This window comes from Dietzia sp. oral taxon 368, assembly GCF_002999155.1.
Lineage (GTDB): Bacteria > Actinomycetota > Actinomycetes > Mycobacteriales > Mycobacteriaceae > Dietzia > Dietzia cinnamea.
The window spans coordinates 3,100,418-3,214,401 of the sequence record NZ_CP027238.1; the positions used below are offsets into that span (position 1 = coordinate 3,100,418).

Genomic DNA, 113,984 nt, shown 5'->3' on the forward strand with positions numbered 1-113,984 from the left:
GCCGTGCTGGAACGTGGACCAGATGATGTACGTGATCCGCTGGCGGATGGTGTGTCCAGCCTGGGATCCCAGGACCGGGGGCCTGGCCGGCCGCGCGAAGGGGTCCACCTTGCCGCCGGTGACCTTCCGGTCGGTGTCGGCCACCATCACCACGGAGTCCTTACAGATGTAAGGCGTGAACCCCAGGTCGGCGTGTTCGGCCGCGTTCTTCTGCTTCGGATTCTGGAGTTTGACCACGCCGCGTCCGCCGCCGGCGGAGACCAGGATCATCTCCGTGTCGATGGCCCCGTTCAGCGCGGACGCCCCACGGGGACGGTCGGTCCCGATGGTGACGTGGTGGATGAGGAGGATGCACGCCCCCACGGCCTGCTTCAGCCGGTCCAGGTTGCGCACCAGGACTCCCACCTCGGAGTTCGAGTTCTCTTCCATCCCGGCCGTGTAGCGGGCCTGGGTGTCCACGATGACGACCGTGAACCCCTCCTCCTTCACGTACGCGGCCAGCCCGTCGGGGTCGATGCCCTCTGGGTCGTGGAGTTCTAGGGGTAGGTCCAGCCACTCCACCGCCCCTTCCGGGACCGTGGTCCGCTGGTAGGACTCCCACGCCTCCACACGCTGGTTCAGCCCTGACAGGCCCTCACCAACCAGGTAGAGCACCCGGCCCTGCCGGACCTTATGGCCGTGCCACGGGGTCCCCGTGGCCACGCACAGGGCCATGTCCAGGGCCAGGAAGGTCTTCCCCCGCCCCGGCTCCGATGACAGGCGGGCCAGGTTGTCCAGAAACATCAGGCCGTCGATGACCGGCACCGGCGGCGGGATCTTCTTCAGGGCCGACCGGCCGATGGCGGACGCCTTGATCTTCTCCCTGGCGGCGTCCACCGCCTTCTGGCGTTCCCTGGCCCTGGCGGCCAGGGTGGCCTGGGAGATCAGGGGGTTAGGCTTCCCACTCTTGCGGGCGTTGCGTGCCAGGCTCATCGGAGACCACCGCCCACATTATGAGAGGGGCTTCCCAGAGTCTGGTCCGACACGGTATCTTCAGAGGTGGACCTGGGCGAGGTCTTCGGGGCCGCCTCCACGTGGTGGGGGCGGCTTTCGTTTGCGCTCATGCGTGGCCACCCCCCTGCCGGGCGGCGGGGACGGGGGTCAGGAGGGCGTCGAGGTCTTCGCGGTAGAAGCGGAGACGGCCGCGCGGACCGCCGAGTCGGTAGGCCGGGAGTCGGCCCTCCGAGACCTGCCGGCGAACGAACTTGTCGGACACACCGAGATATTCAGCGGCGGCGGGCAGGCCCATGGTGGGCATGGTGGACATGGCAACTCCAAGGGTGAGGTGGTCGGAGTTGCCGGGACGTCGAAGCCGCTGTTAACCGTTACCGTTGTCGTGAGGCTTGGCGGGCCGCTTGCTTTACCTGGGGGCTTCGTCGTCCACTCCGTGGTGGAACCGGGAGGTTGTTCCCGATACGTCCAACTACTACGCCGCAGGTCAGGCAGGGTGCAACGGCTACAGTGTCGTGGACGCGGCACCTACGCTGTAGCGGGTGTGTAACGGAACGCGCCCGTTGTCCCACGTCAGCGCGACGGCACTACCCCCGCCGGAATAGTGCCGCGCCGCCCACCCCAGTTGTCCACGCGCCCGGGCGTGTCACTCGTCCGCCAGCGCCGCCATCCGCTTGGCCAGGGCGGCATCCCGGCCGGCCGCCGCGTGCTGGTACCTCATGGCCATGGTCGGCGTGGAGTGCCCCAGGCGGGCCATGAGTTCTTTCGTGGTAGCCCCCGCTTGCGCCGCCATCGTGGCCCCCATGTGGCGGAGATCGTGGAGCCGGACCGGATCGGTGACCCCGGCCTTGGCCACGGCCCGCTGGAACGGCTCCCGGAGCCGCGTCGGGGTCACCCGGCCACCGGCGGCGGTGTCGAAGACCAGAGCGTCGGCCCCGGGGCCGGTGAAGGTCTCCAGGTGCGCCGCCAGAGCCTTGGCCGCCGGGGCCGGGAGGTGGACGTCCCGGACACCTTCGGCGGACTTCGGCGTCCCCACGATCTCCTCCCCGTCCACGCGGACGACGGCCCGGCGAACGCGGACCAGGGTCCCGCCGGCGGCCACGTCCTTCCGGCGCAACTCGGTGAGTTCTCCGAACCGCAGACCGCCCCACGCCGCCACCAGGACCGCCGCCCGGTACCGCTCCGGCATGGCGGCGGCGATAGCGGACAACTGGGCGGGCGTGAGTAGCGCCATCTCCCGGCCCTTCGGCGCGATCCCGGCCCCCTTCACCTGGCAGGGGTTCGCCGCCAGGTGTCCGTCGGTCACGGCATCGGACAGGACGGTCTTCAGGAGCGAGTAGGCGCGGGCGTTGGCCGTGGGCGTGTCGTGGGCCTTGCGGATCTCCGCCCACCACGTCCGGATCCGGGCCGGCGTCAGTTCAGCCACGGCCTCCTGGCCGATGTACGGAACGACGCGGGAGGCCCAGAAGCGCCGGTACTCGGCCAGGGTCTTGGGCCTCACGTCCCGCTGGTCCATCCACGCGGTCCCGTACGCCTCCACGGTGACCCTGGCGGCCTTCGCCTCCTCCGCCCGCTCCCGGTCCACCGGGGAGGTCCAGACCTCCAGTTCGATGAGGCGTTCCTCGGCGCGGAGCCAGCCGAAGGCGTCGCCCTTGGTCTGGAAGGTCCGGGGGCCGGTGTACCGCGCGAGATCCGGCCCCGTGTAGCGGGCTTGGTATCGGCCCGATGGTAGGCGGCGGACGCTACCGAACCGCGCCCGCTCCGTGTCCGTCTTGCGTGCCATGTCGTCCTCCTCGTCGTGCCCACCGCGTGCCCAAAGCGTGCCCAAAGGACGGGTAATCGGGGGGTATCTTCGTCCATCTTCGTCTACCTTCATGGACTGTATCGGTGCAGGTAGACGGGCTGTTACGCCTGGTCAGACATGGTGAGGACTCTACCCCGGGTCACTGGTTCAATCCCAGTATCGCGCACCACAGAACGCCCCGGCCCCGGCCGGGGCTTTCCGCGTTGATGCGCCGGCGGCGAGACGGCCTTCGGGGCCCGGCCGCGGACCACACCTGCCACCGGGCGAATCGCCGCCGTACCGGTACCGGACCGTTCCGCCTATGTGATGTGCGTCACTGACGATGGATCTATGACTGCCACGCCCCGACTCCACCATTCGACGACGGTCGGACGGGCTGACGTGGCGAGCATGCGCGGCCGCGTCGTCCACTTCCGTCACACCACCGGTGTCCTCGCCGACCTCCGAAGGACCGCTGCCGACTCATATGAGGTCATCCTCGTGCTCGGCGGTGGCGATGACATCGAGCGGTATGTCATCCGCGGGGTACGGGAGGACGAGAGCCTCCATCTGCACGCGTGAACGGTGCCCCTAGTCTGGGAGGGTGACCGCGCGACTCGACGAGGTTGTAGAGGCTGACCTCCGCCCCCTTCGGGAACTGGCCTCCCGTACGTTCCCGCTGGCGTGCCCGCCCGACCTCGATGCGGGGGTGATCGTGGCCTTCATCTCCGAGCATCTCAGTGAGGAGGCGTTCAGGGCATACATGGAGTCCTCGGACCATGAGGTGCTGGTATGCCGCGCAGACGGGGGCGCGATCGTGGGGTACGTACTGCTCGTAGAGGGCACCGCGATGGATCCCGACTGCGCATCGCAGGTCGTCCACCGCCCCACGACTGGCATCAGCAAGTTCTACGTCGATTCGGAACACCACGGGTCAGGGGTTGCGTCCCGGATGCTCGACGATCTGATGGCGAGGAGCCGGCAGTCGGGCGTGCGGAGCGTCTGGTTGGCCACGAATGTCGCGAACGCGCGAGCCCGGAGGTTCTACGTCAAGCACGGGTTCGAGCCCCGCGGGAACCGGATCTTCGACGTGGGCGGCGTCGCCAACACCGACGTCGTCTACGAGCTGCCCCTCTGAGTCCCGCGGCCGCGTCAGGGCGAACGCGGTCGTCGAGTCCGCCCCGGGTGTAGGCCGTCGTGGCGACGATCGGCTGCGCGGAGCGCCGGGGGCGCGGATGGGTGCGTCCGAGCGCGGGTCATCACAGCGTGGCAGGCCAACGCCACCTAACGGATTACGCGCCACCTAAGGGACCCCGCAGGCGTCGCGTTATCCGATAGGCGTCGCGTTATCCGATAGGCGGCGTGTAGGTCGATGGGCGTCGCGTCATCCGATAGGTGACGTCGCGGGTCGAGAACCCGGGCGGGTAGGGGTGAGTCGTCGGCACCGGCTGGACCGCGGCGCCGCGCTGGCGCGGCCGGAGGTCAGACCGGCCGCGGCGCTGCGGTCGGGAACTAGCCAGCTGCGGCCGGAGGTCAGCCGCCGACGGTCTCGAATCGGGACAGCGCCAGCAGGCGCGAGGTCGCCCGCAGGTACTTCTTCCTGTAGCCGCCGGCGACCATCTCCTCGGTGAAGATCGCGTCGAGCTTGTCGCCCGAATTCCGCACCGGGATGCCGGCGTCGTAGAGGCGGTCCGCGAGCACCACGAGCCGCAGCGCGATCGACTGGTCCGGCAGCGGCTTGACCCCGCTCAGGCAGACACGGTTCACACCGTCGACCAGGCGGTTGTACTTGGAGGGGTGCAGGGTCGACAGGTGCTGGCACAGCTCGCCGAAGTCGTCGAACGTCGCACCGTCGACCGCCTCGGCGTCAGCCCGCAGGTCCTCGTCGGTCATCGGGTTCGGGGCCGGCGGCAGGTTGCGGTGCCGGTAGTCCGGACCGTCCACCCGGATGGATTCGAAGATGCCCGACATCTTGCGGATCTCCCGCATGAAGTCCTTGGCCGCGAAGCGCCCCTCCCCCAGCTGCTCGGGCAGGGTGTTGGACGTGGCCGCCACACTGACACCGGCCGTCGTCAGCTCGGCGAGCAGGCGGGACACGAGCATGGTGTCGCCCGGGTCGTCGAGCTCGAACTCGTCGATGCACAGCACGGAGCGACCTGAGAGCTCCTCGACCGCCCTGTTGAAGCCGAGCGCACCCACCACATGCGTCAGCTCGACGAACGTGCCGAACGCCTTGGGCTCCGGGCAGTTGTGATAGATCGAGGTCAGCAGGTGGGTCTTGCCCACGCCGAACCCGCCGTCGAGGTAGATGCCGGTGCCCTGGACGGCCTTGGGGCGCCGGCCGAACAGGCCTTTCTTCGGCGCGCGCCGGGAATTGACCTCCTCCGCGAACTGCCGACACGCCTTGACCGCGGCGGCCTGCGAGGGCTGCGCCGGATCCGGGATGTAGGAGTCGAAGCTGACGTCGTCGAACATCGACGGCGGCACCATCTGGGCCACGAGCTGGTCGGCGGGGACCACCGGGGTGACGTCAACGAGGCGAGAGACCATGCGCAGAGCCTATCGTGGGGGCATTCGACGTCAGAACGGAAGGAGTCCGGGGTGCACACGACACGGCCGCCCGTGATCGACGAGGACCCCGCGGCCCTGGACACCCTCTGGGAGGCGCTGGAGCCGGAGCCCGATCTCGCCCTGCCCCGCATCCGGGCGGTGATGATCTCCACGGTCGACGGCAGCACGACCGTCGACGGCCGTAGCGGCGGGCTCGGCACCCCGACCGACAGACTCGTCTACGACGCCATGCGCGCCCGCGCCGACCTGGTGATGGTGGGCTCCGCCACGGCCCTGACCGAGGGATACGGCCCCGCCAGGATCGCCGAGGCATGGGCGGGCCGTCGCCCCGGCCCGCCGCCGGTGGTCCTGGTGTTCACCCGGAGCCTCCCCGACCGGCTGATCGACCACTGCGCGCCCCTCGGGGACGCCGTCCAGGTCGTCGCCGCACACGGCGTCCCCGGCGACCGCCTCGAGGCCGCTCGCCGACAGGGCGTGACCGTCCACGTGCTGGACCCCGGGCCGCTGCGCGCGGCGGTCCGATCGCTGGCCACCCACTTCGGGGCGTCCGAGGTGGCATTCGAGGGCGGCCCCGGACTCCTCGGCACCTTCCTCCGCGAGGGCGCGGTCGACGAGCTCGTGCTGTCCGTCGCGCCGCAGCTCGTCGTCGGCGGCGACCGCACACCGCTGGCCGGCGGCCCGGGCACCAGCAGGGTGCCGATGCGGATCGCCGCCGCGTTCACCTGCCCACGCGGCGGGCTCTACACGCGCTGGGTCGTCGACGGGGCGGCCGGGTGAGGCGCGGCGGAGACGATCCGGCTCCCCGGCGCCTCGAACAGATGACCCGCGGCGCAGACGATCCGGCCCCCCGGCGCCGCGGCCGGATGACGCGCGCGCTCGGTGCCGTCGTGGCCGCCGTCGCGGTGACTGCGGCCGCCTGCGCTCCCCTACCCGCCACGGGCCCGCGGCTGGCGACGGGCGACGGCCCGGGCCCCGACGCCGACGGTGACGGCGGCGGCCGGGAGTCAGCGGACCGCCCGGAGTGGCTCGCACCGCGCTCCGACCTCACCTGGACACCCTGCGCGGCGGACCGGGCCCGCGGGATGCCGGAGGAGGCCACCGTCGAGTGCTCGACGCTCGGGGACACGCCCGTCCTGCGCCTCACCGCTACGGGCACCCCGGACGACGCGGCGCCCCTCGTCGTCGTCGCCGGTCCCGAGACCTCACCCGACACCCTCACGGCGCGGCTCGCCTCCGCCGGCCCCGAACTCACCGACGCCCGGCCGCTCGTCGTCGTCGACCACCGGGGCCGGTCCGGCGCGGCCGGCGCGTGCCTGTCCTTCCCCGCCCGCCGCACCCTCGACGGACTGGCGGACCGCGGCACCGACCCCACCTCCCCCGAGGTGCGCGGCGCCCTCGCCGACACCGCACAGTCCTGCACCGACCAGCTCCAGGGGCGGGAACTGGACTTCGGCGCCGCGGGCGCCGCCGAGGACCTCGAACGGCTCCGGCAGCAATGGGGGGTGCCCGGGCTCGGCGTTCTGGGGATCGGCAACGGTGCCCGCACCGCCCTGGCCTACGCGAGCGCCCACCCCGGCCGCCTGTCGATACTGGTCGTCGACTCCCCCGCCCCCGCCGACGGCGACCAGGAGGCCGCCGCCCGCGCCGCCCTCGACGGCTCCGACTCCGCGCTCCGGCTCTGGGCCGCCTCGTGCACGCGGCCGGAGTGCGGACCCGGCGACGCCGATCAGAAGGTCGACGCGATCGCCCGGGCCCTCGACCGCGCCCGCGACCCCGGCGCGACCGTGCCCGCGGCGCTGCTGTCCGACGTCGTCCGCTCTGCGCTGGCCGACCTGTCCGGCGCCTCCGCCGGCGCCCCGTCCTCGGGCGACGTGATCCTCGGCGATCTCGTGAGCGCGGCGCCCGACGAGACCCCCGACAGCGTTCGCGATCGCGCCACCGAACTGTCCGGGACGTCCCTGCCGTACGTGGCCGGGTGCTCGGACCTGTCCCGCCGCGTGCCGGTGAACCGCGTCGACGAGCTGAGCTCCGAGTGGGCCGGGACCCCGCCGTTCGGGGAGATCCTCGCCGCGCAGCTGTCCGCGTGCTCCACCTGGCCCGTCCCCGGCCAGGTTCCGGTCAGCGTGCCCGCCGACGTGCCGGTCCTGCTGCTGGGCGGGATCGCCGACCCCGTCGCCGGTGCCGCGGCCGTCGAACCGGCCGCCGCCGCGCTCACCGCCGCCGGCGCCACCGAGGTCCGCACGCTCACCTGGGGCGCGCCCGGATCGCGCGTGGTCCTGCACTCCGGGTGCGCCCGAACCGCGGTGACCGGATTCCTCGCCGACCCCGGTACCGCTGAGGACTCCGCCGCCTGCCCGTCCTGACCGACCGGAGCGCCTCGCCCGACCCCGGAGGGCCAGGCGGTACCCTGCCTGACGTGCCGTTGCCCACCCGAAACACGATGACCGTGCCCCGCGTCCTTGCCCACGTGTTGTGGCCGTTGGCGATCATGACCGTCATCCACCGTGTCCTGATCCGGGCCGTCAACGGCTCGATCACCAACGATTTCGGCACGGTCTACGCCGCCACCAGGCGGTTCCTCGCCGGCGAGCCGGTGTACGCCGAGAACCTGCTGACCGTCCAGCCGCACTACCTCTACGCCCCCAGCGGGACGTTGATGCTGGCCCCGTTCGGGATGATCGACAACTACACGCTCGCCCGCTGGCTGTTCATCGGCCTCAACACCGCCGCGATCATCGCCGCGCTGTGGCTGCTGATGCGGCTGTTCGACCTGGACGTCCGGTCGTTCGCCGCCCCCGCGATCCTGCTGGCCGCGTTCTGCACGGAGGCCGTGACCAACACGCTGGTGTTCACCAACGTCAACGGCGTGATCTTCCTCTGCCAGGTCGCGTTCCTGTACCTCCTGCACCGCCGGCGCCTGTGGTGGGCCGGCGTGGCCATCGGCCTGTCGCTCGCGATCAAACCGATGCTGGCGCCTCTACTCGTGCTGCCGCTCATCCGCAGGCAGTGGCAACCGTTCGTCACGGCCGCCGCGATCCCCGCCGTGGCCATGGCCGCCGGCTGGGCGCTGACCGTCGACGCCCGCAGCTACCTCGACACCACACTGGCCTACATGGGCGAGGTGCGTGACTACTACAACAGCTCGCTCGCGGGGCTCGGTCTGTACTACGGGGTCCCGGAGCCGCTCATCCTGGTCGCGCGGATCCTCGTGGTGGCCGCGACGCTGCTGGCGGTGTGGCTGCTGCTCGAGTACCGCCACAACCACGAGGTGCTGTGGCTCGCCACCACCTCCGGCGTCGTCCTCACCGGTGTGTTCCTCGTCTCCACCCTCGGCCAGATGTACTACTCCATGATGCTCATCCCCATCATGCTCACGGTGGTGCTCGACAGGTCCCTGGTGCGCACCTGGCCGGCGTGGCTCGCCGCCTACGGGTTCTTCACACTCGACTTCTGGGAGTCGACACGCTGGCCGTACTACGGGCGGCTGCTCGAGTTCGCGCACCCGACCCTCGGCTGGCTGCTGCTGTTGGCCACCGTCCTGGTGGTGCTCCTGTGGCGCCGCTCGGACCCCAGCCGCCACGAGCGGATCGCACCGGCTGCCGCGGCGGCGTAACCTGCGGGCATGAGCAAGCCCACCGACAGCCACACCCCCCAGCCCGACTTCACCCTCGACGACGCCGAGTGGCGCCGCCGCCTCACCCCGGCGGAGTACCAGGTCCTGCGGCAGGCCGGGACCGAGCGGCCCTTCACGGGCGAGTACAACGACACCAAGACCGAGGGCGTCTACCGTTGCCGCGGCTGCGGTGCGGAGCTGTTCCGCAGCGACGCCAAGTTCGAGTCGAACTGCGGCTGGCCCTCGTTCTTCACTCCGCTGGCCGGCGACGCGGTCATCGAGCGCGAGGACACCTCGCTCGGCATGACCCGCACCGAGGTCATCTGCGCCAACTGCCACGGTCACCTGGGACACGTGTTCGCCGGCGAGGGCTACGGCACGCCCACCGACCTGCGATACTGCATCAATTCGGTGAGCCTGACGCTCGAGCCCGCCGAGGGCTGAGCGCGACACGCGCGAAAGGGGCCGACCGGATCAGTTCCGGCAGGCCCCTTTTCCGCGCTCTGTCGGGTGAGCGTGGACCCTACGGCAGGGACGCGGTGAGCTGCGCGGCCGTGACGCGCGGCCCGGTGAAGAACGGGATCTCCTCGCGCACGTGGCGACGGGCCTCGGTCGAGCGCATGATCCGCATGAGATCGACGATGCGGTCGAGCTGCGGCGCCTCGAAGGCGAGGATCCACTCGTAGTCACCCAGCGAGAACGCGGGCACGGTGTTCGCGCGGACGTCCGGATACTCGCGGGCGGCGCGACCGTGCTCGGCGAGGATCTGGCGACGCTCTTCGTCGGGCAGCAGGTACCACTCGTAGGACCGCACGAACGGGTACACGGAGATGTACGCTCCCGGTTCCTCCTCGGCGAGGAACGCGGGGATGTGGCTCTTGTTGAATTCGGCGGGCCGGTGCAGGGCGGTGTTGGACCAGAACGCCGTGCTGGCCCGGCCGAGCAGGGTGGTGCGTCGGAAGTCGTTGTAGAACCGCTGCAGGTCCTCGATGTGCTCGGCGTGGGTCCAGAACATGAAGTCGGCCTCGGCGCGCAGGCCGGAGACGTCGTACAGTCCGCGCACCACGACGTCCGTGCCCTCGTAGCGGGCGAGGAAGGTCTCGAGATCCGCGGCGACCGCGTCCCGGTCGTCTCCGAGCTGCCCGGGCGTCACGGTGAAGACCGAGAACATGAGGTAGCGCAGGGTGGAGTTGAGCTTCTTGTAGTCGAGGCGTGCCATGGCTCAATCCTGCCACTTCGCGGCCAGCCGACGGGCCGCGGCCCGTGCCGACCCGATACAGGCGGGTACCCCTACGCCCTCGGTCGCCCCGCCGACGAGCTCCACGCCGGGTAGCCGCTCGGCCAGCTCGGCCCGTACCCCGGCGATCCGGGCGTCGTGACCGGGGCCGATCTCGGCGAGTGCGTCCGTCCAGCGGCGCACCCGCGAGTGCAGGATCGTCGGCACCGAGCCGCACAGTCCCCCCAGCGCGGACCCGGCCATCCGGGTGAGGGCGGCGTCGTCGGAGGCGAGCACCTCGTCGTCGTCGAGTCGCCCGAACGACACCCGCACCAGGTGACCGGGGCGGGTGTCGAGGTGGGGCCACTTGTGGCTCGTGAAGGTCATGGCCTTGAACGGCACCGGTTCGTCGGTTGCGACGAGGATTCCGGACCGCTCGGGGAGGTTCGTCGAGCGGTCGACCTCGAGCGCGACGACGGCCGAGGAGGCCGTGCGGATCCCGGACAGCGCCTGTTCCCCGGCGTCGAGGCCGCCGGCGGCGGTGAGAAGCGGCGCGGCGTGGCGAACAGGGACGGCGACGACGACGAGGTCCGCGTTCTCGGTCCACGACCTGCGGTCGCCGGCGACCGCCAGCGTGTATCCGTTGCCCTCGCGACGCAGGGAGGTGCACCTCGCGCCCGTGCGGATCAGGGCGCCGGAGGCGGCGGCGAGTGCGTCGACGAGGACGCGATAGCCGCCGTCGAGAGTGGCGAACACCGGGCCGGGCGTGCGGGTGCCGGTGAGCTGGCGGGCGGCGGCGGTGAGGCTGGGTGCGCCGCGATCGAGCGCCTCGGCGAGCCCGGGCACGACCTGGCGCAGGCCGAGCCCGCTGCTGGGGGCGGCGTACACCCCGCCGAGCATGGGATCGACGAGCCGGGCGACGACCGCGGGGCCGAACCGCTCGGCGACCAGGGCGCCCAGGGACACGTCCGAGCCAGGCTCCCACGCGAGCGGCAGATCCGCCTCGCGCGCGGCGACTTCCCGCTCGGCGGGGCCGAGCACCTCCGACAGGGCGTCGACGTCCGACGGCAGACCCATGAGGGTCCCGCGCGGCATGGGGACCGCGCGCCCGCCGGTGAGGATGGCCGGCCCGAGCGGGCCCGGGTGGCGCAGCGAGTCGGTGAGGCCGAGTTCGACGACGAGCTGTGAGGCCTCGGGGCGGCGGGCGATGAACGCCTCCGCACCGAGCTCCATGGGCCCCGACGGGAAGTCGACCGTGTGCAGCGCTCCCCCGGGTGACGCCGACGCCTCGAGGACGGTCACGTGGGCGTCGGGGAGCTCCAGGGAAAGCTGGTAGGCGGCCGTCAGTCCGCTGAGGCCGCCCCCCACCACGACGACCCGCGGCGACGTCTCCGTCACTTGCCGGAGAGTTCGTGGACGAGCTCCACCACGTGGGTCACGGCACCCGCGTCGGTCGCGGGCAGGACCCCGTGGCCGAGGTTGAACACGTGCCCGGCGGCGCCGGCCTCGCGGGCGCGGCGCCCCTCCTCGAGGACGCGTCGGACTTCGCAGTCCAGGGCCGAGCGGTCGGCGAAGAGCATCGCCGGGTCGAGGTTGCCCTGCAGGACCTTGCCGGGCACCCGGGTGGCGGCGTCGTCGAGCGGGATGCGCCAGTCCACGCCCACCACCTCTGGGCCGGCTTCACTCATGGCGCCGAGCAGCTCGCCGGTGCCCACGCCGAAGTGCGTGCGCGGTACCGAGGAGATGACCTCGTCGGAGAAGATGCGCGTGGAATGCGGCAGGACCAGGGAGCGGTAGTCCCGCTCGGTCAGCGCCCCGGCCCACGAGTCGAAGAGCTGGATCGCGTCGACGCCCGCCCCGATCTGCGCGCGGAGGAACACGGTCGTGAGGTCGGCGAGCTTGCCCATCAGCGCGTTCCACACCTCGGGGCGGGAGTACATGAGCGACTTGGTGTGCTCGTGGTTGCGGCTGGGGCCGCCCTCGATGAGATAGGAGGCCAGGGTGAAGGGCGCGCCCGCGAAGCCAATGAGGGCCACGGCCGGGTCGAGCTCCGCGGTGATGAGCCGGACCGCCTCCTCGATGGCCTCCAGTCGGTCCGGGGTGAGCTCGGGCAGCGCGGCCACGTCGGACTCGTCGCGGATCGGCTCGGCAACCACGGGACCGGTCCCCGGGACGATGTCGATGTCCACGCCGGCCGCGGCCAGGGGGATGACGATGTCGGAGAAGAAGATCGCCGCGTCCACGCCGTGACGGCGCACCGGCTGCAGCGTGATCTCGCAGGTCATCTCCGGGTCGAAGCACGCCTCGAGCATGGTCGAGCCGCCCCGGACCTCCTTGTACTCGGGCAGGGACCGTCCCGCCTGGCGCATGAACCACACCGGCGTGTGCGACCCGCCCCTGCCCGTCACCTCGTCGAGGTAGGGGCCAGTCCCGGCGCGACGGCCCGGGGCCACGGCCACCCGCTCGGTGGTTCCGGCGCCAGGGGCGCCGCCGGGAAGGGGGGACGAGGACGCATCAGAGTTCAACACGCCTCCATCGTCCCATGAAGTGACCGCCGGGGCCGGTCTGCCCACCCGGCCAGGTGACGGCGCGCCTCTTCCACGCCCGTGGCGGTGGTCGCTAGCGTGTCGACCTGTGAGTACATCGGTCAATGACGGCGAGCCCGAGGTCTTCCGGGCGGCGGTCGAGTCGCTGTCGCGGCTCGAGGTCCGCCCCGAGATCTCGGTCGGCCCGATCCGCCCGCCGCAGCGACTGGCGCCCTATAGTCACGCCCTCGGTGTGGAGATCCTCCCGCCCCGGGGCGACGACGTGCCGGAATTCTCCGACGGCGACGCGTTCGGCCGGCTCATCCTGCTGCACGACCCGTCAGGCGACGACGCGTGGAACGGCACCCTGCGGTTGGTCGCGTACATCCAGGCGGACATGGAGGCCTCGTTGGCGGGTGATCCGCTCCTGCCGCAGGTGGCGTGGAGCTGGCTGACCGAGGCGCTCGACGAGGAGGCCGGACCGTACACGGCCCTCGGCGGGACCGTCACCAGCACGGCCTCCGTCCGCTACGGCGACATCGCCGGCCCCCCGCAGGCCCATCAGCTGGAGCTGCGCGCGTCGTGGACGGCCCTCGAGCCGGACCTCACCGGCCACGCGTCGGCGTTCTGCAAGACCCTGGCGCAGGCCGCCGGCCTGCCGCCCGTCGGGGTCACGTCCCTGCACGGACGGGCGTGAGCGGGCGCCGCCGCGGCGAGACCCCGCCCGGGGCGGCGCCTCCCCCTGCCGAGTACGAGTTCATCGACGACCTCTCCGGGATCGGTGCGGTCGTCGACGCCCTGGACGCGTCGTCCGAGCCGATCGCGGTGGACGTCGAACGCGCCTCCGGGATCCGCTACTCCGAGCGCGCGTTCCTCCTCCAGCTCCGCGTCCCCGGCGAGCCCGCCCTGCTCGTGGACCCGGAGACCCCGGGCCGGACCGTCGGACCGCTCGCCACCGTCCTCTCGGAGCGGCCGCTGCTGTTCCACGCCGCGAGCCAGGACCTGCCGTCCCTCCGCGAGCTCGGCATCCATCCCACGTCGCTGGTGGACACCGAGCTCGCCGGCCGGTTCCTCGGGATCGAGAGGGTCAACCTCGCCGCCATGATCTCCGAGCACCTCGGGATCGGGCTGGCCAAGGCGCACTCGGCCGCGGACTGGTCCCGCCGGCCGCTGCCCGCCGCGTGGCTCGACTACGCGGCCTACGACGTGCTGTTCCTCCACGAACTGGCGGACGAGGTGCTGCCCCGACTCGACGCCCTGGGCCGCCGTGAGTGGTTCGAGGCGGAGTGTCGGCACCTCGTCGACTCGGTCCCGGCCCCGGCCGCCGCCGACCCCTGGCGACGTCTGACGCGCCTGTCGAGTCTGCGCGACGCCCGCCAGCTGGCCCGCGCGCGGGAGCTGTGGATGGCCCGCGACCGCGTGGCCGCCGAGCGGGACATCGCCCCCAAGCGACTGCTGGCCGACGCCGCCGTCATCGAGGCCGCACGGGTAGGCCCGACCAGCCGGTCCGCGCTACTGGCGATCGACGGTTTCGACGGCCCGCAACGCAGACGCCTGGTCGGCGAATGGCTGGCCGCACTGGAATGGGCCGACGGGCTCGGCCGCGAGGACCTGCCGACACGTCAGGGGCCGCCCGCCGAGCATCCCCCGCACGCGTCCTGGAAGCGCAACGAGCCAGAGGCCGCCGCGCTCCTGGACGTCGCGCGGGAGGCGATCGCCGCTCTCGCCGACGACCTGGGCATCGACCAGGGGCTGCTCCTCAAGCCTTCGACACTGCGGCTGTGGGTCTGGCGTGCGGCAACCACCACTCCCGCCGACGACGCCGAACTGCTCCATGAGGTTCTGCGTGAGGAAGAAGCACGCGAGTGGCAGATCGAGTTGACGACCGGCCCCCTGCTCGAGGCGGTGCGCCGGTTCCGGGCGGTGAGCTGACCCGCTGGGTCGGGCCGGATTTGCGGACTACAGCGCGAGGCGGGCCCTGATGCTCTCGGCGATCCCCTCCGCGGTCAGGCCGGCCTCGGCGAGGATCTCGCTGCGGGAGCCGTGGTCGAGGAACTCCTGTGGGATGCCCAGTGCGAGGCGGTCGCCCCGAACGGCAGCGAGGTCAAGGCGTGCCGAGACCGCGGACCCGACCCCGCCGTGGAGTCCGTTGTCCTCGACCGTCACCACCAGGCGGCGGCCACGGGCGGACTCGACGATCGACGCCGGCACGGGGTAGACCCACCTCGGGTCGAGCACGTCCACGGAGATCCCCTCCGCCTCGAGGTCGCGGGCCGCGGCCGCGGCGGTCGCGACCATGGGGCCCACGGCCACCACCAGAACCTCGGCGTCACCCGGGCCGTGGACGCGGTCCACGCCGTCCTCGGAGGTGGCCAGGGCCGGGACGGGCTCGCCCACGGAGCCCTTGGGGAAGCGCACGACGGTGGGGCCGTCGTCGACGGCCACGGCCTCACGGAGCTCCTTGCGCAGGGTGAGCGCGTCGCGCGGCGCGGCCACCCGCACGCCGGGGACGATGCCGGTGAGCGACAGGTCCCACATCCCGTTGTGGCTGGCGCCGTCGGGGCCGGTCACGCCCGAACGGTCCAGCACCAGGGTCACGGGTTGACGGAGGAGGGCGACGTCCATGAGGAGCTGATCGAAGGCCCGGTTGAGGAAGGTCGAGTAGACGGCCACCACGGGATGCATCCCGCCCAGGGCAAGCCCGGACGCGGAGGCCACGGCGTGCTGCTCGGCGATGCCGACGTCGAACATCCGATCGGGGAACCGCTCGCCGAACGCCGCGAGCCCGGTGGGCCCGGCCATCGCGGCGGTGATCGCCACGACGTCGTCGCGCTCGCTGCCGATTGCGCAGAGCTCCTCCGAGAACACCGAGGTCCAGTCGACGGACGACGAGGTCGACAGCGGCTTGCCCGTCTCGGGGTCGATCACCCCGGTGGCGTGCATCTGATCGTCCTCGTTGTTCTCCGCGTGGACGTAGCCCATGCCCTTTCGGGTGACCACGTGAACCACCACGGGGCCCCCGAAATCCTTGGCGAGCCGGAGTGCCGCCTCGGTGGCGGCGAGGTTGTGCCCGTCGACCGGGCCCATGTACTTGAGCCCGAGGTCGGCGAACAGCTCCTGCGGGGACACGACGTCCTTGACGCCGGCCTTGATGCCGTGCAGCACCGAGTAGACCGCCTTGCCGACGACGTCCTTGCGGGCGGTCAGGGCGCTCTTCGTCCGATCCATCGCCTTCTCGTACGCGGGCTGCAGACGCAGCGCGCCCAGCCGCTCGGCGAGACCGCCGATCGTCGGCGAATACGATCGCCCGTTGTCGTTGACGACGATCACCATGGGCCGGTCCTTCGCGGCCGCGATGTTGTTGAGTGCCTCCCACGCCATACCGCCGGTCATCGCCCCGTCACCGATCACGGTGACGACGGTCCGGTCGCGCTCGTCGCGCAGCGCGAAGGCCTTGGCGAGCCCGTCCGCGTACGACAGTGACGCGGTGGCGTGCGACGATTCGACGATGTCGTGCTCGCTCTCCGCCCGGCACGGGTATCCGGAGAGGCCCCCGCGGGTGCGCAGGCCGTCGAAGCAATCCCGGCGCCCGGTGAGCATCTTGTGCACGTATGACTGGTGTCCGGTATCGAAGACGATGGGGTCGCGCGGAGAGTCGAACACGCGGTGCAGGGCGACCGTCAGCTCGACGACGCCCAGGTTGGGTCCGAGGTGCCCGCCCGTGGCAGCGACCTTGCGGATGAGGAACTCGCGGATCTCGCCGCACAACCGGCCCAACTCGTCGGGTCCGAGCCCCCTGAGGTCCGAGGGGCCGTTCACCTGATCGAGCACGCTCATTGCTGTCGACTGCCCCTTCCGTGTCCGACACCCCGATGGGTCGAATCGCCAGTCTACGGGCTGAGGGCCCGCCGGCTCGCCCGCGGTCGGTCGGTCGGCCGCCGACCGCCGTGGCGGTTCAGCGCCCGACCGGGGCATCCAGCACCGCGATACCCTCGACATGGTGGGTACCGGGGAACGCGGCGACGCCACGCAGGTCCGTCAGCGTCCACCCGGCCGCGACGAGCGCGCCGACGTCCCGGGCCAGACTCGCGGCGTCGCAACCGACGTGGACGATCCGTGACCGGGTCACCTCCGCCAGGCGCTGCATGACGGGGATGCCGGCGCCCCCGCGCGGCGGGTCGAGCACCACGACGTCGGGGGCCGGGTGGGCGCCGGCGTCCGCCGCGTGGTCCTCGAGGAAGGTCTCGACCCTCGAGCGCACCGTGTGCACTCCCGGGCCGGCCGCGGACGCCGTGTCCGGGTCGCCGGATCCGGAGGTGGTCGACACCGCCCCCAGCGAGGCCGAGGACGACTCCACCACCGTCACGTCCGCGCCCGGAACGGCCTCCCGCACGGCCGCGGCGAACAGTCCGGCGCCCCCGTAGAGGTCCCAGACGACGGGCTCGTCCGGAAGTCCCGGGGCCTGCGCCACGGCCGTGCGGACCGCCGACGCGTAGTGGGTCGCCGCGCTGCGGTGGGCCTGCCAGAAGGCCTCGGGGGGCAACCGCCACTCCCGCTCCCCCACGCGCCGCACGACGTCGGGTCCGCCGGTGACGAACTCCCAGTCCGCCGCCCGGGAGCGCCGCGCCCGGGCCCGGGTCGCGGCGGATCGACGCGCGCGCGAGCCCTGCCCGCGGGGCTCGTCACGCACCGCGGGCCGGTGGGCGACGTGGACCGTCCCGTCGTCACCGAGCAGCCCGAGGAGCTCGCGTCCGGGGCCCACGTCCGCGACGGTCACCGCGTCGAGAATGCGCGGATCGGGTTGGACGCAGGGCTCCATCACGAGGTCCCGCGACCGCGCCCGACGGACGCCGGGACGGCCATCCGGGCCGGTGACCCACCGGGCGACCGTGCGCCACCCTGTCGCGGTGGCGTCGCCCGCGGGGGCCTCGACCGGGATCTCGTCGGCGCGCGGGTCGATCCGGCCGATCCTGACTGCCTGCTCGGCGAGGATCCGGCCGGCGAAGCCGCGGGCCGCGGCGGGTTCGATGTGGCTCCAATCACAGCACCCGGCTCCGGCGGCGGCCGCCGGGCAGGCGGTCTCCACCCGGTGCGGGGACACGTCGATCACCGACTGCACGGTGCCGCGGCAGAAGGCGCGGCCCGGGTCGTCCTCGACCAGGACGTCGACCGTCTCCCCGGTGATGCCGCCACGGCAGAACACCACCCGTCCCTCGTGCCGGGCGACGAACTCACCGCCGTGCGCCGGGCCGGCCACCTCCAGCCGCAGGACGCGGCCCGTCCAGTCGGTCGTGTGCTCGTGTGTCATCTCGCCTCCGGTCCGCCCAAACGCCCGACGATCGGTTCATTGCGGGCCTGCTCCGCCCGGCCACGCGAGGACGACAGCTGCCACGGCACGCTGGTGACCATGACGCCACGCTCGTAGAGCAGGCGGGTCTTGAGGCGCAGCGCGCTCTGGTTGTGCAACAGCTGCTCCCACCAGTGGCCCACCACGTACTCCGGGATGTACACGATCACCACGTCCCGCGGCGACTGGTCCCGGAGCCGCTTGACGTAGTCCACGACCGGGCGGTTGATCTCACGGTACGGGGACTCGACGACCTTGAGCGGAACGGAGATGCCCCGGCTCTCCCACTCCCTGACGAGAGTGCGCGTCTCGGCGGTGTCGATGTTCACCGTCAGGGCCTCGATGGTGTCCGGGCGGGTCGCCCTGGCGTACGCGAGGGCCCGCAGGGTCGGCAGGTGCAGTTTGGAGACCAGGACGAGGCAGTGGGTGCGGCTGGGCAGCACGACCTCGCGGGAGGAGTCGTCCAGTTCACGCGCCACCGCGTCGTAGTGCCGGTGGATGAGCCTCATCACGCCGAAGACCGCCACCATGGCGAGGACGGCGATATAGGCGCCGGAGAAGAACTTGGTGGACATAACGATGACGAGGACACCCGAGGTGAGGCCGAACCCGACCGCGTTGACCGCCCGCGACCGGCGAGCCCGCCGACGCACCGCCGGGATCTCCTCGTGCTGCAGCCGCCGTGTCCAGTGGCGGACCATCCCGAGCTGGCCCAGCGTGAACGCCACGAAGACACCCACGATGTACAGCTGGATGAGGACCGTGACCCGGGCGTCGAACGCGATCACCAGCGCGATCGCCGCGATCGCCAGGAGCACGATGCCGTTGGAGAATGCGAGCCGGTCGCCGCGGGTGGCGAGCTGCCGGGGAAGGTACTTGTCGCGGGCCAGGACCGACGCCAGCACGGGGAAGCCGTTGAACGCGGTGTTGGCCGCCAGCACGAGGATGGTCGCGGTCACGACCATGACGACGTAGAACGCGATCGGCAGCCCGGCGAAGACCGGCTCCGCGAGCTGCGCGATCATCGTCTTCTGCTGATACCCCTCCGGGGCGCCGACGAGCTGGGTGGCCGGGTTCTCGGCGATACGGACCCCGAGCCTGCGCGCCAGCGCGATGAGGCCCAGCAGGAAAGAGACCGACAGCACGCCCAGGATCGTGAGGGTGATCGCCGCGTTGCGGGCGCGGGGCTTGCGGAAGGCCGGCACCCCGTTGTGGATGGCCTCGACACCGGTGAGCGCGGCGCAGCCCGAGGCGAAGGACTTGGCCACGACGAACGCCAGCGCCAGGCCGGTCACCTCGGCGCCCTCCGCGGGGACGAGGTCGAACCCCGCCGACTCCGCGCGCAGGTCGCGGCCGAGGACCTCGACCTGCACCAGGCCCCACACGATGAGCGCGATCATGGACGCGAGGAACGCGTAGACGGGCACCGCGAACATCGCCCCGGACTCCCGGATCCCCCGGAGGTTGAGCGCGGCGAGTCCTGCGATCGCGAGTACGGCGAAGAAGACGGCGTGGGACTGCACGAACGGGATGGCCGAGCCGATGTTCGCCGCCGCGGCGGAGATCGAGACGGCGACCGTGAGGACGTAGTCGATGAGCAGCGCCGCACCGACCCCGAGGCCGGCGCGGGGACCGAGGTTGACCGTGGCCACCTCGTAGTCACCGCCCCCCGACGGGTAGGCGTGGACGTTCTGCCGGTAACAGGCGATGACGACGACCATGACGAACGCGACCGCCACCCCGACCCACGGGGTGAACGCGATCGCCGACATCCCGGCGATCGACAGCACGAGGAAGATCTCCTGCGGGGCGTAGGCCACCGACGACAACGCGTCGGAGGCGAACACCGGCAGGGCTATCCGTTTGCGCAGGCGCATCGTGCCGATGGTGTCGCTGCGGAAGGGGCGCCCCACCAACAGGCGCTTGGCTCCCACGGAGACCCTGGAGATCCTGGACACCGACACATCGTAGGACCCGCGCGCCGCGGCGGACAGCATCCGCGGATGTGAGTAGCGTGACGTCCCTGGGGCACGAGGGTGCGCCGTGAGGAGTGGGACTCGCGATGAGGGTCGTCGTCATGGGCTGTGGCCGCGTCGGGGCGGCGTTGTCCGCCGAGCTCGACGCCGCCGGCCACGCGGTGGTGGTGATCGACCGCGACCCCGCGGCCTTCGCCCGACTGCCCGAACGGTTCGGCGGTCAGACCGTCACCGGCCAGGGCTTCGACAGAGCGGTGCTCACCGACGCCGGACTCGTCGGCGCCGACGCGTTCGCCGCCGTGTCCTCCGGGGACAACTCCAACATCATCGCGGCCCGTGTGGCCCGCGAGACCTTCGGTGTCGAGCGCGTGATCGCCCGCATCTACGACGCCGGTCGCGCCGAGGTCTACGAACGTCTGGGCATCCCGACCGTCACCACCGTCCCCTGGGCGACCGGCCGGCTCGTCCGGTACGTCACCGCCGGGACGAGTCCGGTGGAGTGGCGAGACCAGACCGACAGGGTCTCCCTCGTGGCCCTCGACGCACCGCCGGGATGGGTGGGCCTGCCCGTCGACCGGCTCGCCGCGGAGGTCGGTGGGCGCGTCGCCGCGGTCACCCGCTTCGGCGAATGCCGCATCCCGGACGAGGACACGCTCGTCCAGTCCGACGACGTCGTCCACCTCACCCTGCCCTCGGAGGCGGTGCGCGGCCTGGAGGACCTGCTGCAGCGAGGCCCCTCCGATGCCTGACCCGACTCCCGACCCCACCGTCGACGACTACGCCGACGGCTCCGGCCTGCTCGCCGACGCCCCGTCCCGGGCGTTCCGCACCAGCTCGATGCGGATCGTCGTGGCCGGCGCCGGGGTCGTCGGACGGTCCATCGCCCGGGAACTGCTCGCGGGCGGCCACACGGTGACCCTGATCGACAAGCGTCCCAGCGTGTTCTCCGCCGACCCGGTCGAGGACGCCGACCAGCAGGTCGGTGACGCGTGCGAGCTCAGCGTCCTCGAGCGGCTCCGTATCGAGGAGGCCGACGTCGTCGTCGCCGCGACCGGGGACGACAAGGCCAATCTGGTGGTGAGCCTGCTCGCCAAGACGGAGTTCGCGGTCGCCCGCGTCGTGGCCCGGGTCAACGACCCCCGCAACGAGTGGCTCTTCGACGACCGCTGGGGGGTCGACGTGGCGGTCTCCACCCCCCGACTCATCGTCTCGGTCGTCGAGGAGGCGGTGTCCGTCGGCGACGTCGTCCGGCTCATGACGCTGCGTCGCGGCGGCGCGAACCTCGTCAGCGTGACCCTGCCCCCGCAGACCCCACTGGCCGGGCGCCCCGTGTCCCGCGTTCGGATCCCCCGCGACGCCGCGCTCGTGGCGATCCTGCGAGGAGGGCGGGTGATCGTCCCCGAGCCCGACGTGCCCTTCGAGCCCGGTGACGAACTGCTCGTGGTGGCCCCCGAGGCGGTCGAGGCCGACGTCAGCGAGGCGATCCTGGGGGGTTGACCGTCACGGCGATCTCCCGCCCGTAGTCCCAGCCCGGCGCCAGGGGCAGGTCGTCCCCGCTCCAGAACCTCCCCGGGTCGTACCAACTGGCGTCCCCGGCGGGCCGGAGCACGCTCATCGCCTCCAGGGTCAGGCCCACGACCTCCGCGCAGTAGGCCGCCTCCATGCGCATCGCGGGACCGGGCGAGACCCGCCCGCGCCGCGGGATCAGGTCCAGGAGCCGGCCGCCGCCCACCTCGTCGTCGTCCCCCGACGCCACCCCCGGCCTCCCGGCCACGACTCCGCCCGACGACCGCCGGCCCCGCAACGCCCAGCGTCCCCGCGCCCACCGCGCGGTGAGGCGACCCGCCGACGGGAACGACACGCCGTCCAGGCGCGCGATCGTCTCCAACAGCGCCTCCTCCTGCTCCGTCCCGACCTCCCGTGAGATCTGCCGGAACCACGCCCGCTGCCCGTACGGGCCCGTCCACTGACGCACCGCGGCCTCGAGGTCGTGCAACTGCACCCCCCGCTGGCGGCGGCCCGTCCACACGTCCGGCAGCGCCCTGCCCATCTCCGCGTGCCACAGCAGGGGCGGCATGTCCTCGAGCACCACCGCGACCCCCACGTGGTTGACCGGCGCGTTGGTCAGCGTCTGGATGAGCCGGTCCGCCGTCGTCCGGCCGCGGAACAGCCACAGGTCCCCGGTGCGTGTACGGTCGGCGGCCGCGGCCAGGGGCACGGTGTCGATGTCCATGGGGCGATCCTGCCAGGGCGGCCGGGCCGGTCGGCCTAGGCTCGACCACATGGCTCCCCGGGGACGACAGTGGCTCAAGATGATCGGTGCGGCCGGACTGGCGGGTGTCGCCGCCTCCGGGATCCTCGCCGCCCGGTCCGAACGACGCCGCCGCTCCTATGAGCCGGACGAGATCCGCGAACGACTCCACGAGCGCTACACGCGTATCCAGGCCCGGCGCGACGCCGCCGGCGGCTGACGACGCCGCCGACGACTGCCGACGCCGTCCGGCCGACGCGGCCCGTGTGCCGATATCCTGGCGGGCACCATGCCCTCGTCCACCTCAGCCCCACCCGAGCTCCGCCGGGCCCGCCACGATCTGCTCGTCCGGCTCGACGAGGTCGGCACCCTCGACGCGCACCGGCTCCGCCCCCGGATCCGCCGGGCCCGCGCCGACCAACTCGACGACCTGGCCCGCCGCGTCGACGAGGCCGCCGAGCGCGTCCGGCGGCGCGCCGAGGCGATCCCGGCCCCCGAGTACCCCGAGCAGCTCCCCGTCAGCGCGCGCAAGGACGAGATCGCGGAGGCCATCCGCGAGAACCAGGTGGTCGTGATCGCCGGTGAGACCGGCTCGGGCAAGACCACCCAGATCCCCAAGATCTGCCTCGAACTCGGGCGCGGCGTGCGCGGGATGATCGGCCACACCCAACCGCGGCGCCTCGCCGCCCGGTCCGTGGCCGAGAGGATCGCGGACGAACTCGGCGTGGAGATCGGCGGCCCCGTCGGCTCCGCCGTGCGCTTCGACGACCGCACCGGACCCGACACCTCGGTCAAGCTCATGACCGACGGCGTCCTGCTCGCGGAGATCCGCCGCGACCGGCTGCTCCGCGCCTACGACACGATCATCATCGACGAGGCACACGAACGCAGTCTCAACATCGACTTCCTCCTGGGCTACCTCAAGCAGATTCTCCCGAGGCGCCCGGACCTCAAGCTCATCATCACCTCCGCGACCATCGACCCCGAACGGTTCGCCCGCCACTTCGCGGGCCCCGACGGTCGCCCCGCCCCGGTCATCGAGGTCTCCGGACGCACCTTCCCCGTGGAGATCCGCTACCGGCCGCTCCAGGTCGAGCACGGGGACCGGGTGATCGACCTCGACCCCCTCGACGCGCTCGCCGACGCCGTGGCGGAACTGCTGCGCGAGGACGACGGCGATGTTCTGGTCTTCCTCTCGGGCGAGCGTGAGATCCGCGACGCCGAGGAGGTGCTGCGTGGCCGGAAATTCCGCAACACGGAGATCTTCCCGCTGTTCGCGCGCCTCACCGCCGCGGAGCAGCAGCGCGCCTTCCGCGCCCACTCCACCCGCCGGGTGGTGCTGTCGACCAACATCGCCGAGACCTCGGTGACCGTCCCCGGCATCCGCTACGTCGTCGACACCGGACTGGCGCGCATCTCGCGGTACTCCACCCGTACCAAGGTCCAGCGACTTCCGATCGAACCGATCTCCCAGGCCTCCGCCGCGCAGCGCGCGGGCCGCTGCGGTCGCGTGGCCGACGGCATCTGCATCCGCCTGTACTCGGAGGCGGACTTCGAGGCGCGGCCGGAGTTCACCGACCCCGAGATCCTGCGCACCAACCTCGCCTCCGTGATCCTGTCTATGGCGGATCTCGATCTCGGTCCCGTCGACGACTTCCCCTTCGTCGAGCCGCCGGACCGCAAGGCGGTCCGTGACGGCATGACCCTGCTCACCGAGCTGGGAGCGCTGAGGGTCGACGACGACGAGCGCCCTCACCTGACCGAGGTGGGCCGCGACATGGCCGCACTCCCCCTCGACCCGCGACTGGCCCGGATGGTGGTGGAGGGCCACCGCAACGGGGCGCTGGGTGACGTGCTCGTGGTGGTCGCCGCCCTCACCGTGCAGGACGTCCGGGAGCGGCCCGCCGAGGAGCGGGACAAGGCCGACCAGTTCCATCGTCGCTTCACCGACAAGACGTCCGATTTCCTGGGCCACCTCAACCTCTGGCGCTACCTCACCGAGCAGCGCCGCGAGCTCTCCGGCAGCGCGTTCCGCAAGATGTGCAAGGCGGAGTACCTGCACTGGCTCCGGATCCGCGAATGGCAGGACCTCAACACCCAACTGCGGAGCATGTGCCGCGAACGCGGCTGGCACCCGCCGTCCGGCCAGGCGTCCGAGGACGATCTGCACAAGGCGATCCTCACGGGCCTGCTCACCAATGTCGGCATGCGCGACGAGGACGCCCGCGAGTTCCGCGGAACCCGCGGCATCCGATTCCAGGTCTTCCCCGGCTCGGACCTGGCCCGGAAGCCACCCCGGTGGGTCATGGCTTCCGAGCTCGTAGAGACCTCACGGCTGTGGGCCCGCGACGTGGCGCGCATCGACCCCGCGTGGATCGAGCAGCTCGGCGGCCACCTCACCCGCACCCAGTACTCCGAACCACACTGGTCGGACGCCCGCGGCGCCGCCATGGCCTACGAGAAGGTCCTCCTGCTGGGCCTGACCGTCGTGGAGGCGCGCCGAGTGCTGCTGTCCCGGGTGGACACTCCCCTGGCGCGGGAAATGCTCGTCCGACACGGGATCGTCGAGGGCCGACTCGACACGCGCGTCCCGGTCATCCGCGAGAACGCCGAGGCCGTGGCGCAGGCGAGGGAGTTGGAGACCCGCAGCCGTCGCCGTGACCTGGTGATCGACGACGAGGCCCTGGTCGCGTTCTACCTCGAGCGGCTCCCCGGCGACATCACCTCCGGCCGTCACCTCGAGTCATGGTGGAAGAAGCGCGGCCACCGCGACCCGGACTCGATCCGGCTGACCCCCGCCGACATCCGGACCTCGGAGGCCGCCCCCGACGCGGGGGACTTCCCGCCGTTCTGGCAGCAGGGCGACCGACGATTCGAGCTGCGCTACGAGTTCGATCCGGGTGTCGCCGCCGACGGCATCACCGTCCGAATCCCGCTGCCTCAGCTGTCCTCGGTGACCACGGCCGGTTTCGAGTGGCTGGTCCCCGGTCTCCGCGAAGAGCTCTACACGGAGATGCTGCGCACCCTCCCCAAGTACCTCCGGCGGCTCTGCTCGCCGCCCGCGGAATACGCCGCCCTGCTCGCCCGGGACGTCACCCCGCGTTCGGCTCCTCTGCCGGTGGCCCTGGCACAGGCGCTGTCCGCCCGGATCGGCACGACGGTCGACCCCCGTGAGTTCGACCCCACGAAGCTCCCCGATCACCTGCGGACGCGGTTCGAGGTGGTCGACGGCGAGACGGTCGTCGCATCCGGGACCGACCTCGGGGCGCTGCGGACGCGTCTGCGGGACAAGGTGCGCGACACCCTCAACACCCGGCTCGTGCCGGACGACGGGCCGTTCCGACAGTGGAGTGCCGACACCATCGGGGATCTCGCCCCGTCGGTCACCGGCACGGTGGACGGCGTCGAGGTGACGGTCTACCCCGCCCTGCGCGTCGATGCGGACGGCATCCACCGGGTCGCGTGCGCGACGGAGGAGGAACGCCGGACCAGGCAGGCGTCGGCGGTACTCACACTGATCTCCACCGACCTCGTCTCCGCCTCGTCGATCCTGCGCGGCCGACCGGTCAAGCAGCGCCTGGCGCTGACCCAGTACCCGCACGGGGGCGTCGAGGCGTTGGTCTCGGACGCCGCGTTGGCTGCCTGCGGACGGATCATCGCCCGCCGCAAGGGCGCTCCGGTACTGACGGTCGCGGACTTCACCGAGCTGCGGAACGCCGCCAGGGCCGAGGTACCGGGGGCCGTGGCGTCGACGATCTCGGCGGCGGTACCGGCCCTGGTCTCGGCCCAGCGGGTGTTCGCGCGCGTGGCGGAGGTCCCGGCGGAGATCGCCGAAGCGGTGTCCCCGTCACTCGAATTCCTCGTGGGCAAGGGGTTCCTGGCGCGTCATCCGGTCGATGTCCTGCCACACCTGGAGCGCCATGTGAAGGCGGTCGGCGTCCGGCTCGACATGGCGGAGACGACTCCCGATCGGCACCGGCAGCTGACGGCGAGGTTGGCCCGGTCGGAGGAGACGGTGGAGGAGGCGTGCGCGGCCCTGCGCCGGCGACCGGGTGGCGCGCGCGCGTCACGCGAGCTGCGGTGGCTGCTGGCCGAGTACAGGGTGGGGCTGTTCGCGCAGTCCCTGGGTACGGCCCGCCCGGTTTCGGCCGAGCGGATCGAGAAGGCGGTGGCGTCGGCGCTCGCGCCCCGGGCCCGGCGCTGACCGCTCGCGTCGGCGGCTCGGGGCGGGCGCCGGCCGCCGCGGTGACTGAGCGGACTCAGCGGCTCGTGCGGCGGTCTTTCAGTGCGATGATCTCTCGTTCGAAGTCGTCGGCCGAACTGAACTGCTTGTAAACGGAGGCGAAGCGGAGGTAGGCGACTTCGTCGAGGTCCTGGAGGGGTCCGAGGATCGCGAGCCCGATCTCGTGTGCGGGCACCTCGGAGGCGCCACGTGCGCGGACGGCGTCCTCGACCTGCTGGGCGAGACGCCGTAGGGCGTCCTCGTCGACGGAGCGGCCCTGGCAGGCCCGGCGGACTCCGCGGACCACCTTATCGCGGCTGAAAGCCTCGGTGACGCCGTTGCGTTTGAGGACTGTCAGCAGAGGCGTCTCGAGCGTGGTGAAGCGGTGCCCGCATTCGGGGCACTCTCGGCGGCGCCGGATCGCCTGCCCCTCGTCGACCGACCGTGAATCGATCACCCGGGAGTCCTCGTTGTGGCATGTAGGGCAGTACATTCCCGTGTGGCCCTTCGTCGACCGGACTGCGCGCCTCCCGGGTCGTGGCCCACGGGACGCGGGGACGATTGACCACCGTCCCCGGCTCATTCTAGGAGGCCCGGGTGCCTGTCACGCGTAGGCGGGCCCGCCGAGGAACGCCACGGCCAGGAGCATGATCACCCCGAAGACGATGCCGCAGGCCAGAAGTGCCCACGCGGGCACGTCGTCGACGACACAGGCCGGGGCCGGTGCCTCGATGCGGCAGGCGCGCACTTGATCGGCCGACACCGGACGGGTCCTGTCGGCCAGCCTCGGGGTGGGCATCCGCGAGGCCGTCGGCGCCAGGGCGGGGCGGCGGTCTGCGGGCGCGCCACGGCGGGGCGCGGCGGCGTCGTGCCGACCCACCGGCCGTGCGCCGGGCCGGGTCACGCCGCGTCCGCGAGTCCGCGGATCCGCGGCCGGGTTGGCGTTGACGCCGTGATCCACGCGGTGCATCGAAGCGCGGTGCTCCGCCGGGCAGATCTCCGTCCACCGCACCGTGGAGTCGGTGTGCGAGTGCAGCTCCAGAACGGTCATGTCCACTCCCTGCTCGATACGATGTGCGAAAGGCGTTCGCACATCCGTATGGATTGCTCAGTACATCTGTTCGAATTTGAACACGTCTAGAGTTGTATCACGCGACTCCGACACGATCACCATTCCGCGGTGAAATTCTTCGAACGTGTGTGTGGCGATCCCCGTTCCGGGGTTATAGGGTGTACACAGATGACGACGTCGAACATCCATTCGCCGAAGGGACCCGCCATGCCGAAGCCCGACTTCGACTCACTGACAGACCGCCAGAAGAGTGTGTTGCTGCACATCCACGACACGGTCAAGGAGCGCGGCTACCCCCCGAGCATCCGCGAGATCGGTGACGCCGTGGGACTGCAGTCGACATCGTCGGTCGCCCATCAGTTACGAACTCTGGAGAAGAAGGGCTTCCTGACCCGGGACCCGCACAAGCCGCGCGCGGTCGACGTGCACGGTGTCCCGGGGCAGAAGACCCGCGGTCGCCGGTCCCCGACCAGCGAGGTCCGTCGCCCTAGCGGGGCGGTCGAGCCCGTCTATGTCCCGGTCCTCGGTCGGATCGCGGCGGGTGGACCCATCCTCGCCGAGCAGGCCGTGGAGGAGGTCTTCCCCCTCCCGTCCGACCTCGTCGGGTCCGGAGATCTGTTCATGCTCCGGGTCGTCGGTGAGTCGATGATCGACGCGGCGATCTGCGACGGCGACTACGTCGTGGTGCGGCGGCAGAACGTCGCGGACAACGGCGAGATCGTCGCCGCGATGATCGACGGCGAGGCGACCGTGAAAACGTTCCGCAAGGACTCCTCCGGGGTCTGGTTGCTGCCCCACAACCCGTCCTTCAGTCCCATCCCGGGCGAGCACGCCACGATCCTCGGCAAGGTCGTGACGGTGTTCCGAAAGCTCTGAGCCGCGCTCGATGACGAGAACGCCGCCTGTCCCACGATCGGATCAGGCGGCGTTCTCGTCGTTCCAGCGGGTCAGGCGGCTCCGTTGCGCGTGCCACCATCCGTGACGAACTCGCCGAGCTCACCGGCCACCGAAGCGGGCAGCCGCACCACCATCCGCGTCCCGCGGTCGGTGTGCTCCTCCTCGACCACCGCGCCCTCGGTGTGGACCCGTGCGACCACGTCACCTCGGGTATACGGGACCTCGAGAGTCACCTCCCTGTCCCCGGACGCCACGATCTGCACGATTCGTTCGAGCAGCTCGTCGAGGCCCTGCCCGGTGGCCGCGGAGACGAAGACCGCGTCCGGCAACGCGTGGTGCAGCTCCGTGAGCACAACCGGGTCGGCCGCGTCGATCTTGTTGATAACCAGCAGCTCCCGCGGGCGTTCGGCGTTCTGCTCCTCGACCACCTCGTTGATCACCTTGCGAACCGCATCGATCTGGCGGAGCGGGAACGCGTCGGACCCGTCGACCACGTGCAGCAACAGTTCGGAATCGACGACCTCCTCAAGCGTCGACCGGAACGCCTCGACCAACTGCGTGGGCAGGTGTCGGACGAAGCCGACCGTGTCGGTGAACACGACCGACCGTCCGTCGGGGAGGTCGGCGCGGCGGGTGGTGGGATCGAGAGTGGCGAACAGTGCGTTCTGTACGAGGACGCCGGCGCCGGTGATCCTGTTCAGTAGACTCGACTTTCCGGCGTTGGTGTAGCCTGCGATCGCGATGGACGGAACCGGCGTGGCTCTCCTGCGGTAGCGCTTGGTGTCGCGGGACTGCTTCATCCCCTTGATCTCGCGACGTAGCCGCGCCATCCGCTCGCGGATCCGGCGCCTGTCCGTCTCGATCTTGGTCTCACCGGGGCCTCGCAGGCCGACACCGCCGTTACTGCCGGCCCGTCCACCCGCCTGCCGGGAGAGCGACTCGCCCCACCCGCGGAGGCGGGGGAGCATGTACTCCATCTGGGCGAGGGTCACCTGGGCCTTACCCTCGCGGCTTGTCGCATGCTGGGCGAAGATGTCGAGGATCAACGCCGTCCGGTCGATGACCTTGACGTTGACCGCCTTCTCCAGAGCCAGGAGCTGGCCCGGGGTGAGCTCGCCATCGCAGATCACGGTGTCGGCGCCCGTCGCGGCGATGACGTCCTTGAGGACGCTCACCTTCCCGGAACCGATGAACGTCGCCGCATCCGGCTTGTCGCGTCGTTGGATCAGGGCGTCGCAGACCTCCGCGCCCGCCGTCTCGGCTAGCTGGGCGAGTTCCGCCATCGCGGCATCGGCCTGGGCTGCGGACCCCTCGGTCCACACGCCCACGAGTACGACCCGCTCCAGGCGGAGCTGACGGTACTCGGCGTCGTTGACGTCCTGGAGTTCGGTGGACAGACCCGCCACCCGGCGCAGAAAGGATCTCTCCTCGAGCTGCAGTTCGCCGATAGATGGATCGAGGTCTCGTGTCGGCCGGTCAGCGGCCGTGTGATCGATAGTCATTCTCCGGCATCATCTCACATCGGAGCCGTCCGTGTCCCCTGTGCGGGCGTGTGATATGCACCGCCGTGGAACCGGCCGGCGGCGACGAGAGCGGACGGGCCGGTGAGGGCGGAACCGCTCTCGGTCAGGGTCACCCCGACCTCGCCGCCGGGCACCGACACGACGACGTCTCCCGTACCGCGACCGGCATCGGCGAGGGCCGCCACCGCCGTCGCGACGATCCCGGTCCCGCACGACATCGTCTCGCCGGCCCCCCGCTCGTGGACGCGCATGGCCACTCGGCCGTCGGACAGGGGCGTCGCGATCTCCACGTTGACGCCGTGCGGGAAGAAGTCGCGGTCGAACACCGGGGGATCCCCGACCGGCAGGGTGGCCAGGGTCGCGGCGTCCAATCCGGGGACGACACAGGCCAGGTGGGGATTGCCCATGTCGACGGCCACTCCCGCGAAGGTGCGGCCACCGAGCTCTGTCGAGGACAGCCCGAGCAACCGCGGCTCCCCCATGTCGACCCGGACGGTGGCGTCGTCACCCGAACGGGAGACGATCGTCGCGGGCCGGGGCCCGGAACGTGTGCCGATCGCGATGGTCCCGGCCTCGGATCGCCCCGTGGCGACGAGGGCGTGCGCGAACACCCGGACACCGTTGCCGCACATCTCCGCGATCGAACCGTCGGCGTTGCGGTAGTCCATGAACCAGTCCGAGGCACCCACCCCGTCCGGGAGCGCGGGGAGCACTCCACGATCGACGAGAGCACCTGCGGTGGCGATCCTGAGGATCCCGTCGGCGCCGATTCCACCGCGACGATGACAGAGCGCTCGGACCAGAGCCTCGTCGAGATTCAGCACCGCGTCATCGTCGGGCAGGATCACGAAGTCGTTGAGCGTGCCGTGGCCCTTGAGGAAGGAGATGCCGTCGGTGCTCGACGGCGTGTGGTCCGGAGTCATGACGCGATCGTACTCGCGGCGGGATCGGCGTTCCGCACTGCGGAAATGACGGATGAAGCGCCGTGACGAGGACATTAGAGTCGGTCGGGAGAACGATCCCCTACCTGAGGAGAGCATCGATGTCCGAACGCATCACCGTCGGCGGTATCCAGGTCGACGAGGTCCTCTACGACTTCGTCAACACGCAGGCGATTCCGGGCACCGGGGTCGACCCCGACGCGTTCTGGGCCGGTGCGTCCGAGATCTTCGCCGACCTCGCTCCCCGGAACCGCGAGCTGCTCGCCGCGCGCGACGACCTGCAGTCGAAGATTGACGCGTGGCACCACGAGAACCCGGCGCCGATCGATCAGGCCGCCTACAAGGCGTTCCTTCAGGAGATCGGCTACCTGGTGCCGGAGCCCGGATCGGTCTCGGTGACCACGGAGAACGTCGACGCGGAGATCGCTACGGTCGCCGGGCCGCAGCTGGTCGTCCCGGTCACGAACGCGCGGTTCGCCATCAACGCCGGGAACGCCCGGTGGGGTTCGCTCTATGACGCCCTCTACGGAACCGATGCCATCCCGGAGACCGACGGCGCCGAGCAGGGCGATTCCTACAACAAGGTCCGTGGAGACAAGGTGATCGCCTGGGCGCGCGAGTTTCTCGACGACGCGGCACCGCTGGCCTCCGGCAGCCATGTCGGGACCACCGGGTACGCGGTCGTGGACGGCGCGCTCCGGGTCACCCTCGCGGACGGGGGGACCACCGGGCTGGCCGATCCTGAGAAGTTCGTCGGGTACCTCGGCGATGCCGCCAGGCCCTCTTCGGTGCTGCTGCGCAATAACGGCCTGCACATCGACATCCAGATCGACCCGGACTCCCCCATCGGCTCGACTGACGCGGCCGGTGTCAAGGACGTGGTCCTCGAGTCCGCCGTCACCACCATCATGGATTTCGAGGACTCAGTCGCCGCCGTCGACGCCGAGGACAAGACGCTCGGCTACCGCAACTGGCTGGGCCTCATGAAGGGCGACCTGTCGGAGGAGATCAGCAAGGGCGGCAAGTCGTTCACCCGCGTCCTCAACGACGACCGTGTGTACACCTCTCCCGACGGCTCCGGCGAGGTCCGCCTCCACGGCCGGTCGATGCTGTTCGTCCGCAACGTCGGCCATCTCATGACGAACCCGGCGGTCCTGGACGCCGAGGGCGAGGAGATGCCCGAGGGCATTCTCGACGCGCTGATCACCGCGCTGGCGGGCATGCACGGCATCGCGGAGGGCAACGAGCGCGGTAACAGCCGCACCGGGTCGATCTACATCGTCAAGCCGAAGCAGCACGGGCCGGAGGAGGTCGCGTTCACCACCGAGTTGTTCGGTCGCGTCGAGAAGCTCCTCGGCCTGCCGACCAACACCCTGAAGGTCGGCATCATGGACGAGGAGCGCCGCACGTCGGTGAACCTCGCCGCCTGCATCGCCGAGGCCACCGAGCGCGTCGTCTTCATCAACACGGGCTTCCTCGACCGGACGGGCGACGAGATCCACACCTCCATGGAGGCCGGGCCGATGATCCGCAAGGGTGAGATGAAGTCGGCGCGCTGGATGAAGGCCTACGAGGACTTCAACGTCGACACCGGTCTGGCGTGCGGTCTGCGGGGCCGCGCGCAGATCGGCAAGGGCATGTGGGCCAAGACCGACCTCATGGCGGAGATGCTCGCCGAGAAGATCGGCCAGCCGAAGGCCGGCGCCAACACCGCCTGGGTCCCGTCGCCGACCGGCGCGACCCTGCACGCGACCCATTACCACCGCGTCAACGTCCTGACCCGCCAGGAGGAACTCCTCGCCGGTGGGCGTCGGGCGAGCGTCGACGACATCCTCACCGTGCCGCTCGCGCCGAGCACCGACTGGTCGGACGAGGAGAAGAAGGAGGAGGTCGACAACTCCTGCCAGACGATCCTGGGCTATGTCGTCCGCTGGGTCGAGCAGGGCATCGGCGTCTCTAAGGTGCCGGACATCCACGACGTCAACCTCATGGAGGACCGCGCCACCCTGCGGATCTCCTCGCAGTTGCTGGCCAACTGGATCCGCCACGGCATCGTCACGGCGGAGTTCGTGGAGGATTCGCTTCGCCGTATGGCCGAGGTCGTCGACAAGCAGAACGCTGGCGACGACGCCTACCGGGACATGGCGCCGGACGTCGAGTCCTCGATCGCCTGGCAGGCGGCCCGCGAGCTGATCCTCGAGGGCACCACGCAGCCGTCCGGTTACACGGAGCCGATCCTGCATCGCCGTCGCCGCGAGTTCAAGGCAGCGAACGGGCTGTAACCCCCCGCGGGAATCCGCTGCTCCCCCGCGGGAATCCGCTACTCCCCCTCGGCATCCGCTACCCCTGCAGAGGTAGCGAATCCGGACCGGGAGTAGCGGATTTCCGGTATCGGGACGGAGGCACGTCGTACGGTCAGCCGAGGAGACCCTCCACCGCGGCCCTGAGTACGCCCACGGCGTCGTCCCTGCGGTCTCGGGTGAACCTGGCCTCGGGCCCGGAGGCGGAGATCGCGAACGCGGCGTCGCCCGAGCCGACGGCGATGGCCACGCATCGGACGCCTTCCTCCTGCTCGGACTCGTCGGTGGCGAATCCGCGGCGTCGCACCTCGCGGACCTGTTCGATCAGCGCCTCCACCTCGACGAGGGTCGAGTCGGTGTAGCGGCGCATGCCGGCCCGTTCCAGCAGCGCCCGGATATCGGCGTCGTCATCGCCCGCCACGAGGGCTTTGCCCACGGCGGTGCAGTGGACCTCGACGCTCCGCCCGACCTCCGTGAACATCCGCATCGAGTGGGGCGAGGGCACCTGGGCGAGGTAGACGACGCCGTCGCCCTCGCGGACGGCGAGGTTCGCCGTCTCCCCGGTGCCGTCGACGACAGCCCGCAGAACGGGCTCCGCCCACGAGGTGGTCGCGCGCTGAGCGGCGTCCCCGATCCGCTGGAGGCGGGGCCCGAGGAGGTAACCGCGTCCGGCGTCACGGCGGAGGTGTCCGCTCTCGGCGAGCGTGCCGCACAGCCGGTGGACCGTCGCGGCGGCCAGACCGGTGTCGGCGACGAGCTCGCCGAGATTCGCGCGTCCCCCGCGGCGGGACAGCGCGTCGAGCAGGGCGAACGCGCGGTCGACGGACTGGACGCGGGAACGCCCCGCGCCGGATGCGCTCATCGCGTCCCCTCCCCCAGGATCCGAAGGGCAACCTCGAGTGGCCGCGGGGCGTCGTCGGCGCGATCACGGGTGTCGGTGTCGATCCAGTGGATACGGTGGTCGCGGCCGAACCACGACCGTTGTCGGCGGACGTAGCGGCGGGTGCCGATGAACGTCCTCTCCTCGGCGCGGGCGCGACCCTCGTCGTCGATCCGCAGGGCGTCGTCCATCTCGTCGAGCACCTGGGCGTAGCCGATCGCGCGGCGGGCGGTGACGCCGTCGAGGAGCCCGACGTCGACCAGACCCCGCACTTCCTCCACGAGCCCGTCGGCGAACATCGTCGCGGTCCGGGCGGCCAGCCGGTCGTCGAGCTCGGGTAGCGCGCACCGCAGGCCGATCAGGCGGGTGCCGAAGCGTGGCTCCCCGATCGTCGGGCGGGACGCGGAGAACGGCCGGCCGGTGAGTTCGACGACCTCCAGAGCCCGGACGGTGCGTCGCGGATCGGTGGGCAGGATCGCCCGGGCGGCCTCGGGGTCGACCCGCGCGAGTTCGGCGTGCAGGGCGGCGACACCGATCTCCTCGAGCCGCCCCTCGTAACGGGCCCGCACTTCCGGGTCGGTGTCGGGGATGCTCCACCCGTCGACCAGGGCCTGGACGTACATCATGGACCCGCCGCAGAGGATCGGCACGTGGCCCCGGTCGCGGATCCCGGCGATCTCCCGCTCGGCCTCGTCCCGGAAGTCCGCGACACTCGCGGTGTCGGTGACATCGAGGACGTCGAGTCGGTGGTGCGGGATGCCGCGCCGCTGATCCAGCGGCAGCTTGGCGGTCCCGATCTCCATGCCGCGGTACTGCTGCATCGCGTCACAGTTCACGACCTCGCCGCCGAGGCGCTCGGCCAGATCCAACGCGAGTTCTGATTTGCCGGTGCCCGTCGGCCCGACCACGGCGACGGGGGCCGGCCCGTTCATGACCACCACCCGACGTGGTACCCGACGCCGAACGGTGCCCAGGAGAGACTCCCGCGGGGGACCCGCCCGCCCAAGAGGTCCGCGAGGACCCGCCACGCGGGCCGGCTCCACCACCCGATCTCCGCGGCGACTCCCTCCCCGGGGTCGGGGAGCTCACCGTGGTCGCGGATCCACCGGGCGAGCCGGGAGTCGAGGTCGATGCCGCGCGGGTCCTCGGGGACGGGGGCGCGCGGCGTGAGGGAGGCGGGTCCGTCGGCGACGACGACGACGAGGTCGTCGGCCCCCACCGGCGGCGGGGTGAGCGACGGCCCGGTCACGCCGATGAAGGCCCTCGGGAGGTCGATGTCCGCGCGGTCCAGCAACCACCACGCGATCAGCGCCGGGTCGGGCACGGCCTCGTGCGGTGCCGGCGGGGCACAGGGCCGGCCGACCGGGACGTCGGCCCCCCACCGATCGAGCGTCGATCGGACGTCTCCCAGTGAGCGTCCGCCGCTGTCCGCGCCCACGACCCTGACCGCGGTCGCGTCCCCGACGGCCCGCCGGAGCACCCGGACCACCTCGGCGACCTCGCGTGTGGAGTCCGCGGCCGCGGTCCCGGAGAGCTCGGGCACGAGCGCGGGTGCGCCAGGGACCAGGACGACTGACGTGTTCACACCTCGAAACCCTACTGACCGCCCACGACTCCGTCGCAGGACGCCGCCGGGTGGGGCCGGCGGGGCGTACCCGGGGATACGGCGGACACCCGCGCGACGGTTGGTACACACTAGGAGGATGCCGCGCCGGTCCGAGCCGGGGCGGCGAGGCGACGTCCGGTGCGATCCCGGCGACGGTGCCGTGGCACGCGGCAGAAGGAAATGAGGACGAGATGACCGAGCAGTCACCCACCGCCACGGGCGGAGCGAACGACGGCGGGGCGACCCCGGCACCGGGTCCGCGACCCGGGCCACGGCCGGGCGCACCGTCGCCCGCGGCGCTCGCCCGGAAGGTGGCTCCGCGGCCCGCTCCCGCGACCGATGTCCGGACGACGCGCGGTTCCGACCCGTCACAGTGGGGTCGGGTCGACGAGACGGGCGCGGTGTTCGTGCGCACCGGTGACGGTGAGCGCCAGGTGGGCTCCTGGCAGGCGGGGGCTCCCGAGGAGGGGCTGGCCCACTTCGGGCTCCGCTTCGACGACCTGGCGGCCGAGGTGTCCCTGCTGGAGACGCGTTTGGAATCGCACCCGCAGGACGCGCGCAAGACCCGGGCCTCCGCCGAGGCACTCGCCGAGCAGATCCCGACCGCCGCGGCCGTGGGCGACCTCGATTCGCTGGCGTCGCGTCTCACCGCGGTCATCGAGCGTTCCTCCGAGGTCGAGGCGACCGCGCGTCGGCGTAAGGACGAGCAGCGCGCGGCCGCGATCGCCCGGAAGGAGGCTCTCGCGTCCGAGGCCGAGGAGATCGGCGCGTCCTCGACCCAGTGGAAAGCGGCGGGCGATCGGCTCCGGGACATCCTCGAGGAGTGGAAGACGATCCGCGGGATCGACCGCAAGACGGACGACGCGCTGTGGAGGCGCTTCTCCAAGGCCCGGGAGGCGTTCAACCGCCGGCGCGGGTCCCACTTCGCCGAACTGGACCGCAACCGCGCATCGGTGAAGCGGGTCAAGGAGGATCTCGTCGAGCGCGCCGAGGCCTTGTCGGGGTCGACCGACTGGAACGACACCGCCACGGCGTTCCGCAAGCTCATGGACGAGTGGAAGGCCGCCGGCCGCGCGCCGCGCGAGGCGGATGACGCGCTGTGGAAGCGGTTCAAGGCCGCCCAGGACACCTTCTTCGACGCCCGGCACGCGGCGGCCGCCGAGCGCGATGCCGAGTTCGAGGCGAACGCCGAGGCCAAGGAGGCGCTGCTCGCCGAGTACGAGGGCCGGATCGACCCGGTCGCCGACCTGGCCGCCGCCCGGTCGACGCTGCGGGAGCTGCAGTCCCGGTGGGAGGAGATCGGCAAGGTCCCCCGCGACAGGATGGGGCGGCTCGAGGGTCGCATCCGGGCCCTGGAGAAGGCGGTCGCCGACGCGGCGGACACGGAGTGGCGTCGCACGGATCCGGAGGCCAAGGCGCGCGCCGGCCAGTTCTGGGACCGGGTCCGCGACTTCGAGGACCAGGCCGCCAAGGCGGACGCCGCGGGCAAGGTCAGGGACGCCGAGAGTGCGCGTGCGCAGGCCGCGCAGTGGCGTGAGTGGGCCGAGGCCGCGGAGAAGGCGGTCGACACCCGCTGACGGTGGCACGAACAGACGCCGGGAGCCCGGCCGGTGACCCCGGCCGGGCTCCCGGCGTCTACGCGGGTGTGGTCAGGCCCCGTCGCCGTGCCGGGCGTCATCTTCCAGCCGACGCTGCTCGGGGGTGCGCGACCACAGCACGGCCGCGAGAGTCGCGATCAGGGCGAACACGAGCAGTTCGCTGAGGTACATGCCGACGCCGGGCCCCCCGAAGTCCTGGAAGTCCGGGTTCGGGCCGCGGCCCGACTGACGGAGCCAGATCGCCAGGACCCCGTACACCGCGGCAACGCAGGCCGTGCTCCACGCGATGCCGGCGGCCCACCACTTCTGCGTGAGGATCATCGCGGCGCCGAAGACGATGGTGCCGGCGGAGTACAGCAGGACGAACAGATGGGACGGTAGCGACGTGTACTGGTCGCGGGCCACGTCGGTGAAGAACAGGACGTCGAGTCCGCGGACGCCGTCGCTGTGCGGGAGCGCGAGCGCGGCCGCCAGCAGCACGATGAGGACGGCGGAGGCGAGGTAAGCCCTGCCGATCACGAGGGTGCGGCCGAGGATGCGGTCCTTGGAGCGCAAGTCCGATTCCGCGTTGCGGGTGACCTCCATGATCCCTGCGATCGGGTCGGGTCGGTCGTCGTCGGTGCTCACGTGGGGCATCCCTTCTCGATAGTGGCGGCGGGGGCCGTCTCGCGGCGGAGGGTGGGGAGCCCGAGGCCGACGCCGATGGGCGGGGTCTCGGGCTTGAGGCCCTCCTCGTGGCGGTCTCCGGCGCGGGTGGCGCGGTAGCTGAGGACGCCGTCGTCGGCGAGCAGGTGGTGCGGCGCTGCGGCGGTGACGCGGGTGGTGATGACGTCTCCGGGGCGTACCCGGTCGGCGGCGTCGCCGACGGGCGCGAAGTGCACGAGGCGACCGTCGCGGGCGCGGCCAGTCATGCGGGCGGCGGCGGCGTCCTTGCGGCCCTCGTCTGCGGTGACGAGGAGTTCGACGACGCGCCCGACCTGTGCCCGGTTCTCCTCCAGGGTGATCCTCTCCTGGAGCGCGATGAGCCGCTCGTACCGCTCCTGGACGACGGCCTTGGGGATCTGGTCCTCCATCGTGGCCGCCGGGGTGCCGGGCCGGGGTGAGTACTGGAACGTGAAGGCGCTGGAGAAGCGGGCCTTTTCGACCACGTCGAGGGTCGCCTGGAAATCCTCCTCGGTCTCACCGGGAAAGCCGACGATGATGTCGGTGGTGATGGCGGCGTGCGGCATGGCCGCGCGGACGCGGTCGATGATGCCGAGGAACCGCTCGGACCGGTAGGAGCGACGCATCGCGCGCAGGATGCGGTCGGATCCGGACTGCAGCGGCATGTGGAGTTGTGGGCAGACGGTCGGGGTGGACGCCATGGCCTCGATGACGTCGTCGGTGAACTCGGCGGGGTGGGGCGAGGTGAACCGGATCCGCTCGATGCCCTCGATCCGACCGGCCGCGCGCAGGAGTTTGGCGAAGGCTCCCTTGTCGGAGGGCTCGTCGGGATCGTGGAAGGACCGCCCATAGGCGTTGACGTTCTGGCCGAGTAGCGTCACCTCGAGCACTCCCTCGTCGGCGAGGGCCTGCATCTCCGCGAGGACCTCGCCGGGGCGGCGGTCCACCTCCTTGCCGCGGAGGGACGGCACGATGCAGAAGGTGCAGGTGTTGTTACAGCCGACGGAGACGGAGACCCAGCCGGCGTAGGCGGAGTCACGGGTCGCGGGCAGGGTCGACGGGAAGTGCTGCAGGGAGTCGGCGATCTCCACCTCGGCCCGTTCGTTGTGCCGCGAGCGGTCCAGGAGGGTGGGGAGGTGGCCGAGATTGTGGGTGCCGAACACGACGTCTACCCACGGCGCGCGGGATACGACGGCGTCCTTGTCCTTCTGCGCCAGGCATCCGCCGACGGCGATCTGCAGCCGGGGGTTGGCGTCCTTCCACGGCCGCAGGTGGCCGAGGGTGCCGTAGAGCCGGTTGTCGGCGTTCTCACGGACCGCGCAGGTGTTGAACACGACGAGATCCGGCAGGGCGCCGGACGCCGGATCGGCGTCGCCCTCGAAGGGCACATAGCCGGCGGCGTCGAGCACCCCGGAGAGGCGCTCGGAGTCATGGACGTTCATCTGGCATCCGAAGGTGCGCACCTGGTAGGTGCGGCGGTCCACGCCCTCGGCGGGGGCGTCCTGCGCCGCCGGATGCAGGTCGGTCACGAGAGAATCCACGCAGGCCAGGGTACTCAGGGCGAGGCGTGGGCCGCCAATTCGGCGTCCACGACCGACATCGCCAACCCCGTGGGATAACCCCGCCGGGCGAGGAACGCGACGAGCCGGCGTCGCTCCCCCTGTGCCTCGGGCCCGGAGCGTGCGGCGTCCGGGCGTCTGGCGAGCCGCGCGCGCACCAGTTCCGCGGCCTGCCGTCGCTCGTCGGAGTCGTCGATGTCGGCCACCGCGTGGGCGATGTGGCCCTCGGCCACGCCCTTGTCGCGCAGCTCCCGCTCGAGCGCCCCGCGCGAGCGGCCGCGCCGACGCCGGCGCCCGCGGACCCATCCGGCGGCGAACTCGGCGTCGTCGAGCAGGCCCCAGGCCCGGACGCGCTCGAGCGCCTCCCCCACGGCCGCCGGCGTGAACTCCTTGGCGATCAGCCGCTGGCGCAGCTCGTGTTCACTGCGCGGCCGGTGCCGCAGCAGCCGGAGGGCGGACGTGGCGGCCTCGTGCGCCTCCGGGGCCAGCGGCGGCAGGTCAGCGGAGCTCGACGGCCGGGCCTCGACGGCGGCGATCGCCGCGCGCAGCTCGTCCGCGTCGGGTCCCCCGGCGGCCGGGTCCGGCCGGGTCGACCGGCCGGACATCAGAAGTCGACGGGAACCACGTCGATCGGAGCGTCCTCGTCGGACTCCGCCTCGATCTCCGCGATCTCCGCGCCCGCCCCGATGTTGAGCTTGTCGAGGATCTTCCGCTCGATCTCGTCCCGCACCGACGGGTTGTCCTTGAGGTACCGGCGGGCGTTCTCCTTGCCCTGGCCGAGCTGGTCCTGACCGTAAGTGAACCAGGAGCCGGACTTCTTGATGAAGCCGTTGTCCACGCCCATGTCGATGAGCGAGCCCTCGCGGCTGATGCCCTCGCCGTACAGGATGTCGAACTCGGCGATCTTGAACGGCGGTGCGACCTTGTTCTTGACGACCTTGACCTTGGTGCGGTTACCGACCGCGTCGGCGCCGTCTTTGAGGGTCTCGATGCGGCGAACGTCAAGACGGACGGACGCGTAGAACTTGAGGGCCTTACCGCCGGTGGTGGTCTCCGGTGAACCGAACATCACACCGATCTTCTCTCGCAGCTGGTTGATGAAGATCGCGGTGGTGCCGGTGTTGTGCAGCGCGCCGGTCATCTTGCGCAGCGCCTGGCTCATGAGCCGGGCTTGCAGACCGACGTGGCTGTCGCCCATCTCCCCCTCGATTTCCGCACGAGGCACCAGCGCCGCGACGGAGTCGATCACGAGGATGTCGATCGCGCCGGACTTGACCAGCATGTCCGCGATCTCCAGCGCCTGCTCACCGGTGTCGGGCTGCGAGACGATGAGGTTGTCCGTGTCCACACCCAGCTTGCGGGCGTACTCCGGGTCGAGCGCGTGCTCCGCGTCGATGAACGCCGCGATGCCTCCGGCCGCTTGGGCGTTGGCCACGGCGTGCAACGCCACCGTGGTCTTACCCGAGGACTCCGGGCCGTAGATCTCCACGACGCGACCCCGGGGGAAGCCGCCCACGCCCAGCGCCACGTCGAGCGACAGTGCACCCGACGGGATGACCTGGACCGGCGGCCGGGTGTCATCGCCCAGCCGCATGACGGAGCCCTTGCCGTAGGCCTTGTCGATCTGCGCCAGAGCCAGCTCCAGCGCCTGCTCGCGGTTCTGGGCGGCTCCGGGCTTGCTCGAGCCCGCCTTGGCCTTGCCTGCCATCTCATGCTCCGTTCTCGGTCCGACCCCCCGGCGCCCGGCCGGTCGGTCTGTGTGGTCTTCACTCGCGGACGTTAGCGTCCGGGTACGACACCAACCTCTCGCGCCGGACCCGGCGACCTGCCCCTGTGGAGGAAGCACGCCCTGTGGATCCCTGTGGACGGTGGACCCGCCTACACGTGCATTCGAGTGTAGACGAACGGGTGTTCGAGGTCGAGGGACACGCCCCGCGGATCCGCCTAGCGCAGGTGCTCGGGCACCTCGAACTCGTCGCACAGTGCGAGCCACACGCGCTTGACGGACTCCCCCGCGTCGATGGCCTCGCGTGCGGTCCTACCGCCGCACGCCGCCAGGTGGTGCGAGCGCACCAGATGGTCGGCGCGCAGCGTACCGAACGCCTCGACCGTGCGTGCCTGGAACTCGGTCAGCGTCACGTCTCACCCTCCCCTGCGGACGACGACGGGCCGCCGGCACGCTCGCCGACGGCCCGTTGCCCAGAAATCACTGCTGTTCGGTTTGCGCCTGCTGCTGCTGCGGCGGGGTGGCCGGCTGGGACTGGCCCTGGCCGATCTGACCGGCGGCACCGGAGCCCTGGCCGAGCTGGCCGCCCTCGGCCTTCATCGACGCCCGGATCTGCTCGAGGCGGCTGTGACCGGCCATCTGGGTCGACGCCTGCTCGACCTCGAGCATCCGGCCCTGCACGGAGTTCTGCGCGAGCTCGGCGGAGCCGAGGGCGTTGGCGTAGCGACGCTCGATCTTATCGCGGACCTGGTCGAGGTTCGGGGTGTTGCCGCCCGACGACAGCTCCGACATCGACTGCAGGGAGGCGCTGACCTGTTCCTGCATCTTGGCCTGCTCGAGCTGGCTGAGCAGTTTGGTGCGCTCGGCGACCTTCTGTTGCAGAACCATGGCGTTCTGCTCGACGGCCTTCTTGGCCTGCGCGGCGGCCTGGAGCGACTGGTCGTGAAGACCCTTGAGATCCTCGACGTTCTGCTCGGCGGTCACGAGCTGCGCGGCGAACGCCTCCGCGGCGTTCTCGTACTCGGTGGCCTTCTGCATGTCGCCGTTGTTGCGCGCCTGCTCGGACATCTGCAGCGCCTGGCGGGTCGACCCCTGGAGCTTCTCGATGTCCGCGAGCTGCCGGTTGAGCTTCATCTCCAGCTGACGCTGGTTGCCGATCACCGCCGCGGCCTGCTGCGAGAGCTGCTGGTGCTGGCGCTGCGCGTCGGCGATCGCCTGCTGGATCTGGACCTTGGGGTCAGCATTCTCGTCGATCTTCGAATCGAACAACGCCATGAGGTAGCGCCATGCCTTGGTGAACGGATTGGCCATCGCTGCGTAGTGTCCTTCTGCCGATTCGGACGACGGGTCTGTTCCACGGTACCGAACGACGCCCGTGTGCGACCACCGGGCGACGCGGCGGCACTGTCAGGCCGCGAGTACGGGTTCCGCGAGGGTCCCGGGAGGCGAGACCTCGAGCGCGGCGCGGATGAGGATCTCGCCCAGGGATACGTCGAGCGCCCCCGAGATGGAGGCGAGGAGCTCGCTCGAGGCCTCCTTGCGGCCGCGTTCGATCTCGGAGAGATAGCCCGGGCTGACCCGGGCGGCGTCGGCCACGTCACGCAGGGTCCGGCCCGTCTCCCCGCGAAGCCCGCGCAGGACGGTACCGAGGGTCTCGCGCAGCAGCGGAGTCGCTCCGGGCTGGTCCGGTCGGGGCAGTGTGGTCATCTGGATGTTCGGCATCACCCGGTACAACGCGTCAGTTCCCGGATTCGTTCCCGTCGCCGTCGTCGCCCCCCGTATCCCCACCGGCCGCGGCGACGACCAGCGCCAACGCCGACTCGCAGGCCGCGCGGCGGATCGCGGACCGGCCGCCCGACAGGGACAGCGGCACCGACCACGCCGCGCGGTCCGGGGTCGTCAGGCCCACGTACACGGTGCCCACCGGTCTGCCCTCCTGGGTGTCGGGCCCGGCGACGCCGGTCAGTCCCACGCCCACCTCCGCCCCGCAGCGTCGTGCCGCGCCCGTGGCGAGGGCGCGTGCGGTCTCCGGGGACACCGCGCCGTGGCGCTCGAGGACGTCGGTGGGCACATCGGCGAGCTCGTGCTTGAGGGCGGTCGCGTAGACGACCAGTCCCCCGCGCAGCACGGCACTCGCGCCAGGAACCTCGGCGACGGTCGCGGCGAGCAACCCGGCGGTGAGGGACTCGGCAGTGCCCAGCGTCCACCCGCGGTCGCGGAGCGCGGCGACGGCCGCCGCGGCAGCCGGTGGCGGCGCCACGGGGTCCGAGGGCGGCGGTACGGCGTCCATCCCCGTCTCAGCTCTGCACTAGCGCGGCCCGCCTGGCCTTGACCAGGTAGTCCACGCCGGTGTACACGGTCAGCGCCACGGCGATGCCCATGACGATCCACTCGGCGGGCCACACCCAGTGCGGCAGCGGCAGGATGAGCATGCCCACGCCGACGGTCTGGGTCACGGTCTTGAGCTTGCCGCCCTTACTGGCGGCCACCACGTAGTCGACGCCGAACAGCCGCCAGAGGGTGATACCCACCTCGCGGACGAGAATCACGACGGTCACCGCCCAGAACAGCTCGCCCACGACGGACAGCGAGATGAGTGCGGCGGAGATGAGAGCCTTGTCCGCGATGGGGTCGGCGATCTTGCCGAAGTCGGTGACCAGGCCGAGCCGCCTCGCGAGGTAGCCGTCCACGTAGTCGGTGAGCATGGCGACGGCGAAGACGACGAACGCGCACACTCGCCACCACGGCTCCTGGGCGCCGGCGACGAAGAACATCACGACGAAGACGGGCACGAGGAGGATCCGCAGCACGGTGAGGACGTTCGCGATGTTGAGGACGGGGACGTCGGCGGCGGGTCGCCCGTCCTCGCGCGTGGAAGCAGTCACCCCCACACCTTAGCGAGACGCCGGCGAATACCCTTGGTCGCGGGCGCACCCCCGCCCGTCACCGCCGACCCCCGAGGGAGAGCCACCCATGCCGCTGTTCGCCGTCACCTATCGCTACGAGGCCGCCCAGAGCGAGGAGCGCGAGGACAACAAACCCGCCCACCGTGCGTGGCTGGACGCCCAGGTCACCGCCGGCGCCATCCGGTCCGTGGGACCGTTCGTCGACGGTTCCGGGGCGTTGCTGCTCGTGGAGGCCGACGACGACGAGGCCGCGCGCACGCTCGTGAACGACGACCCCCACTGCCTGCGCGGGATGGTCTCGGAGATCACGGTGCGGGAGTGGAGGCCGGTCTTCGGCGCCTTCGCCTAGGAGACTGCTGAACAAGCTGCGATCCTGGCACGGCCGGTGTGCGTGAGGGTCCGGTTGGCCGTCGCGCGAAGTGCGGGGTTGGAGATTTCTGGGTTCGGCGAGAGGGGCGAGAGGTTCGTGGCGCCCACCGCGGGTTGTTCGAGCCTGTGCTGGGGCAGGAATGCCTGGCCCCGGCCCGCTGATCAGGCCAGGGCCCATGTTCCGTTCTGGCTCGTTAGTCCCATCGCGAGTAGCCGGCGCAGGTTCAGGGCGGCAACGCGGTGGTGGAGCCAGTTGTTGTTCTTCTCGACCCCGCGGTACGGCACGCGGCGGGCACCTCGGGTCAGCCAGGCGATCGAGCGTTCCACCATCGGTCGGTGCTGGCGGTAGACGGTCTTGAAGTCCTCATCGCCGGCCCGCTGGCGGTGCTGGCGTTGCAGCAGGTGGTGCTCGCCGAGCACGACTTTGCGCCCCGTGGCTGAGGTGGTGCACCGCTGACGCAGCGGGCAGCCACGACACGCCGCCCCGAAGGTGGCATTGCCCTTGGCAGACAGGCCACGGGTGATGTTGGCGGGGCACGTCAGGGTGCCCGCCACGGCGTCGAAGGTGAAGTCATCCAGGGTGAACCCGCCCTCGACCGCGGGCCGTAGCGGCCACGGCTTAACCAGGGGCAGCCACTGCTTGCCCGCCAGGGTGTGCAGCATGTCGCCGCTGGCATAGGCGGAATCGCCGAGCACTTCGACCGGCTCGCCGTCGCTAATGGTGGGATCGGCAGTGACCAGTGCCGCACCGACAGCGGCATCGGAGTTGGTCGGACCGTTCGTCTTGGTCAGGGAGCACATGGTGGTCAGGCCGGTGTCGGGCTCGACCACGATGTGGGCCTTGAACCCGTCCTGGCGGCGCTGCCGGGTCTTGTGGGCGTGCCGGGCATCGGGGTCCACGGTGGAGATCACCCGATCCGGCGCGGTGCGGCGGGCGATGCGCCACCGACCGTCAGTGCCATCTGAATCCTCAGCCGGCTCGACATCCTGCCCTGCCACCAGCGCCAACAGGGCGACCGCCTCGGCCGGCTTGCCGCCGGCGGCGGTGATCGCCTCCACATCGAGTGCCGCCAACAGCGCCAAGGCGTCTGCGACCAGCGCGGAGACCAGCTCATCCCGAGCGGCCTGGTCATCCCAGGCAATGCGCGGCTTACCGGCCTCGGAGTAGTCCTGCCCGCACACCGCCGCCAGCCGGGTGCACTCGGAGGCGATCAACTCCTTCGCCCCGGGCACCTCGCGGCCGACCCGGCGGATCTGGGCGATGAGCTGGGTGATCGTGTCCTGGCGGGCGACCGCATCGTCCAGGACCGTTGAATCCAACGCCCGGCGGGTCTTGGTCTTGACCGCACCGGTCTCGGCGATGACCTGGCGCACCACCTCGAAGACCCGCTGCGGTCGGTCACTGGCCGCCAGGCGGCGTCGCCAATAGGTCAACGTCGACGAGTTGAAACCCTTCGCATCGACCGGATACCCGCAGGCGGCCTTCCACCGCAGGTCGAACGTCAGCGCGTCGACTGCCTCCCGGTCTGAGTGACCGAACAGTGCCTGGAGCACGATGACCGAGGCGATCACCTCACCCGGGATCGAGGGCCGGCCCCGGCCCGAGGGAAACAGGTCGGCGAACAACTCGTCCGGGAACAGCCGATCACGGTGCTCGGCGAGCAACGCGAACACGCTGCCGGGCTCAAGAAGATGCCCCGCCACCGACTCCACATCCAACAACTCACGCTGCCGATCCGACTCACCCTGCATGAGACACATCATTTCAGGGCCACCCCAACTCCGCGGGCCGGACACGCACTTTGTTCAGCAGTCTCCTAGGCCCCCTACCCGACCGGCGTCTCGGCGGGTGCGTCGAGCTCGGCGGGCTTGTCGCCGGGATCCTCCTCGGGCGGGGTGCCGCCCTTGATCATCCACAACACGGACGGCAACTCTTCGGGCTTGACCAGGACGTCGCGTGCCTTGGACCCCTCCGAGGGGCCCACGATGTCGCGGGACTCCATGAGGTCCATCAAGCGTCCGGCCTTGGCGAATCCCACCCGCAGTTTCCGCTGGAGCATCGACGTGGAGCCGAACTGGCTCGAGACCACGAGCTCCACCGCGGCGAGCAGGTCGTCGAGATCGTCCCCGATGTCGGAGTCGATGTCCTTCTTGCCGTCGTCCTTGGCGGCTGTGATGGACTCGTCGTACTCGGGCTCGGCCTGGTTCTTGGCGTAGTCGACGACCTCGTGGATCTCCTCGTCGGTGATGAACGCGCCCTGCATACGGATGGGTCGTGAGGCGCCCATCGGGATGAACAGGCCGTCGCCCATACCGATGAGCTTCTCCGCACCCGCCTGGTCGAGGATGACGCGCGAGTCCGTCAACGACGAGGTGGCGAACGCCAGGCGCGACGGCACGTTGGTTTTGATCAGTCCGGTCACCACGTCGACGGACGGACGCTGGGTGGCCAGCACGAGGTGGATTCCTGCGGCTCGCGCCTTCTGGGTGATGCGGACGATCGCGTCCTCGATGTCGCGCGGGGCGGTCATCATGAGGTCGGCGAGCTCGTCGACCACGGCGACGATGTACGGGTACGGCCGGTAGACCCGTTCGCTGCCGGGCGGCGCGGTGATCGCCCCGGACTTCACCCGCTCGTTGAAGTCGGTGATGTGACGCACCCGCGTGGACTTCATGTCCTGGTAGCGCTGTTCCATCTCCTCGACGAGCCACGCCAGCGCGGCCGCCGCCTTCTTGGGCTGGGTGATGATCGGCGTGATGAGGTGCGGGATGCCCTCGTACGGCGTGAGCTCGACCATCTTGGGGTCGATGAGGATGAGGCGCACCTCGTCCGGGGTCGCGCGGGTGAGCAGGGACACGAGCATCGAGTTGACGAAGCTCGACTTACCCGAGCCGGTGGACCCGGCAACCAGCAGGTGCGGCATCTTGGCGAGGTCGGCGGTGACGAAGTCGCCCTCGATGTCCTTACCGAGACCGATGAGCATCGGGTTGTGCTTGGTGGCGGTCTTGGGATCGGTGAGCACGTCGGCGAGCCGGACCAGCTCGCGGTCGAGGTTGGGCACCTCGATACCGACCGCGGATTTGCCGGGGATCGGCGCGAGCAGCCGCACATTGTCGGTCGCCACCGCGTAGGCGATGTTGCGGTGCAGGGCGGTGATCTTCTCGACCTTGACGCCCGGCCCCAGCTCGACCTCGTAGCGCGTCACGGTGGGGCCGCGGGTGAAGCCGGTGACGGCTGCGTCGATCTTGAACTGCTCGAGGACGCCCTGGATGGCCTCGATCATCTGGTCGTTGGACTCGCTGCGCGCCTTTGGCGGGTCACCGGCGGTAAGGAGGCTGACCGGCGGCAGGGCGTAGTCGATGCCGCTGAGGAGCTGGGTCTGCGAATCGAGGCGCTCCGCGTCGCTCTCGGCGGCGGTGTGCGTCGACGGCGTGTTGGTCTGCGGGACGGCCGAGGTGTCCACGGCGGGCGTGGACGGGGCGGGCCTCGCCGCCGCGGGTGTGGCCGCGCGCGCCGAGGGCGCCGGCGTGGAGGCGCGAGGCGATGTCACCCGGGACGGGGTCTGCTCGGCCTCCGCGCCGCCCGTGGGACCTGCCGCGGTGTCCGCCGAGGGATCCTCGCCTGCCGGAAGGACCTCGGTCCGGCGCGGGACGCGCCGGGTCCTGGTCGGGGCGGGAGTCTCGTCGTCGGGCGCGCCGGCGCTGGTGTGGAGGTCCGCATCGGGGGTGTCGCGGTCCGCCCCGGCGCGTGAGGCGCGGGCCATCTCCACCGTCTCGCCCGTGGTGGGGGTGTCGGACCAGGCCGAGACGCGACGCCGTGAACTGCGCCGGGTCGCCGCCCGTCCGGTGTCCTCCGGGGCCGTCGTCTCGGCGATCGGGTACGCCGTGGTCGGCTCGTCGTCCCAGTCGTGCGCGGCGTCGTCGAAGTCGTGATCAACGATGTCGCCGCTGCCGTCCCAGCCGAAGAAGCCGCGGACGACGCCGGGGATCTCGCGAGCGGGCCTGCCCACGATGACGAGGAGGCCGAACGCCACCAGCAGGACGAGCAGCGGGACGGCGACGAACACCGACAGCCCGGCCTCGAGCGAGCCGCCGACGATCCGTCCGAGGACACCGGCGCCGGAGCGCACGCCCTCGGGATCCGTCGGCGAGCCGGAACCGAGGTGCCACAGCCCCAGGACGCCGAGAGCGGTGACGGTCGCACCGACCAGCCACCGCGAGTGGACGTCCGGACGCGGCTCGCGTGCCATGACGAGCACTCCCCAACCGCCCAGCAGCAGAGGGAGCAACGCGCCGGGGGTGCCGACGACCGTGCGGATGCCGGTGTCGATCCATTCCCCCACCGGCCCGGCGGCACCGAACCACACGGCGCCGGCGACGACGATGGCGACGCCGATGAGGATGAGCCCGAGACCGTCGCGGCGGTGCGGCGGGATCACCTTGTCGTCGTCCCCTCCCCCGAGGCCACGGACGCCGTGCCCGACCCCCTTGGCCACCGCGGACCATCCCCCGCGCAACCCGCGACCGACGGCGCCGAACGCACCGGAGGTCCGCTCCGGGGTCGGGGACGACGTCCGGGCGCCGCCGCGCGTGCCCTTCTTGGGCGTGGAGACCACTGCGCCCCGACGGGAACCGCCACTCCGCGACGACGACGGGGTGGACGTGGTCGATCGCTTCGCTCCCGAAGTGGGAGCCGGACGTCGGCCGCCGGGGGCACGGGAGGATCGCGTGCTCGAGGTGGATGCCATGGCCGTCACTCTATCGTCTCGAGCACCACCGGTAACAGCAGCCACACGCGCGGGGGATGTTCTACAGACCTCGCGGAACAGCCTGTAGGGCGTCGATCCCCCGCTGTGCTCCGGAGATGTCGATCTCGACCTCGTCGCGACCGAACGCCCACAGCAGGAGTTCCACCGGATCGGCGGAAACGCTCACCAGTGGCGCGAGGGCCGCGCCCGTCGAGACCGGCGAGATCTTCCCGGACCCGGGATCCGAGGGGGCACGCAGCTCCACCCGGGCGTCGACCTTGCGCAGGAAGGTCCGTGCCACGGTGGTGGCGAGTATCCAGACCCGCTCGAGATCCTCCATCCCGAAGCCGCGCCTGCCCCACCCCGGGGCCCCACGACGCACGTCCTCGTGGTGGACGAGGAACTCGGCCGTGTTGGCCACACGGTCCGCGTAGCGCAGCGGTGAGTACCACGGCGCGCCCGCGGCGATCGCGGCCAGGAGGTCCTCCCACGGTCGCTCGGCCTCGCGGAGCCGGATCTGCTCGAGCCGGTCGGCGAAGGCGGGGACCACGACCCCGGCCGCCGCGTCGGGCCGCCCCTCCCGCACGACGAGATGGGCGGCCAGGTCCCGGGTCGTCCACCCCTCACACATCGTGGGGGCGTCCGGCCCCGCGGCGCGCATCGTCTCCACGAGGGCGCTCCGCTCGCGCTGTGCCAGGCTCGGACGGTCGGGACCCACGGTCTCAGACCTCGGCGACGGCGGAGGTGATCACGGTGGGCACGATCATGGGCTTGCGGCGCCACTTCTCCGACACCCAGCGACCCACGGTGCGACGGACGGCCTGGGCGATTCGGTACGGATCCGTCTCCCCCTCCCCGGCGAGATCCCACAACGCGTTCTCCACCAGTTCGACCACCGGGGCCAGCGCGCCCGGCTCGTCGGTGAAACCCTTGCCGATGATCTGCGGTTTGCTCACTGGCCGACCCGTGCGCGGGTCCACCACGACGGTGGCGACGATGAAGCCCTCCTCGCTCAGGGCCGTGCGATCCGCCAGCACGGTGTCACCGATGTCGCCCGTGGACAGGCCGTCGACATACAGGTTGCCGACCGGCACCTGGCCCACCACGGAGGCCTTGCCGTCGACGAGGTCCACCACAACGCCGTTCTGAGCGAGGACGACATTCTCCTCGGCCACCCCGGTGGCGATCGCCAGCGCCTTGTTGGCCCGCAGGTGACGCCACTCGCCGTGCACGGGCATGGCGTTCTTCGGGCGCACGGCGTTGTAGATGAACAGTAGTTCGCCGGAGTACCCGTGGCCGGACACGTGGATGTCCGCCTCACGACTGGTGACCACGTTCACGCCCATCTGCGACAGGCCGTTCTGGACGCCGAAGACGGACTCCTCGTTGCCCGGGACGATCGACGAGGAGAACAGCACCGTGTCGCCCTCGGAGAGGTTGATCTGCCGGTGCTCGCGGCGGGCCATCCGGGAGAGACCGGCCATGGCCTCGCCCTGTGTACCGGTGGTCATCACGAGGACCTTCTCGGAGGGCAGTTTGGCGGCGGTGTCCATATCCACCAGAACCCTGTCCGGATCCGTGAGGAGCCCCATCTCGAGCGCGATCTCCATGTTGCGGAGCATCGACCGTCCGGTCAGGGCGACCTTGCGCCCGGTGGCGGCGGCCGCGTCGACGACGGACTGGACGCGGTAGACGTTGGAGGCGAAGCAGGCCACCACCACGAGCTGACGCGCGTCGGCGATGAGCCGCTGCAGGGCGGGCCGGACGCCGGACTCCGACGGGCTGATGCCCGGCGTGGTGGCGTTCGTGGAGTCCAGGAGCAACAGGTCGACACCCTCGTCGCCGAACCTCGACATCTTGGGCAGGTCGGTTGGGCGTTTGTCGGTGGGGAGCTGGTCGAGCTTGATGTCGCCGGACATCATCACCGTGTTGTCGCCGGCCTTGATGACCACGCCCAGGCACTCGGGGATCGAGTGATTGACGTCGAAGTAGCGGACCTGGAACTTGCCGAAGTCACTGACGCTGGACTCGTCGACCGTGCGGAACACCGGCTTGATGCGGTGCTCCTGGCACTTGGCCGCCACCAGCGCGAGGGTGAACCTGGACCCCACCACGGGGATGTCGGGGCGCAGCTTGAGCAGGAACGGAATCGCCCCGATGTGGTCCTCGTGGGCGTGGGTGAGCACGAGCGCCTCGACCTGGTCCAGGCGGTCCTCGATGTGTCCGAAGTCGGGCAGGATGAGATCCACGCCCGGCTCCGTGGAGCTGGGGAACAGCACGCCGCAGTCCACGATCAGCAGCTTCGAGTCGTACTCGAAGACCGTCATGTTGCGGCCGATCTCGGAGATGCCGCCGAGCGCGACGATCCGCAGGGCGCCCTTCCGGGGCTTGGGCGGGCGGGGCATGCGCACGGTCATGTCGCCGCCCTGCATGGTCTTGACCCCGCCGAACTCGGCCGTCGACGTGTCGCCGCGTCCGCGGCCCCGGTTGCGGCCGCCGCGGCCACGTCCGCCGTTCTGGCCGCCGGATTCCTGCCCGCCGCCGTTCTTCTGCCCGCCGCCGTTCTGGCCGCCGGCCTTCTGATCGTTGCCGTCCTGGCCGGTCGAGCCGGTACCGCGCCCGCGACCTCGCGAGCCGCCCTTGGACGAGTCCTGCTGGGTCCTGCCCTGCTCTCCCTTGTCCTGGTCCGTCTTGTTCTGCCGACCGCCTCGCTGGCCCCGGCTCTGCTGACCCTTGTCGTCCTGATTCTGGTCCTGCGCGCCCTTGTTCTGCGGGGCTTTGTCCTGCGTCGTCGTGCCGCGACCGGCGCGGGGCGGCGCTGACTCGGCGGCCGGCGCGTCGGCGACCGGGGTCGGTTCGGTGAACTGAATGGCCGTGGCGGGTGCCGGCTCGCCCGAGGGACGGCCGGCGGCGCGGCGGGTACGGCCGCGTCCGCGGCCGGTGGAGGGACTCTCCGTCATCTGGTGACTCCTGCTCTGAGCAGCAACGCCTCGAGGGCCGCTCGCTGCTCGTCGGTGGGTGGTAACTGTGGGAGTCGCGGCACGCCGGCCGGGATCCCGAGAAGTTCGAGTGCTGCTTTGGACATCGACACGCCCCCGAGCGCCCGCTGGGCGTCGAAGAGCGGGAGGAGTCCGAGGTTGATCCGGCGGGCCGTCTCGATGTCGCCGGACAGGAACGCGCTGCGGAGTTCGACCAGTCGCGGCGCGGCCACGTGGCCGATCACGCTGACGAAGCCGCTCGCCCCGACGGCCAGCCACGGGAGGTTGAGCTGATCGTCCCCCGAGTAGTAGACGAGGTCGGAGTGCGACATGACGGTGACCGCGTCGTGGAAGTCACCTTTCGCGTCCTTGACTGCCACGATGTTCGGGTGCGCGGCCAGACCGATCAGGGTCTCGGCGTGGATCGGGACGACCGACCGCGGGGGGATGTCGTAAAGCATCACCGGGCGGTCGGTCGCGTCGGCGACGGTGCGGAAATGGGCGTCCAGGCCCGCCTGGGTGGGCTTGGAGTAGTACGGGGTCACGACGAGCAGCCCGTGCGCCCCGGAGGCCGCTGCCTGCCGGGCGGCGTGCACGGAGTGCGCGGTGTCGTAGGTCCCGACGCCCGCGACAACGGTCGCCCTGTCGCCGACCGCGTCGAGGACGGTCTCGAGGACCGCGATCTTCTCCGCGTCGGTGGTGGTGGGTGACTCCCCCGTGGTCCCCGACACGACGAGGCCGTCGCACCCGGAGTCCACGAGATGTCGCGCGACACGTGCGACGGCTTCGAGATCGACGTAGCCGTCGGCCCCGAACGGGGTCACCATCGCCGTGACGACCGTGCCGAACGGCGCCGGGCGCCCTGTCTCGGCGGGGGCCCGGCCACTACCGGCCGGTGTCGGCCCCGCGGTGGTCACGTGTGTCATGGTCTCCCAGGGTACCCGCAGCCTGGTCCGGATCCCGATTCCGACCCGGCGGGTGTGGTCATCCCTCGAGCACGTACGGGCTTACCGCTATCTCCGATCCGTCCTCGAGAGTGGCGATCTCGAAGTCCGAGAACACGGCCGGCGCGGCCTCGCGCAGCTGCCGCAGGACGTCGATAGCCAGGCCCCGGATCTCGGTGTCGGCGTGCTCGGTGGCGCGCATCCCGATGAAGTGCCGCCACGAGCGGTAGTTACCCGTCACGACGATGCGGGTCTCGGTCGCGTTCGGCAGCACCGACCGGGCCGCCTGCCGGGCCTGCTTGTGCCTCAACATCGGGTTGGGCACGTCCGCGAACCTCTCCTCGAGCCTCGCCAGCATCTCGGCGTAGGCGTCGCGGGAGGCGTCGGTGGCCCGGCGGAAGATCTCGACGAGCTCGGGGTCGTCGGCGATCGCCGGGGGCGGGACGACCTTCGAGTCGTGCTCCGGGACGAACCGTTGGGAGAGCTGGCTGTACGAGAAGTGCCGGTGCCGGATCAGCTCGTGGGTACAGGACCGCGAGATACCGGTGATGTAGAAGGTCACGCTGGCGTGCTCGAACACCGACAGGTGCCCCACCTCGAGGATGTGGCGGAGGTACCCCGCGTTGGACGCCGTGCGCGGGTTGGGCTTGTCCCAGCTCTGGTAGCACGCCCGACCGGCGAACTCCGCGAGGGCGGACCCGCCTTCCGCGTCCGTCTCCCACCCGACCTCGTCGGGTGGGAGGAATTCGGTGTGCGCGACCATGCGGACCTGCCGCCGGACGAGCTCGGACATGATGGGACTCCTTGTGGTGACGTGGTGCGCCCGGCGGTTCAGCCGAGCAGGTGTGCGGCTACCGTGGCCGCGACCTCGGCGACGGCGTCGAGGTCCTCGCGTGTGGGTTCGCCCGTGAGCTGCGTGGCCGGGCCCACGGCCCGCAGGCCCCAGCCGGTGGTGATGCGTTCGACCGAGGTGACGGCACCCGCCGTGTCGTTGTCGCCGTGAACACACAGTGCGTACGGGCGACCCGAGACCGCGCCCTCACAGGTGTAATAGGTCCGGTCGAAGAAGTGCTTGAGTGCTCCGGACATGTACCCGAAATTCGCCGGGGTGAGCAGGACGTAGCCGTCGGCTCGCAGGACGTGGTCGTCGGTGGTGGCCAGGGCGGGGACCGACTCCACCGAGATCCCTCCCAGTTCCGGGTGGGCGAGCCCGGTCTCCAGGGCCTCGAGGATGCGGCGCAGCCGCGGCGACGGCGCGTGGTGGACGAGCAACACGGTGCTCATCGCGGGTCCTTCCCCGGCGCCGACTCGGCATCGTGTAGCTCGATGGCCGTGCGCATGGTCTCGCGCGCCCGGACGCGGTCGCCGGCGTGGTCGTAAGCGCGCGCGAGGCGGTAGGCGGTCCGCCAGTCGTCCGGCGCCGCCTGGTACTCGGCGCTGACACGGTCGAACAGCTCGTCGGCGGCGAGCCGTTCGAGACGGCCTGAGGGTCGACGTTCCAGCCCGGTGAGGTCCAGCTCCACACCCTCGGAGGCGGCCGCGGCCGAGATCTTCTGCAGCTCCAGCCCGTTGCGCACGATGGCCCAGGTGGCCCACGCCCCGACGACGGCGAGCAGGAGGATCCCCACCCCGAGTCCGCGCACGGACAGGTGCTCCGAGGCGCGGATCATCGACCACCCGAGGTAGATCAGGTAGAGGAAGGCCACCACCAGGCCCACCGCGGTGAGGGCCATGACCAGGGGTTTGACGACTCTGTCCACTGCGGGAGACCTACAGGTCCATGAAGGCGTCGAGCCCGACGGTCAGTCCCGGTGCCGCGGCGATCGAGCGGACACCCAGCAGGACGCCGGGCGCGAAGGAGGACCGGTCGAGCGAGTCGTGCCGGATCGTCAGGGTCTCCCCCTGCGTTCCGAGGAGCACCTCCTGGTGCGCGACCAGGCCGGTCAGCCGGACGGAGTGGACGCGGACGCCGTCGACGTCGGCTCCCCTGGCACCGTCGAGCGCGGTGGAGGTCGCGTCCGGCGACGGACCGAGCCGCGCCTCGGCCCGCGCGGCGCCCATCATGGCGGCCGTGCGGTACGCGGTGCCGGACGGCGCGTCCGCCTTGTTCGGGTGGTGCAGCTCGATGATCTCGGCGGACGGGAAGTACTTCGCCGCCTGCACCGCGAACCTCATCATGAGGATCGCGCCGATCGCGAAGTTGGGCGCGACGAGCACCCCGGTGTCCGGGCTGTCGGAGAGCCAGCCGCGAAGCGTTTCGAGACGCTCGTCGGTGAACCCGGTCGTGCCAACCACGGCGTGGATGCCGTTGGCGACGCAGAACTCGAGGTTGCCCATGACCACATCGGGATGGGTGAAGTCGACCACGATCTCGGCCCCCGCGTCGACGAGCGCGCTGAGCGGGTCGCCCTGGTCGACTTCGGCGACGAGCTCCAGATCCTCGGCCGCGCGAACGGCCTCGCAGATCGCCGAACCCACCTTGCCGCGTGCGCCGAGCACCCCGACCTTCGTCACCGTCATCGTCTCCTCCGTGGTCATCGTCGTCCTCCCCCCAGACTATCCGCCGACGCGGGCGAGCAATTCCGCCGCGCCGCCGTCCGGCATGCCGGGACCGACGGCGGCCAGGCACCAGGGCGCGGACTCGGCGCTCCAGTAGTCGGCGACCTCACCGGCGGTGACCCGCCGGAGCCGGGCTACGGAGTCCTCGACCGTCACGACCCGGTCGCGGTCGAGGAGATGTCGCCCGATCCGTGTCATCCGGGACAGGGGGTCGTCCAGGCCGAGCCTGATGGAGCCCGTGAGGTGCCCGATCGCACGGTCCACCTCGTGGGACGAGGGCGCCGCCGTGCGCATCCCGTCGACGACCTCGCCGAGTTCCCCGAGCAGGGATCCGACGCGGTCGACGGGGCAGCCGGCGACCACTGTGAGCAGCCCGGTCGGATGGAACTGGTCCATGCCGGCGTAGACCGTGTAGGCGAGGCCGAGCTCCTCCCGGATCCGTTGGAACAGCCGTGAGCTCAGCCCGCCGCCCAGGACGGCGGTGCCGATCTGGGCGGCCGCGCGGTCACCGTGTCCCCGCGCGGGGGTACGACGGGCCAGGGCGAGCAGTGCCTGCTCGGAGTCCTCGTCCTCTCCGACCAACACCGGAGCGATCGCCCAGCCGGGGTCGGCGCCGTCGGCGCCGTCGGTGCCGAGCCGCCCGCGGGCCGGGACCAGGGACCGGGGGCGGTCGCCGGGCCGGACGGGTGCGTCCGCGCCGGGGAGACTCCGCGCCACCGCCACGGGCAGCGGTCCACAGGCGATGCGGGCGACGAGCGCGTCGTGGTCGATGCGGCCCGCGGCCGCCACCACAACGTCTCCGGAGCCGAGGATGCGCTGGTGGAACGCCTTCAGGGTGTCGGCGTCCAGCGCCTCGACCGACACCTCGGTGCCGATCACCGGGCGGGCGAGCGGGTCGCGCCCCAGCGCCGCGGTGGCCACGAGCTCGCACGCGAGGTCCTCCGGGTCGTCCGCCCGACCGGTCAACTCGTCGAGAACCACGTCGCGCTCCACCTCGACGTCCTCCGGGTCGCAGGACCCGTTGGCCACCACGTCCACCAGGACGTCGACGGCGGTGTCCAGACCCTCGGCGGGGACCTGGACGTGATAGCACGTGTGCTCGCGCCCGGTGTAGGCGTTGAGGTCGCCCCCGAGCAGGTCGATCCGCTCGGACAGTTCGCGCCCGGACGCGGTGGTCGTGCGTTTGAACAGGACGTGCTCGAGGAAGTGGGCCGCGCCGTGCTCGTCAGGGCCCTCGTCCGCGGACCCGGCGCCTATCCAGATTCCGACCGCGGCGGTGTGGCACCACGGGAGCTCCTCGGTCACCACCCTGACGCCGGGGATCGTCCGGTCCACGCGGATCTCTGGGTTCACGGCCCTCCATCGTCGGTCTGCTGCGTTCGGGTCGAACGAACGAGGCACGCACCCCGCGCGGGGTGCGTGCCTCGGATGTGCCCGGCACCTCGGGGCGCCGGACGCGGGATCAGTCGTCGCCGCCGGCGTCCGCGTCGGAGCCGTTGTCGGCGTCCTCGCCGACGGGCAGGAGGCTGATCTTGCCGCGGTTGTCGATGTCAGCGATCTCGACCTGCATCTTGTCGCCGACGTTCACCACGTCCTCGACCTTGCCGACGCGCTTGCCGCCGCCGAGCTTCGAGATGTGGACCAGGCCGTCACGGCCGGGCAGCAGCGACAGGAACGCGCCGAAGGGCGCGGTCTTGACCACGGTGCCGAGGAACCGCTCGCCAACCTTGGGCAGCTGCGGGTTGGCGATGGCGTTGATCTTGTCGATCGCGGCCTGCGCCGACTCGCCGTCGGTGGCGCCGATGTACACGGTGCCGTCGTCCTCGATCGAGACGGACGCGCCGGTCTCCTCGGTGATCGAGTTGATCATCTTGCCCTTGGGCCCGATGACCTCGCCGATCTTGTCGACGGGGACCTTGATCGCAACGATGCGCGGCGCGAACGGGCTCAGCTCGTCCGGCTCATCGATCGCCTCGGCCATCACGTCGAGGATGGTCAGACGGGCCTCACGGGCCTGCGTGAGCGCACCCGCCAGGACCTCGGACGGGATGCCGTCGAGCTTCGTGTCCAGCTGCAGCGCGGTGACGAACATCCCGGTGCCGGCGACCTTGAAGTCCATGTCGCCGAACGCGTCCTCGGCACCGAGGATGTCGGTGAGGGCCACGTAGCGGGTCTCGCCGTCGACCTCGTCGGAGACGAGGCCCATCGCGATGCCGGCGACGGGAGCCTTGAGCGGCACGCCGGCGTTGAGCAGCGACAGCGTCGACGCACACACCGAGCCCATGGAGGTGGAACCGTTGGAGCCGAGGGCCTCGGAGACCTGGCGGATGGCGTAGGGGAACTCCTCGACGCTGGGGAGCACCGGCATGAGGGCACGCTCGGCGAGCGCGCCGTGACCGATCTCGCGACGCTTGGGCGAGCCCACCCGGCCGGTCTCACCGGTGGAGTACGGCGGGAAGTTGTAGTGGTGCATGTAACGCTTGCTGGTCTCGGGCCCCAGCGAGTCGATCTGCTGGGCCATTTTGACCATGTCGAGCGTCGTGACACCCATGATCTGGGTCTCACCGCGCTCGAACAGGGCCGACCCGTGGGCGCGCGGGATGACCTCGACCTCGGCCGACAACGCGCGGATGTCACGCACGCCGCGTCCGTCGATCCGGAAGTGGTCGGTCAGGATCCGCTGGCGGACGATCTTCTTGGTCAGCGACTTGAACGCGGCACCGATCTCGCCGAGGCGGTCGGCGAAGCGGTCGGCGAGCTCGTCGAGCACGGACGCCTTGAGCTCGTCCGTCGCGACCTCGCGCTCCTGCTTGTCCGCGATGCGCATGATCTCGGCCAGCTTGGTCTCCGCGACCTCGGCGACGGCCGCGTACGCGTCGTCGGCATAGGGCGGGAACAGCGGGAACTCGCGCGGCGTCCCGGGCGCGGCGGTGGCCAGTGCCTGCTGGGCGGCGCACAGCTCCGCGATGAACGGCTTGGCGGCCTCGAGCCCCTGGGCGACGACCTCCTCGGTGGGCGCCTGGGCGCCACCGGCGATCTTGTCGATGACGTTGTCGGTGGCCTCGGCCTCGACCATCATGATCGCGACGTCCGCGTCGTCCCCCGAGCCGACGACGCGGCCGGCGACGACCATGTCGAACACGGCCCCCTCGAGCTGCCCGACGGTCGGGAACGCCACCCACTGGCCGGCCGGGTCGGCGGCAGTGGGGATGAGAGCGACGCGCACGCCGCCGACGGGACCCGAGAAGGGCAGCCCCGACAGCTGGGTGGACGCGGAGGCCGCGTTGATGGCCACCACGTCGTAGAGATCCTTGGGATCGAGGCTCATGACGGTCACGACGACCTGGACCTCGTTGCGGACGCCGTCCGCGAAGGTCGGGCGCAGCGGCCGGTCGATGAGGCGGCAGGTGAGGATCGCGTCCGTGCTGGGACGCCCCTCGCGGCGGAAGAAGGAGCCGGGGATGCGGCCCGCGGCGTACATCCGCTCCTCGACGTCCACCGTCAGCGGGAAGAAGTCGAAGTGGTCCTTGGGGTGCTTGCCCGCGGTGGTGGCGGACAGCAGCATCGTGTCGTCGTCGAGGTAGGCGACGACCGAACCGGCGGCCTGCTTGGCCAACCGGCCGGTCTCGAAGCGGACCTCGCGGCGACCGAAGTCACCGTTGTCGATGGTCGCGACGGACTCGAAGACGCCGTCCTCGACCTCGACGGCCGTGATCTGTGGCATGGGTTTCCTGTCGTATCGGGGATGATGGGGCCTCGCGGCGGGACTGCGCCCGCCGGGGCCGCCGGCCATGCGACAGGGCGGTCCCGGTACGACCTCGGTCTTCGATCGAAGCGGCCGGAACGGTGCGCGCGGCTCTCACGACCCCGCGTGCGTCGGGTTCCGGCGGCCACTACCGAGGACCGCCAATCGGACCTGTCGACCACCCCGGCACGTGTGCACCGGCTGGGTTCGAGGCTATCAGGGATGACCGCCCGGGTCACCGGGGCGCGCGGGCGCCGCCCCCGCGACGCGAGGGAGACCGGGCCGCCCGGACGCGGACGATCCCCGCCCTCACGTGGAGGGCGGGGATCGTCGGCGGGACCGGACGGGCCGGTGTCAGCGGCGCAGGCCGAGGCGCTCGATCAGCGCGCGGTAGCGTGCGATGTCGACCTTGGCGATGTACTTGAGCAGCCGACGACGACGGCCGACCAGCAGCAGCAGGCCACGACGCGAGTGGTGGTCGTGCTGGTGGGTCTTGAGGTGCTCGGTGAGCTGCTGGATGCGCCGGGTGAGCAGCGCGACCTGGGCCTCGGGGGACCCGGTGTCGGTCTCGTGGACCCCGTACTCGGCCAGAACGGCCTTCTTCTCTTCGGTGCTCAGCGCCATGATGGCTCCTGGTTGTTCCAGTCCGCGACAATATGAGGCCACCGCCGCCGCGGACCGCAGCAGGGCCGACCGACAACGCTACCAGCCGGGGGCGGTGACCCCAATTCGGGCGCGGTCAGGCCCCGAGCACGGTGCGGGTGCGCCGGACGTCGCGATCCATCGCCACGAGCAGCTCGTCCACGGACGAGAACTTCTCCATGTCGCGTACGTGGTCGACGAAGTCGACGGCCGCCGTCCGGCCGTACAGGTCGGCGGCCTCATCCAGCACGAACGCCTCGACACTGCGCGCGGTGTCGCCGAACGTCGGGTTGGTGCCGACGGAGATCGCGGACGCGTAGGGGCGCCCCGGGACGATCGACCCGTCCACCGGGCCGTCGTCGAGGACGGTGAACCAGCCCGCGTACACGCCGTCGGCGGGGACCGCGGTGTGCTCGGGCAGGTCGAGGTTGGCGGTCGGGTAGCCCAGGTCGCGGCCCCCTCGCCCTGCGCCGTGGACGACGACGCCCGAGACGCGGTGGGGGCGGCCGAGGATCTCCGCGGCGGCGGCGACGTCGGACTCCGACAGCAGGCGCCGGATCCGGCTCGAGGAGACGGTCTCGCCGCCGGCCTCCAGCAGGTCGACCACCTCGCACACGATCCCCCGCTCCGCGCACAGGGCACGCATCGTCTCGGGGGTGCCGGCGGCGCGGCGACCGAACGTGAAGTTGCGACCGACGGTGACGGCGCGGGCGTCGAGTCCGGAGACGAGGACGCGGTCCACGAACTCGTCGGGCTCCCACGAGGCCATCTCGCGGTCGAAAGGCAGCGCGAACACGGCGTCCACGCCGAATCCCCCCGCGATTTCGGCACGCCGGGGAAGGGGGGTGAGGACGGACGGGTGCGTGCCCGGCCGGACGACCTCGACGGGATGGGGGTCGAAGGTCACCAGCACCGGCCTGGCACCGAGTTCGCGACCCGCGCCGACCGCGCGGTCCACGAGGGTGCGGTGCCCCCGGTGGAGTCCGTCGAACACCCCGAGGGCGACGGAGGTCCCGCCGTCGGGGATCACGATCTCGTCGAACGTCCGCCACAGCTGCACGGCGACCACCTTACGCGCGGGGTTCACAGCCCCGCCGGGCGCATGACCACGACCGGAGCGGCTCGGCGTCCGGACTCCGAGACCAGCGCCGCGACACGACCGTCCGGCCCCACGGCGGCGACGACACCGGTGTCACCCCGGGCTTCCAGCCACCGTCCGTGGCGGAGCCCCTCGGCGGCGTCGGCGTCGACGTCGCGGCGGGGGAACGCGGCCAGGGCGGCCGCGTCGAGGTCGAGGGACAGGGTCGGCGCGGCCTCCAGCTCGTCGAGCGTGCGGGCGACGTCGAGGCCGAACGGTCCGACCCGGGTCCGGCGCAGGGCGGTGAGGTGGCCCCCGACGCCGAGCGCGGCGCCGAGGTCACGGGCGATCGCGCGGATGTAGGTCCCCGTGGAGCAGTCGACGACGACGACGAGGTCGATCACCGCCCCGGCGCGGACCCGCTCGAGCACGTCGAACCTGGAGACGGTGACCCGCCGCGACCGGAGCTCGACCTCCTCCCCCGACCGCACCCTGTCGTAGGCCCGCCTCCCGTCGATCTTGATCGCGCTGACCGCCGACGGCACCTGGTCGATCTCCCCCGTCAGATCGGCCACGGCCGCGTCGATCGCGGTATCGGTCACCGCGGAGGCGTCCACGGTCGCGGTGGTCTCCCCCTGGGCGTCGTCGGTGGTCGTGGTCTCGCCGAGGCGAATGGTCGCCTCGTAGGACTTCGTCTCCAGCGCGAGCATGCCGAGCATCTTGGTGGCGCGTTCGACGCCCACGACAAGCACACCCGTGGCCATGGGGTCGAGCGTGCCGGCGTGTCCGACCTTGCGGGTGCCGAAGAACCTGCGCAGCCGCGCCACCACGTCGTGGCTACTCATCCCCCCGGGCTTGTCCACGACCACCAGGCCGGGTTCGGGGGCGGGACGGGGGTCGGGTCTACGCGGCGTCACGGCCCCACGCTATCGACACCCGCGGGCCGTAGCACGATCGCCGAGGCCACGTGGCCGCCCCGGACGGCCCAGCGGCCGTGGAACTCGGTCGCGTCCGGGCCACCGTCCACCGTGTTCGCGTCGACGAGGATCCGCGAGACGAGCGTGCCCCGGACCACCTCGTCGTCGTCCCCGTCGGGAACCAGGGTGATGTGCGCGTCGGCGAACCCCAGCCACCGGTGGGTGATCGGGAACCACGCCTTGTACGTGGCCTCCTTCGCGGTGAACAGCAGCGCGTCCCACGCCACCGACGGCATCTTCGTGCGCGCGGCGCGCACCCAGGCCGCCTCCTCCGGCAGCGACACCGCCTCGAGCACCCCGTCGGCGAGCGGTTCGTGTCGCTCGACGTCCAAGCCCACCGAACGCACCCGTCCGGCCCGGGCCAGCGCGGCCGCGCGCAGACCGTCGGTGTGTGTCAGCGTGCCCACCAGCCCCGCGGGCCACACCGGCGCGCCCCGCGCGCCCCGCAGCACCGGACCGGGCTGCACGCCGAGCCGCGTCATGGCCGCACGCGCGCAGGCCCGCGCCCCGGCGAAGTCGACCCGCCGCCGCTCCACCGCCGCACCGATCTGCTCGACCTCCACCGGATACAACGACGCCAGGAGCGCGGCATCGTCCATGCCGAGTTCCGTGTCGGTCACCACGGCCACGTCGTCGGGGAACAGGTCGCCCGGGAACAGGCCGGGGATCACCGCTCCTCCTCCAGCTCCGGAGCGCTCTCCCCGGGCCGGGCGAGTCGCGGCATGCCGTCTTCCCCGCGCACCCACCGCACCTGCGGCGCGTCCGGGGCGGGCAGGATCTGGCGCGTCAGCGGTTCCGGACGCCCCCGGGCCCCCCACTCGCGCGGGTAGCCCAGTGAGACCTCCTCGAAGCGCACGCCGTCGTGCACGGTCGTGCGCGGGATGTGCAGGTGCCCGTAGACGCACGCGGTCGCCCGGTAGCGGCGGTGCCAGTCGGCCGTCTGCTCCGTCCCGCACCACAGCGCGAAGTCGGGGTGACGCAGGACCCGGGTCGGTTCCCGCAGCAGCGGCCAGTGGTTGATCAGCACGGTCGGGTGGGCCGGGTCCAGGCGCCCCAGCCGGGTCGTGGTGGCCACGAGACGCTCCCGGCACCACGCCACGGCGTCGCCGAACGGGCCCGGGTCGATGAGGAACTCGTCGGACGCCACCACCCGGCGCTCGCGCGCCCCGGCGAGGGCCTCCGCGCGGGCCTGCCCCGCCACGGGGGTCCAGCTGTAGTCGTAGAACAGGAACATCGGCACCACCCACGCCGGCCCGCCGGGGCCGGTCCACAGCGGGTACGGGTCCTCGGGGGTGTCCACCCCGATAGCCCGGCACGCCTCCACCAACCGGACGTACTTCGTGGTGGAAGTCAGGCCCTCGTCATCGCGCCCGATCCACAACTCGTGGTTGCCGGGCACCCAGATCACGCGCTCGAACCGGGCCGCCAATCGCTCCAGGGCGCCCACCACGTGGTCGGCCTTCTCCGCGACGTCTCCCGCCACGATCAACCAATCGCCCGGGTGACCCGGGTGGAGGTCGTCCACCACGTCGGCGTTCCCGCGGTGACCCACGTGCAGATCGGACACCGCCCGCAGCGACGGGCCCGCCGCACCGCCCGCGACCGCGGTCATCCGGCGGCCTCCGGGGTGCGCGCGCCCAGGACGACCCACCGGTCACCGCGCACCCGCATCCCCACGGCGACGAGGCGCATCCCGACGAAGACCCCCATCCCCCACCAGATCCCCGACAGGCCCCAGCCGAAGTGCCGGGTCGCCAGGAGCACGGGCAGGAACCCGAACAACGCGGCGATGACCGTGCTCGTGCGGAGGTACGCCGCGTCCCCGGCGCCGAGCAGGACCCCGTCGAGGCCGAACACGACCGCCGCCGGCAGGACGACCACCGCCATGCCGATGAGCGCCACGACCAGCCGGTCAGCCACCCCGGCGTCGCCGGCCAGCAGGGTGGCCATCGGCTCGCGGAAGAGCACTGTCAGCAGCGCGAGCGCTACCCCCAGGCCGAGTGACCACACGATGACCGCCCGGGCCAACGCCCGACCGTGCGCGGCCAGACCGGCACCCAGGGCGGCACCCACCAGCGATTGCGCCGCGATCGCCACCGAGTCCAGGACGAGCGAGTACAGCGACCACAACTGCTGCGCGAGATGGTGGGCGGCGAGCGAGTTGACGCCCGCCGCGGCGGCGGCCGTGGTGGCGACGGCGAAGGTGATCTGGAACGACGCGGTACGGATGATGAGATCGACGCCCATCCGCAGCTGGCTCACGATCACGGCCCGGCGCGGACGCAACGACCCCTTGTGCTCGAGGACCAACGCGGTGAGGAAACCACCCGCCATGAGCAGCTGACCGGCCAGGTTGGACCAGGCGCTGCCGACCAGACCCATCTCCGGTGCGGGCCCCAGTCCGGGGACCAGCACCACACATCCGACGGTCGACACGCCGATCCCCACGGCCACCAGCACGAGCGGGGTGCGCAGGCGCTGGACACCGCGCATCCATCCGTGGCCGGCCGAGGCGACGAGGATGCAGGGGATACCCCACACCGCCACCCGGAGCCACGCGGCCGCGCCCGCGGCCACCTCGGCGTCCGCGGCGAGAGCGCGGGTGAGCGGGCCCATCAGCGCCGTCACCGCCGCGACCACGAGCGCCCCGACGGCGAGGGCGATCCACGTCGCCTGCACGCCCTCGGCGACCGCATCGGTGCGACGACCGGCGCCGTGCAGCCGCGCGGACCGGGCGGTGGTCCCGTAGGACAGAAAGTTCATCTGCGTGCCCAGCACGAGCAGCACGAGTGCTCCCACGCCGAGGGCCGCGAGCGCGTCCGCGCCCTGTCGGCCCACGATGATGCCGTCGATCAACAGGTAGACGGGCTCGGCCGACAGCACCGGCAGCACGGGCAGCGCGATGGACCACAGGCGCCGGCCGATCGCCCCGACGCCGACCTTCGGCTCCGGCTCCGGCCGCGACGCCGACCGCGGAGCGGTGGGCGCTTGGTCAGCCGAGGAGTCCACTGAGCCTCGCACTCACGGCATCGAGGTCACCGCGCACGGTGCAGCCGGCCGCAGACGGGTGTCCGCCGCCGCCCAGCGCCGCGGCCACGGCGGAGACGTCGATCGCCTCCCGGTCCGCGTCACCCCGGGAGCGCAGCGACACGGCCCACTCCCCCGGCAGGTACTCCTTGAGCAGCACCGCCACCTGTGCCTCGCGGACGCCCCGCAGATGGGACACGAGCGATTCGACGTCGTCCTCATCCGCCGCCGCGATCACCTCGTACGGGACCGCGAGCCAGACCGCTCCCCGGCCTCCCACGGCGTCGGCCTCCAGACGGACGGTGGCGAGCAGTTCTCCCAGGACCCGTAGCCAGGCGAAGGATCGGGCGTCGAGCAGGTCGTACGCGAGGTCCTCTGACTCCGCCCCGGCCTCGAGCAGTCGGCGGGCGGTCTCGTGCGCGTCCGAACCGCCCCACCGGAACGACCCGGTGTCGGTGACGAGACCGGCGTAGAGGCTGGTGGCGATGTCGGCGTCGACAACGTGACCGCCCGCGACGAGCACCTCCAGCACGAGCGACGCGGTCGAGGCGGCGGTGGGATCGAGATACATGTGAGATCCGAAGCCCGGGTTCGAACCGTGGTGGTCGACGACCAGCACCTCGGACGCGGCCTCGGCCAGACGTTCCCAGGCCCCGACCCGGTCGGGGCTCGCACAGTCCAGGGTCACCACGAGGCCGCCGTGGGCCGGCACCCGGGACAGTGGGACCACCCCGTCGGTGCCCGGGATGGCGCGCAACGCGTCCGGGACCACACCGGGGTCAAACGAATGGTGGACGGTCACGCCTACCGCGCGCAGGGCCCGCGCCAGTCCACACGAACTGCCGAGGGCGTCGGCGTCCGGGCGGACGTGACACAGCACGGTCACCTCACGGTGCCGCGCCAACACGTCCGCCGCTCCCGCGGCGTCCACCGCCGTGGTCACCGGTCGTCGTCCTCCGGTCGGCCCTCCTCCGGCTTCCGATAGGGGTCCTCGTCACCGGCCGGGCGCGCGTTCTCGGCCGCACGGCGGACCTGCTCGTCGCTGGCCCGCGCCCTGGCGAGAAGTTCCTCCATGTGCCGCGCGGCGTCGGGCACCGAGTCGAGCGCGAACGTGAGCTCCGGGGTGAATTTGACCCCGGTCTGCCTGCCGACCATGGTGCGCAGACGCCCCCGGGCTGCGGTCAACGCCGCCTCCGCGGCCTCGAGGTCCGGGTCCTCGTCGAGGGTCTCGCCCCGCACCGTGTAGTACAGGGTGGCGACCCTCAGGTCCGCGGTGATGCGCGAGTCGGTGATGGTGACGTACTCGAGCCGCGGATCCTTGATCTCGTGCTCGATAGCTGTCGCGACGATCTCGCCGATCCGCTTACCGAGCCGTCCCGCGCGTCCCTTTCCGGGCATGGCGATCCTCCTTGACATGGTGCGACCGCTGAGCGGTCACGAGTTGACGAGCGCACCGCGGGGGCAGGTCCGTACGATACGGAACCCGCCCCCACGGTGTGCTCTGCGACGTCAGTCGCGCGGCTTCTCGACGAGCTCGTACGTCTCGATCACGTCGCCGATCTTGATGTCGGAGTACGTCACCGTCAGACCGCACTCGAAGCCCTCGCGGACCTCGGTCACGTCGTCCTTCTCGCGCCGCAGCGAGGAGACGGTCATCTCCTCCACGACCACGTTGCCGTCGCGGATGAGCCGCGCCTTGGCGTTACGCCGCATGATGCCGTCGAGCACCATACAGCCGGCGATGTTGCCCACCTTGGAGGAGCGGAAGATCTGGCGGATCTCCGCCTGGCCGAGCTGCTTCTCCTCGTAGATCGGCTTGAGCATGCCCTTGAGCGCGCTCTCGATCTCGTCGATCGCCTGGTAGATGATCGAGTAGTACCGGATGTCCACGCCCTCGCGGTTGGCCATCTCGGTGGCCTTACCCTCCGCCCGGACGTTGAACCCGATGATCACCGCGTCGGACGCCGCCGCCAGGTTGACGTTCGTCTCGGTGACGGCACCGACACCGCGGTCGATGACGCGCAGCTGCACCTCGTCGTCGATCTCGATACCCATGAGGGCCTCTTCGAGGGCCTCGACCGTACCGGAGTTGTCGCCCTTGATGATGAGGTTGAGCTGACTCGTCTCCTTGAGGTGCGAATCCAGATCCTCGAGGCTGATCCGGCGACGGCTTCGCGCGGCCATCGCGTTGCGCTTACGCGCGTTGCGGCGGTCGGCGATCTGCCTGGCCGTGCGGTCCTCGTCGACCACCATCAGGGTGTCGCCGGCGCCGCACACACTGGTCAGACCGATGACCTGGACCGGACGCGACGGGGTCGCCTCCTCGACGTCCTGGCCGTGCTCGTCGACCATCCGCCGCACACGACCGTATGCGTCGCCCGCGACGATCGAGTCGCCGACCCGCAGCGTGCCGCGCTGGATGAGCACGGTGGCCACAGGGCCACGACCGCGGTCGAGGTGCGCCTCGATCGCGACGCCCTGCGCGTCCATGTCCGGGTTGGCCCGCAGATCCAGAGCGGCGTCCGCGGTGAGGACGACGGCCTCGAGCAGCGAATCGATGTTCAGGTTCTGCTTGGCGGAGATGTCGACGAACATGGTGTCGCCGCCGTACTCCTCCGGCACGAGGCCGTACTCGGTCAACTGACCACGGATCTTGTCGGGCTGCGCGCCCTCCTTGTCGATCTTGTTGACCGCCACGACGATCGGCACATCGGCCGCCTGTGCGTGGTTGATCGCCTCGACCGTCTGCGGCATGACGCCGTCGTCCGCTGCCACCACGATGATCGCGATGTCGGTCGACTTGGCCCCGCGGGCACGCATGGCGGTGAACGCCTCGTGACCCGGGGTGTCGATGAAGGTGATCGTGCGCTCGACCCCGTCGACCGGCACGGTGACCTGGTAGGCACCGATGTGCTGGGTGATGCCGCCGGCCTCACCCTCGCCGACCTTGGCGGACCGGATGCTGTCCAGCAGTCGGGTCTTGCCGTGGTCGACGTGACCCATGACGGTGACGACCGCGGGACGACGCTCGAGGTCCTCTTCGCCGCCCTCGTCCTCACCGAAGGACAGGTCGAAGGACTCGAGCAGCTCGCGGTCCTCGTCCTCGGGGCTGACGATCTGGACCTTGTAGCCCATCTCCTCACCGAGGAGCTGGAGGGTCTCCGGGGTGACCGACTGCGTGGCGGTGACCATCTCGCCCAGATTGAACAGCGCCTGGACCAGCTGTGCCGGATTGACGTCGATCTTGTCCGCGAAGTCGCTCAGCGAGGCGCCCTGAGCCAGCCGCAGGACCTGCCCACGACCGTCCGGGAGCCGGACGCCGCCGACCTCCGGTGCCCGCATCGAATCGTATTCCTGACGCTTCTGCCGCTTCGACTTGCGACCCCTACGGGGGGCGCCGCCGGGACGACCGAACGCACCCGCGGCACCGCCGCGACCGCGACCGCCACCACCGGGTCGACCGCGGAAGCCACCGCCGCCCGCTGCCGGGGCGCCGCCGCCACCGCCGGGGCGGAAGCCGCCTCCGCCGGGACGCCCACCGGGGCCACCCGGCCGACCGCGACCGGCCGCGGGCCGTGCGACCTGCCCCGGCATCTGACCGGGGTTGGGACGAGGCGGCATGTTGCCGGGGCTGGGACGGGGGCCGCCCTGCCCCGGAGCGCCCTGGCGCTGTGGGGGACGGGGACCACCCTGGCCCGACGCCGGACGTGCGCCACCCGGACGCGGACCGGCCTGCCCGGGGCCCGGACGGGGACCGCCCTGCGGACGCGGGGCGGGCGTGGTGCCGCTGGAGTACGGGTTGTTACCCACGCGCGGCGTCTTGGGCCCGGGTTTCGGACCGGCCGGACGGGGGCCGGGGGCCGGACGGGACGCGGCTGCCGCCGCGCCCGGGGTCGCACCCTGGGCGGGACGCTGTGCGCCGGGCTTCGGACCCGGTGCGGCGGGCTTGGCACCCGGCGTCGGTCCGGCGGCGGGCCTGGCACCCGGCGTCGGTCCCGCTGCGGGCTTGGGGGCCGGTGCCGCGGGGGTGGCACCGGGGGTGGGCGCGGCCGACGGCTTGGGCGCCGCGGAACGCGGGGTCGCAGCCGGACGCGGGCCCGGAGCGGGCCTGGACGGGGCGCCCGGCTTGGGCGCGGGCCCCCCACCGGACTTGGACGCCGGCGCGGCGTCGTCGCCACCTCCGGCCGGTGCGTGCGCCTCGCGCAGGCGCCGGACGACCGGGGCCTCCAGCGTCGACGACGCGGACTTGACGAACTCTCCCTGATCGCGGAGCTTCGTCAGAAGTTCTTTACTGGTGATACCGAACTCTTTGGCCAGTTCGTGTACCCGGGGCTTGCCTGCCACTGCTCTCCTCACTGCGAGGTCTCACGGCAGGGCTGGCCGCGCGACCTCGGTCTACATTCGATGGACGTTCATCGCTGGAGCTTCACGGTGTGCTCATCGTGTCTGGTCCGTTCCTCTACTTGTGCTCCCCCGCCGGGCCGTACGGCCGGTGGGTGGGGTCGTGCCCGGGGCGTAGGGCCTCGAGCACCTCCGAGATCGCGTCCTGGGACACGTTCCCGGCGACTCGCAGGGACCTGATGAAGGCCTTGCGGTCGAGTGCTGTCGCGATGCACCGCTCGTCGCGGTGCACCCAGGCTCCTCGTCCCACCGCCCGCCGACGCGGATCGGGCGAGAGCGTCGCCGTCCGCGGATCGTGGACGACCCGCAGTAGCCGGGAGTCGTGATCCCGACCACGGCAACCGACGCAGGTCCGGATGGGACCCTCGGCCTCGGCGGCGTCGGTCCGCTGGTCCTGACGACCCGGCATGCGGCCACCTCGGTCTCTCGCCGCCCCACCCGTGGGGACGGGTGGACGTGAAGTCACTGTGACAACTGATCAGTCTACAGAAGATGCCGTGTCGACACGAACGGCGCGCCCGACCGCGTGGCGCCGGGGGCCGACGGGCCTCATTCCGCGTCGCTGTGGATGTCGATCCGCCACTGGGTGAGGCGGTGGGCCAGGCGGGCGTTCTGACCTTCCTTACCGATCGCCAGGGAGAGTTGATAATCCGGCACGACGACCCTGGCGGCCCTCGCCTGCTCGTCCGCAACGGTGACCGAAATCACCTTCGCCGGTGACAGGGCGTTCCCCACGAACACCGTCGGGTCGTCGTCGTAGTCGACGATGTCGATCTTCTCGCCGTTCAGCTCCGCCATCACGGCACGGACGCGTGCGCCGTTCGGGCCGATGCACGCACCCTTGGCGTTGAGCCCGGAGATGGTGGACTCGACCGCGATCTTCGTGCGGTGCCCGGCCTCCCTGGCGATCGCCGCGATACGCACCGAGCCGTCGCCGATCTCGGGCACCTCGAGGGCGAAGAGCCCACGGACGAGATCCGGGTGCGTGCGGGACAGGGACACCGAGGCGCCGTGCGGGCCCTTGTGGACACCCACCACGTGACACTTGATGCGGTCGCCGTGCCGGTAGCTCTCGCCGGGCACCTGCTCGGCGGGAGCGATCGTGCCCTCGGTGCCGCCGTTCTCCGGTCCGATGTGGACCACCACGATCCCCCGGGCGTTGGCCCGCGAGTCCGACTGGATGACGCCGCTGACGACTTCGCCCTCCCGGGTGACGAGATCGCCGTAGATGCGATCGGTCTCCGCCTCACGCAGGCGCTGGAGGATGATCTGGCGTGCGGTCGCGGCCGCGACCCGCCCGAAGTCGGAGGGGGTGACGTCGTACTCGCCGATGCGGTTGCCGTCCTCGTCGACCTCGGCCGCCAGCACCGCGACGGTGCCGGCCTTGCGGTCCAGCGCGATGCGGGCCACGCGGTGCGCCCCGTCGGTGCGCTTGTAGGCGGTGAGAAGCGCGTTCTCCAGCGTCTGCACGAGATCGTCCAGGGGGATCTCGCGCTCCAGGGACAGCATGTTCAGCGCTGCCATGTCGATGTTCAACGGTCTTCTCCTTCTCGCGCGCCACGACCGGGGTCCCCCGGCTCCGACAGCAGGTCCAGCTCGTCCTGCGGGGCGGGCCGGAACTCGACCCGGATCACGGCGTGGGCCACCTGGTCCAACGCCACCGGCACCACCGTCTTGTCCCGGCCCGCCCCGGACACGACGCGGACCACCCCCGCGGCCTCGTCGAGGTCCCCGACCCGTCCGCGTGCGGGGCCCTTCGCGCCCTGCACGTAGGTGAGATCCACCTGACGCCCACGGGCCCGACGCCAGTGCCTCGGCTGCTCGAGGGGTGCGTCGACCCCACGGCTTGTCACCTCGAGGGTCACCGGTCGGTCGGGCCCGCCCCATCCTTCGGCGAGGGGATCGAGGTCGGTCGACAGGTCGGCCAGGTCGTCGAGCGAGACTCCGGCGTCCCCGTCCACGACGATCGTCACCCGCCAGGCGGACGAGCGGGCGTCCTCCCGGATGTCCTCGAGGTCGAGGCCGCGGTCGGATACCGCTCTGAGAATGTGGGCCCTGTCGGGCTCGGGGACGATCACTGTGCTCCTGGAGTGCGGACGGGCGAACCCGTCCGGGACGCGGACGGGCCGCATCACTGTACCGCCTCGACGCCCCCACCTCCGAGCCCTGGCAGGATGTCGGAGTGTCCCATTCCGCCCCCGTCGTCCTCTCCCGCCGTCGATTCGTGGGCGCGGCCGTCGGTGTGACCGGGTTCGCGGTCGCCGGTGGCTGCGCGCTGCCCGCGGTCGTCGACCGCCCGGACCCGTTGATCCCGTTGATCGACGCCGCCGCCCGCGACGCCCGCGAGCTGGCGGCCGCGGACGCCACCCACGGGGACCGCGTCGGTGCGTTGCGCGGGATCGCCGACGCCCGTCGGGTGCACGCCGGCGCGCTCGCGGAACTGGCCGACACCGCGGACGAGGGCGCGGCCCAGCCGGTGACACCCGCCCCGCCCCCGGTGTGCCCGCCCGTCGACGAGGTACGGTCCAGGTTGCGAGCGGACGCGGCGCTGGCCGCGGACGTCGCGGCGGAGACCGACGGGGCCCGTGCCGAGATCGCCGGTGCCGTCTCCGCGGCGTGCACCGCCGCCGCCGAGGTGGTGCTCGCATGAGCGGGGCCGTGGGACTGGCGGCGGAGGACGCCGCGGTCTACGGGTACGGCCTCGTCCTCTCCCGCGCCGACGCGAGTATCCGCGCGGCCGTCCGGCGCGAACTGGCCGCCCACCGTGCACGCCGCGACGAGGCGGAACGACTGTGGCCGGGAGCCCCGCCGGCGCCGGTGGGGTACCTCGTGGGACCGGATACCCCGTCCTCCCCCGTCCTCCTGGCCATCCGACTGGAGTCGGACTGCTGTGAAGCGTGGCGGGTGGAGCTCGGCCGCTCGGACTCACCGGAGACCCGCCGCTTCTGCGTGGACGCCCTCAGCGCGGCGGCGGTGCAGCTCGCGCGGTGGAGGACGTTGGTCCCGGGCGCCCCGTTCGAGGCGTTGCCCGGGTTCCCGCCCTCCGCCTGACGGGCCTAGCGCCCGGCGCCGATGAGCCGGATGATCTCCTCCGCGGCGCCGTCGACCGCCACCTGGGTGACATCGCCGGTGGCCCGGTGGCGGAGCTCTACCGTTCCCTCAGACCAGCCGCGACCCACCACGACTACCCAGGGGACGCCGATGAGCTCGGCGTCCTTGAACTTCACGCCCGGTGAGGCCTTGCGGTCGTCGAAGAGGACCTCGAGTCGCGCCCGGTCGAACGCCTCCACGAGGGTCGCCGCCCCGTCGATCGCTGCCTGGTCCTTGTTGGCGATCACCACGTGCACGTCGGCCGGCGCGGCCTCCGCGGGCCAGACGAGGCCCTTGTCGTCGGCGAACTGCTCGGCGAGGACGGCGACCAGGCGCGAGACGCCGATCCCGTACGAGCCCATCGTGACGCGTGCGGGCTTTCCGTTCTCCCCCAGCACGTCGAACCCGAAGGCATCGGTGTACTTGCGGCCGAGCTGGAAGATGTGGCCGATCTCGATACCGCGGGCGAGCGTGAGGGTGCCGTGACCGTCCGGTGCCGGATCGCCCTCGCGGACCTCGGCGACCTCGATCGTCCCGTCGGGCGTGAAGTCGCGCCCGCACACCAGGTCCACGACGTGGCGGCCCGGCGCGTCGGCGCCGGTGATCCATGCGGTGCCCTCGACCACCCGGGGATCGACCAGGTACCGGACCTCGTTGTCCCGGAGCGCCCGGGGGCCGATGTACCCCTTGACGAGGAAGGGGTTGGCGGCGAAGTCGGCTTCCTCCAGGATCGCGACCTCGGCGGGCTCGAGGGCGGCCTCAACCCGCTTCATGTCCACCTCACGGTCGCCGGGCAGGCCCACCGCCAGGAGCTCCCACTCCTCGCCGGGGCGGCGCACCTTGAGCATCACGTTCTTCAGCGTGTCGGCGGCGCCGACCTCTCGGCCGAGACCGGCGGTGTTCGCCCACGCGACCAGCGAGTCGATGGTCGGGGTGTCGGGTGTGTCGTGGACGGTCGCCTCGGGCAGCCCCTCCAGCGGACGTGCGGGGGGCGCGGGGGTGACGACGGCCTCGACGTTGGCCGCGTACGCTCCGTCCGTCGATCGCACGAACGTGTCCTCCCCGGCGGCCGACACCGCGAGGAACTCCTCCGACGCCGATCCGCCCATCGCGCCGGACGTGGCCGCACAGATGACGTACTCGATGCCCAGTCGGTCGAAGATCCGCTGGTACGCGTCACGATGCGCCTGGTACGAGCGCTCGAGCCCGGCGTCGTCGATATCGAAGGAGTAGGAGTCCTTCATGACGAACTCGCGGCCGCGCAGGATTCCGGCGCGGGGCCGCTCCTCGTCGCGGTACTTGGTCTGGATCTGGTACAGGGTGACCGGCAGGTCCTTGTACGACGAGTACTCGCCCTGCACCGTGAGCGTGAAGAGCTCCTCGTGGGTGGGCCCGAGCATCATGTCGTTGCCCTTGCGGTCCTTGAGGCGGAACAGGGCCGGACCGTATTCGGTCCAGCGGCCGGTGGTCTCGTACGGCTCGCGGGGCAGGAGCGCGGGCAGGCTGATCTCCTGGGCGCCGAAGGCGTCCATCTCCTCGCGGACCACCTGCTCGACCCGCCTGAGCGTGCGCAGCCCCAGCGGGAGCCAGGAGTACACACCGGGCGCGACGCGGCGGATGTAGCCGGCGCGGACGAGTAGCTTGTGGCTGAGGACCTCGGCGTCCGACGGGTCGTCGCGGAGGGTGCGGAGGAACAGGTGGGACAGGCGCGTGATCACGGTGATCCAGAGTAGCCGCCGGGGGTGCCGGACCGGCCCGACGGTAGCCTCTGCCGGGTGCGTATCCTCCTCTCGCCTTCCGAGACGAAGTCCGTCGGCGGCTCCGGTACCCCGCTCGATCTCACGGCGCTCTCGCTACCGTCTCTCGGCGACACCCGGAAGATGGTCGCCGACTCGCTGGTCTCCCTGTGCACCGGTGACCCGGAGGCTGCGCGCGCCGCTCTGGGGCTGAGCGAGCGACTCGCGGGCGAGGTCGACCTGAACGCGCAGCTGTGGTCGTCCCCCACCGCCCCGGCCTTGAGCCGGTACACGGGCGTCCTCTACGACGCGCTCGACCAGCCGTCGCTGAGCGGCGCCGCGCGATCACGGGCCGAGGCGCGCCTGTGGATCGGCTCCGCGCTCTTCGGCCTCGTCGGCGCCTCCGACCCGATTCCCCACTACCGGCTCTCCGCGGCGACGAAACTGCCCGGGCTGGGGACGCTTCGCTCGGTGTGGAAGCCGTCGCTCACCGCCGCCACCGCGGCGTGGGCCGACGACCTCGTCGTGGACCTCCGTTCGGGCGGCTACCACCAGCTCGGTCCGGTCCCGGGCGCGGTGACGGTCGACGTGGTCACGGAGTATCCGGACGGCACCCGCAAGGTGGTCTCCCATTTCTCCAAGTTCCACAAGGGGCTGCTCGCGCGGACCCTCGCGACGTCGCGGGCGGAGATGGACGACGTCGCCTCGCTGCTCCGGGTGGCACGTCGTGCCGGCCACACGGTCGAGCACGAGTCCGACTCGGTCGTCACGATGGTCACCGCCCCCTGAGCCGACGACCCCGCACGGGGCATCGCCCCCGGGCGGGCCTCCCCGGGCGGCCTCCCCGGGCGGGCCACCGTCACCCGGCGGGGATCAGCGCCAGCCCAGCTCCGGCGCGACATGGGTGAGGATCGACTCGAGCAGGTGGGCGTTGTAGTCGACGCCGAGCTGGGTCGGAACGGTCACGAGCAGGGTGTCGGCCGCGCTGATCGCCTCGTCGGCCCGGAGCTGTTCGACCAGCTCCTCGGGCTCGGCCGCGTACGAGCGGCCGAAGACCGCACGCAGGCCCGGTTCGATGTCCCCGAACTGATCTCCGCGTTGCCCGCCGCCCAGGAAGTAGCGCCGGTCGGCGTCGGAGGTGATGGCGACGATCGACCGGGATACCGAGACCCTCGGCGCGAAACCGTGGTCGTGGCGCGCCCACTCCTCCCGGAACGCCTCGATCTGCCGGCGCTGCTGGACGTGCAGCGGCTCTCCGGACTCGTCCGCCTTCAGGGTGGAGGACATGAGGTGCATCCCCGTCGAGGCGGCCCACCGGGCGGTCGCGTCGGAGGCGGCGCCCCACCAGATGCGTTCCCGCAGGCCCTCGGAGTGGGGCTCGATGCGCAGGAGCCCCGGCGGGTTGGGGAACATCGGACGCGGATTGGGTTCGGCGAACGCCGCGCCCTCGACCGCCCGGAGGAAGACCTCCGTGTGGCGGCGGGCCATGTCCACGTCCGTCTCCCCCTCCCCGGGCCGGAAACCGAAGTAGCGCCAGCCGTCGATCACCTGCTCGGGCGATCCACGGGAGACCCCGAGCTGGACGCGCCCGCCGGCGAGGAGTTCGGCAGCAGCGATGTCCTCGGCGAATCCGAGCGGATTGACGTAGCGCATATCGTGGTTACAACACTCGTCGACGTAAGCTTGGTTGCATGGTCGAACTGGTAGCGCTGAGGAAGACGAACGAGGTGGCGGCCTACGTCCGCGCCTCCATGGACCGCAAGGGCGACCGCTGGACGGTCGATACGCAACTGAGGAAGATCAGGGCACTGGCCGAGGCCAAGGACTGGACCGTGGTCGAGGTCTACGAGGACAACGCGGTGTCGGCGACGAAGAAGCGTCGAGCTGGTACCCGCTGGGCCGAGATGCTGGACGACGCCCGAGCAGGTCGGTTCTCGATGGTCGTCGCCGTGGACATGGACCGACTGCTGCGGAGCACGAAGGACCTCAACACGCTGATCGACCTCGGCCTGCGCGTCGTCACAGTGGACGGCGAGATCGATCTCTCGACAGCAGATGGAGAGTTTCGGGCGACGATGCTCGCAGCACTCGCCCGGTTCGAGGCACGGCGGAAGGCGGAGCGGCAGATCAGGTCGAACGAGCGCCGACGTGCCGAGGGCATCCCCGCGTCCACATGGAAGGCGTTCGGCTGGACGAGGGAGGGCGAAGTGATCGAGGAGGAGGCCGCCGCCGTCCGGCGGGCCTTCGACGCGTTCCTCGGCGAGCCATCGCTGTCGATCCGGCGCATCCGAGAGGACCTGAACAACGCCGGTCATCTCACCGCGCGCGGGTCCGAGTTCTCCGTCGATGCCGTGCGGTACCTGCTGGCGAACTCGCTCTACGCTGGCTTCATCCGCCACTACAAGACCGGCGAGCTGTACCCGGTGCAGGGCGAGGCGTTCCCGCCCATCGTCGGCGAGCAGACGTGGCGGGCCGCGGTGGCGAAGCTGGAGGACAACGTGCGGAGGTCGGCGAGGCAGGGCAATCAGCCGAAGTACCTCCTGTCCACGATCGGCCTCTGTGGGAAGTGCGGCGCGACGCTCGTCTCGGGGACAAATAGCCGCAAGCAGCCGACGTACCGCTGTGGCGAGCAGTTCCACCTCACCCGCCAGCGCGAGCCCGTCGATGCGATGGTCACCGAGGCGGTGCTCACGCGCCTGTCGTCCGTGGACGTGCACGACCTCGTGATGCCGCAGGAGGACGACGGGCCGGATCGCGAGGAACTGCTGACCGAGCGGAACGCCCTGGTCGAGCGTGTGAAAGAGCTGAGCCCGCTGCTGCGCGACATCCATCAGCCGGTCCTGGAGATCACCGCGGCGATCAACGACGTGAAGGCCCGCATCGATGAGATCGACACGGAGCTGCTGGACCGCTCGGTGTCGGTGGCGGCGAAGCTGCTGGCGGGCGTGGAGGAGGCGGTCGGCACCGCGGAGCGTCGTGAGGTCGTCGAGTCGAAGTGGAAGGCGTTGGACATGGACCGTCGCCGGATGCTCGTGGACGAGCTGGTGACGGTGACCATCGAGCCCATAATGCCGGGTCACGTGAAGTTCGACCCCGATCTCGTGCGGATCGAGCCGAGAAGCGACTGACTCATGACTCGACTCGTCATTGCACTGGTGAGTCGAGTCATGGGAGAATGGTTGCAGACAAGAAGATCCCACCGGGGCCGCGACTTAGAAGCGCGGGGTTCTGCTCCCGGATGAGTAGCCGGTCAAACAGCCCAATTACCGTGGCGGGGAACCGGAAGATACTCATGTCTGAGGACTTCCGATGTCTGTCGTTATCGACGTCCCCCGCGCATCCGCGCTCGACCACCCTCGCCTCGATCAGGACTCCACTCCTTCGCCGCAGGCAGACGGCCACGATCCCGTCATCGCCGCCGCCCGTGCCGCTGGCCGCCGAGCCGGTGAGCGCCTGGCACTCACTCCGCTGACCCCGCGCCAGCGCGCCGCCGTTGCCTCTGTGATGGGTGGTGGTCGCTGATGAGCGCGAACTCCGCCGCCTTCGATCACCTGACCGGCTTCCGCTGGCGTCAGGGCGACCCGTCCCTCGCCGACGCCGAGGCCCAGCTCTACGACCTCGGCGTGCTCCGCTCCGTACTGGAGGAGGCGGTCGAGATCGCCGTCGCCGACGCTCGCGCCGACGGGGTGACCTGGGCCAGGATCGGCGACGCGCTCGGCGTCACGCATCAGGCTGTCATCAAGCGCTACGGCCGGGGCGGTGGTCGCTGATGTACGCCGACGCACGCAACCTCAGCACCGCTCCCACCGACCTGACCCCGCCCGGAGGGCCTGGCCTGGCACCCGCCGAAGGCGGGCTGCCCGTCGTCGTGATGACTGCCCGTAGCCGTGCTTCGCACTCCAAGAGTTACGAGACCCTCATTCGTTCCTACGGGCGCGGCAAGGGCTTGTCGATTGCCGCGCCATGCAACAACGTGCCTGGTCAGCAGCCGGTTCCGCCCTCGCTCCGTCGCGTGGCCTCGTGGGATCATTTTGGGTCTCATTTGGGGGTCAATAGGGGGTCATTTAGGCGCCGCACTCCCTCTGAGACCCTCCGCGCCGCCCGCGGCGGGGGTGGTCGCCGTGGCTAAGCAGGAGAACAACCCGACGAGCATCGGGCTCACGCAATACCTCGATCCGTCGTACTGGGCCTAGGCTGCCGAGGACCCGAACGGGGCCGCGCTGCTCCGGCAGGGTGCCGAGGCGATCCTCGCCTACGTGGTGCAGCGGCTCGAGGCCACCGGCTGCGAGGTCGTCGAGGCCTACGGCATCGTGCACGACAAGGACGAGCGCGAGGTCTGGAGCGACACGGAGAAGGCCCTGGTGGTCGAACTGAAGCCCGAGCACCTGCACGCCGTGATCAAGTTCGCCAGCCGTGCGAAGAGTGCGCCGCTGGATCGGCTCGCGTTCGGCATCGGTGTCGAGCCTCAGTACGTCGAGAAGCCTGGCCGCGGGCGGTACGCCTTCGACAACATGCTGTCGTATCTGACGCACGTGAAGTACGCGGACAAGCACCAGTACGCGCCTTCGGAGGTTGCCACGGTGCGCGGGCCTGAGTATCTCGGGATCGACGCCCAGCGCCGCGAGACGTGGCTGAAGGGCCGCGCCCACGTGAAGAAGAAGGTCGTCGCCGAGAACTTCGAGGACATGCGGGAGCGCGTGCTCCAGGGTGAGATCACGCGGGATCAGATCATGCTCACGGACGAGCTGTTCGACATCTACTCGCGGCATCAGCGGGAGATCGACGACGCGCTGTCGGCCTACGGCCAGCGTCGCGCATACCGGGCAGCGGCGAAGCTCCGCGCCGGTGAGTTCTCGACGCACGTGGTGTTCGTCCATGGGGATGCCGGGATCGGTAAGACCCGGTTCGCCACGGACTTCATCACCGAGGCGATCAACGCGGCGAACGCGCACGGCGAACGGTGGCAGGTCTACCGGGCTGCGACGGGGAACCCGCTTGATGACTGGCGAGGCGAGGAGGTGCTGCTGCTGGACGATCTGCGGGCCTCGGCGATGGATGCGAACGACTGGCTGCTGCTGCTTGATCCGTACAACGCCTCGCCTGCGAAGGCTCGGTACAAGAACAAGGGCGAGGTGGCCCCGCGGCTCATCGTCATCACGGCGACGATCGAGCCTGTCGAGTTCTTCTACTACGCCCGCCAGAAGGGCAACGTGGACGAGGCGCTGGACCAGTTCATCCGCCGCTTGGCCTCGGTCGTGAAGGTCTATCGTGCCGACGACATCAATCGTTACCTCGTGCAGCACATCGGGAAGATCGAGCCCTACGAGTGGCACCAGTGCAGCATCCCGACCGCCGCACACACGCCCGGCATGTACGGCAACGCGTATCACCAGAACGTCGGGTCGCGGGAACTGACCTACGGTCCGGAGACCTCGGCGGAACATGACGCGGAGGGCGCGGTTGCTGAGCTGCTGGGCGGGCTCGCGGTGCGGAGCCCTGACGTGCCGCTGGCGCTGATCGGAGGTGCCGCATGAGCACCGAACGCGATGCGCTCTTCCAGGGGGTCGAGGGGGCCGGAGGCCCCTCGCAAGCAGCCGGGGAGGACATGAGCGCCAGCGAAATGTCCGACACGGCTACTGCTTGCCACTCTGGCGTACAGGTGGAGCAGCAGACCGACTCCCAGGTGAACACCGGTCGGACTGATGCGGAGGCTGTGCGGCAGAGTCACGGCGGCGCGAAGCGTCGTGGGGGCCGCGCGAAGCTCGATACCGACTTCGGAGAGGAGACGCTCATGGCGCTTCGCACTCGTGCGAAGCGGCTCGGGCTGGCTCCGAGCACGTGGGTGCGGACCGTCGTGCGCGATGCGCTCCATGCCTCTCGGAGCGAGGAGCTGGACGCCGCCGTGGCCGCGCACCTGCTCGGGGTCGAGGAGCGCGTGCAGGCGTCTGCTGATGCTCGGGAGCTGGCCGCCCAGGTGCGCCCGCTCGCGATCAACGTCAACGACCTGGACCGCCGTGCTCGCGCGGGTGAGCCGGTGGCGCTGTCGGCGGAGGTGCCCGAGCTGATCGAGCTGCTGCGCGAGGTCCGCGCGCTGCTCGGGGATCGGGCGGCCTCATGAGCACGACGCATTACAGTCCGAGCGCCAGCGCCGCCGACACCGAGCGCTACATCCATGGCAAGGAGGACGAGCGGGGCGTCGCGATCACGTGCGACGTGCCGGGAGGCCCCGGCGCGTTCTCGGCGCGCGCTCGGGCGCTCACGCAGAACACGACGCGCGAGGTCGAGGCGCTGCACTACCGCCAGTCGTTCAGCGACGAGGAGTTCGACCCGAAGAACCCCGAACACGTGCAGCGGGTGAACGATCTGGGCTACCAGCTCGCGAAGAAGATGCACCCGGATTCCGACTGCCTCATCGTCAGTCATGTGGATGGGCGGGGAAAGAAGCCGCACAACCATATTTTGGTCCTCAATCACAACAACCGCACGGGAAAGGCGCTCTCGGACTACCGCACGTTCCACGACCGCAAGGCCGGGAATCAGAAAGGCGTGCAGTCGGCGAACGACGAGCTGATGCGCGATCACGGCCTCTCGGTCGTGAAGCGTCTGGAGCACGCGCCGAAGGACTGGGAGCTGCGCCGCGAGGACTTCGCCGAGGGATCGCTCGACCGCGAGATGGGCGACCGGATGAGCGCTGCCCTGACCGATCCCCGCGCGGTGGACAAGGCCGGTCTCGAAGCGGTGATCGACGAGCAGAACCAGCAGCTCGGCGATGACGGGGAGAGGGTGCCGCGGATGCGGCTGCACAGCCCCGTCAGCAAGAAGGGCAAGCGCGCCGGGCAGGAGACCTGGACGCTCTACATCGAGGACCGCCGCGGCGAGTCCGGGCGCGCCGAGCGCCGCAAGCGCGCGAGCGCACTCTCGGCGGACTTCACCCCGGAGGGCGCGCAGGCGTTCTTCGACTACCACCAGCAGCAGAAGGAGCAGGAACATGAGCGCAGCACTCGACAGGCTGAAGCAGCAGAACGGGCCCGTGCAGTCGCCGCCGCCGCTCGGCAGTCCGGAGACGATGGAGCTGTTGACCTCGATCCTCGCCGCCGTCGAGGCGCAGAATACGAGGATCGCCACGCTGGCCGAGCAGCAGAAGAAGCTCGCGGGGTTCGTGAAGGTCATGGACGAGGAGACGACGAGGCGGCTGGAGCGGATCACGGCCCCGGCGTCGACCTCCTCGCCCTCCAGCGACGTGTCCGCGAGGATCGCGAGTATCGAGAGCAGGCAGAACGAGATCGCGAGCACGCTCGGCGAGTTCGCGCAGAGTCTCAACGGCGAGAGCTTGAACGCCGCGTCGCGGAGCTTGGTCGCGGAGGCGCAGAAGAATCGCGCGGCTACGGCCTCGGCGATTGAGGGGCTCAAGGCGCAGGCCGCGGCGAACCAGAAGCTCTTGAGCCAGGTCGGCGGCGCGGTGCAGCGGATCGAGAAGCGCACCGAGGAACGGGTCGAGAAGGCCGTCGAGCAGGTCGCCGGGGAGGCTTCGACCACGATGACCGCGAACCTCGATGCGTCGAACGAACGGGCCGAGCGGATCATCGCGGCGACGGCGAAGCTGGAAGCGCGTCAGCTCTGGTCGGCGGCCGCGGCGATGTGCCTCGCCCTCCTGCCGGTGGTCGTGGTCGTCGCCGGGCTTTGGATGGGTATCGCCGGGCTCATCACCGGCGCTCAGTGGGCGCTGGACGTGGACGGGAGCGTGTGGCTCGGCATCGGGCGGTGGCTCGCGGTCGGCGCTGGCCTTGCCGGGTCCGGCTACGGGCTCTTCGCGTCCGTCCGGTGGGCCGCCGGTCTCGTGGAGACGTGGAAGGGTCGCGGGATGCCGACGTGGCCGAGCTGGCGCAAGAGGTGACCGTGATTCCCGAGGGCAAGCGCGCGGAGCGCGTGCGGCAGCCCTGCAACTGGACGATAGGTCAGCACACACTGTATAGTTCAGTGCATGCTGACTATTGCTTCGCGCCTCGACGTCATGAACCGGCTGGGCCGGGCCATGGCGGACCCGACGCGCTCCAAGATACTGATGTCCCTGCTCGACGGCCCGAGCCACCCCGCCGTGCTCTCGCGCGAGTTGGGGCTGACGCGGTCGAACGTGTCGAACCACCTAACCTGCCTGCGCGACTGCGGGATCGTGGTCGCCGAGCCCGAGGGCCGCCAGACCCGCTACGAGATCGCCGACCCACACCTGGCCGCGGCGCTGACGGCGCTGGTGGACGTGACGCTGGCGGTGGACGAGAGCGCGCCGTGCATCGACCCGCACTGCTCGGTGCCCGGTTGCTGCGCCGCGACAGGCTCGGAGGACGCTTCGTGAGCGCGGCCTGCGGCTGCGACGAGCCGGCCGCCAGCGCCGCCGAGGAGGTGGAGGAGGAGGCCGAGCGCCCGTGGTGGCGCGACCCGGGCCTGGTGGTGCCGATCCTCTCCGGCGTCGCGTTCGGCATCGGCCTGTTGCTGGAGTGGTTGGGGCTGCACGTCGCGGCGCTGGTCGCGTTCTGGGCGGGCCTGCTGCTGGGCGCGTACACGTTCGCGCCCGGCGCGCTGCGGAACCTGTTCGTCAAGCGGAAGCTGGGGATCGCGCTGCTGATGACGATCAGCGCCGTCGGCGCGGTCATCCTCGGCTACGTCGAAGAGGCCGCCGCGCTGGCGTTCCTGTACTCGATCGCCGAGGCCCTGGAAGACAAGGCGATGGACCGCGCCCGCGGCGGCCTGCGCGCGCTACTCAAGCTCGTGCCGGAGACCGCCACCGTGCTGCGCGACGGTGCCTCGGTCGAGATCCCGGCGAAGGAGATCGCCGTCGGCGACGTGCTGCTGGTCCGCCCGGGCGAGCGGGTCGCGACCGACGGCCTGGTCCGCGTTGGCCGCTCCAGTCTGGACACGTCGGCGATCACCGGCGAGTCGATCCCGGTCGAGGTCGCGCCCGATGATGCAGTGTCGGCGGGCGCGATCAACACCGCCGGAGTCCTGGAGGTCGAGGCGACCGCGGCGGGCACCGACAACTCGCTGACCACCATTGTGGAGCTGGTCGAGCAGGCCCAGGCCGAGAAGGGCGACCGGGCCCGCATCGCCGACCGGATCGCCCGCCCGCTGGTGCCCGGCGTGATGGTCCTCGCCGTCCTTGTCGGCGTGCTCGGCTCGCTGCTCGGCGACCCCGAGACCTGGATCACCCGCGCCCTGGTCGTCCTCGTCGCCGCCAGCCCGTGCGCGCTGGCGATCGCGGTGCCCGTCACCGTGGTCTCCGCGATCGGCGCGGCGACGAAGTTCGGCGTCGTCATCAAGAGCGGTGCCGCCTTCGAGCGCCTCGGCGGCATCCGCCACCTCGCCGTCGACAAGACCGGCACCCTGACCCGCAACCGGCCCGAGGTCACCGCCGTCGTCGCCGCCGACGGGTTCGACGACGCCCAGGTGCTCGCCTGGGCAGCGGCCGTGGAGCAGCACTCGACGCACCCGCTCGCCGCCGCCATCGCCGCCGCGGGCCAAGGAGCGCCCGCCGCGCAGGACGTGACGGAGGAGGCCGGGCACGGCATTGGCGGCATGGTGGACGGCCGCCGGGTGACGGTGGGCAGCCCCCGCTGGATCGACGCGGGGCCGCTCAAGGCCCGGGTCGAGGACCTGGAGGCCGAGGGCCAGACTTGCGTGCTCGTGGCCGTCGACGGCGAACTGGCCGGGGCGATCGGCGTCCGCGACGAGCTGCGCCCCGAGGTCCCCGAGGTCGTGCGCACGCTGCGGGCCCAGGGCGTCGAGGTGAGCATGCTCACCGGCGACAACGCCCGCACCGCGCACGCGCTCGCGCAGCTCGCTGGGATCGGCGACGTGCACGCCGAGCTGCGGCCCGAGGACAAGGCCCGCATCGTCGCCCAGCTCTCTAAGGCCTCGCCGACGGCGATGATCGGCGACGGCATCAACGACGCCCCCGCCCTGGCCGGTGCGACCGTGGGCATCGCGATGGGCGCGACCGGATCCGACGCCGCGATCGAGTCCGCCGACGTCGCCTTCACCGGTCACGACCTCGGCCTGATCCCGCAGGCTCTGCGGCACGCCCGCCGAGGCCGGGCGATCATGAACCAGAACATCGTGCTGTCCCTGGCGATCATCACCGTGCTGCTGCCGCTGGCCATCACCGGCGTGCTCGGCCTGGCCGCAGTCGTCCTCGTCCACGAAGTCGCCGAGGTCGTCGTCATCGCCAACGGGCTGCGCGCCGCGCGTGCCCGCAAGAGCCAAGCGGCGGCTGCGTCGCCTGAGACGGCGTCACCGGCCGCGGTCCGCGCGGACAGAGCCTGAGAGGAGTGGATCGTGGAGATCACGTTGCAGTACTTCGACGGGTGCCCGAACTGGGAGGTGCTCGACCGGCGGCTCACCGAGGCCCTCGACGGCCGATCGGACGTCCGCGTCGTGCATCAGCGAGTCGAGACTGCCGAGGACGCCGCCCGCCTCGGGTTCCACGGGTCCCCGACCGTCCTCATTGACGGCTCCGACCCCTTCGCCGACGAGCACACGCCGGTGGGGCTCGCCTGTCGAGTGTTCCGCACTCCTGCCGGGCTGGCTGGTTCGCCCACCGTCGATCAGCTGCGCGAAGTACTCGATGCGCCTCTATGAGGGTGGAGCACCGCCGGGTTGCGCGATCATCGCACCGACGCTCAGCGCAGGAAGAGCCGCCTTCATCGAAAACCAGCCAGGATTGCCGTCAACGTTGTGCTGTAGAGCGCGCCGACGCTGACAACAAGTGCTACAACCCAGGCATGCGCTAGCGCATGTCCACCACGCCGGTACCGATCTCGATCCGACGGGTCCGGGCGCCGACGGCCGCGAGCAACGGGGCGGGGGTCCCGAGCTGGCGGGCGAAGTGGTGGACCCGGAAGTACGCGCCGTCCGCGCCGAGTTCCTCCGCCGCCTCCGCGAGCTCGACGCTCTGGAGCAACGCGTCGGAGGCGGACCGGACCGCGGAGTCCGGATGGTCCATCCAGTGTCCGAAGGACAGGAAGCCGATCTTCTTGGGTGTGCCCACGACGCCATCATGCCGGAGGTCGGCGCGGAACCGCGGCGCCGCGGACGCGACCGGGTGCGTCAGTCGGCGGCGAGCACCTGTGGGAGGCCGGCGACGTCGCCGATCACGACGATGGCCGGCGGCCGCACCTCGTGCTCGTCGAGGGTCGCGGCCAGGGCGCCGAGGGTGCAACGGTATGTCGACTGGCCCTCGAGGCTGCCGTCGACGACCACCGCGGCCGGGGTCTCGGGCGACCGGCCGCCGGCCATGAGCGACCCGGCGATCGCCGGCGAGTTCTTGACGCCCATCAGCACGACGAGCGTGCCACGCATCCGTGCGAGCGCCTCCCAGTCGATGAGGGACCCCGGGTGTCCGGGGGGGAGGTGTCCGGAGACGACGGTCAGCTCGTGGGTCATCCCGCGGTTCGTGACGGGGATGCCCGCGAGGGCGGGTACGGCGAGCGCGCTGGACACGCCCGGCACGACCGTGCACGGGATCCCGGCCTCCGCGCAGGCCTGGGCCTCCTCGAAGCCACGTCCGTAGAGGAAGGGGTCGCCGCCCTTGAGCCGCACCACGAACTTCCCGGCCCGCGCCCGGCTCACGAGTACCTCGTTGATCGCGTCCTGGGCCATCGCGCGGCCGTACGGGATCTTCGCTGCGTCGACGATCTCGACGTCCGCGCGTAGTTCGGCGAGCGGACGCTGCGGGGCCAGCCGGTCGGCGACCACCACGTCGGCGCGGGCGAGCAGTCGGCGCCCACGGACCGTCATGAGGTCGTCCGCCCCCGGCCCCCCTCCGACGAGGGCGACGGTCCCGCGTAGGGATTCGTCGACCTCCGGGGCCTCGGCACCGGCCTCGTCGAGGGCCTTCGCGACGACGTCGCGCGCCTCGGCGGTCCGGTCGCGGTCACCGGTGAGGACCGACACGAGCATCTGCCCCCGCCGGACGACGGCGGGGGTCACGGCGGTGCCGGACGTGACGGCGTCGGAGCGGACGCAGAAGGTACGGTACTGCTCCGCCTCTGCGGCGACGCGGGCGTTCACCAGGGAGTTCCTGGTCGCGGCCACCGCATACCACGCGCCCTCGAGATCCCCCGTCCGGTACTCGCGGGGTTCCCACCAGACACGGCCCGCGTCGATGAGCCCCTGGAGAGTGGGCGTGACCTCCGGGCTGATGAGGTGGACGACCGCGCCGGCCTCGAGCAGCACGGGGACGCGGCGTTGCGCCACGGATCCGCCGCCGATCACCACGACGCGACGGCCCTCGAGGTCCAGGCCGACGGGGTACGGGTTCACGGGCCGGATCATGCCCCGATCCTATCCGCCGTCGGTGGCGTCCCGGTCGTCGACCCGGGCCGTGCGAGACGACTCATCCCCCGGCCTCGCCGAGGAGGCGGCCGGGGGATGAGGGCGTCGGGACGGCGGCGCGACGGCGCCGGTCGATCAGACCTTCTGGTCGAGCTTGAGTGTCCGGGTGGACCGCTCGAACTGCTCGGTGAACAGCGCCGGCTCCTCGGCGAGCTTGCGACCCAGCGACGGGATCATCTCCTCGAGCGCGGGCTTCCACTCGGCGAACCGGCTCGGGAAACAGCGCTGGAGCACGTCGACCATGGCGTCGACAGCGGTGGAGGCGCCGGGCGACGCGCCGAGCAGGCCGGCGATGGACCCGTCCGCGGCGTTGACCACGGCGGTGCCGAACTCGAGGGTGCCGCCGCGACCGTTGGGCTTGATCACCTGCACCCGCTGGCCGGCGACGACCTTCTCCCAGTCGCCCTCCTGCGCGGACGGGACGAAGTCGCGCAGGGACTCGACGCGTGCGCCGTGGTTCTTGGCCAGCTCGGTGATGAGGTACTTGACCAGACTCATCTCGGTGAGACCGATGTTGGCCATGGGCAGGAGGTTGCCGAGCCGGATGCTCGACGGCAGGTCGAGGAAGCTGCCCATCTTGAGGAACTTGGGGGTCCAGCCGGCGAAGGGACCGAACAGCAGGCCCTTCTTGCCGTCGATGACGCGGGTGTCCAGGTGCGGAACGGACATCGGGGGCGCGCCGACGGAGGCCTGGCTGTAGACCTTGGCCTGGTGCTGCTCGACGAGCTCGGGGTTGGTGCAGCGCAGCCACTGGCCGCCGACGGGGAATCCGCCGATGCCCTTGATCTCGGGGATGCCGGACTTCTGCAGCAGGTGCAGGGCGCCGCCGCCCGCGCCGACGAACACGAACTTGGCGTCGACGGTGCGCTCGTCACCCGTGTGGCGGTTGGCCACCGTGAGGCGCCACGTGCCGTCGGTGTTGCGCTCGAGGTCCTTGACCTGGTTCTGGTAGTGCACCTCGGTGCCCGTGCGGGTGAGGTACTTGACCAGCTGACGGGTGAGGGCGCCGAAGTTGACGTCGGTGCCGTTGGAGAAGTGGCTCAGCGCGAACGGCTGCTCGGGCGAGCGGCCCTTCGCCATGAGGGGGACGAGCCGCTCCAGCTCGGAGAAGTCGGTGGTGTGGTTCATGCCCGGGAACAGCGGGTGTCCGGCGAGCTTGTCGTACCGCTTCTGCAGGTAGTCCTGGCCGTCCTTGCCGGCGACGAAGCTCATGTGCGGCACGGGACGGATCCACTCCGTCGGGTCGCCGAGGATGGTGTTCTCCACCGCGTAGGACCAGAACTGGCGGGAGACCTGGAACTTCTCGTTGACGTTCACGGCCTTGGTGATGTCCACGTCGCCGTCGGCGGTCTTGGGCGAGTAGTTGAGCTCGCACAGGGCGGAGTGGCCGGTACCGGCGTTGTTCCACGCGTCGGAGGACTCCATGGCGGGGCCCTCGAGCCGCTCGAAGACCTGGATGTCCCAGTCCGGCTGGAGCCGACGCAGCAACGCCCCCAGGGTCGCGCTCATGGTGCCCGCGCCGATGAGCGCCACATCCGTCGTTCCGTGCTTTGCCACCTGGTCTGAAGTCACCGGCTACCCTCGCTCATTGGTCGTGGACCCGAATCTCACGTCGACGCGGGGCGGTCCCTCGGGGGCCCGCGCCCACAGGGCTACAAGCCTACTCACGGGGACGCCGCCGCGGCACACCGGACTAGGGTGGTCGTCGTGTCGCCGCACTCCCCCGATCCCGCCGCCCACGGAGACGACCCGCGATGGATCCCCGATCTGCTGGGCCCGTCCTATCGTCGGCGCGAACTCCCGCTCGGGACCGATCCGGACGGCGAGGGGCCGATCTCGGCGACCCTGGTGCGGCACGAGGACGCGCCGGTCCGGCCGGACGCCGCGGTTCTCGTGGTCCACGGACTGTCCGACTACTTCTTCCACACGCACCTGGCCGAGTTCCTCGCCGCGCGGGGGATGGCGACGTACGGCATCGACCTGCGAAAGTGTGGCCGGTCGAGGCGGGAGGGTGTGACGCCTCATTTCACGACGGACCTGGAGAGGTACGACGACGAGCTGGATCAGGCGCTCGAGGTGATCGTCGCCGAGCACCCGGGCGTGCCCGTGTTCGTGTTCGCGCACTCCACGGGTGGCCTGGTGGTCCCCCTGTGGCTGGCGCGGCGTCGCGACCGGTCCGCGCTGGAGCCCGTCGTGGGAGTGGTGCTGAACTCCCCCTGGTTCCAGCTCGACGTGCCGGAGCGCGCCCGGGCCGTGCTCGATCCGGTGATCCGGACGTTGGGCTCGGTCCGCCCGTTCTACCGGCTGCCGTTGCCCACGTCGGACCGGTACGTGATCAGCACCCACGTCGACCACGACGGTGATTTCCACTTCGACACCACCCTCAAACCCCCCGGAGGGGTGGGTGTCCGCGCCGGGTGGCTCGCCGCGGTACGCCGCGCCCAGCGCCGCCTGCAGGCCGGCGTCGGTCTGCCGTTGCCTGTGCTGCTGTTGCGTTCGACCGCATCGTCGGTGGGGACGAGGTCCCGCGGCGGCGAGATCGACGTCGACACGGATCTCATCCTCGACGTCCGGTCGATGCAACGGTTCGCCGATCGCGTCTCCGCGGACGTCACGGACGTCGCCGTCGACGGCGCCCGCCACGATGTCTTCCTCTCCCGCGCCGACGTGCTCGAGGTGGTCCTCGATCATCTCGGGCGTTGGCTCGACCAGACCTTGTCCGCACACCCCAAGGAGTCCTGACCGCAATGACACAGACCCCCTCGCGCCACTTCGATCTCGTCGTCATCGGCACGGGCAGCGGCAACTCGCTGGTCGACGAGTCGTTCGCCGACAAGTCCGTCGCGATCTGCGAGAAGGGGACGTTCGGCGGCACCTGCCTCAACGTCGGGTGCATCCCCACCAAGATGTTCGTCTACGCGGCGGACACGGCCACCTCGGTCACCCATTCGTCGACCTACGGGGTCGACTCGACGCTCGACGGCGTCCGGTGGCCGGACATCGTCTCGCGGGTCTTCGAACGCCGGATCGACCCCATCGCCGCCAGCGGCGAGGACTACCGGCGTCACCGCTGCGACAACATCACGGTGTACGACGGTCACGCGCGGTTCGTCGGGCCGCGCACGATCGACACCGGTACCGGGGAGATCATCACCGCCGACTCCGTCGTCATCGCCGCCGGCGGCCGTCCGTCGATCCCCGACATCGTCACCGAGGCCGGCGTGGCCTACCACACCAGCGACGACGTGATGCGTATCCCGGAGCTGCCGAAGTCCATCGTCATCCAGGGATCCGGCTTCATCGCCTGCGAGTTCGCACACATCTTCTCCTCCCTCGGTGTGGAGGTCACCGTGATCGGCCGCTCCGACGTGCTGCTCAAGCATCTCGACCGCGAACTCGCGGAGCGGTTCACCGCCGCGGCCGGGCGTCGCTGGGACGTGCGACTCGGTCAGGAGATCACCAGCATGACCGCGACCGGTGAGGACCGTCGGGGCGTGGAGATCAGCTTCGAGGACGGCTCGAGCTGCTCGGGCGACGCGCTCCTCGTCGCGACCGGGCGCACGCCGAACGGCGATCTGCTCGGGCTCGACTCCGCCGGGGTGGAGATGGACGGCGCCCGGGTCCGGGTGGACGAGTACGGCCGCACGACCGCCGACGGGGTGTGGGCGCTGGGCGACGTGAGCTCGCCGTTCCAGCTCAAGCACGTCGCCAACCACGAACAGCGCGTGCTCGGGCACAACCTGCGTCACCCCGACGATCTGCACCCGTTCCACCACAGCAACGTCCCGTACGCGGTCTTCACGTGGCCGCAGATCGCGTCGGTCGGCCTCACCGAGTCGGAGGCGCGGGCCGCGGGGTACGACGTGACCGTCAAGACCCAGGACTACGGCGACGTGGCCTACGGCTGGGCGATGGAGGACTCGGTCGGCTGCTGCAAGCTCATCGCCGACCGGGCGACCGGCCTCCTGCTCGGCGCCCACATCATGGGTGCCCACGCGCCGTCGCTGATCCAGATCCTCATCCAGGCGATGGAGTTCGAGATCACGGTGCCCGATCTCGCGCGGCGTCAGTACTGGATCCATCCGGCGATGGCCGAGGTGGTCGAGAACGCGCTCCTCGGGCTGGACTTCCCCGACCGCGGTTTCTAGTCCGCGGCCGACGCGGTCAGGTGAGGACGAAGTCCTCCGGGTCCACGGCGCGGACCTGCTCGCGGTACCGGAACGTGAACGTCGGCCACTGCAGCGAGTTCCGGCCGCGCGAGTCGATGTACCAGCTCGAGCACCCGCCCTGATTCCACACCGTGTGGGCCAGCTCCCGGTCCATGCGATCGGCGTAGGCCCGCTCCACCTCGGCCCGCACCTGGATGGTCCCGCTCCCCGATCCTTCCGCCAGCTCGAGCAGGCGGAGGACGTGCCCGGCCTGCGATTCCAGCATGTACACGATCGACGAGTGCCCCAGATTGGTGTTGGGTCCGTAGAGCAGGAACAGGTTGGGGAAGCCGGCGACGGTGACGCCATTGTGGGCGCGCGGGCTACCGTCCCAGTGCTCGGCGAGCGTGCGGCCGTCCGCTCCGGTGATCACCTTCGAGATCGGTGGCTCGGTCGGCTGGAACCCGGTGCCGAAGATGATCACGTCCGCCGCGTGCTCGGTCCCGTCGTCGGCGACCAATCCTCGCGGCGTGACCGCGGACGCCGCTCCGGGGACGAGGGTCACGTCCGGGCGCGTCAGTGCGGGGAGCCAGTGGCTGGTGAGCAGGACACGTTTACAGCCGATCGAGAAGTCCGGGGTGAGCGCTCTGCGCATGCGGCGATCGCGGACCTTGAGGAAGAGGTAGAACCGCGCGAACCACTCGAAGAAGCGCAGCAGGAACTGCGCGCGGGTGAACACGACGACGTACAGCTCGCGCCCCAGATAGATGCGCCCGCGGACGAGTTTCTGCAGGAGCGGCAGTCGCCGGTACAGCTTCTTGCGGCGTTCGGAGATCGGACGGTCGAGCCGGGGCAGAATCCACCCGGGTGTCCGCTGGAACACCGTCACGTGCTCGGCCGTCCCCGCGATCTCGGGGACGAACTGCACGGCGGAGGCCCCGGTGCCCACCACCGCGACCCTCTTGCCCTCGAGTGGGATGTCGTGTCGCCACCGGGCGGAGTGGAACACCTCCCCCTCGAACGAGTCGAGTCCCGGGAGACGGGGAACCGACGGTGCGGAGAGAGCGCCCGTCGCCGCCACGAGGTGACGCGCCCGCACCTGCCCGCGACTAGTGTCGACGACCCACATCCCCTCGGTCGCGTCCCACTTCGCCGCGGTCACCTCACACGACGTGACGAGCCGCTCCCGTAGGCCTATACGGTCGGCGACCGACACCAGGTAGGAGTGGATCTCGGGCTGGCGTCCGAACGAGTGCGACCACCCGGGGTGGGCGTGACGGGACAGCGAGTACAACGCCGTCGGCACATCGCAGGCGCAGCCCGGGTACGTGTTGTCGCGCCAGGTCCCGCCGACCTCGTCGGCGGCCTCGAGGACGAGAAAGTCGCGGCCCCGCCCCTCGCGCAGGAGACGGTCGGCCATGGCGATACCGCCGAAACCGGCGCCCACCACCAACAGGTCGATCTGGTCCACGGGTCCACGGGGCGAGTCGATCATGCTGGACAGTATGCACTGTCGTGTCCACGCTCCAGGCCGCATCGGGACGACCGTCCATATTCCGGTCCGGGCGGGTCAGGAGCCGGAGGGCAGGGTGAGGATCTCGTAGCCGTCCTCGGTCACGACGACCGTGTGCTCGAACTGAGCGGTCCACGCCTTGTCCGCGGTCGTCACGGTCCAGTCGTCGTCCCAGACCTCGAATCCCGGGCCGCCGAGGGAGATCATCGGCTCGACGGTCAGCGTCATGCCCGGCTCGAGCACCTCGGTCCGCGACGGGTCGTCGTAGTGCAGGACGACCAGACCGTTGTGGAAGGTCGGCCCGACGCCGTGACCCGTGAACTCACGGACCACCGTGTAGTCGAACCTCCGGGCGTAGGACTCGATGACGCGACCGATGACGTTGACCTCGCGTCCGGGGCGGATGGCCTTGATCCCGCGGTTCATCGCCTCCTCGGTCCGCTCGACCAGCAGTCGCACCTCGTCGCTGACCTCGCCGGCGAGGAACGTCGCGTTCGTGTCGCCGTGCGCGCCTTGGATATAGGCCGTCACGTCCACGTTCACGATGTCTCCGTCCCGGATTACCGTGGTGTCCGGGATGCCGTGGCAGATGACCTCGTTGAGCGAGACGCAGCACGACTTGGGGAACGCCTTGTACCCCAGCGTCGACGGATAGGCCCCGTGGTCACACAGGTACTCGTGGACGACCCGGTCGATCTCGTCCGTGGTCACGCCCGGCGCGACGGCCTCGCCGGCGGCGACGAGCGCGTCCGCCGCGATCCTGCTGGCCACGCGCATCGCGTCGATCACCTCGGGCGGCTGCACCCACGCCTCGCCGTTGGCCTCGTCGACGCGGTCGCGCCACACGTACTCCGGACGCGGGATCGAGTCGGGCACCGTCCGTATCGGGGTGGGGTCACCGGGGACGAGGGGCTGGCGGGTGGAGGTGGTCATACCACCAGGATAGGCCGCGTCGAGCCGACCGGCCCCGCCGGTACTCACGGGCGGGGGCGGCGGGTCACCAGATGACGAAACAGATCGAGGCGATGATCACCATGGCCCCGAAGAGGCACATGGTGAGCACGTCGCCGCCCGGGGACCGGCCGGTCTCGTCGGGCTCCACCCGGTCGTCCTGCTCGGCCCCGGTGTCGGGGTCCTGTCGCGGATCCATCACATCACCCCCAACCGGCTCAACTCGGAGACCATGGCCACGCCGAGGATGACGAACACGACGCCCATGAAGGCGGTGTAGGTCCAGCGCCGGGCGTGGTCGGACGCCCAGAAACGCCGCACACTCACCACTCCGTTGACTACGGCGATGACGCACAGCGCGATGCCGACCGGGGCCGCCACCCACCCGGACAAGCTGAGCAGCGGCACGAGGATCGGGATCGCGAGGTACGTGATGAGGCAGCGCACGGCGGACACGAGAACGGAGATCCGGAACGCCCGGTGCGCGCCCGAGCCGGCCTTCCTGTCGATCTCATGGATACCGAGGAGGCGCCGCATGACCCGGTCGGCTCCACGCTGCGACCGGAAACCCGGATCGGCCACGGCACCGCCGACCGGCGCCCCGGTGACGGGCGCAGTCGTGACGGCCGCGGTGGTGACGGGCCCGGTGGTGACGGGTCCAGTGGTGACGGGCCCAGTGGCAGGGGCGGGAACGCTCACGCGGCCCTCCCCTGCGAGGTGCCTTGTCCGGTGATCACCGTCGCTGTCCTGTCCATCGCCGTCCTACCCTCCGTGCGATTCGAGAAATCCGAGCTCACGATCCGACTTCCGGTCCACTGTCCCACAGCGCCCGACCCGGGCCGAAGCCGCGGTGGCCGCGGTACCCCGCTCGGGGTCGGGCCCGCGCGGCGGCGGCCGTGCCGATCACAGCAGGACCGTCGCGTAGTCGACGGCGTCGGTCATGCCGACGCGGCGGTAGGCGGCGCGGGCGGCGACATTGGCCCCGTTCACCACGAGCGACGGCGTGAGCCCGCGGGACCGGAGCGCCGCGCACACCGCGGCCGTCCCCCCCGATCCGAGACCGGCGCCCCGCTTGTCCCGGTGGACCCAAATGCCCTGGATCTGCGCGACCCGCGGGGCGAGAGCGGCGACGTCGGCCTTGAAGACCACCTCGCCCCGCTCGAGCCCGATCCAGGTCCGTCCCCGCGCCAACGAGCGGGCGACGCGACGACGGAACGGGATCCCCGCTCCCACGGCGAACGGGTCGGCGCGCAGCTCCTCGCGATACATGGCCGCGGCGGCCGCCAGAACCGACTCGAACTCCTCTAGGGTGGCCGGACGGATCCCGTCGGGAATCATGGCGGGATCCACCGGGCGCTCCAGCGTCATGAGGTACTGCTGGTCCCGGTACTCCCTGGCCTCCCCCCAGGCGTCACGGAGGGCCGGCCACAGGGAGGCCACCTGCTCCCGCCGACCGTGGACGGACATGGGACCGAGCCCGAGGCCGGCGACCGCGCGGCCGAGCGCGCGGTGATCGGCGTCGTCACCGCGCAGCGGCAGCACGGAGCTGCCGACGAAGACCAGCGACCGCGCGGGACCGCCGAGGGTGAGGAACCGCCCGTCCGCACCGGCCACCACGCCCGACGTCGCGAACTTCTCCGCGGCGGGCGCCGCGACCAGCGGATCGGACGCCAGCACATCGGACACGGCCCGGGACTCGCCCGGGCCGACCTCCCGGCACCCACCGATCCCGGTGTCCGGCGCAGCCGTGTCGGTCACGGCCTATCGCGTGACCTTGACCTGGGGGCCTTGGCCCTCAGTGGCCTCCCCCACCGTCTCGCCCATCTCGTCGGCGATCCGCATGGCCTCCTCGATGAGGGTCTCCACGATCGCCGCCTCCGGCACCGTCTTGATGACCTCGCCCTTGACGAAGATCTGCCCCTTGCCGTTACCCGAGGCGACACCCAGATCGGCGTCACGCGCCTCGCCCGGTCCGTTGACCACGCAACCCATCACGGCCACGCGCAGCGGAACGCTCATCCCCTCCAGGCCGGCGGTGACCTCCTCGGCGAGCTTGTACACGTCGACCTGCGCGCGACCGCAGGAGGGGCACGAGACGATCTCCAGCTTCCGCGGTCGCAGGTTGAGTGACTGCAGGATCTGCGCGCCGACCTTGATCTCCTCGGCCGGCGGGGCCGAGAGGGAGACACGGATCGTGTCGCCGATGCCCTCGGCCAGCAGGGCGCCGAACGCGACGGCGGACTTGATGGTGCCCTGGAACGCCGGGCCCGCCTCCGTCACGCCGAGGTGCAGCGGGTAGTCGGTCTGGGCGGCGAGCTGTCGGTACGCCTCGACCATGATCACCGGATCGTTGTGCTTGACCGAGATCTTGATGTCACCGAACCCGTGCTCCTCGAACAGGGACGCCTCCCACACGGCGGACTCCACGAGCGCCTCGGGCGTGGCCTTGCCGTACTTGGCCAGCAGCCGCGGGTCCAGCGAGCCCGCGTTGACGCCGATACGGATCGGGATGCCCGCGTCACCGGCCGCCTTGGCGACCTCCTTGACGCGCCCGTCGAACTCCTTGATGTTGCCCGGGTTGACGCGCACCGCCGCACACCCGGCGTCGATCGCCGCGAAGATGTACCTGGGCTGGAAGTGGATGTCGGCGATCACCGGGATCGGCGACTTGCGGGCGATCGTCGACAGCGCGTCGGCGTCCTCCTGACGCGGGCAGGCCACGCGGACGATGTCGCAGCCGGACGCCGTGAGCTCGGCGATCTGCTGCAGCGTCGAGTTGATGTCGTGCGTCTTGGTGTTGGTCATGGACTGGACCGAGACCGGGTGATCACTGCCCACGCCGACCGGGCCGACGTACAGCTGCCGGGTTCTGCGCCGCGGCGCCAGCACCGGCGGCGGTGCGTCGGGCATACCCAGTCCGACCGGGATCGAGGATGAGTCGTTCACAACAGGCCTTCCGTAGGGGCTGCGGGCCGGGTGCCCACGAGTCCCGACCGCCATTATCCGGGTAACCGGCGACGGGGGCGAGGTGGGTGTGGGTCGGCTCAGCCCGGCAGCAGGATCGGGTTGACGAAGTCGGCGGTGATGACGATCGCGGACACGCCGATCAGCAGGACGAACACCGCCATCGTCAGCGGCGCCAGCTTCTCGTAGTCGGCCGGGCCGCCGGGGGCCAGCCCGCGCAGCCTCCGCACCGCGTCGCGGATCTTCTCGTAGAACACCACCGCGATGTGGCCGCCGTCGAACGGCGTCAACGGCACGAGATTGAACGCGCCGAGGAAGAGATTGAGCCCGGCCAGGAAGAGCAGGAACAGACTCCACAGCCCCTGCTCGACCGCCTGTCCGCCGATGTAGCTGGCCCCGACCACTGACACCGGCGAGTCCTCGGCCCGCTCCGCACCGAAGATCGACGCCGCGACGGCCGGGATCTTCGCCGGGAACGAGATCAGCCCCTCGACGGTCGCCTCCACCATCTCGCCGGTGAAGACGAAGGTCGCGGGCACCGCGGAGAGCGCGTCATAGGTGTTGACCGTCTGATACGCGGGGTCGTCGAGGATCTCCTGCGGGATCCCGTCCTCCGAGAGGCGGACACCGAGCGCTCCACGCTCCTGACCGTCGACGGTCGACGACGTCAACCTCGTCGTCGTCGTCACCTCCTCCCCGTCCCGCTCCAACGCCACCGGCACGGTCTCGCCGGGGCGCGCCGACACCACCTCCGACAGGTCGGCCCAGCTCACCACGGGGACCCCGTCGACGGCGGTGATCCGGTCGCCCGGGAGGATCCCCGCCTCACCGGCGGGGCCCACGCCGATGCCACAGTCGTCCGCACTCGCGCACGTGTCACCGACCACCGCGGCGACCCGGTCGGTCGGGATCGGTTGGACGTCCCGGTTGGCCAGCCCCCACCCCAGGGCGACCGTGTAGAAGAGGGCGATCGCCAGCACGATGTTCATGAACGGCCCCGCCAGCAGCACCGCGACGCGCTTCCACCACGCCTGACGCCACATGGCCTTCGGCTCGTCCTCAGGAGGCAGCCGGTCGTACGCGGTCATCCCCGCGATGTCGCAGAAGCCTCCCAGCGGGATCGCCTTGAGCCCGTACTCGATCCCGCCCCGCCGCACCGACCACAGGGTCGGGCCGAAGCCCACGAAGAACCGGCGCACCTTCATCCCCGACCACAGGGCCACCCTCATGTGCCCGTATTCGTGGAGCACGATCGATACCATGATCCCCAGCGCGAACAGGACGATCCCGACGATCAGCACGACTCAGCCCTCCAGGCCCGTGACGATGGCCGCGGCGTGCCGCCGCGCCCAGGACTCCGCCGCCGCGACGTCGTCGGGATCCCGCGGATCAGACGACCACTCGTCCGCGGCGCCGACGGTCTCCGCCACCACGTCCACGATGTCCGTGAACCGGATCCGACCGTCGAGGAACGCCGGCGCGGCCTCCTCGTTGGCCGCGTTGAACACCGCCGTGCGCAGGCCACCCGCCTCGCCGGCCGCGCGGGCCACCTCGACCGCGGGGAAGGTCCCGGTGTCGACCGGCTCGAACGTCCACGTGTGCGCGCGGGTGAAATCCAGCGGCGTCGACGCACCCGGGATGCGGTCGGGCCAGCCCAGGGCCAGCGCGATCGGGAGCTTCATCGACGGCGGCGACGCCTTGGCCACCGTCGCGCCGTCGACGAAGGTCACGGCCGAGTGCACCACCGACTGCGGGTGGACCGTGACGTCGATCCGGTCGTAGGGCACCCCGAACAGCAGGTGCGCCTCGATGAGCTCGAGAGACTTGTTGACCAGCGTCGCCGAGTTGAGCGTGATCATCCGGCCCATCGCCCACGTGGGGTGGCGCAGGGCCTCCTCGGCCGTGACGTCGGCCAGCTCCGCGCGCGTCCGACCGCGGAACGGGCCACCGGACGCGGTGAGGACCAGCGAGGCCACCTCGTCGCTCGCGCCCGCACGCAGGCACTGCGCCATCGCGGAATGCTCCGAGTCCACCGGGATCAACTGCCCCGGCGCGGCCGCCCCCGTGACGAGCGCGCCCCCGGCGACGAGCGACTCCTTGTTGGCCAGAGCGAGCCGGGCGCCCGAGCGCAGGGCGGCGAGGGTCGGCCCCAGTCCCCTCGACCCGTCGATGCCGTTGAGCACCACGTCCGACTCGACCGCGTCCACCAGTCGCGTCGCCGCGGACGGGCCGGACAGGACCGTCACGTCCGGGAACGCCGAGCCGATCCGCCCTGCCGCGGTCGGGTCCGACACCGCGACGAAGCGCGCACCGGTCGTGCGGATCTGCTCCGCGAGGAGATCGACGCGGCCACCACCGGCGGCCAAACCGACCACCTCGAAGCGGTCGGCGCCGGCCTGCGAGGTCACCTCGAGTGCCTGGGTCCCGATCGAGCCGGTACTGCCGAGGACGAGAACGCGCGTGGTCACCCCGCCATTGTCCACGCCGACGGCCGTGTGTGCCGCATCGGACGACCCCCTCGGGGCCTCCCGCGGCGGGTTAGGCGTCGACCTGAGAACGCGGTGTGACAAACTGGGCACGATGTCGGCGGCCCGCAGGGCTGCCAGCGAGCCGTGAGGAGAACCGGGGAGCATGAGCGCTGACGGACACCACACCAGCAGGGAGATCGTCGTCAACGGGATCAGTTCCGTGGACGAGCCCTCGGTCGCCTGGGGCTGGCACAAGCACAGCAGGATGGTCGGCGTCGCCGTGGGCGGGTTCTTCGTCCTGTTCCTCCTGGCGATGCTCTTCGGGAACCACATCGGCCGGGTCGAGAACATCTGGCTGGTGAGCATCGCCGCGTTCCTGGCCATCTGGATGGTCATCTCGCTGCGTCCCAAGAAGGACGACACCCTCAAGAAGAGCCGGATCCACGAGGTCTCCGCTCACCACTACGCCGCGGCCAGCGCTGTCGCGACCGGCGAGGCAGCCCGGAACCCGGAGGGCGTCGCTCCCGCCAAGCACTGACGACGGGCGGACCATGACGAAGGGCCGCCATCGCTCCCCGGAGCGGTGGCGGCCCTTCTCGTCGGTGGGGCGATCAGCCCTCGGCCGCCAGCTGGCCGCACGCGGCGTCGATGTCCGACCCGCGGGTGTCGCGGACGGTGCAGGAGACGCCGGCAGCGCGCACGGCCGCGACGAAGGCGTCCTGCTGGTGGCGGGGGCTGGCGTCCCATTCGCTCCCCGGGGTCGGGTTGAGCGGGATGAGATTGACGTGCGCCATGGGTCCGAGCCGCTGCGCGAGCAGCCGACCGAGCATCTCCCCACGCCAGACCTGGTCGTTCACATCGCGGATCAGCGCGTACTCGATGGACACGCGCCGGCCCGTGGCGTCGGCGTAGTGGCGGGCGGCGTCCATCACCTCGGTCACCGGCCACCGGTTGTTCACCGGCACCAGGGTGTCGCGGAGCTCGTCGTCGGGGGTGTGCAGCGACACGGCGAGGGTGACCTGGAGTCCTTCCTCGGCGAGCTGGTGGATGGCGGGGACGACCCCGACCGTCGACACGGTCACCGACCGCTGCGAGAGCCCGAAACCGGACGGCGGGGGCGAGATGATCCCGCGGACCGCGGCGAGGACGCGCTTGTAGTTGGCCAGCGGCTCACCCATCCCCATGAACACCACGTTCGACAGGCGCCCCGGTCCCCCCGGGATCTCGCCGTCCCGCAGCGCCCGCGCCGCCACGCGGACCTGCTCGAGGATCTCCGCCGTCGACAGATTCCGCTGGAGGCCGCCCTGACCCGTCGCGCAGAACGGGCACGCCATGCCACAGCCGGCCTGGCTCGAGATGCACACCGTCGCCCGATCCGGGTAGCGCATGAGCACGCTCTCCACCAGCGAGCCGTCGTGCAGCTTCCACAGCGTCTTGCGGGTGGTGCCCTCGTCCGCGGAGACGTGACGCAGCGACGTGGTGAGCGGCGGGAAGAGTTCCTGCCCCACCCGGTCACGCAGATCGGCCGGGAGGTCGGTCATCTCGCGCGGGTCCGCCTCGAGCCGCCCGAAGTACTGGTTCGCCAGCTGCTTACCGCGGAACGAGGGAACCCCGAGGTCACCCATCGCCACCGCTCGGCCGTCGGAGTCGAGGTCGGCGAAGTGGCGCGGGGGCAGCCCGCGGCGGGGGGCGTCAAAGACGAGGGGAAGAGGATCAGCCATGATTCGGCCATTCTGTCAGAAACGAACGCGCAGGACACACCGCCAACGGTGCCGCCCGGGGAGATGAGCACATACAGTTCTGCTATGGCCACACGATCACACGATCCCGTCGACCCTGATCATCCGGGCGCAGACGACGCGCCGGGTGGGCTGCCCGCCGCGCGAACCGATGTCGGCGACTCGGCGCCGGCCCCCCTGGACGGGGCGACCGACAGTCCACGACCGGGCCGGGCAAGCGGGGATGACGTCTACCCCGACACCGCCGGCGGCCTCCTGGGATCGGCATGGGTCGGTCTCGTCCTGGGCGCACTGGTGACGGTCCTGCTGCTGATCTTCATCGCGCAGAACACGACCTCGACCGACGTCCGCTACCTCGGGTGGGAGTTCAGTCTCCCACTGGGGGTGCTGATCCTCCTGGCGGCGATCGCCGGGGCGCTCATCATGGCACTGTTCGCCGGATTCCGGATCCTCCAGCTGCGGATGCGCGCGCGCAAGGCCCGCAAGCTCTCGGCCCGCGCGCACTGACCACGTCGGGCCGGCGGCTCCCCACGCCGTCGGCCCGGGCGGTCCCGCGGCCGGCCCATACGGGCCCGGCCGCTCAGGTGGGCACGACGTAGGTGAAGACGACCCAGACGACGACGGCGCTGGGCAGCACGGAGTCGAGGCGGTCCATGAAACCGCCGTGGCCCGGCAGCATCGTCCCCATGTCCTTAATGCCGAGGTCCCGCTTGACCTGCGATTCGACGAGGTCGCCCAGCGTCGCGGTGAACACGGTGAGGACGCCGAGCAGGATCCCCTTCCAGACGCTGTCGTCGAACATCGTCGCCACGACGGCGGCGCCGCCGACCGTGGCGAACAGCAGCGACCCCGCGAAACCCTCCCAGGACTTCTTCGGGCTGATCGCCGGGACCATCGGGTGTCTGCCGAACAGCACCCCTGCGACGTAGCCACCGACGTCCGAGCACACGACCAGCAGGATGAGCGCCACGACCCGCTGCGCCCCGAACTCTCCGTCGGACAGCATGGCGCCCAGCGAGCCCGGGACGGCGATCCACACCAGGACGAACACCGCGACCGAGGCGTCCCGCATGTAGTTCTTCGGCGCGGTGGTCAACCCGCCCATGAGCAGTCGCCACACCAGCACCACGACGGTGGTCACGGCGAACGCGGCGAAGGCGCCCTCCGCCCCGCTGAGGAAACCCGCCCACACCGTCGCCTGGCCGCCCAGCAGGAGCGGGATCAGCGGGAGCCGGAACCGCGCCTGGCGCAGACGCTTGAACACCTCCCAGGTGCCGATCGCGACTGCTCCCGCGGCGACGATGTACCAGGCGCGGGGGGTGAAGGCGATGCTCGCGATCACGAGCGCGCCGAGGCCGACCCCGACGGGAATGGCTCGGGTCAGGTCCCGGCCAGCGCGCGACGGAGGTGCGGCGGCCGCGGCGGTGGGCCCGGGCGGTCCGGGGGGAGCGGTGTCCACGGCGTACTCCTCGACTGTGAAGGGCGGATCGGGGTGGGAGGTCAGACCTCCATCAACTCGCCTTCCTTGACCTTGACCAGGTCGTCGACATCGGCGACGTAGCGCTGGGTGAGCTTGTCGAGCTCCTTCTCGGCGGCGGTGACCTCGTCCTCGCCGGCCTCGCCGTCCTTCTGGATGCGCTTGAGCTCGTCCATCGCCTTGCGACGGACGCCGCGGACCGCGATCCGGCCGTCCTCGGCCTTGGCCTTGGCCTGCTTGACCAGGTCACGACGCCGCTCCTCGGTGAGCTGCGGCACCGTCACGCGCAGGACCTGCCCGTCGTTGGTCGGGTTGACGCCGAGGTCCGAGTTGCGGATCGCGTTCTCGATGGGGCCGATCTGCGACATCTCATACGGCTTGATGATCAGCATCCGCGGCTCGGGGACGGTGATGCTGGACATCTGGGTGATCGGGGTGAGCGTCCCGTAGTACTCACAGAGCACACGGTTGAACATGCCCGGGTTGGCTCGGCCGGTGCGGATGGAGGCGAGCTCGTCACGGACGTGCTCGAGTGCCCTCTCCATCTTCTCCTCGGCCTCGAGCAGAGTGTCGTCGATCATGTGCGTCTCTTTTCGTTCTCGTCGGTGGCTGTGGTCCGGTGGCGGGCGGGTCGGTCCGGGCTGCTCCGGTCAGAGCTGCTGACCAGGGTCCCTATCTGCTCACCGGCCACGGCGCGAGCGATGTTGCCCTCGGTGAGGAGGTTGAAGACCAGGATGGGCATGTTGTTGTCCATGCAGAGGCTGAACGCGGTGGCGTCGGCCACCTTCAACCCGCGTTCGAGGCACTCGCGGTGCTCGATGCGGGTGAACAGCTCGGCATCGGGGTTCGTGCGCGGATCGTCCGAGTACACGCCGTCGACGGCCTTGGCCATCAGCAGCACGTCGGCCTTGATCTCCAGCGCGCGCTGCGCCGCGGTGGTGTCGGTCGAGAAGTAGGGCATGCCCATTCCGGCTCCGAAGATCACGACGCGCCCCTTCTCCAGGTGCCGCTCGGCGCGCAGCGGGATGTACGGCTCGGCGACCTGCCCCATGTGGATGGCGGTCTGGACGCGCGTGGAGACACCCTCCTGCTCGAGGAAATCCTGGAGGGCGAGGCAGTTCATCACGGTGCCCAGCATCCCCATGTAATCGCTGCGGGCGCGGTCGAGGCCACGCTGCTGCAGCTGGGCGCCGCGGAAGAAGTTCCCGCCCCCGATCACGATCGCGATCTGCGCCCCCGTGCGGGACACCTCGGCGATCTGACGGGCGACCGACTGGACCACATCCGGGTCGATACCCACGCCGCCGCCGCCGAACATCTCGCCGCCCAGCTTGAGCATCACTCGCCTGTAGCCGTCCCGCGGGTCGGTCATCGTTCTCCTCGTCCCGGGCGGATCGAGCCCGTGTCGCGCGTCAACGCCCCCGACGGGGTGTCGTCGGGGTGGCGTGCGGCCCATGGTGGGACCGCGTTCATTCTGCCCTATCGCCCCTGCCGCCACACCGCAGCCCGCCGGACGCGGGGACACCCGGGTCTGCAGACCGCCGACAGACGCCGACGGCGGCACCCGGGATTCCCCCGGGTGCCGCCGTCGTGTGGGACCCCTGGTGACGGGTCCGGGTCGGATCAGGCCTGGCCGACCTCGAAGCGCAGGAAGGCCGAGACCTTCGCGCCGGCCTCGTCGAGCAGGGCACCGACGGTCTTCTTGCTGTCGGTGACCGACGGCTGGTCGAGGAGGCAGACGTCCTTGAAGAAGCCGTTGAGGCGACCCTCGACGATCTTCGGGAGGGCCTGCTCCGGCTTGCCCTCCTCGCGGGCGGTGGCCTCGGCGATCTCGCGCTCCTTGGCGACGATGTCGGCGGGGACCTCGTCGCGGGAGACGTACTGGGCCTTGAGCGCGGCAATCTGCATCGCGGCGGCGCGGGCGGCGGACTCGGCGGCCTCGCCCTCACCCGAGTAGGCGACCATGACGCCGACGGCGGGCGGCAGGTCGGAGGAGCGCTTGTGCAGGTAGACGGCGACCGGGCCGTCGAGCTTGCCCACGCGGCGCAGGACCAGCTTCTCGCCGGACTTGGCGGAGAACGACACGACGGCGTCGGCGACGGTGGCACCGTCGAGCTCGGCGGCGTTGAGGGCGTCGAGGTCCGAGATGCCCTGCGAGGCGGCCACGTCGACGATCTTGTCGGCGAGCGCGATGAACTCGGCGCTCTTGGCGACGAAGTCGGTCTCGGAGTTGAGCTCGATCATGACGCCGTCCTTGATGGCGACCAGGCCCTCGGCGGTGGTGCGCTCGGCGCGCTTACCCACGTCCTTGGCACCCTTGATGCGCAGGACCTCGACGGCCTTGTCGAAGTCGCCGTCGGTCTCCTCCAGGGCCTTCTTGCAGTCCATCATCCCGGAGCCGGTGAGCTCACGCAGACGCTTGACGTCGGCAGCGGTGTAGTTCGCCATGGTGGGGCGACCCTCCTTAAAGGGGTTCGTGATGTGTCGGGAAAGGTGTTGAAGAGTCGGTCGGCGGGCGCGATCGTCTCCACCCTAGACGCCGGGGCGTCCGGGGACGGCCGCCCACCGCCTCAAGACACCTCGGGCCCGGCCCCCGGAAGATCCCCTGGGGGATCGTGGGCGGCCGGGCCCGATGGCGCTCGAGCTGGAGGTGCGGATCAGGCCTCGGTGGCCGGGGCCTCGGCGGGGACCTCGGCCGCGGGGGCCTCGGCGGCGGGCGACTCGGTGCCCGTGACGTCCGCGGCGGGACCCTCGGTGCCCTCGGTGGCGGCGCCACCGGTGACCTGGTCGAGCTGCTCGGTCTCCCACTCGGCGAGCGGCTCGGCCTCCTCGCCGGTGGCCTTGCCGGCCTGCGAGCGGGCCTTCAGGCCCTCGGCGACGGCGGAGGCGATGACGCGGGTCAGCACGGTGACCGAACGGATGGCATCGTCGTTCGCCGGGATCGGGTAATCGACGACATCCGGGTCACAGTTGGTGTCGAGCAGCGCGACGACCGGGATGTTGAGCTTGCGCGCCTCGCCGACGGCGATGTGCTCCTTGTTGGTGTCGACGACCCACACCACGGAGGGGACCTTGCTCATGTCACGCATACCGCCGAGCGTGCGCTCGAGCTTGTTCTTCTCGCGCGTGAGCATGAGGATCTCCTTCTTGGTGCGACCCTCGAATCCACCCGTCTGCTCCATCGACTCGAGCTCCTTGAGCCGCAGGAGCCGCTGGTGCACGGTCTGGAAGTTGGTGAGCATGCCACCCAGCCAACGCTGGTTGACGTACGGCATCCCGACCTTGGCGGCCTCCTCGGCGATGGCCTCCTGGGCCTGCTTCTTGGTGCCGACGAACAGGACGGTGCCGCCGTGGGCGACGGTCTCCTTGACGAACTCGTACGCCTGGTCGATGTACGTCAGGGTCTGCTGCAGATCGATGATGTAGATGCCGTTGCGGTCGGTGAAGATGAACCGACGCATCTTCGGGTTCCAGCGGCGGGTCTGGTGGCCGAAGTGGGCGCCTGCGTCGAGCAGCTGCTTCATGGAGATGACTGCCATGATGGGTTGAGGGCTCGTCCGGCTTGAAAGCAGCCGGACCGCGAGGCCCTCGTCCTCGCTTTCTGGTACGTATCGGGTTGTGCCCACTCGCCGGGCGGCGGCGGGCCCTGGTGTCCGCGCCGGGCCGGACCCCCTGTATACGGGGGCACCTGCTGGTCCGACGTCCGGGAAGGCCGGGGCTCTTCTGCAGCCCCGGGGCCCGGATGCGGCGCCGTTGACCGGGTCGCCGCAGGACACGCGAAGTCGATCGACGAGAGTCGACCGCACGGGAGAGCATATCCCCTCGGCCCCGCACAGCCAAGGCGGGCCTCTCGCCACCGGTCGCCTGACCCTGGGGATGGTCGTCCACCCTGTCCACAACCGGCGCGCCGCCCCTGGCGGTGGGCGGGCCGGTGCGGTGCACTCGTGGCGTGGCGATGATCAGGTCCCGCGGACGGGGTGGACGCGACGGGGCGCCCGCCGGCGTCGTGACCGCGGCGCTCGTCGTCGTCCTCGTCGTCGTGCCCCTCGCCTCCGCCGCTCCGCCCGCCTCCGTGCCGCCCGCCTCGGGGCCTTCCGCCTCGGTGCCCTCCGCCTCGGTGACGTCCGCGGGCGCCGTGTCGGTCGGTCCACGTCCGGCGATGGTCGGCCCCGTAACGGGCCCGCTGTCGGTGGTCACCCCGTTCGACCCTCCGGCGCGGCGGTGGTTACCCGGCCACCGCGGGGTCGACCTGGCCGCGGAGCCGTACTCACCCGTCCTCTCCCCCGCCGACGGGACGGTGTCCTTCGCAGGCGCCGTGGCCGGGCGGCCGGTGGTGTCGATCGACCACGGCGGCGGGCTGCGCACGACGTACGAACCGGTCGCCGCCGAGGTGAGCGCCGGGGACGTCGTCGCCGCGGGTGCGCGGATCGGCCGACTCCTCGCCGGCCACCCCGGGTGTCCGGTGGTGGCGTGTCTGCACTGGGGCGCGCGGGTGGCCTCGGGAGGCCCGTCCGGTGACGACGACGACTACGTCGATCCGCTCGCGCTGTTGGCCGCCACCCACCGTCCGATACGTCTCAAGCCCACACTGCCCGGCGACGGCGTCGGCTGAGAAGCGGCGGCGGCGACCCGATCAGGCGCGGGGATGGGCTCCGCGGTAGGCGGCGCGGAGGCGCTCGGCCGAGACGTGCGTGTAGATCTGGGTGGTCGCCGGCGTGGAGTGTCCGAGCAGTTCCTGGACGTGTCGCAGGTCCGCGCCGCCCTCGAGCAGGTGCGTGGCCGAGCTGTGCCGCAGGGCGTGGGGCGAGACGCGGGGCGCGCCCGGCGTGGCCTCGCTCACCTCGTTGACGATCCTGCGGGCCGCCCGGGGGTCCAGGCGTCCGCCGCGGGCACCCAACAGGAGGGCCGGGCCCGAGCGGGCGTTCATCAGGGTCGGCCGCCCGGTGTCGAGCCAGTCCCGCAGTGCTCGGTCGGCGGGAGCTCCGTACGGGACGGCCCGTTCGCGGTCGCCCTTGCCGATCACGCGGACGAGTCGGCGTTCCGCGTCGACGTCGTCGACATCGAGGCCGCACAGCTCGGCCACCCGGATGCCGCATGAGTACAGCAGCTCCACCACGAGGCGGTCGCGGGCGGCGAGGGGGTCGCCTTCGGCCGCGCCGAGTTCGCTCGTCCGGATGGTTTCGCCCGCCTGGGTGGCGTCGAGGACCTCCGGCAGGTGCCGGCGGGCACGGGGAGCTTCCAGTCTGGCCGCGACGTCGGTCGGGAGCAGCCCGGCGCGCGCCGCCCATGTGCTGAACGAGCGCGCCGCCGCGACCCGGCGCGCGATGGTCGACCGCGCCGCCCCGGCGGCCACCTGGGCGGCGAGCCAGCCCCGCAGGGCGGGCAGGGTCAACGCGGCTCCGAGCTCCGGGCCCGTGGAGGGCCCGCCGTCGCCCGCCGCGAGGTGGCCGAGCAGTCCGCGAACGTCCGATCGATAGGAGCGGGCGGTCGCCTCGGAACGCGACCTGCCGGTGAGGAGGTGCTCGACGTAGTCGTCGAGCACCTCCTCGAGGTGGTCGGAAAGCACGCTCCCATCCTCCTCACGAGTGCGCAAGCGTCCCATGCGTACCGATTGTCCCGGTCCTTCGACGGGCGCGCAACCATCCTGGGGGGGACCCGCCTCAGGACACCGGCAGGCTGAGCTGCATCCCCCCGTCCTCGGATCTGCGCCACCCCTCCGGGCCGCGCACGGCGGCGCCCGTCGACATCAACCGGCCGAGTACGGCCCGCACCGTGGTCGACGCGATGCCGGCCGACCTGGCGACCTCCGCGGGGGCGACCCCTCCGGAGGTCGGGAGCGCCTCGAGGATCCGCCGCGTCACGTCGTCCATCCCGTCCCATGGCGTGGCCTCCCCGGCCGGCGGCGGGGCCGTCTCCCCCATCTCACCGGCCAACTCGACCACGTCCGCGGTGCGCCCGATCAGCACCGCGCCGCGGTCCCGGAGGAGAAGATGGCAACCGACCGACGCGACCGAGGTGACCGGGCCCGGTACGGCACCGACCGGCCGGTCGAGGGCCGCCGCCCACGCCGCCGTGCTCAGCGCACCGCTGCGCGCCGCCGCCTCGACCACCACCGTCGCGCCCGTCAACGCCGCGATGATGCGGTTGCGGTCGAGGAACCGGTACCGCGTCACCCCGGTCCCCGGCGGCTGCGCGGAGATGACCGCGCCTGTCTCCGCGACCTCGCGGAGCAGGCCGTCGTTGCCACGGGGGTACAGGCGGTCGACGCCCCCGGCCAGGACCGCGATCGTCATGCCGTGCACCCCGAGCACGGCTCGGTGCGCGGCCGCGTCGATACCGAACGCGCCGCCCGAGACCACGGTGAACCCCTCCGCCGCGGCCCCAGCGCTCAGATCCGCGGCCACCGTCCGTCCGTACGGCGTGGGTGCCCGGGTGCCCACCACCGCCACCGCCCTGCCCAGTGTCGTCTCCGGGTCGGTCGACCCCCGCCACCACAACCCCAGTGGGCACAACGCGGTGGGGACCCCGCCCGTGCCGTCACGGCGACGCCCGCGTGGCCGGTCGAGCGGCGCGAGAGCGTATCCCGGCCAGCCGGGATCGCCCGGCACCACGAGACGGGCGCCCACGGCCGCGGCCGAGTCGAGCAGCGCCGCCCCGTCCACGTGCTCACGACGGGACTCGGCCTGGGCGTTCAGCGCCTCGCCCGCCCGCCCGGCCCGGATGAGGTCCCGCGCGGCGACCGGGCCGACCGAGTCGACCAGGTCCCACAACTGCGCGGTCGGCCGCTCGGTGACCGCTCCCAGATACGCGTACGCCTCGCGGACGCTCCACGGCACTGCCGCGGCCTCCTGCTCGCCCACCGACATCAGTCCTCTCCTCGGAGCATCAACGCCTCGGCCACATGGGGCTCACGCGGGACGGTCGCCCCGTCCAGGTCGGCGACCGTCCACGCCAGGCGTAGGCATCGATCGACGCCCCGCGCGGACAGCACCCCGTGTGCGAGCGCGCGGTCGAGCGGCTGCAACGCCTTCCGGTCGAGGCCGCACACCGAGCGCAGCACGCGCCCGGGCACCTCGGCGTTGGCCCGGGCTCCCGCCGCGTCCGGGCATCCGGCCCACCTCTCGGCGGCTGCTGCGCGCGCCGCGGCCACCCTGGCGCGTACGGCCGCCGTGTCCTCCACCTCACCGACCGCGAACAGACCCGACCCGATCGGCAGGGTGCGGGCAGCGATGTCGATCCGGTCCCTCAGCGGGCCCGTCAGCGAACGGCCGTACCTCCGCCGAGCGTCCGGCGTGCAGGTGCACGCGTCCGGTCGTGCGCTGCCACACGGACAGTCGTTGGCGGCCATCACCAGCTGGAATCGCGCGGGATAAACGGAGATGCCGTCCCGGCGGGCGATCCTCACCTCCCCGTCCTCCAGGGGCGTGCGAAGGCTGTCGAGCACGCGGGCGGGGAACTCGGCGCACTCGTCGAGGAACAACACCCCACGGTGCGCGAGCGTCACCGCCCCCGGACGCGCGACGTTGGTCCCGCCGCCCACCAGCGAGGCCACCGACGCCGAGTGGTGCGGTGCGACGAACGGCGGCCGACGCAACAGCGGATCTCTCGGGGCGAGCGTACCCATCACAGAGTGGACGGCCGTGGCCTCGAGAGCCTCGCGCTCCCCCAGATCCGGCAGGAGGCCTGGCAATCTGCGTGCCAACATCGTCTTACCCGTCCCCGGCGCCCCGCGCAGGAGGAGGGCGTGCCCGCCGGCGGCCGCGATTTCCACCGCCCGACGGCAATCGTCCTGGCCGTGCACCTCGGCGAGGTCCTCGCGGCGCCGCCCGTTCACTGCGCGCGCGGCCGGCGGGTCCGACGCCAGTGCACCGCCACCGCGGCTCCACACCGCGAGCATCGCCAGCGAGTCCAGGCCCGCGGAGTCGATTCCCCGCACCAGCCGCGCCTCCGCGAGGTTGGCGGTCGGGACGATCGCCCGGGGCAACCCGGCGTCCCGGGCGGCGAGCACCGCGGGAAGGACTCCGCGCACCGCGCGGACGCGCCCGTCGAGGGCGAGCTCGCCCACCAACAGCGTGCCGTCGAAGCAGGACGCGGGCAGCTCGCCTGAGGCGGTGAGGGTCCCCACCGCGAGCGCCAGGTCGAAACCGGAGCCCCGCTTGGGCAGACCCGCCGGCGACAGGGACAGCACGACCTTGCCCGCCGGCCACGACAGGCCGCTGTTGATCACTGCCGCCCGTATCCGCTCCCGGGCCTGCAGCACCGCCGAATCCGGCAGCCCCACGATGCTCACCCCCGGCAGCCCGCGTCCCACGTCCGCCTCGACTTCGACCATCTGACCGCCCACCCCGTGCAGGGTCACCGCCCACGTCCGCCCGAGCGCCACGGCTACATCACGTCCTCGAACAACTCGAGCCGGGGCCGCGACGGATCGGCCAGATCCACCCCGACCACGTCGAAGCAGACCTGACGCCAGCGACCCGGGTGCTCCGCCAGCCAGTGGGCGGCCAGCAGGCGCAGGCGTCGGCGCTTCTTCCCCGTGACGGACTCGGCGGGGCTGCCGAAACCCGTACCGGTGCGGGTCCTGACCTCGACGAAGCGCAGTCTGCCCGCGGAGTCCAGGACCACCAGGTCGAGTTCCCCGACCGGGCACCGCCAGTTCCGGCTGATCACCACCGCACCGCGGGCCTCCAGCATGCCCGCCGCGTGTTGCTCCCCGATCCGCCCCGTCTGCAGCCGCCGATCCGCGCCGCCCCTGGCGGGTCCCGCCCAGTCCCCTGTCATCGCCGTCCTCCCGGCGGCCCGGCCCGTCCGGGTCCGCCGGGGCACACCCTTCCGGACGACGACGGCCCGATCCGCTGGTCGCGGACCGGGCCGGGGGCCTCCTGTGGAGGCGGATCGGGCTGTGGAGAGCGGGGGCCTGCAGGCTACTCCGGCAGACGCAGTTCGGGTTTGTCGAGTTCCTCGATGTTGACGTCCTTGAACGTCAGGACGCGCACGTACTTGACGAAACGAGCAGGTCGGTACATGTCCCACACCCACGCGTCGGACATGCGTACATCGAAGTACACCTCCCCGTCGGCGGACCGCGGGATCAACTCGACGGCGTTGGCGAGGTAGAAGCGCCGCTCCGTCTCGACGACGTAGGTGAACTGACCGACGATGTCGCGGTACTCGCGATACAGCGAGAGCTCCATCTCGGTCTCGTAGTTCTCCAGATCCTCGGCGCTCATCTCGTGCTGCTCCTCGAATGCGCCTGCGCGGCGCGACGGACGTTGGCGTACGACATCCGATGGATGTCGCTGGGACCGAGCTGCTCGATCGCCCTGGCGTGACCCGTGGTGCTGTACCCCTTGTGGGCGGCGAAACCGTAGCCCGGGTACCGCGAGTCGAGGTCCACCATAATCCGATCGCGCGTGACCTTCGCGAGGACACTCGCGGCGGCGATGGATGCGACCACCGCGTCACCCCCGATCACCGCCGTGGACTGGCAACCGAGACCGTCGACCGCGAATCCGTCTGTCAGGACGAACCCGGCTCGCGGGTCCAGGGCGGCGACCGCCCGACGCATCCCCTCGATGTTGCATCGGTGGATCCCGCGCGCGTCGATCCGATCCGGTTCGATCACGACGACCGAGACCGCCCTCGCGCGCCGCAGGACCGCGTCGTGGAGCCGGTCGCGGGCCGCGACTGTGAGCTTCTTGGAGTCGTCCAGGTCCGCGAGTTCCGGGTGGAGCCGGTCACCGAGCACACACGCCGCCACGACGAGCGGTCCCGCACAGGAGCCGCGGCCGGCCTCGTCGACGCCCGCGACGGGACCCAGCCCCCGCCGGGCGAGCGCGGCCTCCAGCGCGAGCCGGCCGTCCCTGCGGGTCACCCGCGCCCGGGTGGGCAGCAGGCGGTGCCCTCGCGGGCGCTCGGGACGTGCCCGGGTCACCCCGCGCTGATGTCCGGCGAGGAGACCGTCCCGATCCTGTCGAACGGGAGGATGATCGCCTGTACCTTGCCGATGATGTTCTCCGCCGGCACCGTGCCCTGGTGTTCGTCTCCCATGTGGAAGCGGGAGTCCGCGGAGTTGCCGCGGTTGTCGCCCATCACCCAGTAGTTGCCCTCCGGGACCGTGACGGGACCGAACGCGCAGTTCAACGGGTTACGGGCCGGCGACGGGTCCTCGTTGAGGTAGGGCTCGTGCAGCGGTTGGCCGTCGACGAGGAGCGACCCGTCCGGCGCACATCCCCCCACGGTCTGCCCGCCCACCGCGATCACGCGCTTGACCATGTCGTTCTGGTCGGGCGGGACGATGCCGATCACGCCGCCGATGTTCTGGAGGGCGCGGATAACGGGGTTGTCCGACCGGATGGACTGGTACCCCTCGTTCCACGAATCGGGCCCCTCGAAGACGATCACGTCGCCGGGCCGGGGATCACCGAACCGGTAACTGATCTTGTCGACGAAGATCCGGTCGCCCGTGCAGCCCGCGCAGCCGTGCAGCGTGGGTTCCATGGACTCGGACGGGATCTGGTAGACGCGACCGACGAAGGTCTGGAAGACGAACACCAGGGCCAGGGCGATCACCACCAGCAGCGGGATCTCGATATACCAGGGCTGGCCCTTCTTCTCGACGCCGCGAGCCGGGGCCCCGTGATCACGGGGTCCCGGCTCGGCGGTCTCGTGTCCGGGCGTGTCGGTGCTGCTCACCCGGATGAGCGTAGTCGATCCCGCACCGCCGACGGCGGCCGAGTCCGACGCGCTCTACGCGCTCAGCGCTTCTCCTTGATCTTGGCGGCCTTGCCGCGGAGCTCACGCAGGTAGTAGAGCTTGGCGCGGCGGACGTCGCCACGCACGAGCACGTCGATGCGATCGATGTTGGGCGAGTGCACGGGGAACGTGCGCTCGACGCCGACGCCGAACGAGACCTTGCGGACGGTGAAGGTCTCGCGGACGCCGCCGCCCTGGCGACGGATCACGACGCCCTTGAAGACCTGGATGCGCTCCTTGGAGCCCTCGATGACCTTGACGTGCACGTCGAGAGTGTCGCCGGCACGGAACTCCGGGATGTCGTCCCGGAGGGACTTGTTGTCGATGAAGTCGAGAGTGTTCATTGTGTTCCTTGCATGTCAGGAATGAGGACAGAGGACCCTGGCGCCCGCCGTCGGGCGGGTCGACCGGTTCGTGCCCCGGATCGGCGCGACCGTCCCCGGGCGCGCGTGCGCCCGAAAGGTCAACCTCGCTAGTGTGCCATCCCCGCCGGAGGTGGCCCAAATCAACCCTCTGGCGGTTCCCAGCCCAGCTCGGCCAGGGTCTGCAGGTCGGCGGCGCTGAGCGGGGCCCTGCCCAGGAGTTCCGGGCGCCTCTCCGCAGTCCGCCGCAGGGACTCGTCGCGCCGCCATCGCGCGATTCTCGCGTGGTCGCCGCTCTTGAGGACGTCGGGCACCGGGCGGTCGCGCCATATCTCGGGTCGGGTGTAGCTCGGTCCCTCGAGGAGACCGTCGGAGAAGGAGTCCTCCTCGTGACTACGCCGGTTCCCCAGCACACCGGGCAGGAGGCGTACCACGGCCTCCGCGATGACGAGGACGGCTACCTCGCCCCCGATCAGGACGTAGTCCCCGATGCTGACCTCTTCGACGTCCATGCGCTCGGAGGCGTCGTCGACCACGCGCTGATCTATGCCCTCGTAGCGGCCGCACGCGAACACGATCCGACGGCGGCGAGCGTACCGGTGGGCGTCGGCCTGGGAGAAGGGCCGCCCGGCGGGGGTCGGGACGATCAGCAGCGGCCGGGAGTCCGGATCCGAGGCGGCCGGCCCGGTCGTCGGCCCGGTGTCGGTCGGGGGAACGAGGTCGTCGAGCGCGTCGCCCCACACGGTCGGCCGCATCACCATCCC

The 113,984-nt window shown here is 71.2% G+C and carries 108 protein-coding genes and 4 pseudogenes (2 of these 112 running past the window's edge); 34 read left to right on the forward strand and 78 right to left on the reverse strand.

All coding sequences use genetic code 11. The annotated features are described in order from the left end of the window. The 3 genes from C3V38_RS14495 to xerC all read right to left on the reverse strand — a co-directional run. On the reverse strand, positions 1–972 hold the 5' portion of the coding sequence (locus C3V38_RS14495) for an AAA family ATPase (protein WP_106386130.1). It extends 303 nt beyond the left edge of the window; 972 of the gene's 1,275 nt are visible here — the first part of the coding sequence; its start codon is at positions 970–972; its stop codon lies off the left edge, out of view. A 127-nt stretch (positions 973–1,099) separates the two neighbouring features. Further along, positions 1,100–1,306 (reverse strand): helix-turn-helix domain-containing protein, encoded by a 207-nt coding sequence (locus C3V38_RS14500; RefSeq protein WP_254426007.1) that lies wholly within the window; start codon positions 1,304–1,306, stop codon positions 1,100–1,102. A 330-nt stretch (positions 1,307–1,636) separates the two neighbouring features. Next, positions 1,637–2,773 carry a tyrosine recombinase XerC gene (gene xerC, locus C3V38_RS14505; RefSeq protein ID WP_106386131.1) on the reverse strand — a complete coding sequence of 379 codons (1,137 nt, stop codon included), beginning with the start codon at positions 2,771–2,773 and terminating at the stop codon, positions 1,637–1,639. A 351-nt stretch (positions 2,774–3,124) separates the two neighbouring features. Here xerC and C3V38_RS17405 point away from each other — a divergent pair, with 351 nt between their 5' ends. Both C3V38_RS17405 and C3V38_RS14510 read left to right on the forward strand, forming a co-directional pair. Next, the gene (locus C3V38_RS17405) at positions 3,125–3,355 is read left to right on the forward strand and encodes a hypothetical protein (RefSeq protein ID WP_129591199.1); all 231 of its coding nucleotides are present in this window, start codon (positions 3,125–3,127) and stop codon (positions 3,353–3,355) included. A 22-nt stretch (positions 3,356–3,377) separates the two neighbouring features. After that, positions 3,378–3,911, forward strand: coding sequence for a GNAT family N-acetyltransferase (locus C3V38_RS14510; protein WP_106386132.1), 534 nt, complete (start codon positions 3,378–3,380; stop codon positions 3,909–3,911). Positions 3,912–4,306: 395 nt separating this feature from the next. On the opposite strand, the gene zapE is transcribed toward C3V38_RS14510, so the two are convergent. Beyond that, on the reverse strand, positions 4,307–5,323 hold the full coding sequence (gene zapE, locus C3V38_RS14515; protein WP_106386133.1) for a cell division protein ZapE: 1,017 nt from the start codon (positions 5,321–5,323) through the stop codon (positions 4,307–4,309). A 51-nt stretch (positions 5,324–5,374) separates the two neighbouring features. Between zapE and C3V38_RS14520 the strand changes: the two genes are divergently transcribed. Genes C3V38_RS14520 through msrB form a run of 4 tightly spaced genes read left to right on the forward strand, consistent with a single transcriptional unit; the run spans position 5,375 to position 9,401 of the window. After that, positions 5,375–6,121: a dihydrofolate reductase family protein gene (locus tag C3V38_RS14520; RefSeq protein WP_106386134.1), complete on the forward strand. Its 747-nt coding sequence runs from the start codon at positions 5,375–5,377 to the stop codon at positions 6,119–6,121. A gap of 41 nt (positions 6,122–6,162) precedes the next feature. Further along, a complete protein-coding gene (locus C3V38_RS14525) occupies positions 6,163–7,707 on the forward strand; it encodes an alpha/beta fold hydrolase (RefSeq protein WP_254426008.1) in 1,545 nt (514 codons plus the stop codon). A gap of 53 nt (positions 7,708–7,760) precedes the next feature. Beyond that, a complete protein-coding gene (locus C3V38_RS14530; protein ID WP_232303085.1) occupies positions 7,761–8,957 on the forward strand; it encodes a glycosyltransferase family 87 protein in 1,197 nt (398 codons plus the stop codon). Positions 8,958–8,966: 9 nt separating this feature from the next. After that, on the forward strand, positions 8,967–9,401 hold the full coding sequence (gene msrB, locus C3V38_RS14535; protein WP_061227702.1) for a peptide-methionine (R)-S-oxide reductase MsrB: 435 nt from the start codon (positions 8,967–8,969) through the stop codon (positions 9,399–9,401). A gap of 79 nt (positions 9,402–9,480) precedes the next feature. Here msrB and hemQ read toward each other — a convergent pair whose 3' ends face one another. From hemQ to hemE, 3 genes are read right to left on the reverse strand one after another with little or no spacing between them, the layout of a single operon-like run. Next, positions 9,481–10,176 (reverse strand): hydrogen peroxide-dependent heme synthase, encoded by a 696-nt coding sequence (hemQ, locus tag C3V38_RS14540; protein ID WP_061915572.1) that lies wholly within the window; start codon positions 10,174–10,176, stop codon positions 9,481–9,483. A gap of 3 nt (positions 10,177–10,179) precedes the next feature. Continuing rightward, positions 10,180–11,571 (reverse strand): protoporphyrinogen oxidase, encoded by a 1,392-nt coding sequence (hemG, locus tag C3V38_RS14545; protein ID WP_106386135.1) that lies wholly within the window; start codon positions 11,569–11,571, stop codon positions 10,180–10,182. After that, complete coding sequence (gene hemE, locus C3V38_RS14550) at positions 11,568–12,701, reverse strand: uroporphyrinogen decarboxylase (RefSeq protein WP_106386136.1); 1,134 nt, start codon at positions 12,699–12,701, stop codon at positions 11,568–11,570. Before hemE ends, hemG begins: the two co-directional genes overlap by 4 nt. Before the next feature lie 106 nt (positions 12,702–12,807). Here hemE and C3V38_RS14555 point away from each other — a divergent pair, with 106 nt between their 5' ends. Together C3V38_RS14555 and C3V38_RS14560 are read left to right on the forward strand one after the other, a co-directional pair. Beyond that, complete coding sequence (locus C3V38_RS14555) at positions 12,808–13,395, forward strand: DUF3000 domain-containing protein (RefSeq protein ID WP_007627671.1); 588 nt, start codon at positions 12,808–12,810, stop codon at positions 13,393–13,395. Further along, on the forward strand, positions 13,392–14,630 hold the full coding sequence (locus C3V38_RS14560) for an HRDC domain-containing protein (protein WP_106386137.1): 1,239 nt from the start codon (positions 13,392–13,394) through the stop codon (positions 14,628–14,630). The genes C3V38_RS14555 and C3V38_RS14560 overlap by 4 nt, the downstream gene beginning before the upstream one ends. A gap of 27 nt (positions 14,631–14,657) precedes the next feature. Here C3V38_RS14560 and dxs read toward each other — a convergent pair whose 3' ends face one another. From dxs to C3V38_RS14575, 3 genes are all read right to left on the reverse strand, one after another. After that, on the reverse strand, positions 14,658–16,535 hold the full coding sequence (dxs, locus tag C3V38_RS14565) for a 1-deoxy-D-xylulose-5-phosphate synthase (RefSeq protein ID WP_106386138.1): 1,878 nt from the start codon (positions 16,533–16,535) through the stop codon (positions 14,658–14,660). A gap of 118 nt (positions 16,536–16,653) precedes the next feature. Further along, complete coding sequence (locus C3V38_RS14570; protein WP_106386139.1) at positions 16,654–18,006, reverse strand: class I SAM-dependent RNA methyltransferase; 1,353 nt, start codon at positions 18,004–18,006, stop codon at positions 16,654–16,656. Continuing rightward, positions 18,003–20,042 carry an APC family permease gene (locus C3V38_RS14575; protein ID WP_106386140.1) on the reverse strand — a complete coding sequence of 680 codons (2,040 nt, stop codon included), beginning with the start codon at positions 20,040–20,042 and terminating at the stop codon, positions 18,003–18,005. The genes C3V38_RS14570 and C3V38_RS14575 overlap by 4 nt, the downstream gene beginning before the upstream one ends. A gap of 65 nt (positions 20,043–20,107) precedes the next feature. Here C3V38_RS14575 and C3V38_RS14580 point away from each other — a divergent pair, with 65 nt between their 5' ends. After that, a complete protein-coding gene (locus C3V38_RS14580) occupies positions 20,108–20,770 on the forward strand; it encodes a TrkA family potassium uptake protein (protein WP_061227709.1) in 663 nt (220 codons plus the stop codon). Positions 20,771–20,858: 88 nt separating this feature from the next. Then, positions 20,859–21,518 carry a TrkA family potassium uptake protein gene (locus C3V38_RS14585; protein WP_061227793.1) on the forward strand — a complete coding sequence of 220 codons (660 nt, stop codon included), beginning with the start codon at positions 20,859–20,861 and terminating at the stop codon, positions 21,516–21,518. Here C3V38_RS14585 and C3V38_RS14590 read toward each other — a convergent pair. Then, complete coding sequence (locus tag C3V38_RS14590; RefSeq protein WP_106386141.1) at positions 21,493–22,254, reverse strand: hypothetical protein; 762 nt, start codon at positions 22,252–22,254, stop codon at positions 21,493–21,495. The two genes, C3V38_RS14585 and C3V38_RS14590, sit on opposite strands and share 26 nt — an antisense overlap. Positions 22,255–22,303: 49 nt before the next feature. On the opposite strand from C3V38_RS14590, the gene C3V38_RS14595 reads away from it, so the two are divergent. Further along, the gene (locus tag C3V38_RS14595) at positions 22,304–22,492 is read left to right on the forward strand and encodes a hypothetical protein (protein WP_043566144.1); all 189 of its coding nucleotides are present in this window, start codon (positions 22,304–22,306) and stop codon (positions 22,490–22,492) included. Between the two features lie 69 nt (positions 22,493–22,561). Continuing rightward, on the forward strand, positions 22,562–26,476 hold the full coding sequence (gene hrpA, locus C3V38_RS14600) for an ATP-dependent RNA helicase HrpA (RefSeq protein ID WP_106386142.1): 3,915 nt from the start codon (positions 22,562–22,564) through the stop codon (positions 26,474–26,476). A 55-nt stretch (positions 26,477–26,531) separates the two neighbouring features. Here hrpA and nrdR read toward each other — a convergent pair whose 3' ends face one another. After that, positions 26,532–26,987: a transcriptional regulator NrdR gene (gene nrdR / locus C3V38_RS14605; RefSeq protein WP_106386143.1), complete on the reverse strand. Its 456-nt coding sequence runs from the start codon at positions 26,985–26,987 to the stop codon at positions 26,532–26,534. 111 nt (positions 26,988–27,098) lie between these two features. Further along, positions 27,099–27,545 carry a hypothetical protein gene (locus C3V38_RS14610; protein WP_129591200.1) on the reverse strand — a complete coding sequence of 149 codons (447 nt, stop codon included), beginning with the start codon at positions 27,543–27,545 and terminating at the stop codon, positions 27,099–27,101. A gap of 228 nt (positions 27,546–27,773) precedes the next feature. Here C3V38_RS14610 and lexA point away from each other — a divergent pair, with 228 nt between their 5' ends. Then, positions 27,774–28,442 (forward strand): transcriptional repressor LexA, encoded by a 669-nt coding sequence (gene lexA, locus C3V38_RS14615; protein WP_106386145.1) that lies wholly within the window; start codon positions 27,774–27,776, stop codon positions 28,440–28,442. Positions 28,443–28,513: 71 nt separating this feature from the next. Here lexA and hflX read toward each other — a convergent pair whose 3' ends face one another. After that, the gene (hflX, locus tag C3V38_RS14620) at positions 28,514–29,965 is read right to left on the reverse strand and encodes a GTPase HflX (protein ID WP_106386146.1); all 1,452 of its coding nucleotides are present in this window, start codon (positions 29,963–29,965) and stop codon (positions 28,514–28,516) included. A 14-nt stretch (positions 29,966–29,979) separates the two neighbouring features. Further along, entirely contained in the window at positions 29,980–30,909 is a 930-nt protein-coding gene (gene dapF, locus C3V38_RS14625) for a diaminopimelate epimerase (RefSeq protein WP_106386147.1), read from the reverse strand. 119 nt (positions 30,910–31,028) lie between these two features. Between dapF and C3V38_RS14630 the strand changes: the two genes are divergently transcribed. Then, positions 31,029–33,209, forward strand: a complete 2,181-nt coding sequence (locus tag C3V38_RS14630; protein ID WP_106386148.1) for a malate synthase G — start codon at positions 31,029–31,031, stop codon at positions 33,207–33,209. A gap of 133 nt (positions 33,210–33,342) precedes the next feature. Here C3V38_RS14630 and C3V38_RS14635 read toward each other — a convergent pair whose 3' ends face one another. The 3 genes from C3V38_RS14635 to C3V38_RS14645 are packed head-to-tail and all read right to left on the reverse strand — an operon-like array spanning position 33,343 to position 35,692. Continuing rightward, positions 33,343–34,089, reverse strand: a complete 747-nt coding sequence (locus C3V38_RS14635) for an IclR family transcriptional regulator (protein WP_070719679.1) — start codon at positions 34,087–34,089, stop codon at positions 33,343–33,345. Beyond that, positions 34,086–35,039 (reverse strand): tRNA (adenosine(37)-N6)-dimethylallyltransferase MiaA, encoded by a 954-nt coding sequence (gene miaA, locus C3V38_RS14640; RefSeq protein ID WP_106386515.1) that lies wholly within the window; start codon positions 35,037–35,039, stop codon positions 34,086–34,088. Before miaA ends, C3V38_RS14635 begins: the two co-directional genes overlap by 4 nt. After that, positions 35,036–35,692, reverse strand: a complete 657-nt coding sequence (locus C3V38_RS14645) for a hypothetical protein (RefSeq protein ID WP_106386149.1) — start codon at positions 35,690–35,692, stop codon at positions 35,036–35,038. Before C3V38_RS14645 ends, miaA begins: the two co-directional genes overlap by 4 nt. Before the next feature lie 212 nt (positions 35,693–35,904). Here C3V38_RS14645 and C3V38_RS14650 point away from each other — a divergent pair, with 212 nt between their 5' ends. Next, a complete protein-coding gene (locus C3V38_RS14650; RefSeq protein WP_106386150.1) occupies positions 35,905–37,290 on the forward strand; it encodes a DUF349 domain-containing protein in 1,386 nt (461 codons plus the stop codon). Between the two features lie 72 nt (positions 37,291–37,362). Here C3V38_RS14650 and C3V38_RS14655 read toward each other — a convergent pair whose 3' ends face one another. The 9 genes from C3V38_RS14655 to pgsA all read right to left on the reverse strand — a co-directional run bounded on the left by C3V38_RS14655 (position 37,363) and on the right by pgsA (position 44,144). Then, the gene (locus C3V38_RS14655; RefSeq protein WP_106386151.1) at positions 37,363–37,947 is read right to left on the reverse strand and encodes a hypothetical protein; all 585 of its coding nucleotides are present in this window, start codon (positions 37,945–37,947) and stop codon (positions 37,363–37,365) included. Continuing rightward, the gene (gene miaB, locus C3V38_RS14660) at positions 37,935–39,503 is read right to left on the reverse strand and encodes a tRNA (N6-isopentenyl adenosine(37)-C2)-methylthiotransferase MiaB (protein WP_106386152.1); all 1,569 of its coding nucleotides are present in this window, start codon (positions 39,501–39,503) and stop codon (positions 37,935–37,937) included. Before miaB ends, C3V38_RS14655 begins: the two co-directional genes overlap by 13 nt. A gap of 26 nt (positions 39,504–39,529) precedes the next feature. Next, positions 39,530–40,138, reverse strand: a complete 609-nt coding sequence (locus C3V38_RS14665; protein WP_106386153.1) for a regulatory protein RecX — start codon at positions 40,136–40,138, stop codon at positions 39,530–39,532. Next, entirely contained in the window at positions 40,138–41,241 is a 1,104-nt protein-coding gene (recA, locus tag C3V38_RS14670; protein WP_007627535.1) for a recombinase RecA, read from the reverse strand. The genes C3V38_RS14665 and recA overlap by 1 nt, the downstream gene beginning before the upstream one ends. Positions 41,242–41,477: 236 nt before the next feature. Further along, positions 41,478–41,672 (reverse strand): DUF3046 domain-containing protein, encoded by a 195-nt coding sequence (locus C3V38_RS14675; RefSeq protein WP_061227722.1) that lies wholly within the window; start codon positions 41,670–41,672, stop codon positions 41,478–41,480. Between the two features lie 67 nt (positions 41,673–41,739). Beyond that, on the reverse strand, positions 41,740–42,570 hold the full coding sequence (locus C3V38_RS14680; RefSeq protein ID WP_106386154.1) for a PspA/IM30 family protein: 831 nt from the start codon (positions 42,568–42,570) through the stop codon (positions 41,740–41,742). A gap of 96 nt (positions 42,571–42,666) precedes the next feature. Beyond that, a complete protein-coding gene (locus C3V38_RS14685; protein WP_371412126.1) occupies positions 42,667–42,966 on the reverse strand; it encodes a helix-turn-helix domain-containing protein in 300 nt (99 codons plus the stop codon). Positions 42,967–42,997: 31 nt separating this feature from the next. Further along, positions 42,998–43,549, reverse strand: coding sequence for a nicotinamide-nucleotide amidohydrolase family protein (locus tag C3V38_RS14690; protein WP_106386155.1), 552 nt, complete (start codon positions 43,547–43,549; stop codon positions 42,998–43,000). Between the two features lie 7 nt (positions 43,550–43,556). Next, the gene (gene pgsA, locus C3V38_RS14695; RefSeq protein ID WP_106386156.1) at positions 43,557–44,144 is read right to left on the reverse strand and encodes a CDP-diacylglycerol--glycerol-3-phosphate 3-phosphatidyltransferase; all 588 of its coding nucleotides are present in this window, start codon (positions 44,142–44,144) and stop codon (positions 43,557–43,559) included. Positions 44,145–44,232: 88 nt separating this feature from the next. On the opposite strand from pgsA, the gene C3V38_RS14700 reads away from it, so the two are divergent. Continuing rightward, entirely contained in the window at positions 44,233–44,514 is a 282-nt protein-coding gene (locus C3V38_RS14700; RefSeq protein WP_106386157.1) for a YciI family protein, read from the forward strand. A gap of 182 nt (positions 44,515–44,696) precedes the next feature. Here the strand turns inward: C3V38_RS14700 and C3V38_RS14705 are convergent, their stop codons facing one another. From C3V38_RS14705 to rimP, 23 genes are all read right to left on the reverse strand, one after another. Further along, positions 44,697–46,286: an IS1182 family transposase gene (locus C3V38_RS14705; RefSeq protein WP_106386158.1), complete on the reverse strand. Its 1,590-nt coding sequence runs from the start codon at positions 46,284–46,286 to the stop codon at positions 44,697–44,699. Positions 46,287–46,360: 74 nt separating this feature from the next. Beyond that, on the reverse strand, positions 46,361–49,282 hold the full coding sequence (locus tag C3V38_RS14710; protein WP_371412127.1) for a DNA translocase FtsK: 2,922 nt from the start codon (positions 49,280–49,282) through the stop codon (positions 46,361–46,363). Between the two features lie 61 nt (positions 49,283–49,343). Continuing rightward, positions 49,344–50,000, reverse strand: coding sequence for a TIGR03085 family metal-binding protein (locus C3V38_RS14715; protein WP_106386160.1), 657 nt, complete (start codon positions 49,998–50,000; stop codon positions 49,344–49,346). Positions 50,001–50,004: 4 nt separating this feature from the next. After that, on the reverse strand, positions 50,005–52,242 hold the full coding sequence (locus tag C3V38_RS14720) for a ribonuclease J (protein WP_106386161.1): 2,238 nt from the start codon (positions 52,240–52,242) through the stop codon (positions 50,005–50,007). Then, positions 52,239–53,186 (reverse strand): 4-hydroxy-tetrahydrodipicolinate synthase, encoded by a 948-nt coding sequence (gene dapA / locus C3V38_RS14725; RefSeq protein WP_106386162.1) that lies wholly within the window; start codon positions 53,184–53,186, stop codon positions 52,239–52,241. Before dapA ends, C3V38_RS14720 begins: the two co-directional genes overlap by 4 nt. A 58-nt stretch (positions 53,187–53,244) precedes the next feature. Beyond that, positions 53,245–53,997: an FAD-dependent thymidylate synthase gene (thyX, locus tag C3V38_RS14730; protein WP_106386163.1), complete on the reverse strand. Its 753-nt coding sequence runs from the start codon at positions 53,995–53,997 to the stop codon at positions 53,245–53,247. Between the two features lie 38 nt (positions 53,998–54,035). After that, entirely contained in the window at positions 54,036–54,488 is a 453-nt protein-coding gene (locus C3V38_RS14735; protein WP_106386164.1) for a flavodoxin family protein, read from the reverse strand. Next, on the reverse strand, positions 54,485–54,964 hold the full coding sequence (locus C3V38_RS14740) for a hypothetical protein (protein ID WP_106386165.1): 480 nt from the start codon (positions 54,962–54,964) through the stop codon (positions 54,485–54,487). Before C3V38_RS14740 ends, C3V38_RS14735 begins: the two co-directional genes overlap by 4 nt. 10 nt (positions 54,965–54,974) lie before the next feature. After that, complete coding sequence (gene dapB, locus C3V38_RS14745) at positions 54,975–55,724, reverse strand: 4-hydroxy-tetrahydrodipicolinate reductase (RefSeq protein ID WP_106386516.1); 750 nt, start codon at positions 55,722–55,724, stop codon at positions 54,975–54,977. 36 nt (positions 55,725–55,760) lie between these two features. After that, the gene (locus C3V38_RS14750) at positions 55,761–57,116 is read right to left on the reverse strand and encodes a pitrilysin family protein (protein WP_106386166.1); all 1,356 of its coding nucleotides are present in this window, start codon (positions 57,114–57,116) and stop codon (positions 55,761–55,763) included. A 109-nt stretch (positions 57,117–57,225) separates the two neighbouring features. Then, positions 57,226–59,487: a polyribonucleotide nucleotidyltransferase gene (locus C3V38_RS14755; protein ID WP_106386167.1), complete on the reverse strand. Its 2,262-nt coding sequence runs from the start codon at positions 59,485–59,487 to the stop codon at positions 57,226–57,228. A 375-nt stretch (positions 59,488–59,862) separates the two neighbouring features. Then, the gene (gene rpsO, locus C3V38_RS14760) at positions 59,863–60,132 is read right to left on the reverse strand and encodes a 30S ribosomal protein S15 (RefSeq protein WP_106386168.1); all 270 of its coding nucleotides are present in this window, start codon (positions 60,130–60,132) and stop codon (positions 59,863–59,865) included. A gap of 115 nt (positions 60,133–60,247) precedes the next feature. After that, complete coding sequence (locus C3V38_RS14765) at positions 60,248–61,210, reverse strand: bifunctional riboflavin kinase/FAD synthetase (RefSeq protein WP_106386517.1); 963 nt, start codon at positions 61,208–61,210, stop codon at positions 60,248–60,250. Positions 61,211–61,233: 23 nt separating this feature from the next. Continuing rightward, positions 61,234–62,145: a tRNA pseudouridine(55) synthase TruB gene (gene truB, locus C3V38_RS14770; protein ID WP_106386169.1), complete on the reverse strand. Its 912-nt coding sequence runs from the start codon at positions 62,143–62,145 to the stop codon at positions 61,234–61,236. Beyond that, positions 62,142–62,873, reverse strand: a complete 732-nt coding sequence (locus tag C3V38_RS14775) for a 4'-phosphopantetheinyl transferase (protein ID WP_106386518.1) — start codon at positions 62,871–62,873, stop codon at positions 62,142–62,144. The genes truB and C3V38_RS14775 overlap by 4 nt, the downstream gene beginning before the upstream one ends. Next, positions 62,873–63,817, reverse strand: a complete 945-nt coding sequence (locus C3V38_RS14780) for a metallophosphoesterase (RefSeq protein ID WP_106386170.1) — start codon at positions 63,815–63,817, stop codon at positions 62,873–62,875. The genes C3V38_RS14775 and C3V38_RS14780 overlap by 1 nt, the downstream gene beginning before the upstream one ends. Further along, positions 63,814–65,214 (reverse strand): MATE family efflux transporter, encoded by a 1,401-nt coding sequence (locus C3V38_RS14785; RefSeq protein ID WP_254426011.1) that lies wholly within the window; start codon positions 65,212–65,214, stop codon positions 63,814–63,816. Before C3V38_RS14785 ends, C3V38_RS14780 begins: the two co-directional genes overlap by 4 nt. After that, positions 65,198–66,175 (reverse strand): bifunctional oligoribonuclease/PAP phosphatase NrnA, encoded by a 978-nt coding sequence (locus tag C3V38_RS14790; protein ID WP_106386172.1) that lies wholly within the window; start codon positions 66,173–66,175, stop codon positions 65,198–65,200. The genes C3V38_RS14785 and C3V38_RS14790 overlap by 17 nt, the downstream gene beginning before the upstream one ends. Then, on the reverse strand, positions 66,172–66,630 hold the full coding sequence (gene rbfA, locus C3V38_RS14795; protein WP_106386173.1) for a 30S ribosome-binding factor RbfA: 459 nt from the start codon (positions 66,628–66,630) through the stop codon (positions 66,172–66,174). Before rbfA ends, C3V38_RS14790 begins: the two co-directional genes overlap by 4 nt. A gap of 111 nt (positions 66,631–66,741) precedes the next feature. Continuing rightward, positions 66,742–69,576: a translation initiation factor IF-2 gene (gene infB / locus C3V38_RS14800; RefSeq protein WP_106386174.1), complete on the reverse strand. Its 2,835-nt coding sequence runs from the start codon at positions 69,574–69,576 to the stop codon at positions 66,742–66,744. A gap of 115 nt (positions 69,577–69,691) precedes the next feature. After that, positions 69,692–70,042 carry a YlxR family protein gene (locus tag C3V38_RS14805; RefSeq protein WP_106386175.1) on the reverse strand — a complete coding sequence of 117 codons (351 nt, stop codon included), beginning with the start codon at positions 70,040–70,042 and terminating at the stop codon, positions 69,692–69,694. A gap of 140 nt (positions 70,043–70,182) precedes the next feature. Further along, positions 70,183–71,169, reverse strand: coding sequence for a transcription termination factor NusA (nusA, locus tag C3V38_RS14810; RefSeq protein ID WP_063973497.1), 987 nt, complete (start codon positions 71,167–71,169; stop codon positions 70,183–70,185). Beyond that, positions 71,166–71,711 (reverse strand): ribosome maturation factor RimP, encoded by a 546-nt coding sequence (rimP, locus tag C3V38_RS14815; RefSeq protein WP_106386176.1) that lies wholly within the window; start codon positions 71,709–71,711, stop codon positions 71,166–71,168. Before rimP ends, nusA begins: the two co-directional genes overlap by 4 nt. A 104-nt stretch (positions 71,712–71,815) precedes the next feature. Between rimP and C3V38_RS14820 the strand changes: the two genes are divergently transcribed. Next, on the forward strand, positions 71,816–72,283 hold the full coding sequence (locus tag C3V38_RS14820) for a hypothetical protein (protein WP_106386177.1): 468 nt from the start codon (positions 71,816–71,818) through the stop codon (positions 72,281–72,283). Then, on the forward strand, positions 72,280–72,684 hold the full coding sequence (locus C3V38_RS14825) for a ferritin-like domain-containing protein (RefSeq protein WP_106386178.1): 405 nt from the start codon (positions 72,280–72,282) through the stop codon (positions 72,682–72,684). Before C3V38_RS14820 ends, C3V38_RS14825 begins: the two co-directional genes overlap by 4 nt. Before the next feature lie 5 nt (positions 72,685–72,689). Here the strand turns inward: C3V38_RS14825 and C3V38_RS14830 are convergent, their stop codons facing one another. Beyond that, positions 72,690–74,441 carry a proline--tRNA ligase gene (locus C3V38_RS14830; protein WP_106386179.1) on the reverse strand — a complete coding sequence of 584 codons (1,752 nt, stop codon included), beginning with the start codon at positions 74,439–74,441 and terminating at the stop codon, positions 72,690–72,692. A gap of 57 nt (positions 74,442–74,498) precedes the next feature. Between C3V38_RS14830 and C3V38_RS14835 the strand changes: the two genes are divergently transcribed. After that, positions 74,499–75,248 carry a YaaA family protein gene (locus C3V38_RS14835; RefSeq protein ID WP_106386180.1) on the forward strand — a complete coding sequence of 250 codons (750 nt, stop codon included), beginning with the start codon at positions 74,499–74,501 and terminating at the stop codon, positions 75,246–75,248. An 84-nt stretch (positions 75,249–75,332) separates the two neighbouring features. Here C3V38_RS14835 and C3V38_RS14840 read toward each other — a convergent pair. Next, positions 75,333–76,115, reverse strand: a pseudogene (locus C3V38_RS14840) (LLM class flavin-dependent oxidoreductase); the annotation flags it as partial. 35 nt (positions 76,116–76,150) lie between these two features. Here C3V38_RS14840 and C3V38_RS14845 point away from each other — a divergent pair. From C3V38_RS14845 to C3V38_RS14895, 10 genes and pseudogenes are all read left to right on the forward strand, one after another. Further along, positions 76,151–77,587, forward strand: a complete 1,437-nt coding sequence (locus C3V38_RS14845; RefSeq protein ID WP_068256110.1) for a recombinase family protein — start codon at positions 76,151–76,153, stop codon at positions 77,585–77,587. Positions 77,588–77,768: 181 nt separating this feature from the next. Further along, positions 77,769–77,981: a hypothetical protein gene (locus C3V38_RS18375; RefSeq protein WP_106386181.1), complete on the forward strand. Its 213-nt coding sequence runs from the start codon at positions 77,769–77,771 to the stop codon at positions 77,979–77,981. Further along, the gene (locus tag C3V38_RS14855; protein WP_007321353.1) at positions 77,981–78,229 is read left to right on the forward strand and encodes a hypothetical protein; all 249 of its coding nucleotides are present in this window, start codon (positions 77,981–77,983) and stop codon (positions 78,227–78,229) included. Before C3V38_RS18375 ends, C3V38_RS14855 begins: the two co-directional genes overlap by 1 nt. Positions 78,230–78,571: 342 nt before the next feature. Further along, positions 78,572–79,993, forward strand: a pseudogene (locus tag C3V38_RS14865) (Rep family protein). Further along, positions 79,990–80,577, forward strand: a complete 588-nt coding sequence (locus C3V38_RS14870; RefSeq protein WP_068256103.1) for a hypothetical protein — start codon at positions 79,990–79,992, stop codon at positions 80,575–80,577. The pseudogene C3V38_RS14865 and the gene C3V38_RS14870 overlap by 4 nt, the downstream one beginning before the upstream one ends. Further along, a complete protein-coding gene (locus C3V38_RS14875) occupies positions 80,574–81,860 on the forward strand; it encodes a relaxase/mobilization nuclease domain-containing protein (RefSeq protein ID WP_106386182.1) in 1,287 nt (428 codons plus the stop codon). The genes C3V38_RS14870 and C3V38_RS14875 overlap by 4 nt, the downstream gene beginning before the upstream one ends. Further along, positions 81,811–82,353, forward strand: a complete 543-nt coding sequence (locus tag C3V38_RS14880) for a hypothetical protein (protein WP_007321357.1) — start codon at positions 81,811–81,813, stop codon at positions 82,351–82,353. The genes C3V38_RS14875 and C3V38_RS14880 overlap by 50 nt, the downstream gene beginning before the upstream one ends. A gap of 87 nt (positions 82,354–82,440) precedes the next feature. Beyond that, positions 82,441–82,809 (forward strand): helix-turn-helix transcriptional regulator, encoded by a 369-nt coding sequence (locus C3V38_RS14885; protein WP_007321358.1) that lies wholly within the window; start codon positions 82,441–82,443, stop codon positions 82,807–82,809. After that, the gene (locus C3V38_RS14890) at positions 82,806–84,773 is read left to right on the forward strand and encodes a cation-translocating P-type ATPase (RefSeq protein WP_068256101.1); all 1,968 of its coding nucleotides are present in this window, start codon (positions 82,806–82,808) and stop codon (positions 84,771–84,773) included. The genes C3V38_RS14885 and C3V38_RS14890 overlap by 4 nt, the downstream gene beginning before the upstream one ends. A gap of 12 nt (positions 84,774–84,785) precedes the next feature. Next, on the forward strand, positions 84,786–85,088 hold the full coding sequence (locus C3V38_RS14895; RefSeq protein WP_007321360.1) for a hypothetical protein: 303 nt from the start codon (positions 84,786–84,788) through the stop codon (positions 85,086–85,088). Between the two features lie 151 nt (positions 85,089–85,239). On the opposite strand, the pseudogene C3V38_RS14900 reads toward C3V38_RS14895, so the two are convergent. The 3 genes and pseudogenes from C3V38_RS14900 to mqo all read right to left on the reverse strand — a co-directional run. Next, positions 85,240–85,452: pseudogene (locus C3V38_RS14900) on the reverse strand (LLM class flavin-dependent oxidoreductase); the annotation flags it as partial. Positions 85,453–85,556: 104 nt separating this feature from the next. Next, entirely contained in the window at positions 85,557–86,783 is a 1,227-nt protein-coding gene (cobA, locus tag C3V38_RS14905; protein ID WP_106386183.1) for a uroporphyrinogen-III C-methyltransferase, read from the reverse strand. Positions 86,784–86,918: 135 nt separating this feature from the next. Further along, positions 86,919–88,415, reverse strand: coding sequence for a malate dehydrogenase (quinone) (gene mqo, locus C3V38_RS14910; RefSeq protein ID WP_081470475.1), 1,497 nt, complete (start codon positions 88,413–88,415; stop codon positions 86,919–86,921). A 135-nt stretch (positions 88,416–88,550) separates the two neighbouring features. Between mqo and C3V38_RS14915 the strand changes: the two genes are divergently transcribed. Together C3V38_RS14915 and mtr are read left to right on the forward strand one after the other, a co-directional pair. Further along, positions 88,551–89,585, forward strand: a complete 1,035-nt coding sequence (locus C3V38_RS14915) for an alpha/beta hydrolase (RefSeq protein WP_254426013.1) — start codon at positions 88,551–88,553, stop codon at positions 89,583–89,585. A 5-nt stretch (positions 89,586–89,590) separates the two neighbouring features. After that, positions 89,591–90,991, forward strand: a complete 1,401-nt coding sequence (gene mtr / locus C3V38_RS14920; protein ID WP_007626772.1) for a mycothione reductase — start codon at positions 89,591–89,593, stop codon at positions 90,989–90,991. A 16-nt stretch (positions 90,992–91,007) separates the two neighbouring features. Here mtr and C3V38_RS14925 read toward each other — a convergent pair whose 3' ends face one another. From C3V38_RS14925 to dxr, 8 genes are all read right to left on the reverse strand, one after another. After that, a complete protein-coding gene (locus C3V38_RS14925; RefSeq protein WP_106386185.1) occupies positions 91,008–92,486 on the reverse strand; it encodes an NAD(P)/FAD-dependent oxidoreductase in 1,479 nt (492 codons plus the stop codon). A 75-nt stretch (positions 92,487–92,561) separates the two neighbouring features. Next, the gene (map, locus tag C3V38_RS14930; RefSeq protein WP_106386186.1) at positions 92,562–93,437 is read right to left on the reverse strand and encodes a type I methionyl aminopeptidase; all 876 of its coding nucleotides are present in this window, start codon (positions 93,435–93,437) and stop codon (positions 92,562–92,564) included. 64 nt (positions 93,438–93,501) lie between these two features. Continuing rightward, positions 93,502–93,654: a hypothetical protein gene (locus C3V38_RS17660; protein WP_007626779.1), complete on the reverse strand. Its 153-nt coding sequence runs from the start codon at positions 93,652–93,654 to the stop codon at positions 93,502–93,504. Beyond that, on the reverse strand, positions 93,654–94,154 hold the full coding sequence (locus tag C3V38_RS14935) for a hypothetical protein (protein ID WP_254426014.1): 501 nt from the start codon (positions 94,152–94,154) through the stop codon (positions 93,654–93,656). The genes C3V38_RS17660 and C3V38_RS14935 overlap by 1 nt, the downstream gene beginning before the upstream one ends. 204 nt (positions 94,155–94,358) lie before the next feature. Continuing rightward, positions 94,359–95,213, reverse strand: a complete 855-nt coding sequence (locus C3V38_RS14940) for a GNAT family N-acetyltransferase (RefSeq protein ID WP_106386187.1) — start codon at positions 95,211–95,213, stop codon at positions 94,359–94,361. 3 nt (positions 95,214–95,216) lie between these two features. Beyond that, entirely contained in the window at positions 95,217–96,365 is a 1,149-nt protein-coding gene (ispG, locus tag C3V38_RS14945; protein ID WP_165001176.1) for a flavodoxin-dependent (E)-4-hydroxy-3-methylbut-2-enyl-diphosphate synthase, read from the reverse strand. A 134-nt stretch (positions 96,366–96,499) separates the two neighbouring features. Further along, positions 96,500–97,720 carry an RIP metalloprotease gene (locus C3V38_RS14950; protein ID WP_256386841.1) on the reverse strand — a complete coding sequence of 407 codons (1,221 nt, stop codon included), beginning with the start codon at positions 97,718–97,720 and terminating at the stop codon, positions 96,500–96,502. 3 nt (positions 97,721–97,723) lie between these two features. After that, positions 97,724–98,887, reverse strand: coding sequence for a 1-deoxy-D-xylulose-5-phosphate reductoisomerase (gene dxr, locus C3V38_RS14955; RefSeq protein ID WP_007626789.1), 1,164 nt, complete (start codon positions 98,885–98,887; stop codon positions 97,724–97,726). A 163-nt stretch (positions 98,888–99,050) separates the two neighbouring features. Here dxr and C3V38_RS14960 point away from each other — a divergent pair, with 163 nt between their 5' ends. Beyond that, complete coding sequence (locus C3V38_RS14960; protein WP_007626791.1) at positions 99,051–99,425, forward strand: DUF2631 domain-containing protein; 375 nt, start codon at positions 99,051–99,053, stop codon at positions 99,423–99,425. A gap of 73 nt (positions 99,426–99,498) precedes the next feature. Here C3V38_RS14960 and rlmN read toward each other — a convergent pair whose 3' ends face one another. Continuing rightward, positions 99,499–100,608 carry a 23S rRNA (adenine(2503)-C(2))-methyltransferase RlmN gene (gene rlmN / locus C3V38_RS14965; RefSeq protein WP_106386188.1) on the reverse strand — a complete coding sequence of 370 codons (1,110 nt, stop codon included), beginning with the start codon at positions 100,606–100,608 and terminating at the stop codon, positions 99,499–99,501. Positions 100,609–100,692: 84 nt separating this feature from the next. Between rlmN and C3V38_RS14970 the strand changes: the two genes are divergently transcribed. After that, positions 100,693–101,133, forward strand: a complete 441-nt coding sequence (locus C3V38_RS14970) for a lipopolysaccharide assembly LapA domain-containing protein (protein ID WP_007626795.1) — start codon at positions 100,693–100,695, stop codon at positions 101,131–101,133. A 73-nt stretch (positions 101,134–101,206) separates the two neighbouring features. On the opposite strand, the gene C3V38_RS14975 is transcribed toward C3V38_RS14970, so the two are convergent. The 5 genes and pseudogenes from C3V38_RS14975 to rpsB all read right to left on the reverse strand — a co-directional run bounded on the left by C3V38_RS14975 (position 101,207) and on the right by rpsB (position 105,642). Further along, complete coding sequence (locus tag C3V38_RS14975; RefSeq protein ID WP_106386189.1) at positions 101,207–102,085, reverse strand: phosphatidate cytidylyltransferase; 879 nt, start codon at positions 102,083–102,085, stop codon at positions 101,207–101,209. A gap of 41 nt (positions 102,086–102,126) precedes the next feature. Beyond that, entirely contained in the window at positions 102,127–102,684 is a 558-nt protein-coding gene (gene frr, locus C3V38_RS14980) for a ribosome recycling factor (protein WP_007626804.1), read from the reverse strand. Positions 102,685–102,758: 74 nt separating this feature from the next. Continuing rightward, positions 102,759–103,475 (reverse strand): annotated as a pseudogene (gene pyrH, locus C3V38_RS14985) (UMP kinase); the annotation flags it as partial. A 251-nt stretch (positions 103,476–103,726) separates the two neighbouring features. Further along, a complete protein-coding gene (gene tsf / locus C3V38_RS14990; RefSeq protein ID WP_007626806.1) occupies positions 103,727–104,551 on the reverse strand; it encodes a translation elongation factor Ts in 825 nt (274 codons plus the stop codon). A 209-nt stretch (positions 104,552–104,760) separates the two neighbouring features. Next, entirely contained in the window at positions 104,761–105,642 is an 882-nt protein-coding gene (rpsB, locus tag C3V38_RS14995; protein ID WP_007626807.1) for a 30S ribosomal protein S2, read from the reverse strand. 416 nt (positions 105,643–106,058) lie between these two features. Here rpsB and C3V38_RS15000 point away from each other — a divergent pair, with 416 nt between their 5' ends. After that, a complete protein-coding gene (locus C3V38_RS15000) occupies positions 106,059–106,715 on the forward strand; it encodes a murein hydrolase activator EnvC (RefSeq protein ID WP_106386521.1) in 657 nt (218 codons plus the stop codon). A 21-nt stretch (positions 106,716–106,736) separates the two neighbouring features. Here the strand turns inward: C3V38_RS15000 and C3V38_RS15005 are convergent, their stop codons facing one another. The 9 genes from C3V38_RS15005 to trmD form a co-directional block, all read right to left on the reverse strand. Beyond that, complete coding sequence (locus C3V38_RS15005; protein ID WP_106386190.1) at positions 106,737–107,705, reverse strand: tyrosine recombinase XerC; 969 nt, start codon at positions 107,703–107,705, stop codon at positions 106,737–106,739. A gap of 58 nt (positions 107,706–107,763) precedes the next feature. Continuing rightward, the gene (gene dprA / locus C3V38_RS15010; protein WP_106386191.1) at positions 107,764–108,969 is read right to left on the reverse strand and encodes a DNA-processing protein DprA; all 1,206 of its coding nucleotides are present in this window, start codon (positions 108,967–108,969) and stop codon (positions 107,764–107,766) included. Continuing rightward, positions 108,969–110,486, reverse strand: coding sequence for a YifB family Mg chelatase-like AAA ATPase (locus C3V38_RS15015; protein ID WP_106386192.1), 1,518 nt, complete (start codon positions 110,484–110,486; stop codon positions 108,969–108,971). Before C3V38_RS15015 ends, dprA begins: the two co-directional genes overlap by 1 nt. 2 nt (positions 110,487–110,488) lie before the next feature. After that, positions 110,489–110,884: a YraN family protein gene (locus tag C3V38_RS15020; RefSeq protein ID WP_061914386.1), complete on the reverse strand. Its 396-nt coding sequence runs from the start codon at positions 110,882–110,884 to the stop codon at positions 110,489–110,491. Positions 110,885–111,027: 143 nt separating this feature from the next. Continuing rightward, complete coding sequence (locus C3V38_RS15025; protein WP_007632861.1) at positions 111,028–111,333, reverse strand: DUF2469 domain-containing protein; 306 nt, start codon at positions 111,331–111,333, stop codon at positions 111,028–111,030. Further along, positions 111,330–111,998, reverse strand: coding sequence for a ribonuclease HII (locus C3V38_RS15030; protein WP_371412155.1), 669 nt, complete (start codon positions 111,996–111,998; stop codon positions 111,330–111,332). Before C3V38_RS15030 ends, C3V38_RS15025 begins: the two co-directional genes overlap by 4 nt. A gap of 35 nt (positions 111,999–112,033) precedes the next feature. Beyond that, positions 112,034–112,798 (reverse strand): signal peptidase I, encoded by a 765-nt coding sequence (gene lepB, locus C3V38_RS15035; RefSeq protein WP_061914391.1) that lies wholly within the window; start codon positions 112,796–112,798, stop codon positions 112,034–112,036. Between the two features lie 62 nt (positions 112,799–112,860). Next, complete coding sequence (gene rplS, locus C3V38_RS15040; RefSeq protein ID WP_007632870.1) at positions 112,861–113,202, reverse strand: 50S ribosomal protein L19; 342 nt, start codon at positions 113,200–113,202, stop codon at positions 112,861–112,863. Positions 113,203–113,363: 161 nt separating this feature from the next. Further along, on the reverse strand, positions 113,364–113,984 hold the 3' portion of the coding sequence (trmD, locus tag C3V38_RS15045) for a tRNA (guanosine(37)-N1)-methyltransferase TrmD (protein ID WP_106386522.1). It continues 171 nt past the right edge of the window; 621 of the gene's 792 nt are visible here — the last part of the coding sequence; the start codon falls outside the window, past its right edge — the gene reads right to left on this strand; it ends in the stop codon at positions 113,364–113,366.

Excerpts from the sequence above, each read along its gene's own strand:
- hrpA (WP_106386142.1), top strand. The coding sequence starts at position 22,562 with ATGCCCTCGTCCACCTCAGCCCCACCCGAGCTCCGCCGGGCCCGCCAC.
- C3V38_RS15000 (WP_106386521.1), top strand. The coding sequence starts at position 106,059 with ATGATCAGGTCCCGCGGACGGGGTGGACGCGACGGGGCGCCCGCCGGC.
- C3V38_RS14925 (WP_106386185.1), bottom strand. The coding sequence starts at position 92,486 with ATGATCGACTCGCCCCGTGGACCCGTGGACCAGATCGACCTGTTGGTG.
- C3V38_RS14720 (WP_106386161.1), bottom strand. The coding sequence starts at position 52,242 with ATGACGGAGAGTCCCTCCACCGGCCGCGGACGCGGCCGTACCCGCCGC.
- C3V38_RS15020 (WP_061914386.1), bottom strand. The coding sequence starts at position 110,884 with ATGACAGGGGACTGGGCGGGACCCGCCAGGGGCGGCGCGGATCGGCGG.
- rpsB (WP_007626807.1), bottom strand. The coding sequence starts at position 105,642 with ATGGCAGTCATCTCCATGAAGCAGCTGCTCGACGCAGGCGCCCACTTC.
- C3V38_RS14710 (WP_371412127.1), bottom strand. The coding sequence starts at position 49,282 with ATGGCATCCACCTCGAGCACGCGATCCTCCCGTGCCCCCGGCGGCCGA.
- cobA (WP_106386183.1), bottom strand. The coding sequence starts at position 86,783 with ATGATCCGGCCCGTGAACCCGTACCCCGTCGGCCTGGACCTCGAGGGC.
- C3V38_RS14580 (WP_061227709.1), top strand. The coding sequence starts at position 20,108 with ATGAGGGTCGTCGTCATGGGCTGTGGCCGCGTCGGGGCGGCGTTGTCC.
- C3V38_RS14855 (WP_007321353.1), top strand. The coding sequence starts at position 77,981 with ATGAGCGCGAACTCCGCCGCCTTCGATCACCTGACCGGCTTCCGCTGG.
- C3V38_RS14685 (WP_371412126.1), bottom strand. The coding sequence starts at position 42,966 with ATGACCACACTGCCCCGACCGGACCAGCCCGGAGCGACTCCGCTGCTG.
- C3V38_RS14655 (WP_106386151.1), bottom strand. The coding sequence starts at position 37,947 with ATGCCCCACGTGAGCACCGACGACGACCGACCCGACCCGATCGCAGGG.
- dapA (WP_106386162.1), bottom strand. The coding sequence starts at position 53,186 with ATGACACACGTGACCACCGCGGGGCCGACACCGGCCGGTAGTGGCCGG.
- C3V38_RS14635 (WP_070719679.1), bottom strand. The coding sequence starts at position 34,089 with ATGAGCGCATCCGGCGCGGGGCGTTCCCGCGTCCAGTCCGTCGACCGC.
- rpsO (WP_106386168.1), bottom strand. The coding sequence starts at position 60,132 with ATGGCGCTGAGCACCGAAGAGAAGAAGGCCGTTCTGGCCGAGTACGGG.
- rbfA (WP_106386173.1), bottom strand. The coding sequence starts at position 66,630 with ATGCCCGGAAAGGGACGCGCGGGACGGCTCGGTAAGCGGATCGGCGAG.
- C3V38_RS14705 (WP_106386158.1), bottom strand. The coding sequence starts at position 46,286 with ATGCAGGGTGAGTCGGATCGGCAGCGTGAGTTGTTGGATGTGGAGTCG.
- recA (WP_007627535.1), bottom strand. The coding sequence starts at position 41,241 with ATGGCAGGCAAGGCCAAGGCGGGCTCGAGCAAGCCCGGAGCCGCCCAG.
- hemQ (WP_061915572.1), bottom strand. The coding sequence starts at position 10,176 with ATGGCACGCCTCGACTACAAGAAGCTCAACTCCACCCTGCGCTACCTC.
- C3V38_RS15025 (WP_007632861.1), bottom strand. The coding sequence starts at position 111,333 with ATGAGCGCCGAGGATCTGGAGAACTACGAGACCGAGATGGAGCTCTCG.
- xerC (WP_106386131.1), bottom strand. The coding sequence starts at position 2,773 with ATGGCACGCAAGACGGACACGGAGCGGGCGCGGTTCGGTAGCGTCCGC.
- hflX (WP_106386146.1), bottom strand. The coding sequence starts at position 29,965 with ATGACTATCGATCACACGGCCGCTGACCGGCCGACACGAGACCTCGAT.
- C3V38_RS14870 (WP_068256103.1), top strand. The coding sequence starts at position 79,990 with ATGAGCACCGAACGCGATGCGCTCTTCCAGGGGGTCGAGGGGGCCGGA.
- C3V38_RS14525 (WP_254426008.1), top strand. The coding sequence starts at position 6,163 with ATGACCCGCGGCGCAGACGATCCGGCCCCCCGGCGCCGCGGCCGGATG.
- C3V38_RS14630 (WP_106386148.1), top strand. The coding sequence starts at position 31,029 with ATGTCCGAACGCATCACCGTCGGCGGTATCCAGGTCGACGAGGTCCTC.
- C3V38_RS14805 (WP_106386175.1), bottom strand. The coding sequence starts at position 70,042 with ATGCCGGGTCGTCAGGACCAGCGGACCGACGCCGCCGAGGCCGAGGGT.
- C3V38_RS14845 (WP_068256110.1), top strand. The coding sequence starts at position 76,151 with ATGGTCGAACTGGTAGCGCTGAGGAAGACGAACGAGGTGGCGGCCTAC.
- C3V38_RS17660 (WP_007626779.1), bottom strand. The coding sequence starts at position 93,654 with ATGGATCCGCGACAGGACCCCGACACCGGGGCCGAGCAGGACGACCGG.
- mtr (WP_007626772.1), top strand. The coding sequence starts at position 89,591 with ATGACACAGACCCCCTCGCGCCACTTCGATCTCGTCGTCATCGGCACG.
- rlmN (WP_106386188.1), bottom strand. The coding sequence starts at position 100,608 with ATGGCTGATCCTCTTCCCCTCGTCTTTGACGCCCCCCGCCGCGGGCTG.
- lexA (WP_106386145.1), top strand. The coding sequence starts at position 27,774 with ATGCCGAAGCCCGACTTCGACTCACTGACAGACCGCCAGAAGAGTGTG.
- C3V38_RS17405 (WP_129591199.1), top strand. The coding sequence starts at position 3,125 with ATGACTGCCACGCCCCGACTCCACCATTCGACGACGGTCGGACGGGCT.
- rplS (WP_007632870.1), bottom strand. The coding sequence starts at position 113,202 with ATGAACACTCTCGACTTCATCGACAACAAGTCCCTCCGGGACGACATC.
- C3V38_RS14755 (WP_106386167.1), bottom strand. The coding sequence starts at position 59,487 with ATGCCACAGATCACGGCCGTCGAGGTCGAGGACGGCGTCTTCGAGTCC.
- C3V38_RS14735 (WP_106386164.1), bottom strand. The coding sequence starts at position 54,488 with ATGAGCACCGTGTTGCTCGTCCACCACGCGCCGTCGCCGCGGCTGCGC.
- dapB (WP_106386516.1), bottom strand. The coding sequence starts at position 55,724 with ATGACGGTGACGAAGGTCGGGGTGCTCGGCGCACGCGGCAAGGTGGGT.
- C3V38_RS14780 (WP_106386170.1), bottom strand. The coding sequence starts at position 63,817 with ATGACCGCGGTCGCGGGCGGTGCGGCGGGCCCGTCGCTGCGGGCGGTG.
- C3V38_RS14650 (WP_106386150.1), top strand. The coding sequence starts at position 35,905 with ATGACCGAGCAGTCACCCACCGCCACGGGCGGAGCGAACGACGGCGGG.
- C3V38_RS14970 (WP_007626795.1), top strand. The coding sequence starts at position 100,693 with ATGGCCACACGATCACACGATCCCGTCGACCCTGATCATCCGGGCGCA.
- map (WP_106386186.1), bottom strand. The coding sequence starts at position 93,437 with ATGACCACCTCCACCCGCCAGCCCCTCGTCCCCGGTGACCCCACCCCG.
- tsf (WP_007626806.1), bottom strand. The coding sequence starts at position 104,551 with ATGGCGAACTACACCGCTGCCGACGTCAAGCGTCTGCGTGAGCTCACC.
- dapF (WP_106386147.1), bottom strand. The coding sequence starts at position 30,909 with ATGACTCCGGACCACACGCCGTCGAGCACCGACGGCATCTCCTTCCTC.
- C3V38_RS14595 (WP_043566144.1), top strand. The coding sequence starts at position 22,304 with ATGGCTCCCCGGGGACGACAGTGGCTCAAGATGATCGGTGCGGCCGGA.
- msrB (WP_061227702.1), top strand. The coding sequence starts at position 8,967 with ATGAGCAAGCCCACCGACAGCCACACCCCCCAGCCCGACTTCACCCTC.
- C3V38_RS14700 (WP_106386157.1), top strand. The coding sequence starts at position 44,233 with ATGCCGCTGTTCGCCGTCACCTATCGCTACGAGGCCGCCCAGAGCGAG.
- C3V38_RS14960 (WP_007626791.1), top strand. The coding sequence starts at position 99,051 with ATGAGCGCTGACGGACACCACACCAGCAGGGAGATCGTCGTCAACGGG.
- C3V38_RS14875 (WP_106386182.1), top strand. The coding sequence starts at position 80,574 with ATGAGCACGACGCATTACAGTCCGAGCGCCAGCGCCGCCGACACCGAG.
- C3V38_RS14680 (WP_106386154.1), bottom strand. The coding sequence starts at position 42,570 with ATGGCCAATCCGTTCACCAAGGCATGGCGCTACCTCATGGCGTTGTTC.
- dprA (WP_106386191.1), bottom strand. The coding sequence starts at position 108,969 with ATGTCGGTGGGCGAGCAGGAGGCCGCGGCAGTGCCGTGGAGCGTCCGC.
- C3V38_RS18375 (WP_106386181.1), top strand. The coding sequence starts at position 77,769 with ATGTCTGTCGTTATCGACGTCCCCCGCGCATCCGCGCTCGACCACCCT.
- C3V38_RS14690 (WP_106386155.1), bottom strand. The coding sequence starts at position 43,549 with ATGGACGCCGTACCGCCGCCCTCGGACCCCGTGGCGCCGCCACCGGCT.
- C3V38_RS14575 (WP_106386140.1), bottom strand. The coding sequence starts at position 20,042 with ATGCTGTCCGCCGCGGCGCGCGGGTCCTACGATGTGTCGGTGTCCAGG.
- C3V38_RS14570 (WP_106386139.1), bottom strand. The coding sequence starts at position 18,006 with ATGACACACGAGCACACGACCGACTGGACGGGCCGCGTCCTGCGGCTG.
- C3V38_RS15005 (WP_106386190.1), bottom strand. The coding sequence starts at position 107,705 with ATGGGACGCTTGCGCACTCGTGAGGAGGATGGGAGCGTGCTTTCCGAC.
- miaA (WP_106386515.1), bottom strand. The coding sequence starts at position 35,039 with ATGAACGGGCCGGCCCCCGTCGCCGTGGTCGGGCCGACGGGCACCGGC.
- C3V38_RS14590 (WP_106386141.1), bottom strand. The coding sequence starts at position 22,254 with ATGGACATCGACACCGTGCCCCTGGCCGCGGCCGCCGACCGTACACGC.
- C3V38_RS14825 (WP_106386178.1), top strand. The coding sequence starts at position 72,280 with ATGAGCGGGGCCGTGGGACTGGCGGCGGAGGACGCCGCGGTCTACGGG.
- C3V38_RS14500 (WP_254426007.1), bottom strand. The coding sequence starts at position 1,306 with ATGTCCACCATGCCCACCATGGGCCTGCCCGCCGCCGCTGAATATCTC.
- C3V38_RS14585 (WP_061227793.1), top strand. The coding sequence starts at position 20,859 with ATGCGGATCGTCGTGGCCGGCGCCGGGGTCGTCGGACGGTCCATCGCC.
- dxs (WP_106386138.1), bottom strand. The coding sequence starts at position 16,535 with ATGAGCGTGCTCGATCAGGTGAACGGCCCCTCGGACCTCAGGGGGCTC.
- zapE (WP_106386133.1), bottom strand. The coding sequence starts at position 5,323 with ATGGTCTCTCGCCTCGTTGACGTCACCCCGGTGGTCCCCGCCGACCAG.
- ispG (WP_165001176.1), bottom strand. The coding sequence starts at position 96,365 with ATGCCCGACGCACCGCCGCCGGTGCTGGCGCCGCGGCGCAGAACCCGG.
- C3V38_RS14885 (WP_007321358.1), top strand. The coding sequence starts at position 82,441 with ATGCTGACTATTGCTTCGCGCCTCGACGTCATGAACCGGCTGGGCCGG.
- thyX (WP_106386163.1), bottom strand. The coding sequence starts at position 53,997 with ATGTCCGAGCTCGTCCGGCGGCAGGTCCGCATGGTCGCGCACACCGAA.
- C3V38_RS14665 (WP_106386153.1), bottom strand. The coding sequence starts at position 40,138 with ATGTCCGGCCGGTCGACCCGGCCGGACCCGGCCGCCGGGGGACCCGAC.
- C3V38_RS14610 (WP_129591200.1), bottom strand. The coding sequence starts at position 27,545 with ATGACCGTTCTGGAGCTGCACTCGCACACCGACTCCACGGTGCGGTGG.
- nrdR (WP_106386143.1), bottom strand. The coding sequence starts at position 26,987 with ATGTACTGCCCTACATGCCACAACGAGGACTCCCGGGTGATCGATTCA.
- frr (WP_007626804.1), bottom strand. The coding sequence starts at position 102,684 with ATGATCGACGACACTCTGCTCGAGGCCGAGGAGAAGATGGAGAGGGCA.